This is a genomic window from Streptomyces sp. NPDC006476 (genome assembly GCF_040612015.1).
GTDB classification, from domain to species: domain Bacteria; phylum Actinomycetota; class Actinomycetes; order Streptomycetales; family Streptomycetaceae; genus Streptomyces; species Streptomyces griseorubiginosus_B.
Genome location: NZ_JBEXPK010000001.1, coordinates 339,551 through 446,676 on the forward strand (window position 1 = coordinate 339,551; position 107,126 = coordinate 446,676).

The window sequence follows — 107,126 nt, forward strand, 5'->3', positions numbered from 1 at the left end:
GCGAGGGCGGGGTTGCGCAGCAGCCGACCGGGGCGGGGGGCCTTTCCGCCGGGCAGGTAGACCTCCGCCGACGAGGTCCATTCCGTCTCGAACAGCTTCCGTACCGTCTCGACGGTCGCGCCGACGTTCTCCACGGGCGCGTGCCCGTGCTCGGCGTACCCGACGGCGTACCCGAGGACGTCCGCGAGGGGCTTGGTGCCGTGGTCGCGGAGCAGGAGCATCCAGGCGTCGAAGGCGCCGGGCACGGCGGCGGCGAGGGGGCCGGTGCCGGGTACGAGGTCCAGACCGAGCCCCCGGTAGTGCGCGACACTCGCCCCGGCCGGGGCCACGCCCTGTCCGCACAGCACCCGTACCTCGCCGCCGGCCGGCGCGAGCAGGATCGGGACCTCGCCTGCGGGGCCGTTGAGGTGCGGCTCGACGACGTGCAGCACGAACGCGCCCGCGACGGCGGCGTCATAGGCGTTGCCGCCGTCCTCCAGTACGGCCATCGCCGACTGCGAGGCCAGCCAGTGGGTGGAGGACACCATCCCGAAGGTGCCCTGAAGGGTCGGCCGGGTGCGGAAGGGCATGTCTCACCTCTCGGTTCGCTGTGGGACTGCCCCTACCCGTCCGAGGCGCCTACGAAGATTTTGCGATCCCCCGGGCACTTCATGAGCCGCCCCACACCCACGCGTTCTACGCGCGTGGTGTCATGCTCACGCCTGCCACCCCCCACGTGGGCATCAACTCGACCAGGAGTCAGACATGTTGTGGAAGGTCTTCGGGCGTGCGGGTGTGGCCCTGGCGGCCGGCGCCGCCGTGATCGCCACCGCCGTCCCCGCGAACGCCGCGAGCTACTCCGCCTTCGCCTTCTCGCTCACCAGCGGTGAGCCGACGATCTACGACTTCATCGACTCGGCCACCACGTCCCTCGACATGACGATGTACGAGCTCGAGGACACCACGGCCGTCAACGACCTCATAGCCCTGGAGAACAAGGGTGTCACGGTGCGGGTGATCCTGGACCGCCAGCACAAGACCGCGAACAACTCCGCGTACACGGCGCTGACCAACGCGGGTGTGGGAGTGGTGTGGTCGTCCTCCGGCTTCGTCTACACCCACCAGAAGACGATCACGGTGGACGGCACCAAGTCGCTGGTCCTGACCGGCAACCTGACCTCCCAGTACTACGCGACGGGCCGTGACTACGGCGTCTTCACCGACGACACCCGGGATGTCGCCGCGATCGAGAAGGTCTTCAACGCGGACTACGCGGGGACCTCGATCACCCCGACCGACGGCGACCACCTGCTCTGGTCGCCGACCGACTCGCGCAGCCGGCTGCTGTCGGTGATCAACGCGGCGACGAAGACGCTCGACGTCGAGGAACTGGAGTTCAGCGACGGCACGGTGGTCGACGCCATCGCCGCGCGCGCGAAGGCGGGCGTGAAGGTGCGGGTCGTCCTGGAGACGCCGGGCGACTACGCGAGCGAGGTCTCCGAGATCAAGGCGGCCGGCGGCACCGTCGTCGGCTACTCCGACCCCAACGGCTTCTACATCCACGCCAAGGCCATGGTCGCCGACTACGGGCTGTCCACCCAGGAGGTGGAGGCGGGCTCCATGAACATCAGCAGCAACTCCCTCTCCAGCAACCGCGAGTTGGGCATCATCCTCACCGGCACCGGGGTGGCGCAGTCCGTGGCCACGACCGTCGAGACGACGTTCAACAGCGACTACGCGGGCGGCACGGCCGCCTGACCCCGCACGGACACCTGCTCATGGCCGGCGCCGCCCGACCGTGAGCAGGTGACCGCTCGCGCCCAGCAGGGTCGGCTCCGACTCGATGCGCCGCGTCGCCGCCAGGACCACCTCGCGGCGCTCCGGGTCGTCCAGCCAGTCCTCGATCCCGCCCATGAGCCAGGCGACGCCCTCCAGCCCGTACTGGCCCTCCGGGGCGAGGCCGGCGTCGCTGAACTCGCCCGGCACCTCGGCTGGTTGGGCGAAGTAGGCCTCGGTGAACAGACCGCCTCCGGAGCGGTGCCGGCCGTCGGCGCTCGCCGCGTCGGTGCGGGCCCGCTGGACGGGCTCGAAGTAGCGCTCCTCCCGCAGCAGGTCGTGCAGTCCCGCGTACCGGTTGATGGTGGCCGCGACGACCGGTCCGCCCGGCCTGACCACTCGCCGCGCCTCGGCCAACGCCCTTACCCTGTCGGCGCGTTCGGTCAGGTGGTAGAGCGGGCCGAGCAGCAGCACCGCGTCGTAGGTGGCGTCCTCGTCCGGCAGCGACCGCGCGTCCCCGGACCGGGCCGTGACCCCGGGCAGCCGGGAGGCCTGCTCCACGTGCAGCGGTACCGGATCGACGAGTTCGACCTCGTAGCCGTCCCGCACCAGCCACTCTGCGTGCACCCCGCTGCCCCCGCCGACGTCCAGCAGGCGCGCGGGGGCCGCGGGCAGGATCCGCCGCAGGACGTCCTGCGTGCGCCAGAATTCCAGCCGGCCGGACGGCGCACCGCCGTCCCTGAGGCGGCCGTCCTCCTTGCCGCGGGTGTAGTAGGCGAGGATGTCCTCGTGGAGGGCCGGGGCGTGGGGGCGTGTCGTCTCGGTCATCACGCCAGCCTGCTGATCGGCCCGCGGCTGCCGCAACGGGTTATCCGCCGCGCACCACCACCGGCTACGCCGCTCTGCGCACGGCCTCCCGGTCGGGCGCGGGCCTGCTCGACGCGGACGAGCGGGCTCCTCCTCCACACGATCCTGGGGGACTGGGACGGCGCCCACCCCTCGGCGGTCCTGCGCGGCTTCCCGAGCCGGCGCGAGCGTCCGGGGGCCCGCCTCGCGCTGCCGGCCGCGCTCGCTCCGTACCGGATCACCGACGAGGACCGTGGCCGCCCGGCGCCGACCCAGGCACTCCGACCACTGTCTGGTGCACCTCGTCGCGCACGGCGCCTTCACGGCCGTGGCCGCATCCAGAGCGCACCGGCCGAAGCCGGCAGCTCGCGCCGAGGGTGATCGCACAGGTACGGTACGAGTTCGCACTTCCGTCTCACAGGGACTCATGTGAGACTGGCGCCCCGTCCGCGGTGCGGACCCCACCGCACCGCCTCCCCCACAGAGAAGTGTGTCCGTGCGTGAACTTCCCCTGCCGCTGGCTCTGACCGCGCGCCTGTCCCCCGTCGTCGTGCTCGCCGCGGCGGGCTGGGCGCTGACGTCGAGCCCCGCGACACCGGCCGACCAGCACGACGCGGGACAGAAGACCAGCACGCAGTCGCCCACCGCGCCGTCGTCGACGGCCGAGGCCGCGTCGTACGCCGCCGCACCGGCCCCGTGCGGCAGCATCTCCGTCGCGACGATCAAGTCCCTGGTGCCGGGCGCCAAGACGGCCGGCAAGGAGATCCAGTCGACGGACGCCAAGCTGCGCCGCACCTGCTCCTGGAACGCGCTCAAAGGGTACGACTACCGCTGGCTCGACATCTCCTTCGAGGTCATGGACTCGGACGCGGCGGCGCAGAAGGAGTACCAGCAACGGCTGACGGAGAAGAGCGGCGGAGGGGCCGTCCCCGGACTCGGCGACTCCGCCTACTCCGTGGTGAACCTCACCACCCAGGACAAACAGCAGACGCGCGAGGGTGTCGTCATCGCGCGTGTGTCCAATGTGCTGGTCGTCACCACCTACAACGGCAGTGACTTCGAGACCAAGAAGGCGCCCAGCACGGACGTGATCAACAAGGGTGCCATCAAGGCGGCACGGGACGCGGTGACGGCGCTGAAGGGCAGCCGGTAGACCGGCTGCCCCTCGGACGCTCACTCAGCCTTCCAGGCGGTCCCTTCCGCGCAGCAGCATCAGCGCCAGGTACACCACCATCGAGGTGCCCAGGCCGACCGCCCAGCCGTAGTCCGCGAGGGACCGCAGCGCCGGGATGGGCCGTCCGTCGATCAGTGGTTTGAAGCTCGCGCCGCCGATCGCGAGGACGCCGCCCGTCGCGAAGGCCACGACGGCCCGCCAGTTCCAGCCGCCCTCGTACCAGTAACGGCCGCCGGTGCGGTACAGGTCGACGAGGTCCAGCTTGCCGCGGCGCAGGATCCAGTAGTCGGCGATGAGGATGCCGGCCACCGTGCCGAGCAGTCCGCCGACCAGGCCGAGCCAGGTGAAGATGTATCCCTGCGGGTCGGAGTACAGCTTCCACGGGAAGATCAGCACGCCGAGGACGCAGGTCGCAAGCGCGCCGGTACGGAAACTGATCTTCCTGGGCGCGATGTTGGAGAAGTCGAAGGCCGGCGAGACCAGGTTGGCCGCGATGTTCACGGACAGGGTCGCCACCAGCACGGTCACCAGCGCGTACAGCAGGCCGAGGACGTTGTCGGTCTTGGCGGCGAGCTGGACCGGGTCCCAGATCGTCTGCCCGTACACGGCCTGCGAACCGGAGGTGACCAGCACGGACAGCAGCGCGAACAGCGTCATGGTCGTGGGAAGACCAAGGGCCTGTCCCCAGGTCTGCGCCTTCTGCGACTTGCCGTACCGGGTGAAGTCCGGGATGTTCAGCGAGAGCGTGGACCAGAAGCCGATCATGCCCATCAGGGACGGCCAGAACAGCTTCCAGAAGCCGCCGCCCCAGCCCAGCTTGGACGGCTGGTCGAGCAACGGGCCGAACCCGCCCGCCTTGTTGCTCATCCAGATCAGCATCACCAGGGCGCCGACGATCACGAACGGCGCCGCCCAGTTCTCGAAGCGGCGGATCGTCTCCATACCCCGGTAGATGATGGCGACCTGGATCACCCAGAAGAGGGCGAACGACAGCCACATCGTCCAGGCGTATCCGCCCACATGGGAGGCGTTCGCCCAGCTGTCCCCGATCAGCTTCCCGGCGAGGAAGTAGATCGCCTCGCCGCCGATCCAGGTCTGGATGCCGAACCAGCCGCACGCCACCAACGCCCGTACGACGGCGGGGAGGTTGGCGCCCCGCACGCCGAACGAGGCACGCGCGAAGACGGGGAAGGGGATGCCGTACTTCGGTCCCGCGTGCCCGGTGAGCAGCATCGGGATCAGCACGATCACATTGGCCAGGGCGATGGTGAACACCGCCTGCTTCCAGTCCATGCCGACGGCGATCAGACCGGAGGCGAGGGTCCAGGAGGCCGTGTTGTGAGCCATACCGACCCACAGTGCGGAGAAGTTGTACGTGGTCCAGGTGCGCTTCTCGATCGGAACCGGAAGCAGGTCCTCGTTGGCGTACGGCCCGATGGGCGGCGGGGACCCCGGCGCGATCTCCACGCGCCCGTCGGCGAGGGTGACTTGAGCGGTCGGCGGTATGGCCGTGGGAGCGGTCTCGGTCATGGGCAGGCCAATCGATGAAGGGCGGATCCGGAAAGGCCGTGCGGGTCTCCGGGTCCCCTCCCCGGGGAGGTGGGGAGGGGAGAACTGGAGTGGGGGGTGGGGAGGGGAGAACTGGAGTGGGGGATGGGGAGTTGAATCTCTGTAGACGCTGAGGTCAGGCGTTGAGGGCCGGGATGACTTCCGCGCCGTACGCGTCGATCACGGTCTCCTGGGCGTCGTGCATGTCGTACACGGCGAACTGGTCGACGCCCAGCTCGCGCAGCGCCCGCAGTTTCTCGATGTGCTTCTCGACCGGGCCGATGACGCAGAACCGGTCGACGATCTCGTCGGGGACGAACTGGGTGTCGGGGTTGTCCGCGCGGCCGTGGTGGGAGTAGTCGTACCCCTCGCGGGCCTTGATGTAGTCGGTGAGTTCGTCGGGCACGGCGGCGGAGTGCTCGCCGTACTTGGCGACGAGGTCGGCGACATGGTTGCCGACCATGCCGCCGAACCAGCGGCACTGCTCCCGGGCGTGGGCGAGGGCCTCGGGCGAGTCGTCCGCGGTGACGTAGGCGGGCGCGGCGACGCAGATCTTGACCTCGGACGGATCACGTCCGGCGGCCACGGCCGCGTCCTTGACGGCCTTGACCATGTACTCCGTGAGGTAGAGGTCCGCGAGCTGGAGGATGAACCCGTCGGCCTCCTCACCGGTCATCTTCAGGGCCTTCGGCCCGTACGCGGCCATCCAGACGGGGAGCTCGGCGCCCGGCTTGATCCACGGGAACCTGATCACCGTGCCGCCGAGGTCGGCCTCCTCGCCCCGGCCGAGGGCCCGGATGACCTTCATCGCCTCGCTGATCCGGGCCAGCGTGTTGGGCTTGCGGCCGGCGACGCGCATCGCGGAGTCGCCGCGGCCGATGCCGCAGACGGTGCGATTGCCGAACATGTCGTTGAGGGTGGCGAAGGTGGAGGCGGTGACCTCCCAGGTACGGGTACCGGGGTTGGTGACCATCGGACCCACGGTCAACTTCTGTGTGTTCGCCAGGATCTGACTGTAGATCACGAACGGCTCCTGCCACAGCACGGCGGAGTCGAAGGTCCAGCCGTACCGGAAGCCGTTGCGCTCGGCCCGCTTCATCAGGCTGACGACCTTCGAGGCCGGCGGGTCGGTCTGCAGGACGAGTCCGAAGTCCATGGGCGCCACTCCTAGTTGAGGTACTGACAGGTGGAGCGCGGGGTGTAGACGCCGTGTCCTGCGCGTCCGGTGTACTCCCGCTCGTTGATGACGACTTCGCCGCGCGAGAGCACTGTCTCGACCCGGCCGGTGACATGCTTGCCCTCGTAGGCCGAGTAGTCGACGTTCATGTGGTGCGTCTCGACGGACATCACCTGCTCGGCGCTGGGGTCGTAGATCACGACGTCGGCATCGGCGCCCGGGGCGATGGTGCCCTTCTTCGGGTAGAGGCCGAACATCCGGGCGGGGGCGGCGCAGGCGATCTCGATCCAGCGGCGGCGGCTGATGTGCCCGTCGACGACGGCCTGGTGGAGCAGGTCCATACGGTTCTCTACGCCCGGCAGACCGTTGGGGATCTTCGAGAAGTCCCCGCGGCCCAGCTCCTTCTGGCCCACGAAGCAGAAGGGGCAGTGGTCGGTGGAGACGACCTGGAGGTCGTTCGTCCTGAGGCCCTGCCAGAGCTTCGCCTGGTGCTCCTTGGGGCGAAGCGGCGTGCTGCACACGTACTTCGAGCCCTCGAAGTCGGGTTCGGCGAGGTTGTCGGTGGACAGGAACAGGTACTGCGGGCAGGTCTCGCCGAAGACCGGCAGCCCCTCGTCCCGCGCCCGCGCCAGTTCGGCCACCGCCTCCATCGCCGAGACGTGCACGACGTACAGCGGGGCGCCCGCGACCTGGGCGAGCTTGATGGCACGGTGGGTGGCCTCGGCCTCCAGGAGGGCCTTGCGCACCTCCCCGTGGTAGCGCGGGTCGGTCTCCCCGCGCTCCAGCGCCTGCTCGACCAGCACGTCGATCGCGATGCCGTTCTCGGCGTGCATCATGATCAGGCCGCCGTTCTCGGCGGAGCGCTGCATGGCGCGCAGGATCTGGCCGTCGTCGGAGTAGAAGACACCCGGGTAGGCCATGAACTGCTTGAAGGAGGTCACGCCCTCCTCGACCAGCAGGTCCATCTCCTTGAGCGTCTCCTGGTTCACATCGGAGACGATCATGTGGAAGCCGTAGTCGATCGCGCAGTTGCCCTCGGCCTTGGCGTGCCAGGCGTCCAGGCCCTCGCGCAGGGAGTGGCCGACGCTCTGCACGGCGAAGTCGACGATGGTGGTGGTTCCGCCCCAGGCGGCGGCCCGGGTGCCGGTCTCGAAGGTGTCGGAGGCGAAGGTGCCGCCGAAGGGGAGCTCCATGTGGGTGTGGGCGTCGACGCCACCGGGGATCACGTACTTCCCGGTGGCGTCGATGACCTTCTCGGCACTGAACGCCTCGGCGGCGGGCGTGCCGGAGGCGGCGAGGGCGGCGATGCGGCCGTCCTCGATCAGCACGTCGGCGTGGATCTCGTCGGACGCGGTGATGACGAGGCCACCGCGGATGACGGTACGGCTGCTCATGGTCCCTCTCCTGCCTGGGTGAACGGTTCGGTCAGGGTGCGGTCAGCGGCGGGTAGGCGTCGGGACGGCGGTCGCGGTAGAACTGCCAGCGGTCGCGCACCTCGCGCAGCTTGGCCATGTCCAGGTCGCGGACGACGAGTTCGGTCTCCTTGTCGGAGGCCACCTCGCCGACGAACTGGGCCTCGGGGTCCACGAAGTACGAGGTCCCGTAGAAGTCGTTGTCGCCGAGTTCCTCCACTCCGACCCGGTTGATCGCGCCGACGAAGTACTCGTTGGCGACGGCCGCGGCCGGCTGCTCCAGCTGCCAGAGGTAGGCGGACAGCCCGCGCGAGGTGGCCGACGGGTTGAAGACGATCTCCGCGCCCTCGAGGCCCAGCGCCCGCCAGCCCTCCGGGAAGTGGCGGTCGTAGCAGATGTAGACGCCGATCCGGCCGACGGCGGTGTCGAAGACCGGCCAGCCGGCGTTGCCCGGGCGGAAGTAGAACTTCTCCCAGAATCCGGGGACCTGGGGGATGTGGTGCTTGCGGTACTTGCCGAGGTACGAGCCGTCCGCGTCGATCACGGCCGCGGTGTTGTAGAGGACGCCGGGCTGCTCCTCCTCGTACATCGGCAGGATCAGGACGATCCCCAGCTCCTTCGCGAGCGCCTGGAAACGCTTGACGATCGGGCCGTCGGGGATCGCCTCCGCGTACTCGTAGAACGCCTTGTCCTGGACCTGGCAGAAGTACGGTCCGTAGAACAGCTCCTGGAAGCACAGGACTTGAGCGCCCTGCGCGGCCGCGTCCCGGGCCGCCTGTTCGTGCACCGCGATCATCGACTCCTTGTCGCCCGTCCACGCGGTCTGGAAGAGGGCGGCACGGATCACTCTGCTCATCGGGACCTCCGGTCGCTCGGTGTGCGAGAAGACTAGGAAGTCCGAAAAGGCGCTTTGAGTTGCACGGTGTCACGTCTGCGGGGGTGCGGCGTGCCACGGTGTCACTCTGTCGTGGGCCCATGTTTCACCGCCGTTTTCCCAGGTCGTCGCATGTTTCAGCCCTGTTGCGCGTCATGTGCGAGGAGCGCGATGTGGACGGAGGCCGCCTGTTCGAAGTCGTCGAGGTCGACGCCGAGCCGGGTCTGTATCGCCTCCAGCCGGCGGTAGAGCGCGGGCCGGGAGACATGGTGGAGCTGGGCGGTGCGGGACTTGTTGCGGCCGGTGGCGAGATAGGTGCGCAGCACCGGCAGCAGATCGTCGTCGGCCGAGTACAGCAGCCCGTCCAGCTCCCGCTCGGCGAAGGACTGCACATGCGGATCGTCCCTGAGCAGCCGGATCAGGCCCCGCAGATGGACGTCCTTCAGGCGTACGACGTCCGGGAGGTCGAGGACCGCCGAGGAGTCCGCCACGGCGTCGGCGACGTGCTGTGCCTCGCGCAGGCCCGCCGGCACGTCGTCCCAGGCGATACGGGGATCGGCGGCGGCCACCACCGTCCGCGCCGCCTCCGAGCGCACCCGGGCAGCGAAGTTCGCGGTGAGCACCGCGGCGTCCTGGTCCCGGGCGAGGCTGAGCAGTACGGCGGTGACCCCGTCGGCCAGTTCGGCGACGAGCCCCGGCAGCCCCACCATGCGCAGCACCCGGTCGAGCCCGGCCACATCCGCGTGCCGTACGACCAGCGGCACGAACGTCCGCCGGTTGACGGGCAGTCCGGCGGCCCGGGCACGCGGCAACAGCTGCCTCGCCGGTACGACCCCGCTCACCAGGTCGGTCAGCAGGCTCTGCGCCGACTGCTCCTCCCAGGTGTGGGCCGAGGTGCCGCCGAGCATGCGGTGCAGGACGAGGGCCTCGGCGGCCCGGTCGGCGAGGAGTCGTCCGGTGGCGGTGTCGCCCCGGTACCCGCACAGCACGATCCGTCCCCACCGCTCCCCGCGCCCGCCCAGCTCGGCGCGGATCCAGCCGTCGCCCTCGCTGCCGCCGGCCTGCCGGGCGATGCGCTCCCAGTCGCGCAGCACGTCGTCCACGGCGGGCCGCTCCCCCGCCGTGGCGAGGACGCGATGGGCGAGGTTGGTGACGACCACGGGACAGGCGCTGTGCTGGGCGACCTCGTCGAGGAGCCGTTGCAGCGGGGCGCCCGCGGTGATGAGCCCGGTCAGGGCCGTCCGTACGGACTCCGACAGGCTGACGGCGGCGAACTTCCGCCGTACCAGCCGGGCCTGCACCTCCTCGGTCAACTCCGCGAAGGGGAAGGGCCGGTGGAGGACCACCATCGGCAGCCCGCACCGCTCGGCGGCCCGGCGCATGACGTCCGGGGGCGCCGGGAAGGCACGTCCGAGCCCGAGGACCACGGCCGCGGCCTCGGCGCGGTGCAGGGACCGGATGTACTCGGCCTGCTTCTCCTCGTCTCCGGCGAGCAGCACGCCGGTGGTGAGGACCATCTCGCCGCCGCTGAGCATGACGCCCACGTCGGGCGCCTCGGCGACATGCACCCAGCGCACCGGCCGGTCGAGCTGGGCCGCCCCGGCCACCACCTCGGGCTCCCCGGCGAGAACCCGTTCGAGCATGAGGATCTGCCGCACGGACAGCGCCGGCTCCAGGGTCCCGAAGGTGGTGGTCATGGCGGACTTCCCTTGCTCAGTGCACTGTTACGTGAGGCTCCTCAGAGCGCGTTCGAGGATCGCCGCGCCCTCCTCGGCCTCGGCGACCGTGAGGGACAGGGGCGGGGCGATGCGCAGGGCGCTGGTGTTGTGGCCGCCGCCCTTGCCGATCAGCAGCCCGTCGGCGCGGGTCGCCTCCAGCACGGCGGCCGCCGCGTCCGGATCGGCCTGGTCCGTCCCGGGCTTGACCAGCTCGACGCCGAGCATCAGCCCGCGGCCCCGCACCTCGCGTACGTGCGGCACCTGCGCGGCGACCGTCCGCAGCCGCTCGATGAGCAGCCCGCCGACGCGCCGGGCGTTGCCCTGGAGGTCGTGTTCCAGCAGGTAGGTGAGGTTGGCGAGACCGGCCGCCATGGTGATCTGGGTGCCGCCGAACGTCGAGATGCTGTTGGCGTCCAGGCAGTTCATGATGTCGGCGCGGGCGACGACACCGCCGATGGAGCTGCCGTTTCCGATGCCCTTGGCGAAGGTGAGGATGTCCGGCGGCCCGCTCTGTCCGTGCGCCTGCCAGCCCCAGAAGTGGTCGCCGGTACGGCCCCAGCCGGTCTGCACCTCATCGGCGATCCACAGGATGCCGCGCTCGGCGAGCACCTCGCGGAAGGCCGCGTACAGGCCGTCCGGGCCCGAGGTGAAGCCGCCGACCCCCTGGATCGGTTCGGCGATCAGCGCGGCGGGCGGGCGGGTGTGGCCGAGCAGGTCCTTCAGGTCGTCGACGCAGGCGGCGATGAAGTCGGCGTCGCCGAGAGCGGCGTACGGGCCGCGGGTGCGGACGCCGCCGTGGACGTACAGGGTCTGCAGCGGGGACAGCGAGGTGGGCGACCAGCCGCGGTTGCCGGTGATGCCGACCGCGCTGAAGGAGCGTCCGTGGTAGCTGTTGCGCATCGCCAGGATCGTGTTGCTGCGCCGGTAGGTCGTGGCGAGCAGCAGGGCGGTGTCGTTGGCCTCCGTGCCGGAGGTGGTGAAGAAGACGCGGGCGTCCGGGATGCCGCTCAACTGGGCGATGCGCTCGGCGAGTTCGACCATCGGGCGGTTGAGGTACAGCGTGGACGAGTGGAGGATCCGCCCGGCCTGCTCACTGACCGCCTTCGTCACCTCGGGCAGCGCGTGCGCGGTCATCGTGGTGAGGATGCCGCCGAAGAAGTCGAGGTACCTGTTGCCGTCCGAGTCCCAGACATGGCGGCCCTCGCCGTGGGTGATCTCGAGCGGGTTCTCGTAGTAGAGGGCGAGCCAGTCGGGCAGGACGGACCGGTGGCGGGCGTACAGGTCGCTCACGGCTGCACCAGCCCCTCGTACGCGTCCGGCCGGCGGTCCCGGTAGAACGCCCATTGCTGCCTGACGTCCTCGATCAGGTCGAAGTCCAGGTCACGGACCACGAGTTCCTCCTTGCTGTCACTTGCCACGTCACCCACGAACTGTCCACGCGGGTCGACGAAGTAACTCGTCCCGTAGAAGTCGTTGTCGCCGTACTCCTCCTGGCCGACGCGGTTGATCGCGGCGACGAAGTACTCGTTGGCGACGGCCGCGGCGGGCTGCTCCAGACGCCAGAGGTGGGAGGACAGCCCGCGGTGGGTGGCCGACGGGTTGTAGACCAACTGGGCGCCGTTGAGGCCGAGTTGGCGCCAGCCCTCCGGGAAGTGGCGGTCGTAGCAGATGTATACGCCGACCTTTCCGACCGCGGTGTCGAAGACAGGCCAGCCGACGTTGCCCGGCTTGAAGTAGTACTTCTCCCAGAACCCCTTGACCTGGGGGATGTGGTGCTTGCGGTACTTGCCGAGGACCGTGCCGTCGGCGTCGATCACGGCCGCGGTGTTGTAGTAGAAACCGGACTGCTCGACCTCGAAGACCGGTACGACGATCACCATGCCGGTCTCCCGGGCGAGCTCCCGCATCCGGCTCACGGTCGGCCCGTCGGGCACCGGCTCGGCCCAGCGGTAGTGCTCGGGTTCCTGGACCTGACAGAAGTAGGGACTGTTGAAGACCTCCTGGAAACCGATGATCTTCGCACCCTGGCGGGCCGCCTCGCGGGCGTGCTCCTCGTGTTTCGCCACCATGGACTCGGTGTCGCCGGTCCAGGTGGCCTGGACCAGAGCGGCGCGTACGACGTTGGCCATGAGCTGCTCCTTCGGCGGGGCCTCTACGCCCGTAGAACAGGCCGTAGAGGGACGAACGTAAGCCTCCGGGACGGCCTTGCCAAGACCATCGTCGTCAACCCGCGGGGTCGATCACGTAACACACTCCGGTGGGTGAGTGCCGCGGCTGGTGGGAGGGGTCGTCGTCGGAGGGTGGTGGGGTGGCGGCGGGGTGGTCAGGTGGCGAGGCCGGCGACCCGGAGGGCGTGCACCAGATCCCAGTGTCGCTCGTCCGAGACACCGCGCGCCGCTTCCAGCAGCAGCGGCACGAGGATCGCCGGGTCGGGCTCGGCACTGCGGGCGGCCTCCTCGGGGGTGCGGACGCGGACGTAGGCGTCGAGCAGCGCACGGACCTCACGGTGGCGCCCGTCGGCGGCCAGCTCCAGCACGGCGCGTCCGATCTCGCCGGCCGGCCGGGCCACGCCCTGTCGCAGGATCTGCTCGCCGTCGCCGCCACGGCCGGCCGCCGTGAGGGCGTCGGCGGCGCCGACCAGCCGCTCGGCGGGCAGGGAGGCGGCCTCCCACAGCAGCGTCGCCCAGTCGGCGCCCAGCCCGGCGCGCTGGAGCTCGGCGGCGAGCAGCGGGATCCGGGCGGCGGGCCAGTGGGCGACCTCGATGAGCAGCGCGTGCGCCTCGCCGCTGCGCCCCTCGGCCCGCAGTCGCACCAGCCGTTCCACGGCGTCACCGACGTCACGGGCCGCCGCCGCGTCGACGGCCTGGACAGGCGCCTCCGCCGCTCCCTCGTCCGTCTCCTCCACGCCCCCGGCGAACCGCGCCCCACGAGGCGTACGGCCACCGACACCGTCCGCGGCGGCCAGCACCTCCACACCACCGGGCGGCACGACGACCCCCGCGCCCTCCTCCCCCATCCCGGCAAACCGAGCACTGCCCCGACGCCGCTTGCGTTGCTTACGGGAGGGAGGTTCCTGCGCGGGGGCGGAATCGGACGGGACGGACGACTGGGGGGCGGAGCCCTGCTGGGTCGACCGGACGGGAGGCTCGGGGGCGGCACCCGGCCGCGTCGACCGGCCGGGGTGCCCGAAGGCGGGGGCCGGTTGGGTGGACGAGGCCGTGTGGCCGAAGTCCGGGGTCGGGTGGGTGGACGAGGCTGGATGCTCGAAGGCGGGGGCCGCCTGTTGTGCGGCTGGGGCCTGTCGGGCGGAGGCGGACGGGTCGAACGCGGAAGCGGATGGCTGCGCGGCCGGGCGGTCGAAGACCGAGGCCGGGTGCTGGGTGGCGGTAGCGGGTCGTTGCGCTGGGGACGGGGCGGGCTGTACGGGGTGTGTCGTGCCCGTGGGGCGGGGGGTGTACCCGGCGTCGGTGTGCGGGTCCCGGTGCTCGCGCGCGCTCGGGGTTCCCGGACCGTAGCCGCTCTCCGGGCCGCCCGCGGCCGAGGGATCGTGCGCGGTGCGCTGCTGCGGGAATCCGGTGTCCTGTGCGCCCCACCCGCCTCCGCGCCCCTCGTCCGCAAAGGCGCCGGCGCGTCCCTCGTGCGCAAAGGCGCCGGCGCTTCCCTCTTCACCGGGGCGTCCGGCGAGCGCGCCCTGGCGTGTGCGGTCACCGTCCACGCGGTACATCTCGCCCGCGAGCCGTCCCCGGCGCATCGCGGTGGCCCGGCTGCCCGTCATCTGTCGGTCCAACTCGGCCATCCGGGACCGGAGTTCCGCACAGCGGGCGGTGGCGCGCTCATGGTCGTCGCGGGCCCAGGCGAGGTCGAGGCGGAAGGCGTCGGCCTCCTCGCGGGTGGTCGCGGAGGCCAGCAGACGGCCCAGTTGCGCCTGGCGTTCGGCGGCGTAGCGCTGTTCGCGGAGCATGACGTCCAGCCGGTCGCCGAGGGCCTCCCGCCCGCCGGGACGCGCGTCGTACGCGGTGAGCGCGGCGGCGTGCAGCGCGCGGGCCCGCCCCAGTTCCGGCGCCACCGCGGCCGGACCCCGTTCGGTGACGAGATCCTGCAGCAGCGCCTCCACCACGTCCCACGGCGGCACTTCACGTCCGTCGAGACAGGCCCGCATTCCGTCCGGGTCGCGCTGCCAGAACACCGCGCACCAACCGCCGGCCTGGTTGAGGCGCGCCAGCAGGCCGTTGAGGTAGTTCGCGAACTCCCGTACCTGCCCCGGGAGTTGATCCACAGCCATCGCCCAACTCCCGCCTGACCGGAGCACTCCGGTCCGTAGGCAACACCAGTCGTGTTACGAGGTTGCTACGGGGAGTTTTCGGCGGGCGCGCGGACGCCTCATTGCGGGATCTTGACCGAGAAGCGTCAGACGGGCACCAGCGCGCACCGCTCGACCAGTTCGTCCATCGACAGCCCGAGTGCCCGCGCGAGCGCGGCGACCGTGAAGAAGGCCGGGGTCGGCGCCCGCCCGGTCTCGATCTTGCGGAGCGTCTCCGCGGAGATCCCGGCCTCGGCCGCGACCTCCGTCATGCTCCGCCCGCCACGGGCCTCGCGGAGCATCCGGCCGAGCCGCTCGCCGCGTTCGCGCTCTTCGGGGGTGAGAGGGGTGCGCACCATGCCGTCATTCTAATCCGGCATTTCAATCCGGTCGAATAAGCCGGTATATTAATTGGCATGGTGGAACTGAAGACGGACACAGCGATCGAGGCCATGTACGAGGCGGGGCAGGTGGTCGGGCGCGCCCTGACGGCCGCACGGGAAGCCGCCGACGTGGGTGTTTCCCTGCTGGAGCTGGACGAGGTGGCCCGCGGGGTGCTCAGGGAGGCGGGCGCGTCCTCCCCCTTCCTGGGCTACCGCCCCTCCTTCGCCCCCGTCCCCTTCCCGGCCGTCATCTGCGCCTCGGTGAACGACGCGATCGTGCACGGCATCCCGACCGGCTACCGGCTGCGCGACGGCGACCTCGTCTCCCTCGACTGCGGTGCCGAACTGGGCGGCTGGGTCGGCGACTCCGCGATCAGCTTCACGGTGGGCACCCCCCGCCCCGAGGACCTGCGGCTGATCGAGACGGCCGAGCGCGCGCTGGCGGCCGCCGTCGAGGTGGCGGTCGTCGGCAACCGCATCGGCGACATCGCCCACGCGATCGGCACCGTGTGCAGGGCGGCCGGCTACGGCATCCCGGACGGCTTCGGCGGTCACGGCATCGGCCGTCGTATGCACGAGGACCCGGGGGTGCCGAACGAGGGCCGTCCCGGCCGCGGCTTCCCGCTGCGCCACGGCATGGCCATCGCCATCGAGCCGATGCTGATCGGCGGCGGCAAGGACGACTGGCACACGGCGCCGGACGGCTGGACCCTGCGCACGAACGACGGCTCCCGCGCGGCTCACGTCGAGCACACGGTGGCGATCATGGACGCGGGCCCGCGCATCCTGACCGAGCGCCGTTAGCCTCCCCACCTGATCATCGGAGACGCCGGGTGCACCGGCTGGGCAGCCCCTGAGCGGCGTGCTCTCGGTACAGAGCTAGCGGAACCGCAAAGGGCGAGCGGTACTTCGTCGGCGACGACGGGACCGACAAAGGTGCCACCTCCCCCCATCCGTGCGAAGGTGTTCTACGGACGCGCGCCCGAGGTGTAACCGGCTGCGGCCCTGGTTACCCGGCCCCGGCACGTCGATCAGCGAGGGCGTCCCAGGCCCGCGCAGGGACGCCGGATGGGAACGCCATGACCAGCGGCTTCAGCGGACCAGAGGGCTACGACCCGTTCAGCGAGTTCTTCGCCCGATTCTTCGGCGGACCCCGGCAGGGCCCCCGGCAGATAGACATCGGCCGGCTGCTCAGCCAGCCCGCCCGGGAACTGGTCCGCGGCGCAGCCCAGTACGCCGCCGAGCACGGCAGCCGGGACCTCGACACCCAGCACCTGCTGCGCGCGGCCCTGTCGACCGAGCCGACCCGCAGCCTGCTCAGCCGGGCCGGCGCGGACCCCGACTCGCTGGCGTCGGAGATCGACGAACGCTCCGGCCCGGTCCAGCACTCACCCGACGAGGCGCCCGCGCCGACCTCCCTGTCGCTCACGCCGGCCGTCAAGCGTGCCCTGCTGGACGCGCACGAGCTGGCCCGCGCGAGCGGAACCGGTTACATCGGCCCCGAGCACGTGCTCAGCGCCCTGGCCGCGAACCCGGACTCGGCCGCCGGGCACATCCTCAACTCGGCCCGGTTCGCCCCGGCCAACCTGCCGCCGGAGGCCGCCGAAGCGGCACAACCCCGTGGCGAACGGCCGCGCTCCACCGGAACGCCCACCCTCGACAAGTACGGCCGCGATCTGACCGAGCTGGCCCAGCAGGGCCGCATCGACCCGGTGATCGGCCGGGACGACGAGATCGAGCAGACCATCGAGGTGCTGTCCCGGCGCGGCAAGAACAACCCGGTGCTGATCGGGGACGCCGGTGTCGGCAAGACCGCCATCGTGGAGGGGCTCGCCCAGCGGATCGCCGACGGGGACGTGCCCGACGTGCTGACCGGGCGCCGGGTCGTGGCCCTGGACCTGACCGGCGTGGTCGCCGGCACCCGCTACCGCGGCGACTTCGAGGAACGCCTCAACAACATCGTCGGCGAGATCCGCGCCCACTCCGACCAACTGATCGTCTTCATCGACGAGTTGCACACCGTCGTCGGCGCCGGAGGCGGTGGCGAGGGCGGGGCGATGGACGCCGGGAACATCCTCAAACCGGCACTGGCCCGCGGGGAGCTGCACATCGTCGGCGCGACCACGCTGGAGGAGTACCGCCGGATCGAGAAGGACGCGGCGCTGGCCCGTCGCTTCCAGCCGATCCTGGTCCCCGAGCCGTCCGTCCCCGACACCATCGAGATCCTGCGCGGACTGCGCGACCGCTACGAGGCCCACCACCAGGTCAGTTACAGCGACGAGGCGCTGGTCGCCGCCGTGGAGATGTCCGACCGCTATCTCACCGACCGCCGGCTGCCCGACAAGGCCATCGACCTGATCGACCAGGCGGGCGCCCGGGTACGGCTGCGCGCCCGCACCAAGGGCACGGACGTACGGACCCTGGAGCGCGAGGTCGAGCAGCTGACCCGGGACAAGGACCAGGCCGTCGCCGACGAGCAGTACGAGCAGGCGACCCAACTGCGCGACCGTATCGCTGAGTTGAAGCGGCAGATCACAGCGGCGACCGGGAACGAGGAGGCCGACGAGGGCCAGCTGGAGGTGAGCGCGGAGGCCATCGCCGAGGTGGTGTCCCGGCAGACCGGCATCCCGGTCAGCAGCCTCACCCAGGAGGAGAAGGAACGCCTGCTCGGCCTGGAGGAGCATCTGCACCAGCGGGTCGTCGGCCAGGACGAGGCCGTGAGCGTGGTCGCCGAGGCCGTCCTGCGCTCCCGCGCCGGACTGTCCAGCCCCGACCGCCCCATCGGCAGCTTCCTCTTCCTCGGCCCGACCGGCGTCGGCAAGACCGAGCTGGCCCGCGCCCTCGCCGAGGCCCTGTTCGGCAGCGAGGAACGCATGGTCCGGCTCGACATGAGTGAGTACCAGGAGCGCCACACCGTCAGCCGGCTGGTCGGCGCCCCGCCCGGATACGTCGGCCACGAGGAGGCGGGCCAGCTCACCGAGGTCGTACGCAGGCACCCGTACTCGCTGCTGCTCCTGGACGAGGTGGAGAAGGCCCATCCGGACGTCTTCAACATACTGCTGCAGGTGCTGGACGACGGACGGCTGACCGACTCCCAGGGCCGTACGGTCGACTTCACCAACACGGTGATCGTCATGACCAGCAACCTCGGCTCGGACGCGATCAGCCGGCGCGGCGCCGGCATCGGCTTCGGCCCGACGGGCACCGGCGCGGACGAGGAGGCCCGTCGGGAGCAGATCCTGCGCCCCCTGCGCGACCACTTCCGCCCGGAGTTCCTCAACCGCATCGACGAGATCGTCGTCTTCCGCCAGCTGACGGGTGATCAACTCAGGCAGATCACCGACCTGTTGCTGGAAAAGACCCGTCGCCTGATGCACGCCCAGGGCATCACGACCGAGTTCACCGCCCCGGCGGTCGACTGGCTGGCGGAGCGCGGCTTCGAGCCGGAGTACGGCGCGCGTCCGCTGCGCCGCACCATCCAGCGCGAGGTCGACAACCACCTGTCCCGGCTGCTCCTCAACGGCACGATCGCGGAGGGCAGCCGGGTCACGGTGGACGTCAAGGACGGACGCCTGGAGTTCCTCACGGACAAGGGGCAGTGAGGGGCGGGCGGTTACGGCGCCGAGGGGTCGACCACCCGGGCCGACCCGCCTCCCCGGCGCACGGTCTCGGCGGCGGCCAGCCATGTGCCGCCGGGCAGCCGCTGCACCCCGGTTGCGGCCCCGATCTCCGGGTTCAGCGAGAAGGAGTGGCCGATGGCCTCCAGCCTGCTCCGCACGTCGCTGTTGTAGAGGGCGGGTTCCAGTTCGGTCTTGGCGGCGTTGCGCTGGCTGGCGCGTGGCGCGGCGATCGCGTCGACCAGCGGCAGATGCCGGTCCAGGAACTCGGTCAGCACCTGCAGGACGGTCGTGATGATGGTCGCCCCGCCGGGCGAACCCACCGCCACCACGGGGAGGTCGTGCCGGTCGAGCACGATCGTCGGCGAGATGGAGGAGCGCGGCCGCTTGCCCGGTCCCGGCAGGTTCGGGTCGTGCACGGCCGGGTTGGCCGGCGCGAAGGAGAAGTCGGTCAGCTCGTTGTTGAGCAGGAACCCGCGCCCGGGCACCGTGATCGCGCTGCCGCCCGTCTGCTCGATGGTGAGGGTGTAGGACACGACGTTGCCCCACTTGTCGGCCACCGTCAGATGCGTGGTGTTCTCGCCCTCGTACGTCGTCGGAGCCGCCGTACCGCCGGCGCCGCACGCGGCCGGATGCCGCGGGTCGCCCGGCGCCACCGGGCTGGTCAGCACCGCGTCGTCCTTGATGAGGCAGGCCCGCGAGTCGGCGAACCGCTGTGACAGCAGTCCCCGCGTCGGTACGTCCTCGAACGCCGGGTCGCCGACCCAGCGCCCCCGGTCGGCGAACGCGATCCGGCTGGCCTCGATGAAGTGGTGCAGGTACTGGACCTCGCTCGCCTTCGAAAGGTCCGTGTTCTCAAGGATGTTGAGCGCCTCACCGACCGTCGTGCCGCCGGAGGAGGAGGGGGCGATCGAGTAGACCTTCAGCCCGCGGTAGCCCGTCTCGGTCGGCGCCTGGAGCTTGGCGCGGTAGTCGGCGAGGTCCTTGTCGGAGAGCTTGCCCGGTCGCGCGTTCCAGCCCGAAGCCGGGTCCACCGGCGGACGGTTCACCGTGTCGACGATGTCCTGCCCGAGATCGCCGTGGTAGATCGCACCGACCCCTTTGCGGCCCAACTCCTGGTAGGTACGGGCGAGTTCGGGGTTCTTGAAGGTGGAGCCGACCACGGGCAACTGCCCGCCCGGCAGGAAGAGCTTCGCGGTGTCCGGGAAATAGCGGAACCGCGTCTCGTTCGACGCGGTCTGCGTACGGAACGTGTCGTCGACGGTGAAGCCGTCGCGGGCGATTCTCTCGGCCGGCTTCAGCACCGTGCCGAGCTTTCTGCTGCCCCACTTGTCCAGGGCCGTCTGCCAGGTCGCGGGCGTGCCCGGCGTACCGACGCTCAGACCGCTACTGACGGCGTCGGCGAAGGCGAGCGGCTTGCCGTTCTCCAGGAACAGGTCGGAGCCGGCGGTGAGCGGCGCCGTCTCACGGCCGTCGATGGTGTGCACCGTACGGGACTTGGCGTTGTAGTAGACGAAGTAGCCGCCGCCTCCGATGCCGGAGGAGTAGGGCTCGGTGACGCCCAGCGCGGCCGCCGTCGCGACGGCCGCGTCGACCGCGTTGCCGCCCTTCCTCAGCACCTCGATTCCGGCGGCGGTGGCGTCGGCGTCGACGCTGGCGACCGCGCCGCCGTAGCCGACCTGGACCGGAACCTTCGCCGGTGTTCCGCTCGTTGGAGTGGTCGGCGGGGCCGCCGCTCCCACCGACACCACGGCGGCCGAGACCACCAGGACCGACAGTTTCCGCGCGACAGGGCGACGCATCAATACCTCCAGTCCAAGACCGTCCGCGCAGCGTAACCACATCACACGGGGCCTCGACAGACCCCTTCCGGCTGCTGTCACGCGAACGCCACACATCGAACACCGGTACGTACCCGCCACGTCGGACCGCTACCATGCGCGCCCATGAACGACGACGTGCGCAACATCGTCCTGGGCGTGGTCGCGGCCGGCATCTCCGCCGCGCTCGGCTGGCTGGCCCGTACGTATCTGTGGCGGCGCAAACTCCGTCGCAAGCAGGCGTTCTTCGGGCTGCCGGACAACTCGGAGTCGCTGCTGGTGGTCAACCGCGGCGCCGGCGGGCCTGAGTTGACCGTGATGCGCTACGACGTGTTCGCGCTGCTGGAACTCTCCGCCCTGATCAAGGACTGCCACGCCCACGCGCAGGTGCTCCCGCACGACGCGGCACGTCAGGGTTTCGGCGAGCGCACCGAGTTCTGCGTGGGCGGCCCGGCCTCGAACCGCCGCATGATGGCGCATCTGGCCTCCCTGCTCCCGGGCGTGCGGGTGAACGTGGACCCCGAGCCGGGTCCCGACCGCGGCGCCTTCCAGGTCGGCACCGAGCGCTACCGGGTGGAGCCGGGCCGGGAGGAGTACGCGCTGCTGGCCCGGCTCACCGTCGACCAGAGCCCCAGGGCGCGCCCGGTCTTCCTCTTCTGCGGCCAGACCGCGATCACCAACCAGGCCGCCACCCGCTATCTCGCCCGCAACCACGAGCGGTTGGCCCGCAAGTACGGCGACGACTCCTTCGTGCTGCTGCTGAAGGTGGTCAACTCGCAGGCGTACGGCCCGGACGTGGTCGAACTGGTCGCGGACGTGACCCGGGAGGCCAAGACCCCGCTCCCCACTCCGGCGGCTCCACGCAACTCGCACCGCGCGTCCTGAATTGATTCACACCACAACAATCGTTACTGGCACGTAACTTACCGGCGGGTTACCTCACGTAAGGTGCCGCGGTTACCGTCTGGTCACTTTGCACTGTCCGAGTGAGGAGTGACCCCGTGGGACACAGCCGCAACGCCCTGCGTACGACCGCCGTGGGCGCCGTCTCCGCGACCCTGATCGCCGGCTGCGTCCTCGGCGTCGCCCCCACCGCGCAGGCCGCGAGCGCCGTCCGCTTCGTCGACATCACCGGCGACGGCGGCACGGTCCTCAAGGCGAACGTCGTCCTGCCCCGGGGCGCCGACGACACCCGCCGCTACCCGCTGCTCGTCCTCCCCACGAGCTGGGGTTTCCCGCAGGTCGAGTACCTCGCCCAGGCCCAGAAGCTCGCGGACTCCGGTTACGTGGTGGTCGGTTACAACGTCCGCGGCTTCTGGCAGTCCGGCGGCGAGGTGGAGGTGGCCGGACCGTCCGACACCGCCGACGCCTCCAAGGTCATCGACTGGGCGCTCGCCAACACCCCCGCGGACGCACGGCACATCGGCATGGCGGGTGTCTCCTACGGCGCCGGCATCAGTCTGCTCGCGGCCGCGCACGACAAGCGGATCAAGGCGGTCGCCTCGCTCAGCGGCTGGGGCGACCTGATCGGCTCGATCTACTCCGGCCGCACCCAGCACGTGCAGGCGGCGGCACTGCTGGACGGGGTGAGCGTGGTCACCGGCCGGCAGGACCCCGAAGTGCGCCAGGTCTTCGACGACTTCTACGCCTCCAACCTGTCGAAGGAGCAGGAGCTCGTCGACTGGGGGAAGAAACGTTCCCCCGTCACTTATGTGGACCAGCTGAACAAGAACGGCGCGGCGGTCATGCTCGCCAACTCCTGGGGCGACACGGTCTTTCCGCCCAACGAGTACGCGGACTTCTACGAGAGGCTGACCGGTCCGAAGAGACTGGAGTTCCGCCCCGGCGATCACGCGACGCCCGAGCTGACCGGTCTGTTCGGACTGCCCAACGACGTGTGGAGCGACACCGGGCGCTGGTTCGACCACTACCTCAAGGGGGCGGACAACGGCATCGACCGGGAGCAGCCGGTCCAGCTCAAGTCCCGTTCCACCGGCGGCTACGAGGGGTACCCGGGCTGGAAGTCGGTCGCCGCGACCGAGCGGAAGATCGCGCTGGCCGGCACGACCACGATCCACACCAACGTCGACTCCGGGGCGGACGGCGGGATCGTCTTCCTCTCCAGCATCCTCGACCAGGTCGCGCAGCTCCCGCCGGTCGCGTCCATCCCGCTGCTCCCCCGCCGCTGGGCCGCCGTGTGGCAGTCGGAACGGTACGCCACGGCCCAACACGTGCGCGGCACGGCCAGGTTGCACACCACCCTCACCCCGACGAACGAGAGCGGCACCCTCGTCGCCTACCTCTACGACGTGGGGCCGCTCGGCCTGGGCAAGCTGGTCAGCAACGCGCCCTACACCTTCCACGGACGGACCCCCGGAAGGCCGTTCGGCATCGACCTGGAGCTGTTCTCCACGGCCTACGACGTCCCGGCGGGGCACCGTCTCGCGCTGGTCGTCGACACGGTGGATCCTCTGTACATCGAGCACAACCCGTCCGGCGCGCAGCTGACCTTCTCCTCGCCGGCGAACGACCCGTCGTACGTGTCGATCCCGCTGCGCGAGCAGTGATCTCCGGCTGCCGCCGGGCGGATACGGTGTGATCTCCCCCTTGCTCACTCACTCCCGGCTGTGTCGTGGTTGCCGCAAACTAACCGGACGGGAGTGGAGGCGATAACCCGACACGCACTTATCGGGCATTAGCCGTATTTACGTCGATTCACGGGCCAAAGGATCACGTCTCCGCGACTTCGGCATACACCTGTGACAGCTCAGGGGCCCCGCTCGCGGCCCACTCGTGCCCCGACTCCACGACGTCGAACTCGCGGCCGGACTCCAGCCGGACCACCGGCTGGCCGTCCGACCGGATCTCCCAGGCGGCGCCGGGCACGCCCCGCACGATGACGGTGCCCAGATAGAGGCCGGCGTCGTTGCCCAGCCAGGGGTCGTTCTCCTCTTCGTCCCGCCAGCGCGGCAGCAACTGGTCGAGGGCCTCCAACGAGTCGACGGTGTCGTCGAGTCGGACACCCTCCTCGGCAGCCAGGGAGCGCAGCAGCTCGCACTCGGCGAGGAGTTCGGCGATGCCCTCGGGATCGAGGTCGCCGTATTTCTCGTGCCGGTCGCCCAGAAAAGGGATCTTCATACACCCAGCGTGTCATTCGCACCCTCGTACGCACCACAGGCGCGCGGGTGCTCACTTCGGGGTGATTTCACGGCGGTCCGCGCATGGCTCGTTGACGGTTGTCCGCAGTCTCTCTAGCTTCACCTGCGTCTTTCGTCCCCTTGGTGAGCGGGAGGAACCGGAGTTGCGTCGACCCGCACCAGGATGCGCGATCGTCATCGCCCTGTTCGCGGCCCTGGTGCCGGCCTCGACGGCCGCGGGCGCGTCCGGCCGGGCGGACCCGCAGCCGCTGGAACGGCTCTTCGACAACTCCGCGGTCAGCGACGACGCCCGCCCGGTCGCGGCGGACTTCGACGGTCTCGGCGCCTCCCTGTCGGCCCGGGACCTCACGGCCGCGGGCTGGACGCCCGGCCGCACACTCACCGTGCAGGGCGCCCGGCTGACCTGGCCGCTCCGACAGCCGGGCGAGCCGGACAACGTCCTGGCCGACGGACAGGACGTGCGCCTGGGCGGACGCGGTGACGCCCTCGCCTTCCTGGTGGCGGGCACGGGCGGCGCCACCGTGGGCGGGGCGGGCGAGGTGGCGTACGCGGACGGCACCCGCTCCTCGTACCGGCTGACGGTGCCCGACTGGCGCACCGGCCCGCTCGCCACCAAGGCCGTCGCGCTGCCGCACCGGAACACGCCCGCGGGCCCGGTCGCCGAGCGGACCCGGCTGTACGTCGTGACGGTGCCGCTGGTCAGGGAACATCCGGTCGCCTCGGTACGGCTGCCCCGGGCGGCCGGGGTGCATGTGTTCGCGCTGGCGGTGCGGGCGTCGGGGGCCGGCTGGACCGGGACCTGGGCGGCGGCCACGTCCGGCTATCAGGCCGTGGGGCCGTGGAGCGACCGGACGGTACGGCTGGTGGTGCACACCTCGGTGGGCGGGCCACGGGTACGGCTGCGCTTCGACAACACCTTCGCGCAGGCGTCGGTGCGGATCGGGGGCGCGACGGTCGCCGTGCAGGCCGAGGGCGCCGCGGCACGGGAGGTGCCGGTGCCGGTGGCCTTCGGCGGGGCGGCGGGCGTCGAGATCCCGGCGGGGGCACAGGCCTTCAGCGACCCGCTCGGCTTCACCGTGCCCGCGGACACGAATCTGCTGGTGAGCTTCCATCTGCCGGACACGGTGACGGCGGCGCCCGTGCACCGGCTCGCCGTGCAGCAGTCGTACGTCAGCGTGCCGGGCGATCACACGGCCGACGCCTCGGCGGCGGCCTACACGACCGTGCTCTCCGGTTGGCCGCTGCTGACCGGTGTGGACGTGCGGGGCGGGCCGGGGTCGGTGGTGGTGATCGGGGACTCGATCACCGACGGCGACCGGTCCACGGCGAACGCGAACCGGCGGTGGCCCAATGTGCTGGCCCGCCGGCTGCTGGCGCAGTACGTGGTCCCGCACTATGGGGTGCTCAACCAGGGGATCTCCGCCAACCGTGTGGTCGCCGACGGGTATCCCGGTGACGGCGTGTCCACGGACGCCTCGGGGGTGAGCGCCCTCGACCGGCTGGACCGGGACGCCTTCGCGCAGACCTCGGCCCGCACGGTGATCGCCTTCGAGGGCGTCAACGACGTGCGCCGACTGGCGACGGCCGGGCAGGTCGTCGCGGGGCTGCGGGAGATCGCCGACCGGGCGCACGCGCGGGGGCTGCGGGTGCTGGCGGCCACCATCCTGCCCTGCGCGGGCGAGATCCAGTGCCCCGCCGCCGTCGATGCCGAGCGGGTCGCGGTGAACACCTGGATCCGGGACAGCGGGGCCTTCGACGCGGTGCTGGACTTCGACGCGGCCCTGCGGGACCCGTGGCAGCCCGCGCGGATGCTGCCGGCGTACGACAGCGGGGACCACCTGCACCCGGGAGACGCGGGGCTCGCGGCGCTGGCCGACTCGGTGGACCTGCGGACGCTGATGCCGTGAGCCCGCAGGCTCAGGGCGCCAGCGGTACGTCCAGGTCGACGACCACCGGGGCGTGATCCGAGGCGCCCTTGCCCTTGCGCTCCTCCCGGTCCACGTACGCGTCGGTGACCGCCTTCGCGAAGGGTTCGTTGGCGTACACCAGGTCGATGCGCATGCCGCGGTTCTTGGGGAAGCAGAGCTGACGGTAGTCCCAGTACGTGAACGGGTGGTCGTACTTCAGGGGGCGCGGGACCACGTCCGACAGGCCCGCCTCGCGCAGGGCGGCGAGGGCGGCGCGCTCGGCCGGGGTGACATGGGTGAGGCCCTCGAAGGCGGCCACGTCGTAGACGTCGTCGTCCGTCGGCGCCACGTTGTAGTCACCGAGGACCGCGAAGGGGCGGCTGCCGGCCGCGTCCCCGGCGACGGCCGTCTTCAGCGCCTCGAACCACTGGAGCTTGTAGGCGTAGTGCGGGTGGTCCACCTCACGGCCGTTCGGCACGTACACCGACCAGACGCGGACCGGGCCGCAGGTCGCGGAGACGGCACGGGGCTCCACGCCGCCGTCGTAGCCGGGGTCGCCGGGCAGGCCCTTGACGACGTCCTCCAGGCCGACGCGGGAGAGCACCGCCACGCCGTTCCACCGGCCGGTCGCGTGCACCGCCGCCTCGTACCCCAGCTCGCGCAGCTGCTCGAAGGGGAACTGCTCCTCGGCCAGCTTGGCCTCCTGGAGGCAGAGCACGTCCGTGTTGCTGCTCTCCAGCCAGGCCAACAGCCGCGGCAGGCGGGCGGTGATCGAGTTCACGTTCCAGGTCGCGATGCGCATGCCCCACAACCTACCGGGCGGGTACGACAACGCGGCCTCCCGCCCGTCCGGCTCAGACCTCCGCCGAGTCGCCCGGGGTGAGCCGCAGGTGCTCGGAGCCGCCGAGGGCGCCGATCTGACGGTCGTAGACCGGGCGGGCGAGGTCGGTGAGCAGGGCGTCGTGGATGTCGTAGGCGCGCCGCGGCTTCACCTCGCGGACGTAGTCGATGACCTCGGAGATCTTGTTCCAGGGGGCCATGACGGGCAGCATCAGCGTCTCGACCGGCCGGCCGGGGACGGTGAGGGCGTCGCCGGGGTGGAAGACCGTGCCACCGTCGATGAGGTAGCCGACATTGGTGATGCGCGGGATGTCCGGGTGGATCACGGCGTGCAGCTCGCCGTGGACCTGGACGTCGAAGCCGGCGGCGGTGAAGGCGTCGCCGTGGCCGACGGTGTGCACCCGGCCCGGGAAGGCGGCCGAGATCTGCTCGGCCACCGACTTCAGGGTCCAGATCTCGGCGGCCGGGTTGGCCTCCAGGGCCGCCCGCAGCCGGCCCTCGTCGAAGTGGTCGGCGTGCTCGTGCGTGACGAGGATCGCGTCCGCGCCGACGGCGGCGTCCTGCTCGCTGAATCCGCCCGGGTCGAGGACGAGCGTCCGCCCGTCCTTCTCGAGACGCACGCACGCGTGGGACATCTTCGTGAGCTTCATGGCTCCATCCTGCCCTGTCGCGCGCCACCGGGACGGCCCGCCCCGGGACGTGCGCCGCCCGGCCGGCGGTCACTCCGTCGGGGTCGTCTCCTCCTTGATCACCTGCTGGGCGACCTTGAAGGCGCTGTCGGCCGTCGGCACACCGCAGTAGACGGCCGCCTGCAGCAGCACCTCCTTGATCTCGCCCGGCGTGAGGCCGTTGCGCAGGGCCGCGCGGGTGTGGGAGGCGAGCTGATCCAGGTGACCGCCGGCGACCAGCGCGGTGAGGGTGACGCAGCTGCGGGTCCGTCGGTCGAGGCCGGGCCGGTCCCAGATCTCGCCCCAGGCGTAGCGGGTGACGAACTCCTGGAAATCGCCCGAGAACTCGTCCGCCTGCGCCAGTGTCCGGTCCACGTGCGCGTCGCCGAGCACCTCGCGGCGGACCTTGATCCCGGCGTCGTACGGGTCCGGTCGTCCGTTCGGCTGAGGCGGTACGGCCGCTGGTGCGATCTCGGCGATGGGAACGGACTGCACGGGCTGCACCGGCGCGGTGAGCACCGGCTTGACGGGCGCGGCCGGGATGGCGATCTGACCGGTGGAGGACTCGACGTAGCCGGGCTGCCAGGCGGTGGAGAAGTGCCGGACCAGCAGATCGGTGACGGCGGCGGGCTGCTCGACCGGCACCAAGTGGGAGGCGGCGGGCACGACCGCCAGCCGGGCGTCGGGGATCCCGGCGACCAGGGTACGGGCCTCGGCCGGCCCGGTGACCTGGTCCTCCGAGCCCACGAGGACGAGCGTCGGCACGCCCACGCTGCCCAGCTCGGTCCGGACGTCGAAGGCGGCCAGCGCCTCGCAGGCGGCTATGTAGCAGCCGGGATCCGTGGTGCGCACCATCTGCACGGCCCAGTCGGTGATCGCGGGCTGCATGGCCGCGAACCCGCCGGTGAACCAGCGGTCCGGGGAGGTACGGGCGATGGGGTCGAGCCCGTTCGTCCGTACGATCACCCCGCGCTGGCGGAACTCGTCCGCCGTGCCGAAGCGGGGCGAGGCGGCGATCAGCGCGAGCGAGGCGAGTCGCTCCGGGTGGCGCAGCGCCAGCTCCAGGCCGACCGCGCCGCCGAACGCGCAGCCGGCGTAGCCGAAGCGCTGCACGCCGAGCCTGTCGAGTATGGCCAGCAGCCGGGAGACGAGCTCGGCTACCGAGCCCGCCGGGTACGCGGGCGCGCCGCCGTGCCCCGGCAGGTCGAACCGGAAGACACGCCACTGCTTCGTCAGCTCCGGCACCTGGCGGTCCCACATGTGCCAGGTGGTACCGAGCGAGGGTCCGAGGATGAGGACAGGGGCGTCGTCCGGGCCGTCGAAGCGGTACTGGAGGGCGGGGGACTTCGTCTCACTCACCGCTCCACGCTAACCGCCGTTTCCGGCCCCCCGGCCCCTGAGCCCCCAGACCTCACACCCGGCTCCAGCGGATCACCGGCGAACCCTCACACCGCCTTCACGGGACAGGGGCGCACGGCACCACGGTCACGGGTCACCCGGTGTGCCGAGGCCCGTGAGGGCGCCCACCGGGTCGAGATCGGGGGTGCCGCGGGGCCACCAGTCGTCGCGGCCCGGCTCCGACTCGTAGGCGTACCACAGGCCGTCGCGGCCGAGGCGGAGCTGGACATGGCCGCGGGGGTGCGTGAGGTGGTTGCGCCAGGGGCGGAAGGCGGGGAGATCCGCGGCGAGGAGGAGGGGGCGGGCGCGGTCGAAGCGTCCGGCGGGTGGGTCCCAGGGCTCCTCCAGGACGGCGAGCCCTTCCAGGCCGCCCTGGCGCCAGGCGGCGACCGCGCGGGCCAGGTCGGCCGGGTTGCGGCCGGTGGCCGAGGCCAGCGAGGCGTACAGCGCGCGGGTGGCGCCGGTGAGTCCGGAACCGGGGCGGGCGGCGGCGAGCCGGACAGCGTCCTGCCACAGCGTCAGCTCCGCCACCGGGTCCCGTCCGGAGGTCAGCAGGGCGTGGGCGCGGGCCGCGGCGTCGGTGGCCAGCTGGTCCAGCGCGAAGGGGTCCGGGCCGCCGGGCGCTGCGGGGTAGACGGGGGGCTGCTCGGGGTGGGGCGGTCCGGGCAACGGCTGCGGAAGCGGCGGGAGTCGGCGTTCCGCGAGCGCTTCCGAGGCGCGTACGCCGGGAAGTGGTGCCGGTTCCCGGTCCTGGGCGGCGCGGGCCGCACGGGCGGCGTTCAGCCGGGAGAGCGCGTCGAGCAGCTCGCGTTCGCCGCGGCCGCGCAGCAGAAGCAGGACGAAGGGGTCGGCGTCGAGCAGACGGGCCGTCTGGTAGCAGAGGGCGGCGGCGTGCTTGCAGGGGTGGCCGCGGTCGGGGCAACTGCAGTGCGGGTCGAGGTCGCGCGGTCCGGGCAGCAACGGCACGCCGCAGTCGGCGAGGGACTGCGGGAGCTCCTTGTCGAGCAGCGCGGCGATGTGCCCGGGCCGCTCGACGGCGGCGTCCAGGAAGCGGGCCCAGTCGGCGTCGTCAAGGGTCCGCAGCCTCACCTGCACGCGATACGGGCGGGGCCGGCTGCCCTGCACATAGGCCAGCACGAGCCCCGGGGTGACCGTGATGGCGTCCACATGCCCCTGCTCGGCGTAACTCCGCCCCCGCGCCAGCCGCTTGGCGTCCAGCGCGCCTTCCTCCAACGCGGTCACCCAGGCATTTCCCCACCAGGTCGCCGCGAACCGGGGCCCGGCCGAGGGGTCGGACGCGCCGGAGGCCGCCGGTACCGGGGCCGGCAAGGCGGGGAAGGTGCGTCGCAGTTCTCCGTCGCGGGCGGGGGCGGCCATGGAGGGCGCGTGCTGGGGTGGTGCGGGGGTTTCGGAGGCCCCGGGGCGGGAGGAGTCGGTGGTGTGGGAGGGGTCGCTCGGGACGGGTGACGGGGGCGGGGTCGGCCGAGTCGCGTCTGAACCCTGGGCAGCACGGACGTCGTTGTGGCCCGGGCCGTCAGCCTCGTCCTGCGAAGGCATCCGGAAGGCCCCGGCCAGCAGCTCCTTCACGTCACGCGCCGTTACGCCACCCCCACCGCCGCCGCCACGACGGACCGTGCCGGCACCGCGTCCGTCCCCGGCCCGCTCCGCACGACGTGGCCCCCAGGCCGGACGACCACCGGAGCGCCCGGCCTCCGCCTCGACCCGTCGCGCCTCACTGCGAGCGGCTCGCAGAGCCTCCCGCGCCACGGTGGCGGGCCGCACAGCCGGAGGATCCGTTGCCGAAGGGTTCTTCTCCTCCCCCTCGCTGGTCGATGGGCTCTCGTCGTCGGTGTCCTCGCCCCTCCCCCGCCTGGCGGCGACCGCCTCACGCAGTGCCGCACGTGCGCCGTCGCCGGGCCGGGGTTCATCACGCCGGAGAGACGCGGGCGCCTCCTCGGTTCCCGCGGATTCCTCGGTCGCCGCGCTGTCGGTAGCCGCGCTTTTCTCGGTCGCCGCGCTCTTGTCCGTCGCCGTAGCATCACCGGCCGCTGGGTCCCCGGCCCCGGCGTCCCCGGCCGAAGGCTGCTCCACCTCGGGCCGCTCAACCGCGAGCCGCTCCACCGCCGACTGCTCCTCCGCCGGCGGCTCCCCTGCCTCCTCCCCCGCCGCCCGCCGCTGCCGCTCCAGGGCTTCCCGCAGGGCTCGGCGGGCCTCGTCCGCCGGGCCCGGGGTCATGCGGGCCTCCGGAGGGACACGAGGTCGGACAGTTCGCGGTCGGTCAGTTCGGTGAGGGCCGACTCGCCGGAGCCGAGGATGGCGTCGGCGAGGGCACGCTTGGCTTCGAGCATCTCGGCGATACGGTCCTCGACCGTGCCCTCGGTGATGAGGCGGTGGATCTGGACGGGCTGGGTCTGGCCGATGCGGTAGGCACGGTCGGTGGCCTGTTCCTCGACGGCCGGGTTCCACCAGCGGTCGAAGTGGACGACATGGCCCGCGCGGGTGAGGTTCAGTCCGGTGCCGGCCGCCTTGAGGGACAGCACCAGGACCGGGGTCGCGCCGGACTGGAAGCGGTCCACCATGTGCTCGCGGTCGGGGACGGGGGTGCCGCCGTGGAGAAGCTCCACCGGAACGGCGCGGGCGGAGAGGTGGGCGGAGATCAGGCGGGCCATCCCCACGTACTGCGTGAAGACCAGCGCCGATCCGTCCTCCGCCAGCACCGTGTCCAACAGCTCGTCCAGCAGCGCGAGTTTGCCGGAGCGGGCGAGCAGGCGCCCGTCGGCTCCTGGCTCCTCCTTCAGGTACAGCGCCGGATGGTCGCAGATCTGCTTCAGCGCGCCCAGCAGCTTCAGCACCAGGCCCCGCCGTGCGATGCCCTCCGCGGTCTCGATGGCCAGCATCGACTCCCGCACCACCGCCTCGTACAGCGCGGCCTGTTCCCGGGTCAGCGGCACGGGATGGTCCGTCTCGGTCTTCGGCGGCAGCTCGGGGACGATGCCGGGGTCGGACTTCTTGCGGCGCAGGAGGAAGGGGCGCACCAGGCGGGCCAGCCGCCGCACCGCCTCCTCGTCCTCGCCGTTCTCCACCGCGCGCGCGTGCCGGGCGCGGAAGGACTTCAGCGGGCCCAGGAGCCCGGGGGTGGTCCAGTCGAGCAGGGCCCACAGTTCGGAGAGGTTGTTCTCCACGGGTGTGCCGGTCAGGGCCACGCGTGCCGGGGAGGGGATGGTGCGCAGTGCCTTCGCCGTGGCCGAGTAGGGGTTCTTGACGTGTTGGGCCTCGTCGGCGACGACCATCCCCCAGCGCTGCTCGGCCAGCCGCGGCGCGGTCGTGCGCATCGTGCCGTACGTCGTCAGCACGAAGCCGCCCTCGAGGTCGTCGAGCGTGCGGTCCGGGCCGTGGAAGCGGCGGACGGGGACGCCGGGCGCGAACCGGGTGATCTCCCGCTGCCAGTTGCCCAGCAGGGAGGCCGGGCAGATCACCAGGGTCGGCTCGGTGCGAGCCCGCTTGAGGTGCAGGGCGATGACGGTGATCGTCTTGCCCAACCCCATGTCGTCCGCGAGGCAGCCGCCGAGGCCGAGGGAGGTCATGAGGTCCAGCCAGGCCAGGCCGCGGAGTTGGTAGTCGCGGAGGGTGGCCCGCAGATCCGGGGGTGGTTCGGCGGGGCGCACTCCTGCCGTCAGCCGCTCTCGGAGGGCGGCGAGCGCGCCGACCGGCACCGCCTCGACCGTCTCGCCCTCCACCTCCGCGCTTCCCGTCAGGGCCACGGAGAGCGCGTCGACGGGGTCCAGCAGGCCCAGTTCGCGTTTGCGGGCCTTGCGGACGAGGGCGGGGTCGACCAGGACCCAGCGGTCCCGCAGCCGTACGACCGGGCGGTGGGCCTCCGCGAGGGCGTCCATCTCCGCCTCGCTGAGGGGATCGCCGCCGAGCGCCAACTGCCAGCGGAACTGCAGCAGTTCCTCGCTCTCGAAGAAGCCGGTGCCGTCGGTCGCCGAGCCCGGCGCGGACCGTACGACCGCTGCCGCGGACAGGTCCTGGGCGAGGTCGCGGGGCCAGTGCACGGCGACCCCGGCGGCCGCGAGCCGGGTGGCGGCCACGCCGAGCAGATCGCCCAGCTCCTCGTCGTACAGCGCCAGGACGTCGGGCACGTCCTGCTCGGCCAAGCGGTCGAGCGGCGGCCAGATCCGGGCCGCGCGGCGCACGGCGAGGGCCGCGTCCACCCGGGCGCGGGGGCCGAACACCGCGTCCGCCTCACCCGCCCACAGGGCCGCCGCGTCGACGACCATGGTGGGGTCGGCGAGGCTGTGCACCTGGACGATCGCGGCGCCCGCCCTGCGCACGCCTTCGTCGTCGTCGAACAGTTCGTACGCCGACAGGTCGAGGCGGAGCGAGATGCGCACGCCCGCGTCCATGCCGGCGGCGACCTCCGCCGCCCACTCCTGGGCGGCGGGCAGGCGCTGGGGCCGGCGGTCCGCGAAGGGCCTGCCGGAGACATGCGGTGCGGCGGGGGTGCGGGGCAGGGTGTCGGCGACCGCGTCCAGGAAGGAACGCATCAGCGCCTCCGGCTCGGGCAGCCGCAGCGGGCCGGGGCCGGGCAGCGGGACCGCGTGTCCCTCGGAGGGCAGCGCGGCGGCGACCGCGCGGAGGTGCGCGATGTCGTCCGGGTCCAGCGGTCCGGCACGCCAAGCGTCGTGGCCGGTGGCCGTCAGGCCGGGCAGCAGTCGGCCGCGCGCGGTCAGCCGCAGGGCGTGCAGGGCGGCCGCGCCCCAGCAGACGGTGGCGGGGTGGGCGGCCGGGTCGCGCCGGGCGCGGACGAGAAGGGGCAGGGCCTCGCCGACCGGCAGGGTCAGGGCGGGGGTGGACCGGCGTCGTACGCCCGCGCCGTGCCGTCGTACGACCGTGAGCTCGGTGTCCTCGGCGGGCAGGGGGCCGCCGTCGGGGTCCCAGAAGGCGACCCGGCCGTCCCGGGGCAGGGGCGCGGGCAGGAAGACCGCCGCGAGCCGGACGGGGACCGACGCCCCCGCGTCCCCCCGCTCCCGCTCGGCCACCGCAGCCGTCGCACGCATACGACCTGTCACCTCCCGCCCGTGTGTCGGATCAGATGTCTTCGACTCTACGGGCGGGCTCTGACAATCGGCCCCGGCGACCCCGCCGGGGCCGCCCTCGCTACGGAACGGTGCGGGAGACGACGTAGAAGAACGGGTTGCGCGCGTTGGCCAGGTTCACCACGACGTCCTGCGTCGGCTTCGGGCTCTTCTGCTTGTGGGTGAGGCCGTACCAGGGGCCGGGGCGGGTGAAGTTCCAGCCGGTGATCTTCTGGTCGCGGGCGCTGATCGTGATGTCGTCCTTCTTCAGATCGGCACGGCTGACGCCCATGTCGTGGAGGAAGACGTCGAGGTTGCGCAGGGGCGTCTGGAACTGGACGTAGAGCCGGCTGGTCTTCCAGTTATTGGTCTCGTAGGAGGCGACCATGCCCGAGGGGTGCGGCATCGGCACCTGGTAGAGGCGGCGCTGCACCTTCGACGGCCAGTCCCTGGTGAGGCCGGTCGCCGCGTACTTGGCCTCCTTGTCCTTGCCGCTGTCGCGGCTCTGGGCCGCGGAGATCACCAGATAGCCGGCCGGGACGCCGATGAGCAGCCCGATGATGAGCAGGGTGAGCGCCCGTCGGCGGATCTTGTGGCCGCGCGCCTCGGCCTCCTGGGACGACTCCCCCGAGGTCGCGCCCTGCTGCGACAGGGATGCCGTCATGCGGTGTCCCGGGTGGAGCGTCGGGCCTGGGTGTAGCGCGCGTAGCGCTCGTACCGCTCGACCCGGCGCCGGTTGGCGCGGCGGAAGCGGCGGGCGACCAGCCGGGCGAGGTCGGCGGCGCCCACCATGCCGGCCTCGGGGCCGAGCTGAGCACGCACGATCCGGGCCTCGGGGCGGTAGCCGCGGCCGGTGAGCTGCCGCTTGAAGGCGTCGCGCGCGGGGGCGATGAGCAGGTCGTCGGCCGCGCTGACACCGCCGCCGATCACGAAGCAGGACGGGTCGAGGGCCGCGGCGAGGTTGGCGATGCCGACGCCGAGCCACTGGCCGATGTCCTGCAGCAGCTCGACGCACATCGCGTCGCCCTCACGGGCCAGCTCGGTGATCATCGGGCCGGTGATGTCGCCGATCTGCCCCTTGACGTGCTCGATGATCCCGTACGCCACCGGGGAGTCCGCGGCGGCCAGCTCCTTGGCCTCCCGCACCAGGGCGTTGCCGGAGCTGTACTGCTCCCAGCAGCCGCGGTTGCCGCACGGGCAGCGGTGGCCGCCCGGCACGACCTGCATATGGCCGAACTCGCCGGCGACGCCGTACTTGCCCCGCTTGACCTGGCCGTCCTCCAGTATGGCGCCGCCGATGCCGGTACCCAGGGTGATCATGACCAGGTGGTCCTCGCCCCGGCCGGCGCCGAAGCGCCACTCGGCCCAGGCGGCGGAGTTGGCGTCGTTGTCCACCAGGACGGGCACGGCGAGCCGGCCCGCGAGGCGGTCGCGCAGGGGCTCGTTGCGCCAGGACAGGTGCGGGGCGAACAGGACGCGGTTGCGCTCTGCGTCCACCCAGCCGGCCGCGCCGATGCCGACGGCGTGCACGTCGTGGCGGTCGGAGAGGTCCAGGACCAGTTCGACGATGGTGTCCTCGACGACCTTGGGGCTCTTGGACTTGTCAGGCGTCTCCGTGCGGAGCTTCTCCAGGATGTTGCCGTCGGCGTCCACGACGCCGGCCATCACCTTGGTGCCGCCGATGTCGATGCCGACGGTGGGGACCCGGGGAGCGGTCAGGTGCGACCGGCGTTCCCGGGTGCCGACGGTGCGCAGTGCGGGGGCGCGGCGGGAACCTATGGGGGCGGTGAAGTTGCCGTAGGTGCTCATCAAGGCCCGATTGTGCCGCACGCCCGCGGTGGGCGCCGAACGGGGAGCCGCACATCGGTACGGCCCGCGCGCCACGGAGTGATCCGGTTGCCCTTACATTGCGACATACCCGGGCCCCTCCCCCGAGCCCCTCAGGACCGTACGAGCAGCTGGAACTCGAAGGAGTAGCGGGACGGGCGGTACGTGTGCGTGCCGTACTCGACCGCTCTGCCCGTGTCGTCGAACGTGACGCGCTGCATGGTGAGCAGCGGTGCCCCCTCCTGCTCGCCGAGGCGGTCGGCCTCGGCGGACGTCGCTCCACGGGCCCCGATGGTCTGGCGGGCGCTGTGCAGGGTGATGCCCACGGCGCGCATCATGCGGTACAGGCCGGTGGACTCCAGCTGGGCCGTGTCCAGGTCGAGCAGGCCCGGCGGGATGAAGTTGCACAGGTGCGCCATCGGCTCGCCGTGCGCGAGGCGGAGGCGTTCGACGCGGTGCACGTCGCTGTCCTCGGCGACACCGAGTGCGGCGGCGACCTCGGCGGTGGCCGGGACGACCGTGTTGACCAGGACCTTCGTCGCGGGGCGCTGGCCGGCCGCCTCCAGGTCGTCGTACAGGCTGGAGAGCTCCAGGGGGCGTTTGACCTGGCTGTGCACGACCTGGGTGCCGACGCCGCGGCGGCGCACCAGGAGGCCCTTGTCGACGAGCGACTGGATGGCCTGGCGGACGGTGGGCCGGGACAGGCCGAGCCGTGCGGCCAGCTCGATCTCGTTGCCCAGCAGGCTGCCGGGGGTGAGCGAGCCGTGCTCGATCGCCGCCTCCAGCTGCTGCGACAGCTGGAAGTACAACGGCACGGGAGAGCTGCGGTCCACACTGAGCTCGAGCGACACGGTCGGGTCCGTTTCTGGTTTCGGCACGGGCCGAGCGTAGCTCCAGGCGTTGTTGACGGGAAGTTGTGTAGTTCGATTGTCCGGACATATGCATTGACAGCACCCGGCTCGGAGCCCCACTTTTGTTCTCATGCGCATCGGTGTCATCGGGACGGGCCGCATCGGCACGATTCATGCCAACACGCTCAGCCGCCACCGGGAAGTGGGCTCGCTGATCCTCACGGACGTGGATCCGGCGCGGGCCCAGGAGCTCGCGAACCGGCTCGGGGAGACGGCGGCGCCGGGAGTGGACGAGATCTTCAGGTGGGGCGTCGACGCCGTGGTGATCACCACGGCCACGGCGGCCCACGCCGAACTGATCGGTCGGGCAGCACGCTCGGGGCTCCCGGTGTTCTGCGAGAAGCCCATCGCCCTGGATCTGCCCGGCACCTTAAGCGCGATCGCCGAGGTCGAATCCGCCGGAACCATTCTGCAGATGGGGTTCCAGCGCCGCTTCGACACGGGCTACACGGGCGCCCGGGACGCGGTGCGCTCGGGCCGGCTCGGGCGGCTGCACACCGTACGGGCACTGACGTCCGACCAGGCCCCGCCGCCGCCCTCGTGGCTGCCGCTGTCCGGCGGGCTGTACCGGGACACGCTGATCCACGACTTCGACATCCTGCGCTGGGTGACCGGGCACGAGGTGGTGGACGTGTACGCGGCCGGGTCCGACGCCGGGCCCGCGATGTTCCGGGAGGCGGGCGACGTCGACACCGGCGCGGCGCTGCTGACCCTGGACGACGGCACCCTCGCCACCGCCACGGCGACGCGGATGAACGGCGCCGGGTACGACGTACGGATGGAGCTGGCCGGGGAGCTGGACCAGATCGTGGTCGGGCTGGACGACCGTACGCCGATCGCGTCCACCGAGCCGACCGGGCCGCCGGCCGCGGACAAGCCGTGGTCGGGGTTCCTGGAGCGCTTCGGGCCCGCCTACGAGGCCGAGCTGTCCGCCTTCGTCGAGGTGGTCCTGGGCCACCGGGCCAACCCCTGTGACGGCCGCGAGGCCCTGCAGGCCCTGCGGATCGCCGAGGCCTGCGAGGTCTCCCGACGGGAGCGCAGGCCGGTGGCCCTGGCGGAGATCCCGGGCCGGGCGGAGTCGGCCTTCCGGTGAACGCGTCCCGGCGAGCGGCCTCGGACGAGCGCTTCCGGTGAACGCATTCCGGCCGGCGGCCTGGGACAAGCGCCTTCCGGTGAACGGCCCGCAGCCGGACGCGGTGCACGGGGCCGCGCTCGCGCAGGCGCGCGTAGACGGGGTGCGGGTCGGCGCGGAAGGCGTCACCGAACTCCCCCAGGTCGATCAACTCCGCCATGCTCTTCCCTGCCCTCCCCCGTCCCCCGTCCGGTTTTCTCCCGGTACCCGGACAACGCACGGCGACCGCCTCAGTGCCCGTCGCCGGTTTCCTCCAGGAGCCCCGCGTCGTAGGCCAACAGGGCGATCTGGACACGGTTGTTGAGGTCGAGCTTGGCCAGGATGCGGGAGACATGGGTCTTCACGGTGGCGACGCTCATGAACAGCTCCGCGGCGATCTCGGCGTTGGCGAGGCCGCGGCCGACCGCGACGGCGACCTCGCGTTCGCGGTCGTTGAGGAGCGCGATGCGTGCGCGGGCGCGCGTGCGGCGTGTGTCGGCGGCGTTGCCCACGGCGTGTTCGACCAGCTGGCGGGTGACGGTCGGCGACAGCACCGGGTCGCCGGTCGCGACCCGGCGCACCGCGTCGACGATCTCGGCGGGCGGGGTGTCCTTGAGGACGAACCCGGCGGCACCCGCTCGCAGGGCGCGCAGCACCTGCTCGTCGGCGTGGAAGGTGGTGAGGACCACGATCTGCGGAGCGTCCTTGCGGGCGCGCAGCCGTTCGGTGGCCGTGAGCCCGTCGACCGACGGCATCCGGATGTCCATGAGGACGACGTCCGGGCGGGTGCGGTCGACGAGCGCCTCGACCTCGCTTCCGTCGGCGGCCTCGCCGACGATCTCGATGTCGTCGGCACCGCCCATCATCAGGGACAGCCCGGCCCGCACCAGGGGGTCGTCGTCGACGAGCAGCAGTCTGATCGCAGTCATGGGGCTTACGTAACCAGATCCGCCACCGGCTCATCGCGTGAAGTCACGCCCAGGGCAGCCATGCCCGCACCTGGAACCCGCCGTCCTCCCGCACCCCGTGCTCCAGCCGGCCCCCGGCCAGCGTGGCCCGCTCCGTCAGTCCGATCAGGCCCTGCCCGGAGCCGGGGACGGACGGGACGTCCCCCTCGGGGGCGGGGTTGCCCACGGTCACGACCAGGCCGTCTCCGGGGGCGCCCTCGACCTCGACGGTGACCTCGGTGCCGGGGGCGTGCTTTCGGGCGTTGGTGAGGCCCTCCTGGGCGATGCGGTAGGCGGTGCGGCCGACGGAGGCGGGCACGACGGCAGGGTCGGTGACCCGGCTGACCAGACAGACCTTCATGCCGGCCTCACGGGACTCGGCGACCAGCGCGTCGAGCGCGGCGAGCGTCGGCTGGGGACGTCCCGCCTCGTCGGACTCGCCGGCGCGCAGCACGCCGATGATCTCCCGCAGGTCCTGCAGGGCCTCGTGGGCGCTCTCCCGGATGACGCCGGCCGCCCGCGCGATCTCCTCGCGGGGCGCGTCGGGGCGGAACTCCAGGGCGCCCGCGTGGACGCTCAGCAGCGTCAGCCGGTGCGCGAGGACGTCGTGCATCTCCCGGGCGATGGCCTCCCGGGCCAGCCGCTGCGCCTGCTCGGCGCGCAGCCGGGCCTCCGTCTCCGCACGTCGGGCCCGGTCCCGCAGGCTCACCATGAGCTGCCGTTTGGACCGTACGAACATGCCCCAGCCGATCACCGTGAGGGTGAGCAGCTCGGTGAAGGCGACCGCTCCGCCGTACGGCAGGTCGGGATCGGGGCGCATCCAGAAGAACAGCGGGATCAGCGCCAGCTGGACGCCGCCTATCCAGCCGACGTACCGCAAGGGCCGGTGCACGGCGAGCGTGAACAGGGCGATCATGGCCGCGCCGCCCGCCGTGTTCGACAGCAGGCCGACGGGGATCATGGCGACGGCCAGCCCGAGCGGCCAGCGGCGGCGCACCCAGACCGCGCCGCAGGCGAGGGCGCCGAGCAGTTGGTCGAGGACGGCGAGGGAGTGCGGGGTGTGCTGGTCGTGGGAGAGGGTGTCCGCGGCCGCCAGACCGATGACGACGGCGAGCAGGAAGCAGGTGAAGTCGACGACCCAGTCGCGGGCGGTGCGCCGGGGCCGCCCGGAGCGCCCCCTCCGCCCGGCCTCGGGGTCGAGTTCATGGAGGACGGCGGACGGAAACAGCCATCCGCGCCCCACGATCCGCGCCGGTGTGTCATCGCTCACGGTCGACAAATCTACGCAGCCGGGGCGCCGCGCACCCCACCGTACGGGCGATGGACGACCAAAGTCGCACCGCCGCAGACTTTCGGCGCGTGCGGGCCCGCAAGGGGGTACTTCGGTCGGACACGGCTCGCCCCGCGGCCGATGTGTGTGGGGGGACCGCGGGGCGAGGGTCGTGCCATGAAACGGCTACTGGAGGTTCTCGGTTTTCTCGCGCTGGTGCAGGGCGTGCTGGGCCTGGTGGACGAGTTCACCCACTGGCATGCGGGCCTCGTGCGGCGGCTCCGCTTCCTCGACGGCTACGGGGTCTATGCGAGCGTCGTCCTGCTGGTCCTGGCGTTCGCGCTGTTCGCCGCGGCGGAGAGCCGGAAGTCCGGCTGACTCAGCAGCCGAAGTCGATCAGGTCGAACGTGGCGTAGTGGTCGGAGGTGTAGTAGTCCTCCTGGTACTCCTCACCGGTCACGATGCGGCGGGCCCCGCGCGTGGAGGAGCCGGGCGTCTTGACCGTGTACTCGTGGTAGTACCCGGACGGCTGGCTGGGCAGGACGTGTTCCTGGTTGCGGAAGACGACGCCGTCCTGCGAGTACGGGAAGGGGCCGCCCGAGGCGATCAGGTCGAGCGTGTCGTACGCCTGGGAGGGCAGGTCGCCGTAGCAGATGCTGCCGACGGCGGCGGCCGCCGGCGTGGCGGTGACGGCGCCGCCGACGAGGAGGGCGGACACGAGAGCGGCTGCGGCACCGATGCGAGTGGCGCGTGGGGGGATTCTCATGCGCTCATGATGACGCGCGTAGACAGTGGCATGTCAATGACAACTCCGCGGATTTTGCCGTGGCGTCGGATGAGTTTTCCGCGCGTTAACGTGGGGCCGCGCGTCGCCACACGGTCCCCACACGGCGTGCGGTCAGGCGTTCTCCGGAAGCTCGTAGGAGCCGTACTCGGGCCGGCCCGCCGCGTCGTACGTCTGGATGGAGACCCCGGCGGGGGTGACACGTCCGCCGGTGTGGCGGAACCGCGTCGGCACGGAGCCCTCCGGGAAGAGGCGCAGCCCGGAGCCGAGGACCACCGGGAACGTCGCCAGGTGCACGGTGTCGAGCAGGTCGAGCGAGAGCAGGGAGCGCACGAGGGCGCCGCTGCCGTGCACCTGGATCTCGCCGTCGGTGCTCTCCTTGAGCGCGGAGACCTCCTTGGCGAGGTCGCCGCCGAGCACGGTGGTGCCGGACCAGGAGGGGTCGGTGAGGGTGGCCGAGGGGACGTACTTCGGCAGGGTGTTCAGCTGGGCTGCGACGCGGTTGGCCGGGTCGGTCACCTTCGGCCAGTACCCGGCGAAGATGTCGTACGTACGGCGGCCGAGGAGGAACGCCGAAGGGCGTTCGAAGACCTCGCCGATGAACTCTCCGAAGCCTTCGTCGCCGTAGACGAAACTCCAGCCGCCGTGCTCGAAGCCGCCCCGGGTGTCCTCCTGCGGGCCGCCCGGGCCCTGGTAGACGCCGTCGAGAGTGACGAAGATGGTTGAGACGAGCTTGCCCATGTCGGGTGCCTGCTTCCTTCCGCGAGGTCTGGTGTCATCACCTCAGACTCCGCGGGGCCCCGCAACTCATCGCTCACGCGCGGGTGTACGGCGGCTCAGCCGGCGTTCGTCGAGAAGAGGCCGCCCGTCGGACCCTGCTTGTCGCCGCCCTGAGCCTTCTTCAGCGCGTTGGCCAGGCTCTCGATGGTCAGGGACTGGAGGATGACGCGGCCGTTGCCCTCCAGGGTGGCCAGGGAGAGGCCCTCGCCGCCGAAGACGGCGTTCATGACGCCCTGGCGGTTGAGGCCGCCGACGCGCTGGACGCCGTACTGGATGCCCTCCTCGAAGGCGACGACGCAGCCGGTGTCGACCTCGATGCGGCCGCCGAAGTCGGCCGGGTTGAGGTCGATGAAGTTGCCGGCGCCGGCGATGATCACCGTGCCGCGGCCGGTGAACTTCTCCAGGATGAAGCCCTCGCCGCCGCTCATGCCGGTGCGGCCGCCCTGGAAGGCGATGCCGAAGTCGACGGTGGACTCCGCGGCCACGAAGGCGTCCTTCTCGGCGAACCACGCGCGGGTGCCGTCGAGTTCCAGGGCGCGCATCTCGCCGGGGAGCACGCCTGCGAAGCCGACCGTGCCCTCGCCGCCCTGCGCGCTGAAGTACTGGAAGGCCATCGACTCGCCCGCGAGCATGCGCTGGCCGACCTGCATGGCGGTGCCCATGGCCTGGCGCAGCATGCCGCCCATGCCGCCGCCTCCGCCCTGCTGCTGGCCGCCGCTGTTCGAGGGGCCCGACAGACGGGTCTCCATGGTCACGTTCACCGTCTTGAACAGGAACTTTCCGGCCTCGCAGTAGACGGTCTGGCCGGGCTGCAGGTTGACGACCGCCATCTGCATGGCGTTGCCGACGATCTCTTGCTGAAGTGTCACGTGGAAAGAACGCCGGAAGTGCCGCGAAGAGTTCCGCCCTGTCCGGGCGGCCCGAGGTCGGTGTCCGACGGCCGCCAGCGCGGGCGCGCTACGGCCGCTGGGATGGACCCATGACAACGCTGACAACGACTTACGGGACGCTGCACGGCAAGGTGGCGCTGGTCACCGGGGGCAGCCGTGGCATCGGCGCGGCGACGGCGGTGCGGCTCGCGCGGGAGGGCGCGGACGTGGCGCTCACCTATGTGAACGGCAAGGAGGCGGCCGAGGACGTCGTACGGCGCGTCGAGGCGTTGGGGCGGCGGGCCACGGCCCTGCGCGCGGACGCCGGGGACGCGGGCGAGGCGGCCGCGGCGGTGGAGCGTGCGGCCGGGGCGCTGGGCGGGCTGGACGTGCTCGTGAACAACGCGGGCGTGGGCGTGCTCGGGCCCTTGGAGGACCTCTCACTCACGGACATCGACCGGGTGCTGGCCGTGAACGTGCGCGGGGTGTTCCTGACCTCGCAGGCGGCGGCCGCGCGGATGCCGTCGGGCGGGCGGATCATCACGATCGGGACGTGCATGGCGCAGCGGGTGCCGGGGCCCGGCGGGACGCTCTACGCGACCAGCAAGTCGGCCCTCGTCGGCCTGACGAAGGCGCTCGCGCGGGAGCTGGGCGGGCGCGGGATCACGGCGAACATCGTGCATCCCGGGCCGACCGACACCGACATGAACCCGGCCCACGGACCGTACGCGGCGGGTCAGGCGGCAATGACGGCCGTGGGGCGGTTCGGTACGGCGGAGGAGGTGGCGTCGATGGTCGCGTATCTGGCGGAGGCGGAGTACGTCACCGGGGCGGAGTTCGCCGTGGACGGAGGGCACGCGGCATGACCCATGGGTGAGGCGCACCGCTGATCGGATGCGCCTCACGCGCGCGTGCCGGTCGCCGGGGCGTGCGGCCGGGAAGGCGGCGTGCCCCTGGGATCGGGCGCACCCCTGATCCGGGCGCGCGCCGCACGTACGTACGGGCCACGGTCGCCCGGGCGTGCAGCGCACGAGCCGCCAGGGCGCGCGGCGCACGAGTCGCTCCCGCGCACAGGCCGCCCTGCGCGCGGCCGGGCACGCGGCGTAACCCAGGGATCGGGCGCACCGCTGACCCGACGCGCACCACGCGCGTCCGGGCCGCGGTCGCCCAGGCATGCAGCGCGCGAGTCGCCAGGGCGCGGCACGCGAGTCGCTCCCGCGCACGGGCCGCCCTGCGCGCGGCCGGGCACACGGCGTAACCCAGGGATCGGGCGCACCGCTGACCCGACGCGCACCACGCGCGTACAGGCCGCGGTCGCCCGGACGTGCGGCGCGCGGGTCGCCCGGCGCGCCCCGCGCCCGTGCTAGCCGCCCAGTTCCTGGTGCCGGGCCGACAGGTCCGACGCGCCCTGGGGTGTCAGGGAACCGAACAGGCGCAGCCGGGAGATGCCTCCGTCGGGATAGATGTCCACGCGCGCGTGCGTGCCGGTCACCGGAGCCGGGAGGGCGAAGCGGTGGTTGGTGTCGGGCTGGAGGCGGGTGCGCGGGAGGATCTCCGTCCAGTCGCCGCTCTCGCCGTCCTTGACGGACACCGACGCCCAGCCGGCGCTGTTGCCCTTCAGATACGCCGTGTCAATCTCCAGGGCGCGGATGGCCGCCTGCGCCGCCAGGCGGTAGCGGATCCAGTCGTTGCCCCGGTCACGGCGCCGGCGGGTCTCCCAGCCGTCGTCCATCTTGCGGGAGCGGCCGGGCTGGATGGTGTTGGTGGCCGGCGAGTAGAAGAGGTTCGAGGCGTCCTCGACCCGGCCGCCGTTCTCCAGGGCGACCACGTCGAAGGTGCCGAGGGTCGCCAGCCACGTCGGGTCGGGCACGACCTCGCCGTACACCCGCAGGCGGGCGATGCCTCCGTCGGGGTGCTGGTTGACCCGCAGGTGCGTGAAGCGCTGCTCGACCAGGACGGCGAAGCCGTTCGCCGCGTGACCGCCGACCGGGGTGCGCGGGACGAGGGTCGTCCACTTCACGTCGTCGCCGAGGAGTTCCTCCGGGGAGGGGGAACCGGGCACGGAGATGCCCTCCACCGACACCGCCTGCGGGTAGTTGCCGCGGAAGTGGGCCGTGTCGACGACGATGCCCCGGATCACCCCGGGCGCGCCGAGGCGGACCAGGGCCCAGTCGTGGTCCTCGGCCGTCGGCCAGGGGTGCCCGGCGCTCGCGCCGCGGCGGCGCCGGGTCTCCCAGCCGTCCATGATCTTGCCCTTGTGCCCGAAGTGCTCGGGGTCGAACTCGGCCGGCCCGGGCACCAGGAGGTTCTCCCGCTGGGCGAAGAACTCGTCGTTGGCGGCGATGACACCGGCGCCGAGCTGCCGGTCGGCGAGGTTGGCGTACTGGGTGAAGGGGAAGTCGGCGGTGCGGTAGTCCGCGTACGGGTCGCCGCCGCCGTAGGGGTTCGCGTCGCCGGTGAAGCTGGGGATCGCCGTCACGGGGTGTGTGCCTTTCGGGAGTCGGCCGCTGCGGGTGCGGAGGGAGGTCAGGGGGTGCGGGTGAGCAGGCGGCCCTTCGGCGGGGTGAACTCGCCGTTCGCCACGATGCGTTCACCGCGCAGCCAGGTCGACCTCACGACGCCGTACAGGGTCCTGCCCGCGTACGCCGTCACACGGTTGCGGTGCTGGAGGGCCGCCGGGTCGACGGTGAAGGTCTCGTCGGGGGCGAGGACGGCGAAGTCGGCGTCGTGACCGGGGGCGATGGCGCCCTTGCGCGCGTCCAGGCCGACCAGTTGCGAGGTCCGCGTGGACATCCAGCGGACCACGTCCTCCAACGAATGGCCACGCGCACGGGCCGCGGTCCAGACCGCGGACAGGCTCAGCTGCAGGCCCGAGATGCCGCCCCAGGCGGTCGCGAAGTCGTCCGTCTTGAGGTCGGCCGTGGACGGGGAGTGATCGGTGACCACGCAGTCGATCGTGCCGTCGGCCAGCGCCTGCCACAGCAGGTCCTGGTTGGCGGACTCGCGGATGGGTGGGCAGCACTTGAACTCGCTGGCGCCGTCCGGGACTTCCTCCGCGGTGAGGGTCAGATAGTGCGGGCAGGTCTCGACGGTGACGCGGACGCCCTCCGCCTTCGCCTCGGCGATCAGCGGCAGCGCGTCGCTCGACGACAGGTGCAGCACGTGCACGCGCGCGTGGAGGCGTTTCGCCTGGGCGATGAGCTGAGCGATCGCCGTGTCCTCGGCGTCGCGGGGACGGGAGGCCAGGAAGTCGGCGTAGCGGGGGCCACCCTGCTGCGGGGCGGCTTCCAGGTGGTGCGGGTCCTCGGCGTGCACGATCAGCAGGCCGCCGAAGGAGGAGATCTCGGCCAGGGACTGGGCGAGCCGGTCCTGGTCGAGGTGCGGGAACTCGTCCACGCCCGACGGGGACAGAAACGCCTTGAAGCCGAAGACGCCCGCCTCGTGCAGCGGGCGGAGGTCCTTGACGTTGTCCGGCAGGGCGCCGCCCCAGAAGCCGACGTCGATGTGCGCCTTGTCGGCGGCGACCGCCTGCTTGATCCGGAGGTGGTCGACCGTCGTGGTCGGCGGGAGGGAGTTGAGCGGCATGTCGACGAGGGTGGTGATGCCGCCGGCCGCCGCCGCGCGCGTGGCGGTCCAGAAGCCCTCCCACTCGGTGCGGCCGGGGTCGTTGACGTGCACGTGCGTGTCGACCAGGCCGGGCAGCAGGACGTCGTCGCCGAGGTCCTCCAGGCGGGCACCGTCCGGCACGGGAGCGTCGTACGCCTGTATGGCCGTGATCCTGCCCCCGGCGACCGCGACCGAGGCGGCCCGCGTTCCCTCCGGGGTGATGACGCGCGTCGAGCGCAGCACCAGTTCAGCGTCGGACACCCGGACCCCTCTCTGCCGCCGTTAACTTCCGCGTAACGGAATTCAACTTTCTGTTGAAGGAGTCTTCACTCCCGCCCCCGCGCCGTCAAGGGCACACTGGCGGACGGGGCTTACCTGGCGGCCACTCTGGACGTTTCCACAAAGCGGAATTAGACTTCCATCAAGCAGAACGTAACTATGCGCCAGCGGGGAGTCAACCGACCGGCGGGTAGGCTTCTGCCCTTCCCGCCAGTCCCGAAAGGAACGCGCCGTGCCGACGTCCAGCGCCAGCACCACCGACTCCGCCAGGTCCAACGGCGGGGGTGTCCAGTCCCTCGAGCGCGCCTTCGATCTGCTCGAGCGGATGGCCGACGCGGGCGGCGAGGTCGGCCTGAGCGAGCTGTCCGTGAGCAGCGGGCTGCCGCTGCCCACCATCCACCGCCTGATGCGCACGCTGGTGGCCTGCGGTTACGTCCGCCAGCAGCCGAATCGCCGGTATGCGCTGGGCCCCCGCCTGATCCGCCTCGGCGAGTCCGCCTCCCGTCTGCTCGGCACCTGGGCGCGGCCCTATCTGGCCCGGCTGGTCGAGGAGACCGGGGAGACGGCGAACATGGCGCTGCTGGACGGCGACGAGATCGTGTACGTCGCCCAGGTGCCGTCCAAGCACTCGATGCGCATGTTCACGGAGGTCGGCCGCCGGGTGCTGCCGCACTCGACGGGGGTGGGCAAGGCCCTGCTGGCCAACACCCCGGACGACGAGGTGCGCGCCCTGCTGGCCCGTACCGGTATGCCGGCCGCGACGGACAGGACGATCACCACGCCGGAGGGATTCCTGGCGGCACTGGAGGACGTCCGCCGGCAGGGGTACGCGATCGATGACAACGAGCAGGAGGTCGGGGTGCGCTGCCTCGCGGTCTCCGTGCCCGACTCCCCCACCGCCGCAGCCATTTCGATCTCCGGGCCCGCGGGGCGGGTCACGGAGTCGGCGACCGAGCGGATCGTGCCGGTGCTCCAGCAGGTGGCCGGCGAACTGTCACAGGCACTGGCCAGCCAGAACCCGGCCTGACGCCTCCCAGCGCCGGCCGGGCAGCCAAACCGACCGGTGGGCCGGTCAGGACCTCGGCTCCCCGAACAGCTCCACCGCGTCGCGCACCTCCGTCAGCCCCCGGGACAAGGCGCTCACCGAGCCGATCGCGCCCGCTATCAGCAGCAACGAGCTGCGCAGGCGGGGGACTTCGGGGGTGCCGTAGGTGACCATGGCGGCGAGGGCGGCGAGTTCGTCCTCGGCGATGGCACGGTCGGGGAACTCCGCCGGATGCGCGGCCAGTTCACGGCGCAGCCGGGACACCGCGGTCCGCAGTCCCGCCACTCTCGGGTCCTCGTCACTGCCGGTCACTGGCCTCTGCCCCAAGCTCCGCAACACAGCTCTCCCCCTCGCACGCCCTCGTGCGCCGTCATGTGGTGATCCCGCCGCGCATCCCCTGTGGCGTTGGTCGGGCGCCGGGGGACGCGGGTCAGTAAACGCCACCCGACGCCCGGCGCGCCACCGTGCGGACCGAAATTCAGCCCCCGGAAACCAGGCACTCGCCCCGATGTCAGGTATGCAGGAGGCATGAGGGACGGACAGGAGAACGTGGCCGGACTGCTGCTCGCCGCGGGGGGCGGCCGGCGGCTCGGCGGGCGGCCCAAGGCGCTGCTGGAGCACCGCGGGCGGCCGCTGGTCGAGCATGCGGTGGGCGTGCTGCGAGCGGCCGGGTGCGACCGGGTCCATGTGGTGCTCGGGGCCGCCGCGGACGCGGTGCGGGAGCGGGCCCGGCTGGAGGGGTGCGTGCTCGTCGAGAACCCCGGCTGGGCCGACGGCATGGGGTCGTCGCTGCGGGCCGGGCTGGACTCGCTCGCCGGTACGGGGTCGCGGGGCGCGCTCGTCTCGCTCGTCGACCAGCCCGGCATCGGACCGGAGGCCGTGCGGCGGGTGCTCGCGGGCTTCGCGGACGAGGACTCGCTCGTCTCCGCCGCCTACGACGGCGTACGCGGCCACCCGGTCCTCTTCGGCTCCGCGCACTGGGCAGGGATCGCGGCGACTGCGACCGGCGACCGGGGGGCACGCGCCTATCTGAAGGAGCACCAGGAGGCGATCACGCTCGTCGAGTGCGGGGACGTGGCGCGGCCGTACGACATCGACACCGAGGCCGACCTCGCACACCTTCAGTGAACGGGGTGGCACTCAGCGCCACCTTGCCTCGACCCGGAGAATCTCGACATCAACAAACCATTGAACTTCCACGATGAGGAAACTAGTATCCACTGTTCAGAAGCGCCCTCCTCTGGCGAGGGCGCCGCTCGCCGTACCCGGTTCGACTGGCACCCGGTGCCACCGCTGAAGGAAGTGACAGCTCATGTCCGCACCAGCGCCGTCCCCGCTGGCCATCGTCGACGCCGAGCCCCTGCCCCGGCAGGAGGAGGTCCTCACCGAGGCGGCCCTCGCCTTCGTGGCCGAGCTGCACCGGCGGTTCACGCCGCGCCGTGACGAACTCCTCGCCCGCCGCGCCGAGCGCCGCGCCGAGATCGCCCGCACCTCCACCCTCGATTTCCTCCCGGAGACCGCCGCGATCCGCGCCGACGACTCCTGGAAGGTGGCCCCCTGCCCGCCCGCGCTGCAGGACCGCCGGGTCGAGATCACCGGCCCCACCGACCGCAAGATGACCATCAACGCCCTCAACTCGGGCGCCAGGGTCTGGCTCGCGGACTTCGAGGACGCCTCGGCGCCGACGTGGGAGAACGTGGTCACCGGGCAGATCAACCTGATCGACGCGTACACCCGAACCATCGACTTCACCGACCCCGCGAGCGGCAAGTCGTACGCCCTGCGCCCCAACGAGGAGCTGGCGACGGTCGTCATGCGCCCGCGCGGCTGGCACCTCGGCGAGCGGCACCTGGTCGACGCCGACGGCTCCCCGGTTCCCGGCGCCCTCGTCGACTTCGGGCTCTACTTCTTCCACAACGCCCAGCGCCTGCTCGACCTCGGCAAGGGCCCGTACTTCTACCTCCCGAAGACCGAGTCGCACCTCGAGGCGCGGCTGTGGAACGACGTGTTCGTCTTCGCGCAGGACTACGTCGGCATCCCGCAGGGCACCATCCGCGCGACCGTGCTGATCGAGACGATCACCGCGGCCTACGAGATGGAGGAGATCCTCTACGAACTGCGCGACCACGCCTCGGGGTTGAACGCCGGCCGCTGGGACTACCTGTTCTCCATCGTCAAGAACTTCCGTGACGGGGGCGCCAAGTTCGTCCTCCCGGACCGCAACGCGGTCACGATGACGGCCCCGTTCATGCGGGCGTACACCGAACTCCTCGTCCGCACCTGCCACAAGCGCGGCGCGCACGCGATCGGCGGCATGGCGGCGTTCATCCCCTCCCGCCGGGACGCCGAGGTCAACAAGGTCGCCTTCGAGAAGGTCCGCGCCGACAAGGACCGTGAGGCGAACGACGGGTTCGACGGCTCCTGGGTCGCCCACCCCGACCTGGTCCCGATCGCGATGGAGTCCTTCGACAAGGTCCTCGGCGACCGGCCGAACCAGAAGGACCGGCTGCGCGAGGACGTCCACGTCGAGGCGGCCGATCTGATCGCAATCGACTCGCTGGACGCGAAGCCGACCTACGCCGGTCTCGTCAACGCCGTCCAGGTGGGCATCCGTTACATCGAGGCGTGGCTGCGGGGCCTGGGCGCGGTCGCCATCTTCAACCTCATGGAGGACGCGGCCACCGCCGAGATCTCCCGCTCGCAGATCTGGCAGTGGATCAACGCGGGCGTCCAGTTCGAGAACGGCGAGAAGGCCACCCCGGAGCTGGCCCGCAAGGTCGCCGCCGAGGAACTCGACGCCATCCGGGCGGAGATCGGCGAGGAGGCCTTCGCTGCCGGCCACTGGCAGCAGGCCCACGACCTGCTGCTCCAGGTCTCCCTCGACGCCGACTACGCCGACTTCCTGACCCTGCCGGCGTACGAGCAACTGCGCGGCTGAGACCTCACCCGAGGTGCACAGACCAGTCCTGTTCGGCGGCGGGCTTGCCGTGCAGGTCGGGGACCTGCCTCAGCCACGCGGGGCGTCCACGCTGGTTCCTCGCGGTGCGCAGGGCCTCCTCGGCGGCGAGTTCCTCCCGGCTCGGGAAGTCCGTGGGCAGCCACTGCCCCGAGGCGCGCACGCGCGCGTGGAGGTACGTCACGTACGCCTCGCGCGCCTCGTCGGGCGTGGCGTGGTCGGTGAGCCAGTCGTCGGGGACCTCCCCGACGACCCGGCGCAGCAGGTCCTCGGTCACCTTCGGCGCGAGTTCGGCGTCGGCGGCCCGGACGTCGGGGCCGTAGTGGCCGAGGGCGTGATGACGGAAGTCGTACGCCTTCGCGGGGTCGGTGGCGTCCCAGCGGTGGTGGAAGACGAGGGCGGCGCCGTGGTCGATCAGCCACAGGTGCGCCGGTACGGTGCCGAGCGTCGGCCAGACCATCAGGTTGGAGCTGTGGACGGTCCGGTCGACGTTGACGGTGAGGGCGTCGAGCCAGACGATCCGGCCTGCCTCCAGGGGGTCCACCGGGAAGTGCCGGGCGACCTCGGGCGTGAAGTCCCGGGCGCCCGGCAGGTAGTCCATGCCGAGGTTCACGCCCGCGCTCGCGCCGTGCAGGTCCCGCACCTCGTGGTGCGGTTCGTCCGCGGCGATCGCCGGGTCGAAGTGCACGAGCACCAGTTCGGGAAAGCGCAGGCCGAGCGCCCGTGCCAGCTCACCCACGATCACCTCGGCGACCAGCGCCTTGCGGCCCTGCGCGGAGCCGGTGAACTTCACGACGTAGGTGCCCAGGTCGTCGGCCTCGAAGACTCCGGGCACGGAGCCGCCGGACCGCAGGGGCGCGAGATAACGGGTCGCGGTGACCTCGGACAGCATCCTCGCAGGTTACCCGGCGGCGCCCGGCGCGGAACGAGCCGCGTCAGGCCGTGACGCCCTGGGGGAAGCTGAACAGGCAGTAGGGGTCGTACTTCTTCTTGACCCGGACCAGCCGGCCCGCGTTCTCGGCGTAGTAGGCGGCCATGTGGTCGGTGAGGGCCGGGTCGATGTAGTTCTGGTACGACTCGCCGTTCGAGTAGGGGTCCATGGCCTTGAAGCCGCGGTCGGCCCAGTCGCGGGCAGACGTCAGGCTGTCCTCGTCGGTGGGGCCGACGGCGATGGACGCGTTGTACGTGAGCAGGTAGAGACTGTCGCGGTGCACGTAGGCGGTGTCCGTGCGTCTGCGTTCGTTGACGGCGCCGCCGAGCGCGGTCGCCCGCAGCTGACGCAGCTGGCCGCTCCTGCGGTCGGTGTCGTACACGGCCAGCAGGTGGGACCAGGTGCTGCGCGCTAGGGGCCCGGTGAACAGCCGGCTGCGGGCGTCCGCCCAGGCCGTGCGGGGCAGCTGCGCGTCGGTTCCCGTGCCGGTGCGGTGGCACTGGGCGACGGTGTAGGACGAACAGCCGTAGGCGATCATCAGGGCGGACTCGTACGGCATCAGGGAGGCGAACTGGGAGGCGGGCGGGGCGCCGACGGCGTCCGCCAGGCGGGCCGCCTCCTGGTTGAGCTGGTCCAGTCCGCCCAGTCCCAGCATGATCACCTGGACCTGGGGGGCGGCGGCGGGGTCGGTCATGTTGACCTCCGCGAGGCCGCCGACCGTCGAGGGAGCTCCGGCCAGCCACTGGGCCCAGCCGTTCATGACGTCCACGGCCTGGTCGTAGGCCCAGTTGACGAAGGCCACCGCGATCTCGGCGACCGGGTTGGTGGTGACGGTGTACGAGGTCACCACGCCGAAGTTGCCGCCGCCACCGCCGCGCAGCGCCCAGTACAGATCGGGGTGTTCGGCGGCGGAGGCGGTGACGCGGCGGCCGTCGGCGAGCACCACCTGGGCCGAGGTGATCGTGTCGCAGGCCATGCCGACGGTGCGCGTCTGCGGTCCCAGGCCGCCGCCCTGCAGGAAGCCGCCGGCGCGGACCGTCGGGCAGTACCCGCCGGCGATGGCCAGGCCGGCCGCGCCGAGAGTGTGGGTGATGTCGACCATTTGAGCGCCCGGGCCCAGGGTGACCGTGCCGGAGCCGGCGGCGATCGAGTCCAGCCGGGACACGTCGACGACGAGCCCCGTGGAGGTGGAGTAGCCGCCCGCGCTGTGGCCCCCGCTGCGCACGGCCGTCGCCAGGTCGTTGTCGGCCGCGAAGCGCAGGCACAGCGCCACGTCGGCGGGGCTCTCGCAGTAGGCGACGGCGCTCGGGCGCACGGAGTCGAACTGGATCTGGTCCAGCTGCCTGGCCTGGTCGTAGGCGGCGTCGCTGGGCAGGACCAGGTCGCCTCGCAGATGGGCGCGGAGGCTGCCCCAGCTCACCGCCGCGCCGGCCGGCGCGGCGGTGAGCATCGGGACGGCTGCCAGGCCGAGGGACGCGGCCCCGGCCCGGAGAAGGGTGCGACGGCTGAGCACGGTTTCCCCCATGTGTTGTCGTGACGGCTGCGGTGGCCGGCCGATCGTGGAGCCGCCGCATGGGCGGAAAACTTGAATCCCCCTTGCAAGATCCGGTCAAGGTTCGCGCCCAGTGCGCCGGTCGACAGTGGAGCCCCGAAAGGAGGCAGACATGGCACGACAGCTCAGGGTGATCGTCGCGGGCGGCGGGATCGGCGGGCTCGCGACCGCGCTGGCGCTCCGCAAGGCCGGCATCGAGGTGGTCGTCCTGGAACGGGCGCTGCGGCTGCGGGCGGCGGGGTGCGGGGTGCACCTGTGGACCAACGCCGTGCTCGCGCTGCAGGACCTGGGCCTGGCCGACGCACTGCACAAGGTCGGCAGGTCGCAGGTGCGCTGCGAGTTCCGCAACTGGAACGGGGGCGAGCTGGCCGTCTGGCCGGTCGAGGAGTTCGTGGACCGCCACGGGCAGCCGGTGGTCGCCATCGGCCGCGACGACCTCGTCGACATCCTCGCCGACGCCCTGGAGGAGGCGGCTCGGGACGCGGTGCGCACGGACGCCGACGTCACCGGCTACCGGCAGGACCCGGACGGGGTGGCCGTACTCCTGGCGGACGGGTCCGAGGTCCGCGGCGATGTGCTGATCGGGGCGGACGGGGTCAACTCACGGGTCCGTGCCCAGCTCCTCGGCGACACCCCGCCCGACTTCGCCGGCTACACGGCCTGGCGGGCGGCCGTACAGGTGGAACCCGACTTCGTGCCGGACGACTTCTTCCGCTGCATGTTCGGCAACGGCACCCGGTTCGTCTTCTACGCCATCGCGCCCGGCCGGCTGCACTGGATGAGCGTGGCGAACACCCGGCCGGGCGGCCGGGACGGCACCGACGTCAAGGAGATGCTGCTGGCCCGGCACCGGGGCTGGATGGACCCGGTGGAGGAGATCATCGCGCGGACGCCCCCGGAGGTGATCCTCCGCAACGACGTGGTGGACCGCCGGCCGGACAAGGTCTGGGGCGAGGGCAGGGTCACCCTGCTCGGCGACGCCGCGCATCCGATGAACTTCAACGTCGGACAGGGGGCCTGCCAGGCGCTCGAGGACGCCCTGGTGCTGGCCCGCGCGCTCGCGACGACGGCCGACCCCACGGCCGCGCTGCGCGCCTACGAGGAGGAGCGGCGGCCGCGGGTCCACTCCTTCCAGAAGGCCGCCCGCATGGTGGGCCGGGTCGGCAGCTGGGGCAACCCGTTCGCGGTCCGCGCCCGCACGCTGCTGTACCGGGCGGTGTGGTCGGGTCCGGTCTGGAAGCAGGTGGACCGGGACATGGCCGCGGGCGCCCGCTGGGACGCCCCGCAGGTCCCCGTCTAGGAACTCAGCTGAGCGGCGAAGAGCGGTTCGACGGCGGTCAGCATGAGGGCCCTGGCCCGCTCGGTCCCGCCCTTGACCCGGCCGGCCATCGCCAGTGAGACACAGCCGTGCAGGAAGGCCCAGACGGTGTCGACCGCGCCGCCGGGGTCGCTCAGCTCGGCGCCGCGCGCCTCGGCGATGCTCTGCAGGGCGATGCGGAAGGTCCGGAAGGCGGTCTTCGCCTCCGGCGGGGTCTCGGCGGTGCCGAAGGGCACGCCGTCCATGCCGTTCATCGCCTGGTAGAGCTCGGGCGAGGCGAACGCGAAGGCCCAGTACGCCTCGGCCATCGCGGCCAGCCGCTCCGGCGCCGGGGCCTCGGCGGCGGCCTCGAGCCGGGCGGTGAGCTCGCTGAAACCGACCAGCATCAGCTCGACGAAGAGCGACTCCTTGCTGGAGAAGTACTGGTACAGGATCGGCGGGGTGTACTCCAGCTTGTTGGCGATGCGGCGGATGGTGACCGCGTTCCAGCCCTCCTCGGCCGCGATGTCCCGCGCCGCCTCCAGCAGCCGCGCGCGCATCTGCTGACGCTCCCGTTCGCGGCGCGTTCTGCTGGCGCTCGGCTTCGGCTGCGCGAGCCCGGGTTTCGTCGTCACGTTCGTCCTTCCGTTGACAGCGGAATCCTATCGCCGATCTAATGTCTATCAATGATAGATTTCCTGACATCATTAAGGAGACAGGCGTGATCGTCGTCTTCGGCGGCACCGGCAAGGTCGGCCGCCAGATCGTGGACCAGCTCCGCAGCGACAGGCACCCGGTGCGTGTCGTCACGCGGACCCCCTCTTCGGCGCGGTTCGCCCGGGACGTCGAGGTCGTCGCCGGTGATCTGCACGACCGGCACTCGCTGGTGCGGGCCGTCACCGGCGCCAGGGCGATCGTCTGCACCGTCCAGGGCGGCAACGGCAAGGGGGCGAGCGGTCCCCGGGGCATCGAGGGCAAGGGCGTCCCGACCCTGATCGACGTCGCCCGGGACGCCGCCGTCGACAACTTCGTCTACCTCTCGACCGCGAGCGCCCGAGCCGACAGCCCGGTGGAGTTCTTCCGCCTCAAGTCCGAGGCCGAACGCACGCTGCGCGGCAGCGGGCTGCCGTTCTCGATCCTGCGGCCCACCCATCTGATGGACACCTGGGTCGAGATGCTGGCCGAGCCCATCGCCAAGAAGGGGAAGGCCATGGTGCTGGGCTCGGGCACCAACCCGGTCTCCTGGGTGGCCGGCACGGATGTCGCCCGGGTGGCCGCCGCGCTGGCCGCGCGCGCGGGTGAGGGCTTCTCCGCGGATCTCGGCGGCCCCGAAGCGCTGACCCTCGCCCAGGTCAACGAGCTCGTCGCGGCCTCGATGGGCACGCAGATCAAGGGCGAGAACAAGATGCCGGTGGGCATGCTGCGGCCGATGAGCGCGCTGATGAAGCCGTTCAACCCGGTCCTGGCGCGGCAGATGCAGATGGGCGTGGTCCTCGACACCCAGCCGCAGGTCGTCGACTCCGGCGCGGTCTGGGCGCGGTACGGGCAGCCGCTGCCGCTCTCGGCCTGGCTGCAGCGTCACCGGCCCGGTGTCACGGAGGGCGTCTGATGTACGCCGCCATGGGCGCGTTCCTCGTCCGCCGGGCCAGGCTCGTGCTGGCCGTCTCCGGCGTCGCCCTGGTCGCGGCGGTCCTGCTGTCGGGCGGCGCGTTCACCAAGCTGCAGGGCGGTGGCTTCACCCCGGCGGGGGCCGAGTCGGTCGCCGCCCGGAAGCTGGTCGACCAGAAGTTCGGCGGTGACCCCAATCTGGTCCTGGTCGTCGAGGCCAGGTCCGGCACGGTCGACGCGCCGGACGTCGGCGCGGCGGGCGCGAACCTCGCCGCCGCGCTGAAGGCCCGTCCCCAACTGCGCAACGTGACCACGTACTGGGCGTCCAAGGCGCCCTCGCTCAAGTCGTCCGACGGACGGTACGCGCTGATCCTCGCGCATGTCACGGGCACGGAGAACGAACAGGACAAGACCGTCGGCGCCGTCGTCGACCACGACCTGAAGAAGGCCGGCGGCGCGGTGCTGGTACGGCCCGCGGGCCCGCTCGGCGTCAGCCATGACATCAGCGTGAAGGTGAAGAAGGGGATCGCCCTCGCCGAGGGCATCGCGGTACCGCTGACGCTGCTGCTGCTCCTCGTGGTGTTCGGAAGCCTGGTCTCGGCGCTGCTGCCGCTGGTGATCGCGCTGCTGGCGGTGCTGGGCACGTTCGCGGAGCTGTCCGTCCTCGGTTCGCTCACCGACGTGAGCGTCTTCGCCACCAACCTCACCACCGCGATGGCGCTCGGCCTGGCGATCGACTACGCGCTGCTGAGCGTCAGCCGGTTCCGCGAGGAGCTGGCGCGGGGGCGTGACGTGTCGGCCGCGGTGATCCGTACGGTGGAGACCGCCGGGCGGACCATCGTGTTCAGCGCGGCGGCCGTGGCGGCGGCGATGTGCGCGCTGCTGGTCTTCCAGTCGGTGTTCCTGCGCTCGCTCGCCTACGCGGGCATCGGTCTGACGGTCATCTCCGCGGTGGCCGCGGTGATCGTGCTGCCCGCGCTGCTGGCGGTGCTCGGCCCCCGGGTCAACGCCGGCCGCATCCCCAAGGTCCGCTCGACACGGATCGCGGCCTCCCGTCCGTGGGGCCGGCTGGCGGGAGCCGTCATGCGGCGGCCGTTCGTGCTCGCCGTGCCGATCATCGCGGCCCTGGTGCTCCTGGCCCTGCCGGCGCTGCACATCTCCTTCGCCACACCCGACGACAGGATGCTGCCGACCTCGGCCGACAGCCGCAGGGCGAGCGAGGTGCTGCGCACGTCGTTCGGCGGTGACACCACCGCGAGGGTCAGCGCGGTCAGCGAGCGGCCGGTGACGCGCGATCAGATCACGTCGTACGCACGGCGGCTGTCCGAACTGCCGCACGTCGCACGGGTCGACAGCGCCGCGGGGCGGTTCGTCGCGGGCACGCGGTCCCAGGCCGGCGAGGCGGACGGGCTCAGCGCGGCCGGCACCGAACAGGTGCTGATCACGCCGGCGCCCGGCGTCGGCCCCGAGTCCCGGGCGGCCCAGGACCTGGTCAAGGACGTCCGCGGCGTGCACTCGCCCGGACATTTCCTGGTCGGCGGCACCACGGCGGAGCTGATCGACACCAAGGACGCCATGCGTTCCCGGCTGCCCCTGGCGGTCGGGCTCATCGTGCTGACCACGTTCGTGCTGCTCTTCCTCTTCACCGGCAGCCTCGTGCAGCCGCTGCGGGCACTGCTGCTCAACGCGCTCGGACTCGCGAGCGTGCTCGGGCTGATGGTGCTCGTGTTCCAGGACGGACATCTCAGCGGGCCGCTGGACATCACCGCACGCCCGCTCGACACCTCGATGCCGGTGCTGCTGCTGTGCATCGCCTTCGGTCTGTCGATGGACTACGAGGTGTTCGTCATGAGCCGGATCGCCGAACTGCGCAAGGGGGGCGCGAGCACCCCGGAGGCGGTGGTCGAGGGGCTCGGCAGGACCGGACGGATCGTCAGCACCGCGGCCGGGCTGATCGCCATCAGCTTCTTCGCCTGGGTGGTCAGCCCGCTGACCTTCGGCAAGTTCTTCGGCATCGGGACGGGCCTGGCCATCGTCCTGGACGCCACCGTCATGCGCGGAGTCCTGCTGCCCGCGTCGTTCCGGCTCCTGGGCGACGCCTCCTGGTACGCGCCCCGGTTCCTGCGCCGTGTGCACGACCGGTTCGGGTTGAGCGAGGCGGAGGAGGAGACCCGCTCCGCCCCCTCGTCCGTCACGGTGACAGGCTGAAGTCCTCGCCGCGGCCGGCCGGAACGCGCTGATGCGTTCCGGCCGGCCGCGCTACGCCGACCTCCTCACGGAGGATCGCCTCGTGCGTACGGCGCAGGGAGGGCCCGGGCTCGGCGCCGATGGCCTCGACGATCCGCCGGCGGGCCACCGCGTACAGTTCGAGCGCCTCCATCGGGCGTCCCGCGGAGGACAGCGCCAGCAGCAACTGCTCGATGATGGGTTCGGCGTACGGCTGCTCGGTCACGACCCTGCCGAACTCCTCGATCACGGTCAGCGGCCGGCCGAGCCTGAGCTCCGTGCCGGCCCATTCCGACAGCGCCTCCAGTCGGCGGCGCTCGATCCATTCGCGGACCCGGCAGAACCAGGGGCCACGCAGGTCGGCCAGCGGGGTGCCCCGCCACAGGGAGAGCGCCTGTCGTTGCAGACGGGCCCGCTCCTCGTCGTCGGTCACGCGCCGTGAGCACGCCATCAGGCGCTCGAAGCGGTGCAGGTCCACCAGGTCGGGTTCGACGTCGAGCAGATAGCCGCCGCTTTGCCGACGCAGCTCGATCTTCTCCCCCGAGCGGCGCTCCGCCGCCTCAAGGATCCGGCGCAACCGGGTCACGTACGTGTACAGGACGTTCCGCACCTCGCTGGGCGGTGAGTCGTCCCAGACGCGGGCGACCAGAGCATCGAGCATGACCGGACGGCGCACATCGATAATAAGCGGAACGAGAACACTCCTTTGCTTCAGCGGGCCGATTCCGATCACTTCTCCCGCGACTTCCAGTTCGACCGGCCCGAGAATCCGAAATTCCACTTGATTCCCCCCGTGGATCAATCGATCGATTGCCGACTCGAGTCCATTATTGGCCGAAACAGAACCGGAAGGATTCGGTCACCTGCGGAAGTGACGGACTTCACAGGAAAGGTTTCATTACTGTTATCCCCGTCTTACTGCTGACGCGAATTCCAATTCAGCGGAACACCTAAAGGAATACCCAGGCGGAAGTAAAGAATGGGGCCGGAAAAAAAGAGTGTGCCCGGCCGTGGCCGGGCACACTCCGCGATTGTGGAAGGCCGGATCACCCCCTGGTGCCGGCCGGCACCAACTCCACCGGCAGCGTCCAGGTGTGACCGGCGCCCGCCGTGCCGCCCTCGGCCAGCACAGCCCATGGATCGGTGCCGCAGATCTCGCGGACGGCACCGCGCAGCCATACGTCGAAGGGGTCCTCGGAACCCAGCAGCCGCCGGCCGGCGATGGCCGGATTCCGCGCCTCCACGTAGTGGACCACACACCCCGCGCCGTCCCGCTGGAGCCAGAAGGACTCGCGCACGATCCCCGCGCGCCGCCGGGACGCCTCGTATTCGGCCAGCCGGGGGCCGGCGAGCTCGGCCTGGAGCTCGCGCCAGCGTTCGGCCCGGCCGGGCGCGATGGTCAGGATGTTCACCGCGGGCGCCGCCACCGTCCCGGCGCTCACACCGGGACGCCCGGTGCGCCCGCCCCGGTGCAGCCGGCGCATACCGAGCTGGGCGAGCATGTCGGACTCGACGCCGATGCCCCAGCGCTCGGCGATCAGCCCGTCCACCAGCCGCCACACCACGACGCCGCGCGACTCCATCCGCCGTCCGGTCGGCGCCATGCCGAGGAAGTCGCCGAGATGCGTGCCGCGCCAGGTGTTGTGGATCACGACGTGGTCGGCATGGGCGCTCATGTCCTCGATGGTGACGTGCAGATCGGGAAATCCCGCGCGCAGTCCCGCGATGGTGTACTTGACCCCCGGCCGGCCCTCGGGGGCGCCGGGCAGCGGCTGGTGGTCGATCATGTCCTCCCGGTAGATCTCGTCGACGACCGAGAAGACGCCTTTGTTGACGAATTCGTCGAACACCCTCCGGATGATCTTCTTGTTCCGCTCCGCCGCAGAATCGTCGGTCGGCATGCTGATCCCTTCTATCGGTGAACGTCGACAAGTCTTGGCGGGGCCTGTGGGCCGTCTTCTTGAACGATCCTTGACGGCACCGGAACCGGGGCCACCGGCCCCCTCACCCGCCGACCGAGAGCACGAGCTTGCCCCGGGTGTGCCCCTCGCGAAGCAGTTGCTGAGCCTGCGCGGCCTGCTCCAGCGGGAACGTCCGGGCCACCTCCACCGCCAGCTCCCGCTCCGCGGCGAGGCGAGCGAGCTCCGTCAGGTCCGCGGCGTCCGGGCGGGCGAAGAGGTAGGAACCGCCCAGCTCCGTCACCCTGGGCTCCACCAGCGACACCAACCGCCCTCCGGGGCGCAGCAGTTCACGCGAGGCCCGCAGCGCCCGGCGGCCCACCGCGTCCAGTACGGCGTCCACACCGTCCGGGGCGAACTGCCGTACCCGCTCGGCGAGGCCTGAGCCGTGGGCCACCGGCCGCACCCCGAGGGCGCGCAGGAAGTCGTGGTTGTGCTCGCCGGCGGTGCCGATCACCTCCGCTCCCCGCAGGCGGGCGAGCTGCACCGCGAAGAGACCGACCCCGCCGGCGGCGGCGTGCACGAGGACGGCCTCCCCCCGCCGCACCCGGAGCCGGTGCGCCACGCTCTGGTAGGCGGCCAGTCCGGCCAGCGGCAGGGCGGCGGCCTCCTCCCAGGTCAGCCCGGCCGGCTTGCGGACCAGGGTGCGGGCGGGAGCGACGACCAGCTCGGCGAAGGTGCCGGAGCGTACGACGTCCTGCCAGACGTACCCCAGCACCTCGTCCCCGGGGGCGAACTCCGTGACGGAGACGCCGACCCGCTCCACCGTGCCGGCGACGTCGAAGCCGCCCACGACGGGGAAGACGGCGTCCGCCAGCGGCGCGAGCAGCCCTTCCCGGGCCTTCCAGTCGAGCGGGTTCACCGCCGCCGCACGGGTACGCACCAGCACACCGTGCGGCCCCAGCGTCGGATCCGGCAGTTCGTCGAACTCCAGGACCTCGGGACCGCCGAACCGGCGGAAATAGACGGCCTTCACCCTGTGCCTCCCTTTCGAGCGTGCTCACGTGCGTCCCGTACCGGATCGCACTGTGGCCGAGGGAGGTTGGCCGTCACCTTGAATGCTTCTTGACGGCACGCGGGGTCAGGCCCGTCAAGACTCATTCAAGCAGTCCGCCCAGAAGTCCGGCGCAGCGTGTGAACGCGCGGAAAACCGCTGCGCACCGGTAATTCGAGAAGGACGGACCCATGATGCTGCCGAGTACGGCACCACCCGCCGGAGCGGGCACGGACCCGCCCGCCGCGGCGCGAACCACGCGGGCTTCGGGGCCGGTGCTCGCCATGTTCCCCGGCCAGGGCTCGCAGCGCCCGGGTATGGCCCGGGACCTGGTGCGGCGCCATGGCTCCGTCGCCGTGCCGCTCCTGGAGCGGGCCGAGCGCGCGCTCGGTCTGCCGCTGACCGAGATCTGCACCTCGGGCACCGCCGAGGAACTCGCGGCCACCGACATCACCCAGCCCGCGCTGGTCGCCACGTCCCTCGTGGTGTACGAGGTGCTGCGCCACGAGGGCCGGTTCGCGCCCGGCGCGGTGACGGGGCACAGCCTCGGCGAGTACACCGCGCTGGTCGCCGCCGGGGTGCTCGACCCGCTCGACGCGCTGCGCCTCGTGCAGGTCCGGGGCCGGCTCATGGCCGCCGTCTCCGAGCGCACCCCGGGCGGCATGGCGGCGGTCATCGGCCTGGACGCGGCGAAGGTCGAGGCCGCGTGCCGGGACGCCTCCGGTCACGGCCTGGTGGAGGTCGCCAACTACAACGAGCAGGGCCAGACCGTCGTCTCCGGCGAGGCCCCGGCCGTCGCCGCGGTCTGCGAGCTGGTCCGCGCTCGCGGTGCCGAGCGCACGGTCGCGCTGCCGGTCGGCGCGCCCTTCCACTGCTCGCTCATGTCCGGCCTGGAGGACGAGTTCGCGGCCGAGCTGGGCCGGTTCCGCTTCACCGATCCGCACACCCCGGTGCTGAGTTCCGTGACCGGCGAGTGGATCGTCTCCGGCGAGCACGCCCGCGAGCTGCTGCGGCGCCAACTGGCCTCCCCGGTGCGCTGGGTGGACGTCCTGCACACCGCCCGGGCCGACGGGTTCACCCACTTCGTGGAGGTCGGACCCGGGCGCGTGCTCAGCGCGCTCACCCGGCGCACCGTCCCCGGGGCCACGGTCCGCAGCACCAACGACGCACGACGCGTCGCGGCACTGATCGACGAGACATCACACCGAGAGAAGGACATCCGATGACCCTTGCCACCACCGACCTGCTGCCCGTCGTCCAGGACGCGGTCGCCGAAGCCCTCGGCATCGACGCCGAGGAGGTCCAGCCGGACGCCACCCTGCTGGGTGATCTCGGGGCCGAGTCGATCGACCTGCTCGACATCCTGTTCCGCATCGAGCGGGTCTCCAAGATCAAGATCACCGTGAACGACATCGGCGACCTGCTCCAGGGCGGTATCCCGGACGAGGAGTTCGGGGACGAGAACGAGGTCGTCAACGACACCGGCCTCACCCACCTGGAGAAGGTGCTGCCGCAGTTCGACCGCAGCCTGCTGACCGAACCGCTCACGGCCGACGGTGTGCTCGGCCTGTTCACGGTCCAGAACCTGCTCGACCTCCTCGCCGACCGGGCGGCCGCCGCAGATGCCGCCTGAGATCCTCGTCGGCACCGACCTCGTGGCCGTCGAGCGCGTGCACCGGCTGCTCAGCGAGCAGCCGGAGGTCGCCGGCCGGGTCTTCACCGACCGCGAGCTGTCCTACTGCGCCGCGCGCCGCAGCCGCCGCTCCGAGCACCTCGCGGGCCGGTTCGCCGCCAAGGAGGCGGTGTTCAAGGCCCTGGGCGGGGCGCCCGCCATGGCCGACTGGACGGACGTCGAGGTGGTCAACCAGGCCAGCGGCAGACCCTCACTGCGGCTGCACGGCCGGGCGGCCTCGGTCGCCCGGCGGCGGCACATGCGGCACGCCGAGGTCACGCTGTCGCACGCCGCCGGCCTCGCCATCGCGCACGTGCTGCTCGTCTGCGACCCGGGCCCCGGCCCGGACACGACCGAGAACGGTGGAACACATGTCCCTGGATGATCGTGCGGCGCTGGTCACCGGCGCCTCCCGAGGCATCGGCCGTGCGGTCGCCCTGGCCCTCGCGGCCCGGGGCGCCGCGGTGGCCGTCAACTACCGCTCCCGCAAGGAGGAGGCGGCGTCCGTCGTACGGGAGATCGAGGAGACCGGCGGCCGGGCCGTCGCGCTGCACGCCGACGTCGGCGACCCGGCGGCCGCCCGCGGGCTCGTCGAGGACGCCACCGGCGCGCTCGGCGGCCTGCACATCCTGGTCAACAACGCGGGCATCACCCGCAACGGCCTGATCTGGGACGTGCCGGGCGACGCCTGGCTGGACGTCATGCGCGTGAACCTCGGCGGCGCCTATCACTGCACGGCGGCCGTGGCCCGGCACTTCATGGGTCAGCGGGACGGGGCGATCGTCAACATCTCCTCCGTGATGGGTCTCGGCGGCTGGATCGGCCAGTCCAACTACGCCGCGTCCAAAGGGGCGTTGAACGCGTTCACCCGCAGCACGGCGATCGAGCTCGCCCGCTTCGGCGTACGGGTGAACGCCGTGGCCGCCGGCATCGTGCCCACCGAACTCGTCGGCGACGTCCTCGCCAAGGACGGCGGCAGGGGCATCCGCCGGCAGGTGCCCCTGCGCACTTTCGCCACGCCGGAGGACGTCGCCTCGGTCGTCGCCTTCCTGGCCGGTCCCGAGTCGTCGTACGTCACCGGCGAGGTGGTCCGTGTCGACGGCGGCCTCGCCGCGCAGCTGGGCATGGGCCGGCCGTAGCCGGGAGGAGGAGAGGAGAGACCATGCGATTCCATCTCATCGACCGCATCGAGTCCTGGGAGCCGGACCGGCACATCACGGCCCGCAAGGTGACCTCGGTGACGGAGACGACCTGGCGGCCGGGCCCCGACGGCCCCGAACTGCCCTTCGGCCTCGCCCTGGAGGCGCTGTGCCAGGCCGGGAGCTGGCTGTTCCTGCTCAGCACCGGCCACCGGCGGCGCGCCGCGTTGCTGGGCGTCGACCAGGTCACCGAGTACGGCAGGGTGCGCCCCGGCGACACGCTGCGGATGTCCGCGGACGTGGTGGGCCGGCACGACGAGGCGGCCGTCCTGGACGGCACGGTGTCGGTCGACGGCGAGCCGGTCCTGCGGGCCGAGGGCATCATGTGCGCGCTGATCGACGCCGAACGGCTCGACGACCCCGCGGACACCGCGCGGATGGCCGAGGCCCTGCTGGGCGGGAGGCCGGTGTAGATGAAACGCGTGGTCATCACCGGCGCGGGAGCCGTCACTCCGCTCGGCAACGACGCCCCCTCGACCTGGCGGGCCCTGTGCGCCGGCCGTTCGGGCGTCGGCCCGTTCACCCTCTTCGACGCCTCGTCCTTCCCGGTGCGCATCGCCGCGCAGGTGCGGGACTTCGACGTCCGCACGGCCGTCCCCGCCGCTCTGGGCCCCGGCCGTCTGGGCCGGGCAGGCCGGTTCGGGGTGGCGGCGGCGCTGGAGGCGCTGCGGGACGCGGGGACGGAACCCGGCACCTACCCCGCCGAGGCGTGCGGCGTGGCACTGGGCGCCAGCGTGGGACGGCCAGAAGTGCAGTTCCTGGCCGACATCGGAGTGCTGCGGCGACGCTCGGGCCGTCCGGACGCCTTCCTGCGACAGCCGCCGCGCCAGGTCCTGGCGGACAACCAGAACCTGGCGCTGAGCGCCGTCGCCCAGGCGCTCGACGCCCGAGGTCCGGCGATCGGCACCAGCACGGCCTGCTCCGGCTCGGGGCACGCCATCGGGGAGGCGTACCGCTGCATCCAGGAGGGCGACGCCGACCTCATGGTGGCCGGCGGTCACGACTCACTGACCTCGTGGTGCGATCTGCTCGGCTTCAGCCTGCTGGGCGCCATGACCAGCGAGTGGAACGATGATCCCGAGCATGCCTCCCGCCCCTTCGACGCCGACCGCTCCGGCTTCGTCGTGGGAGAGGGCGCGGTGGCGTTCGTCCTGGAGGAACGGGAGCGGGCCCTGGCCCGCGGCGCGCGGGTGCTGGCGGAACTCGTGGGCTACGGCTCCACGCTCAACGCCTGGCGCATCACCGACTCACCGCCCGACGGATCGGGCGCCGTCCAGGCCATGGAGGCGGCACTCGCCGAGTCCGGGCTGGATCCCACCGCGATCGACTACGTCGTGGCGCACGGCACCGGCACCCCGGGCAACGACCTCTCGGAGACCGTCGCCATCAAGAAGGTGTTCGGCGATCAGGCGCACCGTCTGGTGATCAGCTCACCGAAGTCCATGGCGGGCCACCTCACGGCGGCCGGCGCGGGACTCAACCTGCTGGCGGCGATCGGCGCCATAAGGGAGTCGGTGGTGCCGCCCACCGTCAACCTCGACACCCCCGACCGGCGCCTGGACCTGGACTACGTCCCGCGGCGGGCCCGGAACAGGCGGGTGACGGCCGCGCTCGTCAACGCCTTCGCCTTCGGCGGCACCAACACCGGCCTGATCGTCACAGAGCACCGGGAGGACACATGACCGACCTCACGACCGCGCCGCCGGCCGCGGTGTCCGACCGCGGCTTCGACCGGGTGCTGGAGTTCGAACCCGGCAGTCACGCCGTGGCCGTGCGCAACGTCCCCGGCACGCACGCGTGGTTCGCCACGCACTTCCCCCGCCGGCCCGTGCTTCCCGGCGTGCTCCTCCTGGAGGACCTCGCGCGTCTCGCCGCGCTGGTGTGCGGACACGGTGCGCAGGACTGGCGGCTGAGCGGTGTGCGCACGATGCGCTTCAGGCACTTCGTCGGCCCGGGTGACCAGGTGGAACTCCGGGTCCGGGTGACCGGCGCGGGTGCCGACTCCCGGGACGTACGGGCCGAGGCCCGCGTCGAGGGGCGTACCGTCGCCACCGCGCGCCGGCTGACCCTCACCCGTCGGGAGGCGATGTGAGGCGCCGAGTCGTCATCACGGGCATCGGCCTGCTGACCGCGCTGGGCGAGGGCGCGGCGGCGACCTGGGAGGGGCTGCTCGCCGGGCGGAGCGGCATCGGCCCGTTGCGCGGCTACGACCCCGCGCCCCTGCGCACCCGGATCGGCGCGCAGATCGCGGACTTCCGGCCGGAACGCGTCATCCACCGCCGGTCGCTGCGCATGCTGTGCCGGGGGGACCAACTCGGCGTCGTCGGCGCGTCCCTGGCCCTGGACGACGCCGGGCTCGGCGACGAGGGGGAACTCGGCTACCGCGCGGGCCTCTTCCTCGGCAGCGGCAAGGACATGCCCCGCATGGACGCGCTGGCCGACGGTCTCGCCTCCGTCACCGCACCCGACGGCGCCGTCGACCTGGACACCCTCGGCCGGACCGCGTCCTCGGTGCTGGCACCGCTGTTCTACGTCGAGGGGCTGCAACCGGCAGCGTTGTTCCACGTCTCCAGCAGGCACGGCATCCGCGGGGCCAACGACTTCTTCGCCGGCACCGCGGACGCCGGCTCGTTCGCCATCGGCCGCGCCATGCGGGCGATCCGCAGGGGTGAGGCGGACGTGGCGGTCGCCGGCGGCTACGACGAGCCCACCTCGTGGTGGACGATGTCGAAGATGGACGGGCTCGGTGTGCTCACCGGCCGCAACGAGCTGGGTGAGCGCGCCTTCCGGCCCTTCGACCGGGACCACGACGGTTCGGTGTTCGGCGAGGGCGCGGCGCTGCTCGTCCTGGAGGAACGCGAGCGCGCGCTCGCCCGCGGCGCCCGCGTCTACGCGGAGATCGACGGGTTCGGCGCGGGCACCGACTGTGTACGGCCGCCGGGCTCGCATCCGCGGGGCCGCGGGCTCGCCCGGGCCGTCGGCCATGCCCTCAAGGACGCGGACCGCGAACCGGTCACGGACTTCGTCGCCGCGCATGGCTGTGCCACCGTCCAGGGCGACACCAGTGAGATCGCCGCTCTGAAGGACGCCCTGGGCGACACCGCCAAAGCGGCCGCGATCACCAGTGTGAAGCCGCAGACCGGCCACCTGGTGGGTGCCGCCGGGGCGCTGAACACGGCGGTGGCGGCGCTCGCGCTGCATCACGGAACCATCCCCGCGACCCTCAACCTCGAACAGCCGGCGCCGGGTTGCGACCTCGACTGCGTCCGCGGCACCCCGCGCGACGCCTCTCCCCGTACGGCGCTCGCACTCGCCCGCGGGCTGGAGGGCCAGGCCGTCGCCCTGTCACTGCGCGCGTTTACGGAAGGACGGACCGAATGAAGAAGACGAAGCGCGTGGTGGTCACCGCCATGGGCGCGGTGACCTCCCAGGGCGCCGGTGTCGAGGCCCTGTGGCACGGGGTCCGGGCCGGCAAGGTGGCGATCGACCGGGTCCGCGGCCTGCCGACGGAGGGCTGCGCCACCGACATCGGCGGCGAGGTCACCGCGCCCCTGCCGCCGGCCGGCTACGACTACCGGGCCGACCTCGGCGTCCACGGGCACGAGCGCGCGGTCGACCTGGCGCTGGCCGCCGCCCGCGAGGCGATGTCCGCGCACGGTCTGCCGGACCTGCCCGCCGATGAGTGGGGCGTGGCGATCGGCAGCTGCAACGGCGGCACACGCAGCGCGGAGCGGGTACTGCGGCGGGCCGGCGCGAACCCGCTCACCGCCGACGACGCCCGGGAGTTGCTGCTGCTCTCCCCGCACACCATCGCCGAGATCCTCGCCTGCGCGTTCGGTCTGAAGGGGCCCGTGCTCTCGGTGAACACCGCCTGCGCCTCGGGCGCCCACGCCCTCGCGCACGCGGCGGAGGCGATCCGGGCGGGCCGCGCCCAGGCCTTCCTCGTCGGCGGCACCGATGCCTTCACCGAGACCGCCTACGCGGGCTTTACCAGTCTGCAGTCGCTCTCCCGGCGGCCCGCCGCGCCGTACTCCCGGCACCGCGACGGCCTCTCGCTGGGTGAGGGCAGCGGCATGCTGGTGCTGGCGGAGGAGTCGGTGGCCCGCGCGGCCGGCGCCCCGGTCCTGGCCGAACTGCTCGGCTACGGCCTGTCCGCGGACGGCCACCACGCCACCGCGCCGCACCCGCAGGGCGAAGGTGCCGCCCGCGCCATCCGCGGGGCGCTGCGCACCTCGGGGCTGACGGTGGAGGACGTGCCCTACATCAACGGACACGGCACCGGCACCCCGAAGAACGACTCCGCCGAGAGCAACGCCGTGCGTGCCGCGCTCGGGCAGGCGGCGGAGAAGGCCGCGCTCAGCAGCGTGAAGTCGATGATCGGGCATCTGCTCGGCGCCGCCGGCGCCGTGGAGGCGATCGTGACGGTGTCCGCCCTGGAGGAGCAGCTCGCCCCGCCGACGGCCGGGTTCACCGAGCCGGATCCGCGCTGCGGCCTGGACGCCGTGCCCGGCAGCGCCCGGCCGATGGCGATGGACGTGGCGCTGTCGAACAACTTCGCCTTCGCCGGTGCCAACGCGACCGTCGCGTTCTCCCGTCCCGGCGCGCGTGCCGCGCTGCCCGCGACACCGTGGGAGGAGCGGGTGGTGGTCACCGGTATCGGCGTGCTCACCCCCTCGGGCGGATCACCGGAGGAGCTGTGGCGGGCCTTCCGCTCGGGTGCCCTCGCGGGCGTCCGGGAGAGCGGGCTGCGGCTGGCCCGGCTGGACGTCGATCCGGGCTCCGTGATGGCGCCCGGCGAGCGGCGCCGGGTGGACCGGCTCGGCCGGCTGGCCATCGTCTCCTGCCGCCGGGCGCTCGAGGACGCGCGTCTGACGCCGGACGAACGGGTCGGTGTCGTGCTGGGCAGCGGACTGGGCCCCATGCGCAGCACCGAGGACTTCCTGCGGCCGGTACTGGAGGAAGGGGCCGCCGCGGGCAATCCCGCCATCTTCCCCAACACGGTCTACAACGCGGCCGCCGGGCAGATCGCCATGGTCCTCGGCGCCAAGGGCCCGACGTCGACCGCGGCCGCCGCGCACGCGGCTGGCGCCTCCGCCCTGTCCATCGCGCACGACATGCTGCGCACCGGCACCGCGGACGCGGTGCTGTGCCCGGCCGTCGACGATCTGACGGACACCGCGGCCGAGGCGTACAGCAGGCTGCCGCTGACCGGGGGACCCGGCGGACGGCACTACGGCCTGGCCGAGGGAGGCATCTCGCTGGTGCTGGAGCGCGAGTCCTCGGCGCGGGCCCGGGGCGCCCTGGTCCTCGGTGAACTCCTGGGCCACGGCACCGCCTACGACGCCGCGGGCGCGGGTCGCTGGGACCCGCGGGGCGACGGGCTGTACCGGGCCATGCGCAAGGCGCTGGCGGACGCCGGCACCGGGCCCGAGGAGCTCACGGCCGTGTGGGCCAACGCCGCCGGGATCCCCGCCGTGGACCGCCCGGAGGAGCGGGCGCTGCGCCGGCTGGGGACGCGGGCGGAGGTACTGGCCCCCAAGCGGGTCCTCGGCGAACCGGTCGGAGCGGGCGCCCATCTGGGCGTCGCCCTGGCCGTCGAGGAACGGCGGCGCGGTGGAGCGGCCGGTCCCGTCCTGATCAACAGCTCGTCGCTCGGGGGCACGCACATCGCCCTCGTCCTGCGTCCCGGAACGGAGTTCTGAGCCATGCCCAAACATGTGTCCGTCGTCAGCACCGGAGCCGAGCTGCCGGGCGACCCGATCGACAACGCCACGCTGGAACGGCTGTGCGGCCCGCTGCCCGAGGACGTCCTGGCCGGCATCGAGGTGCGACGCCGGCACTGGATCGTGGATCCGCGGACCGGCACGCACCGCACCGGTACCGCCGAGATGGCCACCGCGGCCGCGCGGCAGGCACTTGAGCGGGCCGGGATGGCGGCCTCGGACGTGGATCTGCTGGTGACCTCGACCGCGAGTCCCGACCACCCGCTGCCCGTGGTCGGCACGTACGTGCAAGAGCGGCTCGGGCTCGAACGCTGCGCGGTGATCGAAGTCCGGGCTGGGTGTGTGGGCGCGGTCCAGGCCATGGACTACGCGCGGCGGCTGCTGGCGGACGGGACCTACCGCACCGCCCTGGTGATCGGCGCGGAGTCCATCTCCCCGCTGCTGGCCGACGTCTACCTCGGCACCGATCCGATGGCCGTCCGCATGCGGGACCGGCTCACCGTGTACACCTTCGGCGACGGCGCGGGGGCGGCGTTGCTCAGGGCCGGCGACGAGGTGCCGGAGCCCTCCGTGCCGGACTCCGTCTTCGCCACCCGGTGCCTGGGCGGGGCGCGCAGGCCGGGCATGCTGGTCGTGGGTGGCGGCACGGACGCTCCGCCGGCGGTACAGCGGCAGCGCCGGCGGCTGATGGACATCCGGCTCGACATCACCGGCACGGCCGCCTTCGGCCCCCGGGTGTTCGTCGAAGGGCTCAGGGACATGCTGGACCGCTCCGGCCTGGCCCTCGACCGGATCGACGCGTGTGTGCTGCCGGAGGGCAACGCCGAGTACTTCAGCCGGGAGTTCGAGGAGGCGGGGCTGTCGGCGCAGGATCACGCGGCGCTGCAGAAGTGCGTCGTGGAGAACCTCGCCGACGTCGGAGCCACCGGCTCGGCCGCCGTCCCGCTGGCCCTGGACGCGGGATGGACAGCGGGCCGTATCACGCCCGGGGACACGGTGCTGCTGCTCGCCATCGAGGCGAGCCGCTACCTCTACGCGGGTCTCACCCTGACCTGGGAGGCACCGACGCCGCCTGCCGGGAGCGCCGCCGGCGTCTGACGCCGGATCCGCGGCCCGGTGGCGCAGGCCGGCGCGGCCCGCCCGGGTGACTCACCCGGGCGGCCAGGCGTCATGCGCGCCGGCGCCACCGCCCGGGTCCGTCACACCGACACGCGGGTCGTCACCCGGCCAGCGGATTCGGCAAGGGCAGATAGCGGGCGTCGGCGCCGTCGGCGCCGGTCCAGCGCAGCAGGAGGTTCGTCTTGCCGGGGAGGGCCGGCGAGGTGAGCAAGGCGGCGGCCTCGGGCAGGTCGTGGCGGGCCAGTTCGCGGCGGGCGGCGGGCCAGGGGTCGAGGCCGGGGTGCCGTTCGGCCAGGGCCGCGGCGACCTCGGTGAGGTGGTTGACGACCAGGCAGTACACCAGCCGCTCCCAGCCGGCCGCGCGAGGGACGTCGGGCAGCAGCTTCACGCCCTCCGCGTCCCGGAACAGCGCCCGCACGGGCATGCCGTCGGCGTCGACCGCGACCAGCGTGTTCTGCAGATGCGCCTCGAGGACGACGCCGTGGCCGGCGAAGGCGTCCAGCGCGGGCGGTACGACGGCCCGCAGATACGCCTCCCACCAGGCCGCCGGATCCGCGGCACCGCGCAGCGGGTCGCCGTCGAAGCCCTCCACCAGGCCCGCGGCGAGCAGCGGGGTCGTGCCGGAGGGCAGGTGCGCGCCGAACCCGTCCCGGACCAGCACCGCGAGTTCCTCGAAGGCGAAGCCGGCCGTGCGGTAGCCCCGGTCGCTCAGCCAAGCCCCCGCCGTGCTCGCGAGAGCGCGGTCGGCGGCCTCGTCCGTACGGCGGAGTTTCAGCAGGTCGTGGCGCCAGAGCCGACGGATGTCGTTGGTGATGCGCACGTCCAGGCTGAACTTCAGGAACAGGTCCTCGCCGGGGGCGTACAGCGTCCGGATCGCGGCCGTCGGCCAGGTGTCGAAGGCGGTCGTGCCCAGCCGGATCAGCCGCCCGTCCGCGAAGGCGTCCGCGAGATCGACCAGGTCCAGCTGCCAGGGGTGCGCGGGCAGCAGCCGGTAGCCGGGCGGTGCCGCGCCCAGCGCGTCCAGGGCCGAGGTGTCTCCCTCCTCGACGACCGTGTCCTCGCGGACACCGAGCAGGGCGAGCGGGAAGTGCGCGTGCGCCTCGGGGGCGTACGGCAGCCAGGCCGCCGCCGGATCGCCGCCGCGCGCCTTGGGCGCCGGGTGATACGGGTGGCCGGTGATCAGCGACTGCTCGGAGCGCCGGTAGGGGTCCTCGGGCACCGCTGTCCGGGCACGGGCGGCGAGCAGCGCGGCCAACGCGTCCCGGCTGTCGATCATCTCGGCGGGGAGTTCGTGGTTGGACAGGCCGGTGTGGTGGCGCAGCTCCTCGGAGACCAGCTTGACCAGCTCGGTGTGGCCGATGCGGTGCCACTCCCCGCCCGCGTGGACCTCGGGCTCCACGGGCCGCCGCCCGCCCCGGACGCGCAGCCGGCGGCCTGTGCCGGGCAGCCGGTACGTGCGGTGGGCGGCCGTCCGTCCCAGTGGCTCGGCGACCTCGCGCAGCAGACAGTTGAGGAGCGGTGCGGCGGCGTACGCGTCGGCGCGGTCGGCGTCGTCACCGGCGGGCGGGGGCATGAGGTCCACGCGATCCATTCGTTCCCTGAGGTCCGTTCGGTCGAAGATGATCAGTATGGAGGCCGTCGCCCTGTCCGTGACGCCGTACTCGCCCCGAGGAGCCCGCCCGTGCACCGTCCCCACCCCGCGGAGTCCGAGGTCGCCGACGAGCTGGCCGCCGTGCGCCCCGGTCTGCTGCCACGGTACGACGCCGAGCTGTCCGGCGCCCGGGCGGCCGTGCTGACCCGGCTGTGGCGGGCCCTCGCCCATGAGCCGCTGCCGTGGATCGCGGGCCGGGAGCGGGGCCGGGACGAGCTCACCCTGCGCCTGGCCGACGGTCGACGGCTGCACGGCCCGGCCGCGGACCCGTACGCGACCGCCGCGTACGTGAGCGCCGTACGGCTCGACGGTGTGACGTACGACCATCCGGCGCGGCTGATGACCGGCCTCGCGGTGCCGCACGGTTCCGACTTCGCGGCCGAACTCGGCCACAGCGTGGCCTCGTTGGCGCTGTCACGGGCCGGACAGGGACCGCGCGCCGACGAGTGGCCCGTCGCCGACTGGGAGTGGGAGCAGCGGGTGGTCGACGGGCATCCGTATCATCCCAACTGCCGTTCCCGGCCCGGCTTCTCGGTGGCCGAGCAGCTCGCGTACGGGCCCGAGCACCGGTCCGTCGTGGAGCTGGGGACGGTACCGGTGGCGGCGCGCGAGTGTCTGGTGACCGGGGAGTGGCCGGACGAACTGCGGGACGGGGGGCGGCTGTTGCTGCCGGTGCACCCGTGGCAGGCGGCGCATGTGCTGAAGCGGAGCTGCGAGGGGTGGCGTGCCGCGCACCCGCTGATGTCGCTGCGCACGCTCGCCCTGCCGGGCGGGCCGCACGTCAAGACCGCGCTGAGCGCCCGGCTGACGTCCTCGGTGCGGGACATCTCGGTCTACTCGGTGGGGCTTTCGGCCACGCTGTCGTCGTTCGCCCAGTCGCTGGCCTCGCGTTCCGACGGTCTGCTGCACGTCACCCGCACGCTGGGCGCGGCCACGGCGGACTCGCCGGACCTCGCCGCCGTGCTGCGGGAGTCGCCGCAGACGTACGCGGCGACGGACAGCGGCGAACGGGTGGTGCCGGTGGGGGCACTGGCCACCACCACGCTGCCCGAATCCCCCTCCTGGCTCGCCGACTTCACGCGTCTCACCCTCACCGTCGGCCTGCGCCTGCTGGAGCTGGGTGTGGCGCTCGAGGCGCACGGCCAGAACCTTCTGGTGGTCCTGTCCCGCACGGGTGCCCCGCTGCGGCTCGTCTACCGCGACCTCGCCGACATCCGGGTCAGCCCGGCCCGGCTGGCCCGGAACGGCATCCCCGTCCCGGAGTTGACGGGACGGATCGTCACGGACGACGTGACGGCCCTGCGCCGCAAGCTGTTCGGCTCGCTGGTGGCGGGCGCCCTCGCCGGTACGGCGGGTTCGGCGCCGGCGCTGGGGGCCGCGCTGGAGACGGCCGTACGAGACCTGCCGCGCACGCCCGATCTGGCCGCGCTGGTCGCGGAGCCACTGCCCACGAAGGCACTGACGCTGATGCGGATGTCGCCGGGGGTGGCGGGTGATCAGTGGACCGGGCTGCCCAATCCGCTGCACTGAGCGGTGGTATGTGACATAGCACTGCGATTCTCAGGGCTTTCTCGGTGCTATGTCACATACCACCCCGCTCGTTTTGGATCACGGCCCGACTGATCAATAGGATCCGCCGATGATCAGAACACAACGGCTGGCGGCAGGAGTGTGCGCTCTGCTCGCCACCCTGGCGGCCGGGCTCGTCTTCCCGGCCGCGGCCCGTGCCGGCGAACCCACGGGCGAGGCCACGCCCAAGGTCGACCTCGTGCTCGACGTCAGCGGCTCCATGCGGACCCGGGACATCGACGGCGGGACCCGGATGGCGGCGGCGAAGCAGGCGTTCAACGAGGTGCTCGACGCCACGCCCGAGGAGGTCCAGCTCGGCATCCGCACGCTCGGCGCCAACTACCCGGGAAACGACCGGCAGACGGGCTGCAAGGACACCGCGCAGCTCTACCCGGTCAGCACCCTCGACCGCACCGAGGCCAAGACGGCCGTGGCGACCCTCTCGCCGACCGGCTGGACGCCGATCGGTCCGGCACTGCTGAAGGCGGCCGACGACCTCGGCAGCGGTGCGGGCTCCAAGCGGATCGTGCTGATCACCGACGGCGAGGACACCTGCGCCCCGCTGGACCCGTGCGAGGTGGCGCGCGAGATCGCCGCCAAGGGCATCGGCACGACCATCGACACGCTCGGCCTGGTTCCCAGCACCAAGCTGAACAAGCAGCTCAGTTGTATCGCGGAGGCGACCGGGGGCACATACACCTCGGTCGAGCACACCGACGAACTCACCGACAAGGTAAACCAGTTGGTGGACCGCGCGGCCGATCCGGTGGTGACGCCGGTGGCCACCGAGGGCGCCGCGCGGTGCACGGACGCGCCGGCCCTGAAGTCCGGTCTCTACACCGACCGCGAGGAGTTCGGGCAGGAACGCTGGTACCGGGTGGACGTCCAGGCGGGCCAGGAGCTGCGGGCTTCGGTGAGCGTGGCGGCCGACCGCGCCGTCAATCCCGCCTACGGGGCGCTGCTGCGGGCCGTCACCGTGCACGGCCGCGAGATCGTGCGCGGCGAGGCCTCGGGCGACGGGCGTACGGACGTCATCTCCACCGGGCTGCGCTATCCCAAGCCCGAACGGGACGACGACGACAGCGACAAACCGGCCGCCGAGACGGTGTGCCTGCAGGTCACGAACTCCCTCTCGGCCGCCTCGGGCGTGAAGACCACTCCCGGTCTGCCGCTGGAGCTGACCGTCGACGTCGTCGACGGCCCCTCGCACGCAAGCGACGTGGCCTCCTTCGGGCTGGGCCGCGGCTGGTGGCTGCTCGGGGTGCTGGTGCTGGTCGGGTTCCTGGCCGGTCTGATCTGGGGCTGGCTGTCGCGCTGGCGGGTCGCGGTCTGGAGGACCAACTGATGCGGATCACACGAGTGTTGAGCGCCACCCTGCTGGCCCTGGGTCTCGCGGCGGGCCCCGCGGCGGCCGACTCCTCGCCGTCGCCCTCGTCGTCCTCCTCCTCGGACGGCGGCGGGCCGACCACGGCGGGCACGTCGTTTCGTACTGCGGCCGAGATCGACCAGGGACAGCGGGCCACCGCGAGCGCCTCCACCGGCGACTACCTGTACTGGTCCTTCCCCGCGGACGCCGGTCAGCGGCCCACCGTCAAGGCGACGGTGAAACTGCCCGAGACGCACGCGGCCCAGACCTGGCAGATCGACGTGTACGACGGACTGCGCCGCCGCCAGGCCTGCCAGTACGGCGCGCAGACGCGCACGGCGGCGCAGGGCGCCGCCTCGGTCGACCTGGCCTGCGTGCTGCGTACGGTCCGCGCCTGGTCGGAGCCGTGGGCGAACGACCCGCTGCCCGGCACGTACTACGTCCGGCTGACGGTGGTGAACCTGACCACGGCCGACCTCGGCCAGCCGATCGAGGCCTCCCTCCGGGTCGACTCGAAGGACATCGGCGGCTCGGCGGCGGTCGACGGCTCGCTGGCGAAGCCTCTGGTGCCGGGGATCGCCATGTCGTCCAAGTCCGAGGCGGACGACGGCGGTTCGTCCAAGCCGGCGGTGCTGTCCGGCATCGAGCCCGAGGACGGCTGGTCGTCCGGCTGGTCGTCCGACCGGTGGGTCTGGACCGGGGTGGGCGCGATCCTGGCCGCCCTCGCGGGGATCGGCGGGTACACGCTGACGCGGGGCTCGGGCCGGCCCTCGCGGGTGCCGCCGGAAGCCTGACGGTACGTCAAGGGGCCCACCGTGCCGCCACGGTGGGCCCCTTCGTCATGCCTCCCTCAGTGCCTTCGCGAGGGTGCCGTCGCCGGTCACGGTGACCCGCCCGTCCCGTACCGCGTCGGTGAGGCTCACCTCCCCGCGCGCCAGGGCCGCGCAGGTCTCCGCGTCGAGCACGAGCCGCGCGTCCGGATCGCCGGGAGCGGGCCCGTCGCCGTACACCGGGCCGTCCTCGGCGCCGACGTACAGATGGAAGTCGCCTTCCTCCAGCCGTACTTCGACCAACCCCTCCCCCTCCAGGGCACGCAGCAGGGGTAGCGCGAACCAGTGGGCGCGCAGGGCGTCGGTGGGCCGCCGGTCGCCGAGCTCCTCCTGCCCCCACAGGCTCAGCGCCTGCAGCACCGGCAGCAACTCCCGTCCTCGCGCGGTGAGTTCGTAGACGTACGCCGCTCCGGGCGGGGGCAGCCGGCGCCTGCTCGTCAGTCCGTCCCGCTCCATGTCCTTCAGCCGGGAGGCGAGGACGTCCGTGCTCACGCCCGGCAGGTCCGCGTGCAGGTCCGTGTAGCGGCGGGGTCCGGCCAGCAGCTCCCGGACGATCAGCAGGGTCCAGCGGTCGCCCACCAGGTCCAGGGCACGGGCTGCGGAACAGTACTGGTCGTAGCTTCGGCGAGGTGACATGCGACGCAGTCTAGACACGTTGTTGGACTTTCCAAGCTCGAACTTGGTAAAACCAAGCAACACACGAAAGCGGAGGGGCGAGCGAGCATGGAGTTCCGGCAGTCGAACAAGCTCAGCGAGGTCTGCTACGAGATCCGCGGACCGGTGATCGAGCACGCCAACGCGCTGGAGGAGGCGGGCCACAGCGTGCTGCGCCTGAACACCGGCAACCCCGCGCTCTTCGGCTTCGAGGCGCCGGAGGAGATCCTCCAGGACATGATCCGGATGCTCCCCCAGGCCCATGGCTACACCGACTCCCGCGGCATCCTCTCCGCCCGCCGCGCGGTCGCCCAGCGCTACCAGACCCTCGGCCTGGAGGTCGGCGTCGACGACGTCTTCCTCGGCAACGGTGTCTCCGAGCTGGTCTCCATGGCCGTACAGGCGCTGGTCGAGGACGGCGACGAGATCCTGATCCCCGCCCCCGACTTCCCGCTGTGGACGGCGGTGACAACGCTCGCCGGGGGCAAGGCCGTTCACTACCTCTGCGACGAACAGGCCGACTGGTACCCGGACCTGGCGGACATGGAGTCGAAGATCACCGGCCGCACCAAGGCCGTCGTGATCATCAACCCCAACAACCCCACCGGCGCGGTCTATCCGAAGGAGATCGTCGAGGGCATCCTCGACCTGGCCCGACGCCACGGTCTGATGGTCCTCGCCGACGAGATCTACGACCAGATCCTCTACGACGACGCCGTGCACCACTCCGCCGCGGCCCTCGCCCCCGACCTGGTCGTGCTCACCTTCTGCGGGCTGTCGAAGACGTACCGGGTGGCGGGCTTCCGCTCGGGCTGGCTGGTGGTCACCGGCCCGAAGCAGCACGCCCGCGACTACCTGGAGGGCCTGACCATGCTGGCCTCCATGCGGCTGTGCGCCAACGCGCCCGCCCAGTACGCCATCCAGGCCGCGCTCGGCGGCCGCCAGTCCATCCGCGAGCTGACCACCCCGGGCGGGCGGCTGTACGAACAGCGCAACGTCGCCTGGGAGAAGCTCAACGAGATCCCCGGGGTGTCCTGCGTGAGGCCCAAGGGGGCCCTGTACGCGTTCCCGCGCATCGATCCGAAGGTGCACAAGATCCACGACGACGAGAAGTTCGTCCTGGACCTGCTGCTGCGGGAGAAGATCCAGGTGGTCCAGGGCACGGGCTTCAACTGGCCGACCCCCGACCACTTCCGTATTCTGACCCTCCCCCACGCGGAGGACCTGGAGGCGGCGATCGGGCGGATCGGACGGTTCCTGAGCGGGTACCGGCAGTAGCCCACCGGACGGACACCGGCGGTACCGGCCGTGGCTCACCGGGCGCCCGCCGCGCCGGGCTCCTAGCCTGGTCGCATGGGTGACGTCTTCCTCGTCCGGCACGGTGAGACCGAGTGGTCGCGGTCCGGGCGGCACACCGGGTCCAGCGACGTTCCGCTGACCGAGCGGGGGCGGGAGGAGGCGCGGCGGCTGGTGCCGCTGATCCGCTCGCACCGCATCGGGGCCGCGTTCGTCAGCCCCCTGCAGCGGGCCCGGGACACGGCCGAGCTGATCGGGCTGCAGGACGTGCGGGTGGACCCGGATCTGCGGGAGTGGGACTACGGCGCCTACGAGGGCGTCACGACCCCCGACATCCAGCGCGAGCGGCCCGGGTGGTTCCTGTTCACGGACGGGGTCGCGCCCGGGCCGCCGGAGCACCCCGGGGAGACCCCCGAGCAGGTCGGGGCGCGCGCGGACCGGGTGCTGGCCAGGGTGGACGTGGCCCTCGCGGACACCGAGGGCGCCGTGGCGCTCGTGGCGCACGGGCACTTCCTGCGGGTCCTGACCGCCCGGCGGCTCGGTCTGCCGCCGTCGGGCGGGGCGCTGTTCCAGCTGGCGACCGGGACACTGTGCCGGCTGGGAACGGAGCACGGGCGGCCGGTGATCGCGGGCTGGAACATCCGGCCGACGCGCTAGCGGCGCCCGGCAGGCACGCCGTTGTCAGACCCCCGTCGTACTCTTCGAATGGGCCGATCGCACCAGGTGGGGCCGGGTGCGCGGCTGCCGAGGACGTTCCGCGTCGGGAGGGAGCACGCCGTGACACGACCGCCGACCGCCGCGCAGCGGCGTGTCATCGACGCCGCCGATCCCGTCACCGGGCGGCTGAGGGGGACGGAGGCGCAGCTCTCGGCCCTGGTGAAGCGCGGGCTCGCCTTCCGGCACCCACGGCCGCCGCACGACCACTTCCTGACCCCGGCCGGCCATCGGATACGGGAGTCGGAGGAACCCCGGGTGCCCGTCGAGGCCGAGGTGCCCGCCACGGGGGTGTTCGCGGCGCGGGTCGGCGGCGAGGAATCTCCGGCGGACGGGCCCGGCCGCACGCGGGAGGTGCACAGCGCCTGGCAGGGGCTGCTGGAGCTGCGCCGGATGACCAACCGGGACGGGGCGACGCACCGGCCGTGCGGCTGGGAGCGGTCGCATCTGGTGCAGGCCGCGGCGCTCGCCCTGGAGGCGGCGGGTCACCGGCCCGCGACGGGGGACGGACCGGGATACCGGGTGCGGGCGACCCCACAGCCGGAGGCAGTCGCCGTGCACGAGCCGGACACCGGGTCGCTGCGGGCCTGCGCGGGGACGCTGGAACGGGCCGGCTGGCAGGTGAGCGAGCACAACGACCCACGCGCGGGCGCCCGTTATCTGCTGGCGTCGCCTCGCCGCGCGTAGGAAGGCATGCCAAGATCGGTCGGTCACACCGTCCAACTGTGCGAGCCGTACGAGGAGAGGAAGCAGTGAGCGAACCGTTTTCCGTCCCGGTGACCGTGCGCGGGTACGAGACCGACGTGCAGGGCCACCTCAACCAGGCCGTCTATCTCAACTACGCGGAACACGCCCGCTGGTCGTTACTGCGGGCGGCCGGGATCAGCCAGGCGGAGCTGATCGGCAGAGGCGTCGGCCCGGTGGCCCTGGAGACGACCATCCGCTACCGACGGGAGCTGATCGCCGGCGACGAGGTCCAGGTGACATGCGCGTTCGCCTGGTCCGAGGGCAAGACGTTCCGCATCGAGCAGACCATCCGCAAGGCGGACGGCACGGTGGCGGCCGAGATCACGGCGGTCGGCGGAATGATGGACCTGGAGCAGCGCCGACTGGTCCCCGAACCGCGGAAGCTCTTCGAGGAGTTGGCGACGGACCCGAGCGTGTTCGGCTTCTGAGCCTGCTCAGGTCTCCCGCGTCCGCACATGCACATGTCCGTCGAGCGGAAAGGCGGGCGGTGCGGCGGGCAGCACCGCGCCCAGTCCGTAACGGCACTTCTCGGCGACCCGGCAGGAGGCGGCGTTGTCGACCTGATGCCGGAGCTCGAGACGGACCAGCCCGTCCCCGGCGAACGCCGCGAACGCCCACTCGGTCAGCGCCCGCACCGCCCGCGGCGCCACCCCGCGACCACGGGCACGAGCGGCGGTCCAGTAACCGACCTCGGCGGAGGCGGCACCGGGGACGGGCCGCTTGAGCACCACGTGCCCGACGGGGGCGGCGCAGTCCCCGACGACTTCGCATCCGCCTGATTCACATCCGCATGATTCGCATCCAGCCGCTTCACATCCGCCCGTTTCGCATCCGCCCATTTCGCTTTCGGCCGCTTCCACGACGGCGAAGGCGAAGCGGTCACCGGCCTCCCAACCCCGCCGCTGCGCCCGGACCCAGCGGCCGGCACCGGCCTCGTCCTCGACGTCCCAGCTCGTCCAGCGCCGCAGCGCCTCGTCACCGATCAGGTCGACCAACGCCGGTACGTCGGCCATCTGCCAGGGGCGCAGCACCAGGGCGGGGGCCGAGGGCGTGGCGGGGGCGGTCAGCCGGCTCGCGATCTTCTGCATGCCCCGACCCTATGCAGATGGCGCACGTCCCACCGGGCCACCCCGCTCCCGCTCACCACCGGGGGCCTACGCGTCGGCCGACTCCAGCGAGTGCTCCCGGTCGTAGCTCGCGCGGGCCTCGGCGATGTGGACGCGGTTGCGTTCGGCCCAGTCGGTCAGGCGCAGCAGTGTGTCGTGCAACTCCCGTGCGACGGGCGTCAGTTCGTACTCGACCTTCGGCGGAACCGTCGGATGAACGGTGCGCGTGACCAGGCCGTCACGCTCCAGGTTACGCAGGGTGAGGGTGAGCATACGGCGACTGATGCCCTCAATGCCGCGCTCCAACTCGGTGAAGCGGATGGGGCCGTGGGCAGCGGCCACCAGGATCTGGACGCTCCACTTGCCGGCCACCCTGTCAAGAACTTCCCGCACCGGGCACGCGTGCGCGTTCACGACCTGGGGGGTAACACCGGTGTTCCTCCGGGACATCCGACTGCCTCCTTACGCCGACTCCCATGGTCACTCACGATGTACCCCGTTACAAGTCGTGCACCAAGGTCACGTCCCGTGCCCGTGGACCAAGTGGAGGTCACACCGTCATGTCCGCCCTGACCGAGTCACCGACGCGAGCGCCGGTGCGGCGGTACTCCCGCTGGTCGTCCCTGCTCGTCCTGTGCGCCGGGGCGCTGATGACGATCCTGGACGGCTCCATCGTCACCGTGGCCATGCCTGCCATCCAGAACGACCTCGGTTTCAGCGGGGCGGGGCTGGCCTGGGTGGTGAACGCGTACCTGATCCCGTTCGGCGGGCTGCTTCTGCTCGTGGGACGGCTGGGCGATCTGCTGGGCCGCAAGCGGATGTTCGCGGCCGGGCTCGCCGTCTTCACCGGGGCGTCCGTGCTGTGCGGGACGGCGAACAGCCAGGGCCTGCTGATCGCGGCGCGGGCTGTGCAGGGTGCGGGCGGGGCGATGGCGTCGGCGGTGGTGCTCGGGATGCTGGTGGCGCTCTTTCCCGAGCCGCGCGAACAGGCGCGTGCCATCGCGGTGTTCAGCGCCGTCGGCTCGGTGGGCGCGACGCTGGGCACGTTCCTCGGCGGGGCGCTCACCCAACTCCTCAGCTGGCACTGGATCTTCCTGATCAACCTGCCGATCGGCGTCGTCGCCCTGCTCGCGGCCGTGCGGGTACTGGAGCCCGAGCGGGGCTCCGGGCTCCGCGACGGCGCCGACTACCCGGGGGCGGCGCTGGTCACCGGGGCGCTGATGCTCACGGTGTACGTCATCGTGGGCTCCGTCGACCACGGCGTCACCGCGACCCTGCTCCTGGCCGCGCTCGCCCTCGCCCTCTTCGGGGCGTTCGCCGTCCGCCAGGCGCGGACCGAGCGTCCCCTGCTGCGACTCCGACTGTTCCGCTCCCGCCTGCTCACCGGCGCGAACTCCGTGCAGATCCTGATGATCGCGACGATGTACGGCTTCCAGTTCATCGGCGCGCTCTACATCCAACGCGTTCTGGGGTACGGCGAATTGGCCACCGGCTTCGCCTTTCTGCCGGCGCCCGTCGTGATCGGGGTCCTGATGATGAGCCTGTCCGCGCGAGTGATCGGCCGCTTCGGGGCGTACCGGGTGCTGCTGGCCGGGCTCGTACTGATCACGGGCGGAATGGCCCTGTTGAGCCGGGCGCCCGCGCACGGTTCGTACGTCACGGACGTGCTGCCTCCGATGCTCTTGCTGGCCGCGGGGTTCGCCGCGGCGATGCCCCCGCTCACCGGGCTCGCGATGACGGGGGCGCGAGAGGAGGACGTCGGGCTGGCATCCGGGCTGTTCAACACCACGCAGATCGTGGGCGGTTCACTGGGCCTCGCGGTGCTGAGCACCCTGGCGGCCACCCGCACCGACGGCCTGCTCGCCCGGGGAGTGGAGCTGATACCCGCCACGGCGGAGGGGTATCGGCTGGCTTTCCGGGTGGCGACGGTGATCGCCGGCGGGGCGCTGACACTGGCGGCAGCCGCCCTCCGAGGGCGCCGGGACTGAGCCGCCGGGCGCCCTGCGGGTCCCCGCCGTCCGGTCTCAACCTCGCTGGAAGAACGCCGACGTGTGGTCCTCCGCCCACTCCCGGTACGTACGTGCGCGCGGGCTGGCCCAGCCGTACGCCCCGCACGCCGGTACCCGGGCCGCCCACGGACTCACCGTGATCGACCAGGTGGAACTGCCGGCCGACGTCATGGCATGGCCGGGTCCTCCCGGGTCGGGACCGGGACCTGGTTGAAGCCGTAGTACAGGGCGATCAGGCCGTGCACGGCCAGGGTCAGGGGGGCCGAGACGAAGGCCAGGCCGACCGTGACGGGGTAGGCGAGGGCGCCGAGGGCGAAGCGGGCGCGGGTCGCCCGGGCGGCCGGGACGTCGACGCGGGGGTCGAAGAGGTGCCCGGTGCGGGTGAGATGCCACCACAGGGCCTGGAAGGTGAGCGCCATCGCCACCATGACCAGGCTGTAGACGGCCGCGGCGACGTGCGAGGCCGTGTCCTCGCGCAGATACTCCGCGAGGACCGCCGTCGGCCAGGGCACCGCGGCCACCACCATCAGCACCAGCAGGTTCAGGAACATCAGCGTGCGGTCGACATGGGCGACGTAGCTGAACAGCTGATGGTGGTTGATCCACATGATGCCGATGACCAGGAAGCTCACCACATAGGCGGCGTACGAGGGCCACTGCGCGCCCAACGCCTGCCACAGACCGCCGTGTTCGCCGATCTCGGGGACCTTGATCTCCAGGATGAGCAGGGTGATGGCGATGGCGAACACACCGTCGCTGAAGGCCTCGACACGGCCGGACTCATTCATGGGAGACAGCGTGCACCATCGGGGGGACCACCTCCTGCGTGTCGCGGCCGCCGCCCTGCACGCGGGACGGAAACCGTTCCGGGGCGCGCACGTCCATGCGCGCCCCGGAGACGGCCGCCATGGGCCCGGTCCGGGTCCACGGCCACCGGTCGAGGGCCGTCCCCCTCGACCGGAGACCTCGATTTCGTCAGCCCTGCGCGGTGATCCGCGCCAGCCGCTGCGCCTCGGCCCGGGTCGAGCGGGCGATCGCGTCCTCGTCGACGTGCAACAGACGCCCCTCCTCGACGATCTGACGGCCGTTCACGAAGGACGCGGTGACGGGCGCCGCCGCGCCGAAGACCAGTGCGGTGACCGGATCGGCGATGGAGGCGTGGGCGAGGGTGTCCAGCCTCCACAGCACCAGGTCGGCCAGCTTGCCCGGCTCCAGTGAGCCGATCTCCCTCGCGCGGCCCAGCACTTGGGCACCGCCGTAGGTGCCCAGGCGCAGTGCTTGGCGGGCGTTCAGCGCTGCCTCCCGGTGTGCGCCGAGACGGTTGACGAGCAGGGCGTTGCGCAGTTCGGTGTGCAGTTCGCCGGACTCGTTGGAGGCGGTGCCGTCGACCCCGAGGCCGACCGGGACGCCGGCCGCGAGCATGTCGGGGACGCGGGCGATACCGGCGGCGAGACGGGCGTTCGACGAGGGGCAGTGGGCGACGCCGGTCCCCGTCCGGGCGAAGGCGGCGATGTCGGAGTCGTTCATGTGGACGCAGTGCGCCATCCACACGTCCTCACCGAGCCAGCCGGTGGACTCGAAGTAGTCGGTCGGGCCCATGCCGAACAACTCGTGGCAGAACTGCTCCTCCTCGACCGTCTCCGAGCCGTGGGTGTGCAGCCGCACGCCCAGCCTGCGCGCCAACTCGGCGCCCTCCCGCAGGAGTTCGGTGGAGACGGAGAAGGGGGAGCACGGTGCCACGGCCACCTGGGTCATGGCGTCGAAGGAGGAGTCGTGGTGCTCCTTGACGGTCTGCTCGGTCGCGGCGAGGGCACCCTCGAGCGTCTCGACCGCGAAGTCCGGGGGCAGTCCGCCGTCCTTCTCACTGCGGTCCATGGAGCCACGGGCGAGGGTGAAGCGGACGCCCGTCTCGCGGGCCGCGCGGACGATGGCGCCGGAGAGGTCGCCGGAGCCGTGCGGGTAGACGTAGTGGTGGTCCATGGCGGTGGTGACGCCGCCGCGGGCCATCATCGCCAGGGATCCCTGGGCGGCCGCGTACACCATCGGCTCGTCGATGCGCGCCCAGGTCGGGTAGAGGGCGACCAGCCAGTTGAAGAGGTTGTGGTCGGTGGCCAGGCCCCGGGTGATCCACTGGTAGAAGTGGTGGTGGGTGTTGACCAAGCCGGGCGTCACCAGATGACCGGAGGCGTCGATTCGGCGTACGACGTTCTCCAGTCCCTCGGGCGCCCGGCCCGCGCCGAGCGACTCGATGCGGTTGCCGGCGAGGACGAGGTGGCCGGAGGCGTACTCGGTGTCGTCGGCGTCGACCGTCGCGATCGAACAGTTCTCGATGACGGTGCGCTGGGCTGCTGCCATGGTTCGTCCTTCAGAGATTGGTGAGGTCCGCCGGGATCTTCGCCTCGCTGCCGTCCCGCAGGACGGTGGCCTCTATCAGGCCGTAGGGCCGGTCGGCGGCGAAGTAGACCTCGTTGTCGTTCTTCAGCCCGAACGGCTCCAGGTCCACCAGGAAGTGGTGCTTGTTCGGGAGCGAGAAACGCACCTCGTCGATCTCGTCGCGGTGGTCGATGATCCGCGTGCCCATGGCGTACAGGGTCTGCTGGAGCGAGAGGGAGTACGTCTCGGCGAAGGCCTGCAGCATGTGCTTCCTGGCCTGCTCGTAGGACTCGTCCCAGTCGGGCGCCGGCCGGGCGTCGTCGGTCCAGTTGAACCGCCAGCGGCCGGAGACCTCGGTGGCCAGGATGCGGTCGTACGCCTCCGGCAGGGTGGTGTACTTGTCCTTCACGTAGCCCCAGAACTCGGAGTCCGTGGAGTTCAGCACGGTGAGGTCCTTGAGGCCGGAGACGACCTCCCACGACGAGCCGTCGTAGGTGACCTGCGCGAGCCGGGTCTCCTGGCCCTTGCGCACGAAGGAGTGCCTGGCCTCCCCCGGTACCTCGATCCGCTCCCAGGCGTACTCCTCGATGCGGATGCGGGCCCGGTGGATCGGCTCCTGCGAGGAGACGAAGTGCCGGGCGAGGTGGATGCCGAACTGCTCGGCGGACTCGATGCCGTGCTCCTTGGCGAACGCGTACACCGTGTTCTTGGTGGTGTCGGTCGGCAGGACGTTGGCGTTGGAGCCGGAGTAGTGGACCTCGTCCATGTCGCCGGAGAGCGACACCGAGACGTTGAGGTCCTTGATGTGGTGGGTGGCGCCGTCCCGCGTGATCTTGACGACTCGGTTCTCGGCCTTGCCGTACTGGTTCTGTCCCAGAATGGTGGGCATCTGTAGCTAGCTCCCTCGGTATACGGAGTAGCCGAACGGGTTGAGCAGCAGCGGTACGTGGTAGTGCTCGCCCGGCACGACGGCGAACGTGATCGCCACCTCCGGGAAGAACGCACCGGTACCGCTGTCCCGATTCGCGGGGGCGTCCTGCTGCGCATCGGCTTGCTTGTTCTCGAAATACGCCTCGACCGCGAAGTCGAGCCGTACGTGGGTCGTCCCCTCCGGCAGGTCCGGAAGGTCCTTGCACCGGCCGTCGGCGTCGGTCGCGGAACCGCCGAGTGCCCGCCAGTCCGCCTTCCGCCCACCACGGGCGGAGAGGTGGACGGCGACACCCCGGGCGGGGCGGCCGACGCTGGTGTCCAGGATGTGCGTGGACACGGAGGCGGTGGTGCTGGTGCTCATGGTTCAGGCTTCCTCTTCGACGAGCCGGGCGAGGCGGATCCGGTTGATCTTCCCCAGCTCGGTGCGGACGATCTCGCGTTCCTGTTCCGGCGCGTTCCCGATCCGCTCCTTGAGCGCGTCGCGCATCTCCTCGGCGCTTCGGCCGGTGGCGCAGATGAGGAAGACATGGCCGAACCGGTCCTGGTAGGCCAGGTTCAGTTCGAGCATCTCCGCCTTGAGCTGCTCGGAGGCGCCGGCCATGCCGCGCTGCTCCCGGGCCGAGGTCCCATCGCCCTCCTTGGGGCGGCCGATCGGCGGGTGTCCGGCCATCGCCTCCCGAAGGTCCGCCGTGCTCAGCTCGGCCATGGCGGCGTCGCTGGCGGCGTAGAGGTCCTCGGCGGTGGCGTAGGGGCGGGTGGCGAGCAGGCGCCGTACCCATGCCGTGGAGGCGCACGCCTCGTGGAGCGCGGCGTAGGCCGCCCGCTCCTCCAGGGCGTTGAACCGAGCCAGGCCCGGGGGCGTGGATGTCGACGTCACGGGAGCCTCCGTGGCCGCGAACGGCCGTCGTGCTTCAGCGGGTGCCGTTAGCTAACGCCCCCACGCGACGCCACGTCAACACTTTGTTGAAAATTCTGGGTGACGAAACCCGGCGCACGCAGCCCCGCTCAGCTCTCCTTCTCCCGGTTCAGGTAGTTGTAGACCGTGAACCGGCTGACGCCGAGCGCGCCGGCGACGGTCTCCACGCCGTGCCGTACCGAGAAGGCGCCGCGCGCCTCGAGTATCCGTACGACCTCCTGCTTGGCCTTGCGGTCCAGCTCGGCCAGGGGTTTGCCCTGCTTGCGCTCCATGGCGGCCAGGATGTGATCGAGGGAGTCCGCGAGCTGCGGCAGGCGTACGGCGACGACGTCGGCGCCCTCCCAGGCGAGTACGACGTCGTCGGGGCCGGCCTCGTCCGGCGGGAGCATCTCCCCGCCCATGGCGTCGACCAGCGGTTTCACGGCTGTGATGAACGGCTCGTCCCCGGTGCCGGTCACGCGCCGCCCTCCCCGATGACGTTGACCTGCAGTGTGATCCGGGTGGCGCCGGCCTCCAGGGTCTTGCGCAGCAGGGCGTCCAGGGCCGTCAGGACGGCGTCGGCACCGCCCTCCGCCGTGTTGCCGAAGGGGCCGACGTCCACCGCGTCCAGCTCGGCTCCCTCGATGACCTCACGGGCGACCAGCGCGTGCGCGGGCGCCTCGTCGAGATCGAAGGGCTCGGTCGTGAACTCCACTCTCAATCGCACGCGCACAACCTAACGCCCGGTACGTGCCTGCGGGCACCCCTCCCGCCCACCACCTGCCCATAGCCGGCAGACCCCGAGGCCGACACTGCTGCCGACCCCTGATCACACCGCTCGCGCGAACCTGCCGGCCCCCCACAGGCCGGCGCGGCACGCACCGCCTCCAGCCCCCTTCGCCGCAGGGCCCCCGGCCGGCACTCCGACCGGATCACCCGCGAGCGCACGAGCACGCCCGCCGACGGGAAGAGCAGCTCACCGTCAGCTTCGCCCCTTGCGCAGGAAGGTTCGCAGGCGCTGTTCGGGCCAGGTGTTGATCACGTCGGCCGGGGTGAGCCAGCCGCGCTGGGCCGTGCCGATGCCGTAGCGCATGTTGGCCAGGTGGGGAACGGCGTGGGCGTCGCTGTTCACGGCGAAGCGCACGCCGTGGCGGCGGGCCCGCAGGATGTCCTCGTCGCGCAGGTCGAGACGGTCCGGGTGGGCGTTGATCTCCAGGGCGGTGCCGGTGCGGGCGCAGGCGGCGAAGACCGCGTCGAGGTCGGCGTCGATGCCGGGGCGCTTGCCGAGGATGCGGGTGGTGGGGTGGCCGATGATGTTCACGTACGGGTTCTCGCAGGCCCGCACGAGACGGCGGGTCAGGGCGTCGCGGGCCTGGTTGAAGTGCGAGTGGACGGATGCCACGCACAGGTCGAATCCGGCGAGGAAGTCGTCCGGCCAGTCCACCTCGCCGTCCGGGCCGATGTTCAGCTCGGTGCCGTGCAGCAGACGCAGTCCGCCCCGCCGGCCCCGGGTCGGACAGGTGCCGTCGAGTTCGCGCACGCGGGCGCGCTGGGCCAGCATCCGCTCGTCGGTCATGCGCTGCATCGCCATGTCGGGCGCGTGGTCGGTGATCGCGTAGTAGGCGTAGCCGCGCGCGGCGGCCGCCTCGACCATCTCCTCGAGCGGGGCGAGTCCGTCGGTGAGGTCGGTGTGGGTGTGCAGGTCGCCGCGGAGGTCGGACTCGGCGACCAGGGCGGGCAGTTCGTCGCGCAGCCCCGCCTCGATCTCGCCGCGGTCCTCGCGCAGGGTCGGCGGGATCCAGGGCAGTCCGAGACGGGCGTACACCTCCTCCTCCGTCTCGGAGACGATCTTCTCGCCGGTCTCGACGTCGAAGAGGCCGTACTCGGAGAGCTTCAGCTTGTGGTGGACGGCCCGCTCGCGGGTGCGGATGTTGTGGGCCTTGGAGCCGGTGAAGTACTGGAGCGCCGCACCCCAGGAGTCGGGCGGCACCACGCGCAGATCGACGTTCAGGCCCTTGGTGGTGCGCACGGCAGTCTTCTTCTCGCCCGTCCCGATCACCTCGGTGACGTACGGCAGCCCGGTGAAGGCACGCATGATCGGCGCCGGATTCGTCGATGCGGCGAGGATGTCGATGTCGCCGATGGTCTCGCGCACCCGGCGCAGCGAGCCGGCGTAGGCGCACCGCTTGCAGCCCGGCACCCGGGAGAGCGCGCCGACGATGTCCTCCGCCAGGTTCATGGCTACGTCGAGCTGGACGCGGCCACCCGCGGACTGCAGCAGCTCGATGCCGTGGAGGATGTTCTCCTCGGTCTTCGGCCCGAAGCCCTTGAGGTCGCGCAGCCGCTCCTGGTGAATGGCCTCGGCGAGTTCCTCGACGGAGGAGATGCCCAGCTCCTCGTAGACCGTGAGGGCCTTCTTGGGGCCGAGCGTGGGGATGGCCGTCAGCCGCCGTACCCCGGCGGGGATCTTCGCCCGCAGTTCCTCCACCGCCGAGACGCTGCCGTTGTCGAAGTACTCCAGGACCTTCTGGGCGATCGACTTCCCGACGTTCGGGATCTCCTGGAGGCCCTTGAGGTCGAGCTTGGACACGTCGGCGTGATGGCCGCCGACCGCGCGCGCCGCCTTCTCGTAGACGCGTGCCCTGAACGCGTCTGAGCCAGTGATCGAGATCAGGTCCGCGTACTCCTGGAGCAGGGCGGCCACCTCGTCGTTGGACCGGGCCACACCTCCAGGGTAGGCACACCGACGGACATGCCGCCCTCCCGCGTAGAGCAGAAGAAGAGCAGCTCACCGGGAGGGGATCGGGACGTGGCAGGGCAGAGGGTCAGACGTGTCAGGGGTACGGCGGTGGCAGCGGCGGCGATGGCCGTGCTGACCGCGTCACAGGCGCCGGGGGCGACCGAGGCGCGGGCAGCCATGCCGGTGGAGCGGCCCGCCGGGCACGCGCCGAGCGTGTCCGGCGACGCTCCGTACCGCACGGACCTGCCGCCGCTCGCACGCAAGCGTGAAGGCAAGGCACAGGCGGTCGGCGGCGCGGTGCCCGCCACCGTCTTCGCCGCCTACCGGCACGCCGAGGCGGAGCTCGCCCGCACCGCGCCCGGCTGCGGGCTGCGGTGGCAGCTGCTGGCGGCGATCGGGCAGGTGGAGTCGGGGCAGGCGGAGGGCGGCCGGGTGACCGGCGACGGCACGACCGTGACGCCGATCCTGGGCCCACGGCTGGACGGCGGCGCCTTCGCCGTCGTTGCGGACACGGACGGCGGTGCGTACGACGGGGACGCGGTGTACGACCGTGCGGTGGGGCCGATGCAGTTCATCCCGTCGACGTGGGCGCGGTGGGGTGCGGACGGAAACGGCGACGGGCGGCGCGACCCCGGCAACGTCTTCGACGCGGCGCTCGCGGCGGGACGCTACCTGTGCGCGGCCGGGGGTGACCTGTCCGACCCGGCGGGGCTGGAGCGGGGGATCCTCGGCTACAACCACTCCGCGCGGTATCTGCGCACGGTCAGGGCCTGGTACGCCTACTTCCTGGAGGGGCACACGGTGGTGCCGGACGGTTCCTCGGAGGGCTCGGATTCTCCGGATTCGCCGGTACGGCAATCCTCGACCCGCCCCGAGCCGACGCACCCGAAGCCCACGCCGAAGCCGAAACCGTCCCCGCGCCCGAGGGCCACCCCGTCACCGACACCGTCCGCTCCCGCCTCGCCGAGCCCGGCCAACTCCCGCCCGGCGACCGGGAGTACGCCGGACCCCGTCGTCCCCACCCTCCCCCTCCCCACCGGCAGCCTGCTCCCCGCCACCGGCCCGCTGACCAGTAACAGCGCGGACTCGATGGCCTCCACCCCCTCCACAACCGCGGCTACCGGGCGGTAATGTCGCCACCCGCCGGGTCGGGACAGCCCGGTGGGAGAGCGCGAAGGGGCCCTCATGGCGACGGACATGCCTGCGGAGACGGAGTCCGCCGACGAGCGTTGGCGGCGCATGTGGAGTCACCGGGAGCAGTTGCTCAAGGTGGCCCGGCGCCGGTCGATGAGCCCGGAGGACGCCGAGGACGCGGTGCACGAGGCGATGCTGCGGGCGGCGGAGCGGCCGGACCTGGACGACGAGCGGCTCGGCGCGTGGCTGACGACGGTGACGATGCGGCTGTGCGTCGACCGGTACCGGCAGGTCAATCGGGAGGCCGAGGTCCGCACCAGCCCGACGCTGATCGCGCCCGGTCCGGTGCCCGTCGAGGAGGCGGTGTGCGACCGGGCCGAGGCCAAGTGGCTGGCGGTGCGCAGCGGGGAGCTGCCCGCCCGGCAGGCGGAGGCGCTGCGGCTGAAGTCGCAGGACCTGGACGTGAGCCAGGTCGCCGTGCGGATGGGCCTGAGCTACCGCACCGTCGAGTCCCTCCTCGCCCGCGCCCGCCGGACCCTGCGCAACTCGCTGGCGGCGACGCTCGGTTTCGCGCTGTTCCTGTTCGGCAAGGGCCGCCTCAAGGCGACCGGTAAGGCCCAGGCGGTGGCGGTCGCGTCGACTGCGGCGACGCTGGTGGTGGCGGGGTTCGTGCTGCCGTACACGCTGGACGGGGGCAGGCCGGGCCCGGCTCCCCGGCCGGCGGCCTCCCCCGCGTCGGGGCAGCGGGTCGAGTCCGTACGGCCCTACAGCGCGGGTCGGCCGACCGCCGCCCCGCACGCCCGCGCCCTCCCGGCCGCCTCGACGGCACCCGGGCCGAGCCCCTCCGCCGACGCCCGCTCCCTGCTGCCGCTGTCCGTGCCACCCCTGCCGAAGGCGTCCCTGTCGGCCGTCCCGGACGTCCCGCATGTCCCCGAGGTCCCGGCGGTATCCGCCCTGCCGAGCGTGCCGGACCTCCCCGAACCGTCACTGCCGACCCCCTCGCTCACCGCCCCGGCCCCCTCCCTCACCGCCCTTCCGTCGGTCCCGTAGATCCGCGCGAAAAAAGTTCGCCCCCTTCGCGACGGACGCCCCGCCCCTCCCCGTAGAGCAGATGTCGGAGCTGCTCCACGGGCCGAGAGGTGGACCGGATGGGTGTCGAGATCTGTGTGGAAGGGCTGACCAAGTCCTTCGGCCACCAGGTCATCTGGGAGGACGTCTCGCTGACGCTGCCCGCCGGGGAGGTCTCGGTCCTGCTCGGCCCATCGGGCACGGGCAAGTCGGTGTTCCTCAAGACGCTCGTCGGTCTGCTGAAGCCGGACCGCGGCTCGATCATCATCCAGGGCCGGGACATCACGAAGCTCCGCGAACGCGACCTCTACGAGGTGCGGAAGCTCTTCGGCGTGCTGTTCCAGGACGGCGCCCTGTTCGGCTCGATGAACCTGTACGACAACATCGCCTTCCCGCTGCGCGAGCACACCCGCAAGTCCGAGAGCGAGATCCGGCGCATCGTGCTGGAGAAGATGGACATGGTCGGGCTGATCGGGTCGGAGCGGAAGCTGCCCGGCGAGATCTCCGGCGGTATGCGGAAACGGGCCGGGCTGGCCCGGGCGCTCGTCCTCGACCCCGAGATCATCCTCTTCGACGAGCCGGACTCGGGCCTCGACCCGGTCCGGGTCGCCTACCTCAACCAGCTCATTGTCGACCTCAGCGCCCAGATCGACGCGACTTTCCTGATCGTCACCCACGACATCGCCTCGGCCCGCCAGGTCCCGGACAACATCGGCCTGTTGTTCCGCCGCGAGCTCGTCATGTTCGGGCCGCGCGAGGAGCTGCTGGCCAGTGACGAGCCGGTCGTGCGGCAGTTCCTGAACGGCCGGATGCAGGGTCCGATCGGCATGGCGGAGGAGAAGGACGCCGCGCAGGTGGAGCAGGAGCTGGCCCAACTGGGTGACGGCACGCGGACTCCCGGCAGCCAGGCCCTGACTCCCCGCCTGCTGCCGGGGCCGGGCATCACCCGACCGCCCCGGTGGGAGGCGATCGCCCGACGGGAGGCCGAGCTGCGGGACCGGAAGGCGGTGGCGGACGCATGAGCCTGTCACCGACCGGAGCGCTGCGGCACTCCGGGAACCTGTTCGCGATGGCGCTGGACGTCGTGCGGACCATTCCCCGACGGCCGTTCCAGGCAAGGGAGTTCATCCAGCAGGCGTGGTTCGTGGCGAGCGTGACCATCCTGCCGACGGCCCTGGTCTCCATCCCCTTCGGCGCGGTGATCGCGCTGCAGATCGGCAGCCTGACCCGACAGCTCGGCGCCCAGTCCTTCTCCGGGGCCGCCTCGGTGCTGGCGGTACTGCGGGAGGCCTCGCCGATCGTGACCGCGCTGCTGATCGCGGGCGCGGGCGGCACGGCGATCTGCGCGGATCTCGGGGCGCGGAAGATCCGGGAGGAGATCGACGCGATGCAGGTCCTCGGCATCGACCCGATCCATCGCCTGGTGGTGCCGCGCGTGCTTGCGTCGATGGTGGTGGCGGTGCTGCTCAACGGCCTGGTGTCGGTGGTCGGCGTGGCCGGCGGCTACTTCTTCAACGTCGTGCTGCAGAACGGCACTCCGGGCGCCTACCTGGCCTCCTTCACCACGCTCGCCCAGCTCTCCGACCTGTGGGCGGCCGAGATCAAGGCGCTGGTGTTCGGGGCGATCGCGGCGATCGTCGCCTCCTACAAGGGACTTACGGCGAAGGGCGGCCCGAAGGGTGTGGGCGACGCCGTGAACCAGTCGGTTGTGATCACCTTCATGTTGTTGTTCGTGACGAACTTCGTGATGACCGCGGTGTACTTCCAGGTCGTCCCGCAGAGGGGCTGAAGCATGACGCTGTTGAACCGTCTGGAGCAGCTCGGCTCCCAACTCTCCTTCTACGGCCGCTCGTTGGCGTGGACGGGTCGCACCGTGCGCCGCTACAAGAAGGAGATCCTGCGGCTGCTCGCCGAGGTGAGCTTCGGACGGGGCGCGCTCGCGGTCGTGGGCGGCACGGTCGGTGTGATCGCCTTCCTCTCGTTCTTCACGGGCACGGAGGTGGGCCTGCAGGGCTACGCGGCCCTCAACCAGCTCGGCACCTCCAACTTCGTGGCGTTCCTGTCGGCGTACTTCAACACCCGGGAGATCGCCCCGCTGGTGGCGGGCCTCGCGCTCTCGGCGACGGTCGGCGCGGGCTTCACCGCCCAGCTCGGCGCCATGCGCATCAGCGAGGAGACGGACGCCCTGGAGGTCATGGGGGTGCCCTCGCTGCCGTTCCTGGTGACCACACGGATGATCGCCGGGTTCGTGGCCGTCATCCCGCTGTACGTGATCGGCCTGCTGTCCTCCTACCTGGCCGCCCGCACGATCACCACCGACTACTACGGCCAGTCGGCGGGCACCTACGACCACTATTTCCACCAGTACCTGCCACCGGTCGACGTGCTGTTGTCCTTCGGCAAGGTGCTGGTCTTCGCCGTCCTGATCATCCTCGTGCACTGCTTCTACGGCTACTACGCGAGCGGCGGCCCAGCGGGCGTCGGCGTGGCGGTGGGCCGGGCCGTGCGGACCTCGATCGTGGCGATCAACGTCCTTGACTTCTTCCTGTCGTTGGCGATCTGGGGCGCCAACACGACCGTGCGGATCGCGGGGTGAACCGTATGAGGGTGCTGAGACTGCGGCTGTACGGCGTGGTGTTCCTCGCCGTGCTGACCCTGCTGCTGTCCCTGTCCGTCGCCGTCTACCAGCAGGCGTTCACCCCGGCCGTGCGGATCAGGCTGGAGGCCGACAGCCTGGGCAACCAGCTCGACCCGCGTGCCGACGTCAAGCTGCGCGGATTGCTGGTCGGGGAGGTGCGCGCGGTGCACTCCGACGGTTCCAGGGCGACCCTGGACATCGCGCTCAAGCCCGAGTACGCGGCCGACATCCCCTCGGACGTGCACGCCCGCCTGCTGCCCAAGACGCTGTTCGGCGAGAAGTACGTCGACCTGGTCGCACCCGCCCGCACCGCGTCCTCCTCAGCTCGCCCCATCCGCGCCGGCGACGTCATCACCCAGGACCACACCCGCGTCGGCATCGAACTCCAGCAGCTCATGAACGACCTGCTCCCGCTGCTGCGCACCGTGCAGCCCGGCAGGCTCAACGCCACCCTCTCCGCCTTCGCCGACGCCCTCGAAGGCCGCGGCGACCGGATCGGCGACAACCTCACGCGCGTGGAGGCCTATCTGCACCGCCTCAACCCCCATCTGCCGTCCCTCACCGAGGACTTCGCCCGCCTGGCCGACGCGGCCGAGGTGTACGGCGACGCGGCACCGGACCTGATGGACATCCTGCGCAACACCGTCACCACCAGCCGCACCCTGGTCGAGCAGCGGGACCGGCTCTCCCAGGCACTCACCGCGACGGCCGGTGTCGCCGCCACCGCCGACGACTTCCTCTCCACGAACGGCGACCGCCTGATCACCCTCGGCCGGGTCTCCCGCCCGACCCTGGAGCTGTTCGCCCGCTACTCCCCCGAGTACCCCTGCCTCCTGGCCGGCCTGGTCCACGAGGAGCACGCGTCCGAACAGGCCTTCCGGGGCGGCAGGATGCACATCACGCTCGAAGTCGTACGGCAGCAGGGGGCGTACGAGCCCGGCGAGGAACCACGTTACGGCGACCACTCGGGCCCGAACTGCCGTGATCTGCCGAACCCTTCGGTCCCCGCACCCGGTGTCCACCTCAACGACGGTTCGAAGCGGGGCAGTTCGTCCGGGCCGCTCGCCGGTGTCTCCGCCACCCGCGCCGAGCAGCAAGCCATCGGCTCGCTCGTGTCGCCGGTCATGGGCGTGCCCGCCGACGAGGTGCCGCCGGTCGCGACGCTGCTGTTCGGGCCGATGGCACGCGGGACGGCGGTGAGTGTGGCATGACGACCTCACACGCCCGGCAGACCGCCGCGCCCCTCATCAAGTTCAGCCTCTTCGCGCTGGTGACGATCGCGGCGACGGCCCTGCTCGCCGCCACCATCGTCAACGTCTCCTTCACCCCGAAGCACACCTACCGTGCCGTCTTCACCGACGTCACCGGCCTGGAGAAGGGCGACGACATCCGCGTCGCCGGGGTGCGGGTCGGCGAGGTCGAAGGCATCCGGATCAAGGACCGGACGCTGGCCGAGGTCAGCTTCAGCGTCAGCGCCGACCGGTCGCTGCTCACCAGCACGCACGCCGTGATCCGCTACCGCAACCTGGTCGGACAGCGGTACGTCGCCCTGACCGAGGGCGCGGGCGACGGCACCCGGCTCAAGCCCGGCGCCACCATCCCGCTGAAGCGCACCCAGCCCGCCCTGGACCTCAACGCCCTGCTGAACGGCTTCAAGCCGCTGTTCGCCGCGCTCAGCCCGCAGGACGTCAACCAGCTCGCCACGGAGATCATCCGCACGCTCCAGGGCGAGGGCGGCACGGTCAACAGCCTTCTGGTGCACACCGCTTCACTCACCACCACACTCGCCGACCGCGACCGGCTGATCGGATCGGTGATCGACAACCTCAACACCGTGCTGGCGACGCTGGACAAGCGCGGTTCCCGCTTCTCCGATCTGCTGAAGCAGCTGCGCCGGGTGATCTCGGGGCTGTCCGCCGACCGCAAGCCCATCGCCGACTCCCTGGTGAACATCGGCGACCTCACCGACGCCACCTCGGGACTGCTGACGGACGCCCGGCCGCCGCTGAAGGACGACATCGCCGGGCTGGCCGACCTGACCGGAACCCTGAACGACAACGAGACGACCGTGGAGGGCGTCCTGAAGCGGCTGCCGAACAAGCTCAACGCCCTGACGGGGACCGCCTCCTATGGCTCGTGGTTCAACTTCTACCTCTGCGACTTCGACGGCCGGATCGTGCTGCCGAAGACCAGGCAGGTCCTCACGCCGGACCTGCGCGTGGCGAGGGCGAGGTGCGGATCGTGAGCCGCACAAAGCGCCCGGAACCCCTCATGAAGGTCCGCATCGACCCGCCGAAGCTGCCGAAGCTCCGGCTGCCCCGGCGTGCGCCCCGCCCGCGCAAGCCCGAACCGCTGATGAAGGTCCGCATCGACCCGCCGAGGCTTCCGCGGATACGCATCCGCCGCCCGCGTCTGATCCCGTTCCGTGAACGGAACCCGGTCGTCATCGGCGCCGTCGGCCTCACCGTCCTCGCGCTGCTGACGGTGGCAGCCTTCAACGCCGAGAGCCTGCCGTTCATCGGCGACGGCAAGACGTACAGCGCGGCCTTCTCGGAGGCCGGCGGCCTCAAGCCCGGCGACGAGGTGCGCATCGCCGGTGTGAAGGTCGGCAAGGTCGAGAGCGTCGATCTGGACGGCGACCATGTGAAGGTCACCTTCAAGGTCAACGGCGACCCGGAGTTCGGGACTCAGACCGGCGCGGCGATCCGCGTCAAGACGATCCTGGGCGCGAAGTATCTCGCCCTGCTCCCCAAGGGGCCGGGGCAGTTGAGGAGCGGCAGCGAGATCCCGCTCGCGCGCACCGTGTCGGCGTATGACGTCGTGCAGGCGTTCAGCGACCTGACCACCACGACGGAGAAGGTGGACACCAAGCAGCTGGCGAAGGCGCTGGACACCATCTCCACCACCTTCCAGGACTCCCCCGCCGAGGTGCGCGCCTCCATCAAGGGCCTGTCCCGGATCTCCCGGACGGTGGCCTCGCGCGACCAGGCCCTCGGTGAACTCCTCGACCACGCGAACGGCGTCACCGGCGTACTCGCCGACCGCTCCAAGGACTTCACCGCGCTGGTCGAAGACGGCGACAAGCTGTTCAAGGAGATCAGCAGGCGGCGCGAGGCGATCCACAAGCTGCTGAAGACCTCCGCCGCGCTCGGCATCGAGCTCTCCGGCCTGGTCGACGACAACGAGAAGGAGATCGGGCCCGCCCTCAAGGGCCTGAACGGTGTGGTGCAGATGCTCGAACGCAACCAGGCGAGCCTCGACCGCAGCGTCGAGCTCCTCGCGCCCTACGTCCGGGTCTTCACCAACACCCTCGGCAACGGCCGCTGGTTCGACTCCTACGTCCAGAACCTGGTCGCCGCTCCGGTGGTCCCGCGGACGGGAGGCACCCGGTGAGGAGGAAACTGGCCCTGGTGAACGTCGTGGCACTGATCGCCGCGCTCACCTACGCGCTGTGGCCCAGCCCTCAGAAGGTCCATGTCACCGCGTACTTTCCGCGCACCGTCGGCATCTACCCCGGCTCGGACGTCCGCGTCCTCGGCGTGCCGATCGGAAGGGTCGACCGGATCACGCCGGAGGGCGACCGGGTGCGGGTCGAGCTGGAGTACGACGCCGACCGCAAGGTCCCCGCCGGAGCGCGGGCCGCGATCATCAACTCCTCGGTGGTCAGCGACCGTTATGTGCAGCTGCTGCCGGTGTACCGGAAGGGGCCGGTGCTGCGGGACGGTGCCGTCATCCCCGAGTCGCGCACCGCCGTACCCGTCGAGCTGGACCGGATCTTCGACAGTCTGCACACCACGGCCGAGGCGCTCGGCCCCAAGGGCGCCAACAAGGACGGCTCGCTGTCCCGGCTGCTCGGCGTCAGCGCCGACAACCTCAACGGACAGGGCGAGAACCTCAACCAGACGGTGCGGGACCTCTCACAGGCGGTGACCACGCTGTCCGACGGCCGGGGGAACCTGTTCGGCACGGTGCGCAACCTGCAGGTGTTCACGGCGGCGCTCGCGTCCGACGACAAGAGCGTGCGGTCGTTCAACACCAGCCTCAGCGACGTGGCCGGGCAGCTCGCGGGCGAGCGCAAGGACCTCGCGGCGGCGATCGCGAACCTGGCGACGGCCCTCGGTGACGTGTCCGCCTTCGTGAAGAACAACAAGAAGACGCTGACCTCGGACGTGAAGGGCCTCAGCAAGGTGACCAAGGTGCTCGTCACCGAACGCGCCGCACTGAACGAGCTGTTGGAGGTCGCCCCCACCGGCCTGTCCAACCTCAACAACACCTACAACCCGTCCTCCGGCACCCTCGACACCCGCAACAACGCCGAACAGGCCCAGGATCCAGGCTCATTGCTGTGCTCGGTCCTCAAGACGACGGGGGACGAAGGCGGCAGGAACCCCGACTGCAAGGCGCTGAAGAAACTCTTCGACTCCCTGCCGAAGCTGCCGCAGGCATCGCCTGACTCGGCGGTCAGCGGCACGGTCGACCGGACGCTCGGCGGAATCCTGGGGGCGAGCGCATGAGCATACGACGCACGGCAGGGGCCCTCGCCTGGGCGGCGGCCGGCTCACTGCTGCTGTCCGGCTGCGAGTTCAACGGCTGGTACGACGTCCCGCTGCCCGGCGGCGCCGCCGACGACGGACACGCGTACCACGTCACCGTCGAGTTCCGGGACGTCCTCGACCTGGTGCCGCAGTCGGCGGTGAAGGTCAATGACGTGACCGTGGGCGCGGTGGAGAAGGTCCAGCTCGAGGGCTGGCACGCACGCGTACGGCTGCGGGTCGCCGACTCGGTGAAGCTGCCCGCCAACGCGGTCGCCGAACTGCGCCAGACCAGCCTGCTCGGCGAGAAGTACGTGGCACTCGCCCCGCCCACCGGCACCGCGGCCGTGGGCCGGCTGCGCGACGGCGCCCTCATCCCGCTGTCCCGCAGCGGCCGCAACCCCGAGGTCGAGGAGGTGCTCTCCGCGCTGTCCGCCCTGCTCAACGGCGGTGGCGTCGCCCAGCTCAAGACGATCACCGTCGAGCTGAACAAGGCGCTGGACGGCCGCGAGAACCGCGTCCGGTCGCTGCTCAAGGAGCTGAACACGTTCATCGGCGGCCTGGACGACCAGAAGGCGGACATCGTCCGCGCCATCAAGGCCGTCGACCGGCTCGCGGGGCGGCTCGGCAAGGAGAAGAAGACCATCGCCCACGCCGTCGACACCATGCCGCCCGCGCTGAAGGTCCTGGCGGACGAGCGAGGCAAGCTGACCAGGATGCTCACCGCCCTGTCCAAGCTCGGCAGGACGGGCACCAAGGTGGTCAACGCCTCCCACGACGACACCGTCGCCGACCTCGAGCAGCTCCGGCCGATCCTGCGCCAGCTGAACAAGTCGGGCAACGACCTCCCCAACTCCCTCGAACTGCTGACCACTTACCCCTTCCCGCGCAACGTCGTGGACGCGATCAAGGGCGACTACGTCAATCTCCACCTCACCGCGGACCTCGACTTCGCCGACCTCTACGGCAACCTGACGGGTAGCAACTCCATTGAGGGCAAGGGAGGTTCGAAGGCGCCTGGCACCCCGAGCACGCCGGGCCTTCCCGACGTTCCGTCCGTCCCGAGCCTGCCGAGCGTGCCGACGCCGACCGCGCTGCCGAGCACACCCGCCCTGCCGACTCCCTCCGCCTCCTCCGGTGGCGGCGGCGTGCTGTGCCCGCCCGTGTGCACCAGCGCCTACTCCTCGCACGCCCGCGCGCCCGAGGGGATCGACCTCGCGCTCGCCGAGCTGATGCTGAAGGGGGTGCAGCCGTGATCACCCGTACGGTCAAGGCCCAGTTGCTGGCCTTCGCCACCATCACCGCCGTCGGTGTCTCGTACGTCGGCGCCGATTACACCGGCCTCGTGGACGACGTCCTGGACCGCGGCTACACCGTGCGGGCCGACTTCGCCGACTCCGGAGGAATCTTCACCGGCGCCGAGGTCACCTACCGCGGGGTGCCGGTGGGCAAGGTCGGGGCGTTGCGATTGAGCGGCTCCGACGGGGTCTCGGTCGCCCTCGACATCAAGGACGGGGCGCCGCGCATCCCGGCGGACACCCTCGCCGTCGTCGCCGACCGTTCGGCGGTGGGCGAGCAGTACGTCGACCTCCAGCCACGGTCGTCGAAGGGCCCGTACCTCCTCGACGGCAGCGCCATCCCGCGCGAGGACACGCGCGTGCCGCTGCCCACGACGGACCTGGTGCTCAGCCTGGACCGGCTGGTGAACTCGGTCGGCAAGGACGATCTGCGGGTCACCGTCGACGAGTTGGGCAAGGCGTTCGCCGGCACGGGCCCGAACCTGAGCCGGCTGGTCGACTCCGGCAACGCGCTCGTGGAGTCGGCGTCCGACTCGCTCCCGCAGACCGTCTCGCTGATCGAGGACTCCCGGAAGGTCCTCAAGACGCAGGCCGACCAGGGGTCATCGATCAAGTCCTTCGCGCACGATCTGGCGCTGCTCACCGCGCAGTTGAAGTCGAGCGACGGGGATGTGCGGAGGCTGATCGGCACCACGACACCGGCCGCGCAGCAGGTCGACTCCCTGCTGAAGTCGACCGGGCCGCGCCTGTCCGTCCTGCTCGCCAACCTGATCAGTGGCGGGCAGGTCACCCTGGCCAACCTGCCCGGCGTGGAGCAGGCCCTGGTGACCTTCCCGGCGCTGGTCGCGGGCAGTTACACGGTCGTCCCCGGCGACGGCACCACCCACTTCGGTCTGGTGGTCAACGCCGACGACCCGCCGCCCTGCACCCAGGGCTACGACACCACCCGGCGCGACCCCTCCGACACCAGCACGCGCGCGGCGAACACCGACGCACGCTGCACCGCCCCGCGCGGCGGCAAGACGTCGGTGCGGGGCGCGCAGAACGCCCCGGGCGCGCGGTCCGCGTCCGGCGGCGCGGACCAGGCGGCGTACGTCACGCCCTACGACCCGGAGACCGGTACCGCCACCGGCCCGGACGGAAGGCCCGTCGAGATCGGCTCGACGGGCGGCCAGCAGACGGTGTTCGGAAAGGAGTCGTGGCAATGGCTGCTCGTCGGCCCCATGGCATGAACGGCAGGGCACTCACGGTCGGACTCGTCGCGGCCACCGTCCTGACCGCGGTCGCCGCACTCTGGCTGGGCCTGCGCCTGCACGACCGGCAGGCGACGGAGCAGCGCCGCCAGGACATCCTGGCCGCGGCCCGCCAGTCGGCGCTCAACTTCACCTCGCTCGACTACCGGCACTACGGCCGGGACAGCGCGAACGTCCTCAAGGGCGCCACCGGCGACTTCAAGAAGCAGTTCGCCGCGCAGACCGGCCGGCTGACCCAGCTTGTCGCCCAGAACAAGTCCGTCTCCGAGGGCCGGGTCCTCGACGCCGGCATCGTCCGCTCCGACGCCCGCTCGGCCCGCGTTCTGGTGGTCGCCGACAGCAAGGTGACCAACACCGCCGCACCCGAGGGTCAGGCGCGCACATACCGGCTGCAGCTCGACCTGGTCCACCGGGGCGGGCGCTGGCTGACCTCCGACGTCGAGTTCGTGGGCTGACCCGCCCCCCTCAGTGAGGAGTACGACCATGGCGAACACGACCTCCCCCGCCCGACGGACCATGTCCGCGGCCGCCCGCGCGGCCGCCAAGCGCGCCAAGCGGGCGGAGCAGCTGAAGCAGCGGACACCTCAGCCGCAGGAACCGGGCTCCGGGCGCACGGTGGTGATCGAGGTCCCCGACGGCTGGGACGACCCGCCGGAGCCGTCGCCGGACGACCTGGAATCCCCGGATGACCGGGGGACGGGGCGTCCCTCCCGACGGCGGCTGCTCACCGTGGTGCTCGGCGGCCTCCTTGCCCTCGGCCTGGTCGCGGTCGCGATGCTCGGGTGGCAGTACCGGGAGGACAGGCGCGCGGAGGCCGCGCGGGGCGAGGCGCTCACGGCCGCGCGGCAGGCGGCACCGGTCGTGCTGTCGTACGACTACCGGCATCTGGACCGGGACTTCACCCGCGCGCGTCAGCGGCTGACCGGGAACTTCCGGGACGAGTACCGCAGGACCACCGGCACGGTCGTCGGGCCGACCGCCGCGAAGTACCACGGGGTGGTGAAGGCGACGGTTTCGGCGGCCTCCGTCGTTTCGGCCTCGCCCGACAAGGCCGTCGTGCTGCTCTTCGTCAACCAGGTCACCGAGAGCACCCAGGTCTCCGGCTCCCGGCTGGACCTGAACCGGGTGCGCATGACGATGACCCGAGCTTCCGGAGGCTGGAAGGTGAGCGCCGTCGACGCCCTCTGATCAGGCCCTTCGCTCTGCCCCCGCACGCGACGTGCGGGGGCAGCCGTGTGTCCGCGGTCTTGACAGTGCTCCCGAAAGAGAGGCAGTCTTCCACTAGACAAAACTTAATTTCCACAATATGGAATTCTGCTCAATGGAAGGAGCGCCGACCCCCATGGGCTTCGCGGACCAGCGCTTCAACGTCAACCTGTCGATCCTCTTCACGGAACTCCCGCTGCTGGAGCGCCCCGCGGCCGCCGCCGCGGCCGGCTTCACCGCGGTGGAGCTGTGGTGGCCCTGGGTCGAGACCCCCACGCCCGAGCGGTCCGAGCTGGACGCCCTGCGGAAGGCGATCGAGGACGCCGGTGTCCGGCTCACCGGTCTGAACTTCTACGCCGGACGGCTGCCGGGCCCCGACCGCGGCGCCCTGTCGATCCCGGGCGAGGAGTCGGAGCGGTTCCGCGCCAACATCGACGTGGCCGCCGACTTCGCCCACTCGCTCGGCGCCACGACGCTCAACGCCCTCTACGGCAACCGCGTCGACGGCGTCGACCCCGCCGAGCAGGACGCGCTGGCGCTTGAGAATCTCGTCCTCGCGGCCCGGGCGGCCGACCGGATCGGCGCGATCCTGCTGATCGAGGCGCTCAACAAGCCCGAGTCGCCGCGGTATCCGCTGGTGTCGGCCCCGGCCGCGGTCGGGATCGTCGACAAGGTGAACCGGGCGACGGGCCTGGACAACGCGCGCTTCCTGATGGACCTCTACCACCTGTCCATGAACGGCGAGGACCTGCCGGCGGTGATCGAGGAGTTCGCCGCTCGGACCGGCCACGTCCAGATCGCCGACAACCCCGGCCGCGGTGCGCCCGGAACGGGTTCGCTGCCGCTGGAGGACCTCCTCGGCCGGCTGAAGAAGGCCGGCTACGACGGCTGGGTGGGCCTCGAGTACAAGCCGGGCGACCGTCCGAGCTCCGAGGCCTTCGACTGGCTGTCCCGCTGACCCCCTGCACTGAGAGGCACCCGAATGAGCAACCTCCCCAAGATCGCCTGGATAGGCCTCGGCATCATGGGTTCCCCGATGTCCGAGAACCTGATCAAGGCGGGTTACGACGTCACCGGCTTCACCCTGGAGCAGGACAAGCTGGACCGCCTGACCGCGGCCGGCGGCACCGCGGCCCACTCCGTCGCCGAGGCCGTCCGCGAGGCGGACGTGATCATCACGATGGTGCCCGCGTCACCGCAGGTCGAGGCCGTCTCGTACGGCCCCGACGGCATCCTGGACAACGCCCGCCCCGGCGCCCTGCTGATCGACATGTCCTCGATCACCCCGCAGACCTCCGTCGACCTCGCGAAGGCCGCCCGGGACAAGGGCGTCCGCGTGCTGGACGCCCCCGTCTCCGGCGGTGAGGCCGGCGCCGTGGAGGCCGTGCTGTCCATCATGGTCGGCGGCGAACAGGCGGACTTCGACGAGGCGAAGCCGGTCTTCGAGGCGCTGGGGAAGACCATCGTGCTGTGCGGTCCGCACGGCTCGGGCCAGACGGTGAAGGCCGCCAACCAGCTGATCGTCGCCGTCAACATCCAGGCGTGCGCCGAGGCCGTGGTCTTCCTGGAGAAGTCCGGCGTGGACCTGAGGGCCGCGCTGGACGTCCTCGGCGGCGGCCTCGCCGGGTCGACCGTGCTGGCGCGGAAGAAGGGCAACTTCCTCGGCCGCGACTTCAGGCCGGGCTTCCGGATCGACCTGCACCACAAGGACATGGGCATCGTCACGGACGCGGCCCGCACCGTCGGCGCCGCGCTCCCGGTCGGTGCCGTGGTCGCCCAACTCGTCGCGAGCCTGCGGGCCCAGGGCGACGGCGGCCTGGACCACTCGGCCCTGCTGCGGGGCGTGGAGCGCCTCTCCGGCGCCCCGGTCTGACCCCCCGACTTCCGGTCTGCTGCGGCGCCGACATCAGTCCTGTCGCGCCCAGGCGCCGCCGCGGACCGGAAACCCACGCACATCAGGAGAATCACGGACGGCCCGCGACCGTCGGACGGCCCGGATGAGGGGTGGCCGGCCGGCGGCGCGGGCGCGGCGAGGACCGCGGCGGTGTGCGAGCCAGTGCGGTGGTGAAGGGACCGGAACCTCCTTCTACGACCTGAGGGAAGGAGCCCCGGCCCCGTCGCGCCCACCGCGGTCCCGGCCATCCGAGAGGCGCCGGATGCGGAAGAGATCCGCATCCGGCGCCTCTCGCCGTTCCGGGTGCGCGGCCCTCGCTTCCGCAGGAGTCTGAAGACATGGCACATTCGACGGAACATCCGCATGTCGTGGTCCACGCGCCGGCCCTGGACGGCTCACGGCGGGTCACGGAGGGCGACAGGACGCTCGGCATCGCCACGCACCTGGACGACGTGTCCGAGATCCTGCGGCTGGCCGACCTCTACGTCACGGACGTCGAGGGAAGCGAACTCATCGAGTGGCAGGGCGGCGGCCCCGAGGACTGGCCGGGGCTGTCCGAGCACGACGAACTGGCGTGACCACGCACGTACACCCGGGGACGTAGGACGTCTACGCAAACCTCAAATCCAGCTCTGAACATGGGTCAACAGGCTTCAACCGCCCGTCCCCGAGGGCATATTCACGAAGCCTGGGACCCGCCGACACGGGGGCGGCGGGCCCCGGACACCGCGAAGGGCGGCTCACCCCGGTGGGGTGAGCCGCCCTTCGCCGTCTCCGCGGACGCCTCTGACCTTCAGCGTCAGACCTTCAGCATCGGGCCTTCAGCATCGGACCTTCAGCATCAGACCTTCAGCGTCCTGATCGAGGTCGGCGCGTGCCCCGGTTCGGTCGCGATCTCCTCGAACTCGACGACGTTGCCGATGTCGTTGGTGGTGGACATGGAGATGTTGGTGACCCGCTCCAGGATCGCCTCGACCACCACGGGGACCTGGTACTCCTGGGCGAGCTTCTTGGCCTGCTCGAAGGCCGCGCCCAGCTCCGCCGGGTCGGTCACCCGGATCGCCTTGCAGCCCAGGCCCTCGGCGACCTTGACGTGGTCGACACCGTAGACGCCCAGTTCGGGCGAGTTGATGTTCTCGAACTCCAGCTTCACCTGGAAGTCGATGTCGAACGCCCGCTGCGCCTGACGGATCAGGCCCAGATAGGAGTTGTTCACCAGGACATGGACGTAGGGGATCCGGTGCTGCGCCCCGACCGCCAGTTCCTCGATCATGAACTGGAAGTCGTAGTCGCCGGAGAGGGCCACGACGGGCGCCTCGGGGTCGGCCTTGGCCACGCCGAGCGCCGCCGGGATCGTCCAGCCCAGGGGGCCCGCCTGGCCGCAGTTGATCCAGTGGCGGGGCCGGTAGACGTGCAGCATCTGGGCGCCGGCGATCTGGGAGAGGCCGATCGTGGAGACGTACCGGGTGTCCGGGCCGAAGGCCTTGTTCATCTCCTCGTAGACGCGCTGCGGCTTGATCGGGATGTCGTCGAAGTGCGTACGGCGCTGGAGGGTCGCCTTCCTCTCCTGGGCCGCGGCCGCCCAGGCGCTCCGGTCCGGCAGCATGCCTGACGCCCTCAACTCCCGTGCCACCTCGACGAACTTCTCCAGCGCGGCCTTGGCGTCGGAGGCGATGCCGTAGTCGGGTGCGAAGATCCTGCCGATCTGCGTCGGCTCGATGTCGACGTGCACGAAGGTGCGGCCGGCCGTGTAGACGTCCAGCCTGCCGGTGTGGCGGTTGGCCCAGCGGTTGCCGATGCCGAGGACGAAGTCGGACTCCAGGAAGGTCGCGTTGCCGTAGCGGTGCGAGGTCTGCAGGCCGACCATGCCCGCGTTCAGCTCGTGGTCGTCGGGCAGCACGCCCCAGCCCATCAGCGTCGGCACGACCGGGGTCCCGGTCAACTCGGCGAACTCGACGAGCAGTTCGCAGGCGTCCGCGTTGATCACCCCGCCGCCCGCCACGATCAGCGGGCGCTCGGAGGCGTTCAGCAGGCCGATCGCCTTCTCGATCTGGGCGCGGGTGGCGACCGGCTTGTGGGCCGGGAGCGGCTCGTACGTCTCCGGGTCGAACTCGATCTCCGTGAGCTGCACGTCGATCGGCAGGTCGATCAGGACCGGCCCCGGGCGGCCTGAGCGCATGAGGTGGAAGGCCTGCTGGAAGACGCCCGGGACCTGCGCGGCCTCCAGTACGGTGACCGCCATCTTCGTGACCGGCCGCGCGATCGAGGCGATGTCGACGGCCTGGAAGTCCTCCTTGTGGATCACGGCGGTTGGCGCCTGGCCCGTGACGCACAGGATCGGCACGGAGTCGCCGATGGCCGAGTAGAGCCCGGTGATCATGTCGGTGCCGGCCGGACCGGACGTGCCGACGCAGACGCCGATGTTGCCCGGGCGGGTCCTCGTGTAGCCCTCGGCCATGTGGGAGGCGCCCTCGACATGGCGGGCGAGGGTGTGGGTGATGCCGCCGGAGGCCTTGAGAGCCGCGTAGAAGGGGTTGATCGCCGCGCCCGGCACCCCGAACGCGTCGCGGACGCCCTCGCGCTTGAGGATCTCAACTGCCGCACGGGCAGCGGTCATACGTGCCATCGAGTACTCCTGCCTCGGCTGTCGGATTCGCACTCCCGTCGCGCCCTGCGGTGAGCTTCTTCCGTATAGCGGAAAGTAAATTCTACTATCTGGAAGCAATCTAGGTGGGCGAGGGAGGGCCGTCAAGAGCGGGCCGGGGCAGGCGAAAGGGGCGCCACCGGGACCCGGGTCCCGGTGGCGAAGGCCCGCATGGCGCTGCGCAGTTGGCCCCTGGCGGCCGCGGCGGGGACGTTGTGCCCCTCGACGTCCCCGACGATCAG

The 107,126-nt window shown here is 71.8% G+C and carries 99 protein-coding genes and 2 pseudogenes (1 of these 101 cut by a window edge); 51 read left to right on the forward strand and 50 right to left on the reverse strand.

Annotated elements, in window-relative coordinates; all coding sequences use genetic code 11:
* A pseudogene (locus tag ABZZ74_RS01545) lies at positions 1-569 on the reverse strand (gamma-glutamyltransferase) (it extends 1,260 nt beyond the left edge of the window).
* A 175-nt stretch (positions 570-744) separates the two neighbouring features.
* On the opposite strand from ABZZ74_RS01545, the gene ABZZ74_RS01550 reads away from it, so the two are divergent.
* Positions 745-1,737 carry a phospholipase D-like domain-containing protein gene (locus ABZZ74_RS01550; protein WP_356760924.1) on the forward strand — a complete coding sequence of 331 codons (993 nt, stop codon included), beginning with the start codon at positions 745-747 and terminating at the stop codon, positions 1,735-1,737.
* A gap of 18 nt (positions 1,738-1,755) precedes the next feature.
* Here the strand turns inward: ABZZ74_RS01550 and ABZZ74_RS01555 are convergent, their stop codons facing one another.
* Complete coding sequence (locus ABZZ74_RS01555; protein ID WP_356760926.1) at positions 1,756-2,583, reverse strand: class I SAM-dependent methyltransferase; 828 nt, start codon at positions 2,581-2,583, stop codon at positions 1,756-1,758.
* Positions 2,584-2,648: 65 nt separating this feature from the next.
* On the opposite strand from ABZZ74_RS01555, the pseudogene ABZZ74_RS01560 reads away from it, so the two are divergent.
* Positions 2,649-3,034, forward strand: a pseudogene (locus ABZZ74_RS01560) (hypothetical protein); the annotation flags it as partial.
* Between the two features lie 63 nt (positions 3,035-3,097).
* Complete coding sequence (locus tag ABZZ74_RS01565; RefSeq protein ID WP_356760928.1) at positions 3,098-3,754, forward strand: hypothetical protein; 657 nt, start codon at positions 3,098-3,100, stop codon at positions 3,752-3,754.
* A gap of 24 nt (positions 3,755-3,778) precedes the next feature.
* Here ABZZ74_RS01565 and ABZZ74_RS01570 read toward each other — a convergent pair whose 3' ends face one another.
* From ABZZ74_RS01570 to ABZZ74_RS01610, 9 genes are all read right to left on the reverse strand, one after another.
* Positions 3,779-5,305, reverse strand: coding sequence for an NCS1 family nucleobase:cation symporter-1 (locus ABZZ74_RS01570; protein ID WP_356760929.1), 1,527 nt, complete (start codon positions 5,303-5,305; stop codon positions 3,779-3,781).
* A gap of 154 nt (positions 5,306-5,459) precedes the next feature.
* The gene (locus ABZZ74_RS01575) at positions 5,460-6,479 is read right to left on the reverse strand and encodes a TIGR03842 family LLM class F420-dependent oxidoreductase (RefSeq protein WP_133041794.1); all 1,020 of its coding nucleotides are present in this window, start codon (positions 6,477-6,479) and stop codon (positions 5,460-5,462) included.
* A gap of 11 nt (positions 6,480-6,490) precedes the next feature.
* Positions 6,491-7,894 (reverse strand): dihydropyrimidinase, encoded by a 1,404-nt coding sequence (gene hydA, locus ABZZ74_RS01580; RefSeq protein WP_356760931.1) that lies wholly within the window; start codon positions 7,892-7,894, stop codon positions 6,491-6,493.
* A gap of 31 nt (positions 7,895-7,925) precedes the next feature.
* Positions 7,926-8,768, reverse strand: a complete 843-nt coding sequence (locus ABZZ74_RS01585) for a nitrilase-related carbon-nitrogen hydrolase (RefSeq protein ID WP_208785300.1) — start codon at positions 8,766-8,768, stop codon at positions 7,926-7,928.
* Between the two features lie 155 nt (positions 8,769-8,923).
* Positions 8,924-10,483, reverse strand: a complete 1,560-nt coding sequence (locus ABZZ74_RS01590; RefSeq protein WP_356760933.1) for a PucR family transcriptional regulator — start codon at positions 10,481-10,483, stop codon at positions 8,924-8,926.
* 27 nt (positions 10,484-10,510) lie between these two features.
* On the reverse strand, positions 10,511-11,794 hold the full coding sequence (locus ABZZ74_RS01595; RefSeq protein WP_356760935.1) for an aspartate aminotransferase family protein: 1,284 nt from the start codon (positions 11,792-11,794) through the stop codon (positions 10,511-10,513).
* The gene (locus ABZZ74_RS01600; protein WP_356760936.1) at positions 11,791-12,633 is read right to left on the reverse strand and encodes a nitrilase-related carbon-nitrogen hydrolase; all 843 of its coding nucleotides are present in this window, start codon (positions 12,631-12,633) and stop codon (positions 11,791-11,793) included. Before ABZZ74_RS01600 ends, ABZZ74_RS01595 begins: the two co-directional genes overlap by 4 nt.
* A 194-nt stretch (positions 12,634-12,827) precedes the next feature.
* Positions 12,828-14,786 (reverse strand): hypothetical protein, encoded by a 1,959-nt coding sequence (locus ABZZ74_RS01605; RefSeq protein WP_356760938.1) that lies wholly within the window; start codon positions 14,784-14,786, stop codon positions 12,828-12,830.
* Between the two features lie 125 nt (positions 14,787-14,911).
* Positions 14,912-15,163 (reverse strand): helix-turn-helix transcriptional regulator, encoded by a 252-nt coding sequence (locus ABZZ74_RS01610; protein ID WP_133041787.1) that lies wholly within the window; start codon positions 15,161-15,163, stop codon positions 14,912-14,914.
* Between the two features lie 57 nt (positions 15,164-15,220).
* Between ABZZ74_RS01610 and map the strand changes: the two genes are divergently transcribed.
* Both map and ABZZ74_RS01620 read left to right on the forward strand, forming a co-directional pair.
* Positions 15,221-15,991, forward strand: a complete 771-nt coding sequence (map, locus tag ABZZ74_RS01615; protein WP_356760940.1) for a type I methionyl aminopeptidase — start codon at positions 15,221-15,223, stop codon at positions 15,989-15,991.
* Positions 15,992-16,266: 275 nt separating this feature from the next.
* Positions 16,267-18,789: an ATP-dependent Clp protease ATP-binding subunit gene (locus ABZZ74_RS01620; protein WP_356760941.1), complete on the forward strand. Its 2,523-nt coding sequence runs from the start codon at positions 16,267-16,269 to the stop codon at positions 18,787-18,789.
* Between the two features lie 11 nt (positions 18,790-18,800).
* Here the strand turns inward: ABZZ74_RS01620 and ggt are convergent, their stop codons facing one another.
* A complete protein-coding gene (gene ggt, locus ABZZ74_RS01625) occupies positions 18,801-20,606 on the reverse strand; it encodes a gamma-glutamyltransferase (protein ID WP_356760943.1) in 1,806 nt (601 codons plus the stop codon).
* 144 nt (positions 20,607-20,750) lie between these two features.
* Between ggt and ABZZ74_RS01630 the strand changes: the two genes are divergently transcribed.
* Positions 20,751-21,509: a hypothetical protein gene (locus tag ABZZ74_RS01630; protein ID WP_356760944.1), complete on the forward strand. Its 759-nt coding sequence runs from the start codon at positions 20,751-20,753 to the stop codon at positions 21,507-21,509.
* Between the two features lie 116 nt (positions 21,510-21,625).
* Entirely contained in the window at positions 21,626-23,191 is a 1,566-nt protein-coding gene (locus ABZZ74_RS01635; RefSeq protein ID WP_356760946.1) for a CocE/NonD family hydrolase, read from the forward strand.
* A gap of 163 nt (positions 23,192-23,354) precedes the next feature.
* Here the strand turns inward: ABZZ74_RS01635 and ABZZ74_RS01640 are convergent, their stop codons facing one another.
* Positions 23,355-23,762 carry a DUF6278 family protein gene (locus tag ABZZ74_RS01640; protein WP_356760947.1) on the reverse strand — a complete coding sequence of 136 codons (408 nt, stop codon included), beginning with the start codon at positions 23,760-23,762 and terminating at the stop codon, positions 23,355-23,357.
* Between the two features lie 163 nt (positions 23,763-23,925).
* On the opposite strand from ABZZ74_RS01640, the gene ABZZ74_RS01645 reads away from it, so the two are divergent.
* Positions 23,926-25,689 (forward strand): SGNH/GDSL hydrolase family protein, encoded by a 1,764-nt coding sequence (locus tag ABZZ74_RS01645; RefSeq protein ID WP_356760949.1) that lies wholly within the window; start codon positions 23,926-23,928, stop codon positions 25,687-25,689.
* 10 nt (positions 25,690-25,699) lie between these two features.
* Here ABZZ74_RS01645 and ABZZ74_RS01650 read toward each other — a convergent pair whose 3' ends face one another.
* The 8 genes from ABZZ74_RS01650 to ABZZ74_RS01685 all read right to left on the reverse strand — a co-directional run bounded on the left by ABZZ74_RS01650 (position 25,700) and on the right by ABZZ74_RS01685 (position 36,351).
* Positions 25,700-26,491: an exodeoxyribonuclease III gene (locus ABZZ74_RS01650; protein WP_356760950.1), complete on the reverse strand. Its 792-nt coding sequence runs from the start codon at positions 26,489-26,491 to the stop codon at positions 25,700-25,702.
* 52 nt (positions 26,492-26,543) lie between these two features.
* Positions 26,544-27,179 (reverse strand): MBL fold metallo-hydrolase, encoded by a 636-nt coding sequence (locus ABZZ74_RS01655; RefSeq protein WP_356760952.1) that lies wholly within the window; start codon positions 27,177-27,179, stop codon positions 26,544-26,546.
* A gap of 69 nt (positions 27,180-27,248) precedes the next feature.
* On the reverse strand, positions 27,249-28,556 hold the full coding sequence (locus ABZZ74_RS01660; RefSeq protein WP_356760954.1) for an alpha/beta fold hydrolase: 1,308 nt from the start codon (positions 28,554-28,556) through the stop codon (positions 27,249-27,251).
* Positions 28,557-28,682: 126 nt separating this feature from the next.
* Entirely contained in the window at positions 28,683-30,830 is a 2,148-nt protein-coding gene (locus ABZZ74_RS01665) for an SWIM zinc finger family protein (protein ID WP_356760956.1), read from the reverse strand.
* Positions 30,827-33,655 (reverse strand): SNF2-related protein, encoded by a 2,829-nt coding sequence (locus tag ABZZ74_RS01670; RefSeq protein ID WP_356760957.1) that lies wholly within the window; start codon positions 33,653-33,655, stop codon positions 30,827-30,829. The genes ABZZ74_RS01665 and ABZZ74_RS01670 overlap by 4 nt, the downstream gene beginning before the upstream one ends.
* Positions 33,656-33,755: 100 nt before the next feature.
* Complete coding sequence (locus ABZZ74_RS01675; RefSeq protein ID WP_356760959.1) at positions 33,756-34,337, reverse strand: sugar kinase; 582 nt, start codon at positions 34,335-34,337, stop codon at positions 33,756-33,758.
* Positions 34,334-35,482: an ROK family glucokinase gene (locus ABZZ74_RS01680; protein ID WP_356761099.1), complete on the reverse strand. Its 1,149-nt coding sequence runs from the start codon at positions 35,480-35,482 to the stop codon at positions 34,334-34,336. The genes ABZZ74_RS01675 and ABZZ74_RS01680 overlap by 4 nt, the downstream gene beginning before the upstream one ends.
* 131 nt (positions 35,483-35,613) lie before the next feature.
* Complete coding sequence (locus tag ABZZ74_RS01685; RefSeq protein WP_208778690.1) at positions 35,614-36,351, reverse strand: GntR family transcriptional regulator; 738 nt, start codon at positions 36,349-36,351, stop codon at positions 35,614-35,616.
* Between the two features lie 130 nt (positions 36,352-36,481).
* On the opposite strand from ABZZ74_RS01685, the gene ABZZ74_RS01690 reads away from it, so the two are divergent.
* Positions 36,482-37,504, forward strand: a complete 1,023-nt coding sequence (locus tag ABZZ74_RS01690) for a Gfo/Idh/MocA family oxidoreductase (RefSeq protein ID WP_356760961.1) — start codon at positions 36,482-36,484, stop codon at positions 37,502-37,504.
* A gap of 269 nt (positions 37,505-37,773) precedes the next feature.
* On the opposite strand, the gene ABZZ74_RS01695 is transcribed toward ABZZ74_RS01690, so the two are convergent.
* Both ABZZ74_RS01695 and ABZZ74_RS01700 read right to left on the reverse strand, forming a co-directional pair.
* A complete protein-coding gene (locus ABZZ74_RS01695; protein WP_356760963.1) occupies positions 37,774-38,451 on the reverse strand; it encodes a response regulator transcription factor in 678 nt (225 codons plus the stop codon).
* A 43-nt stretch (positions 38,452-38,494) separates the two neighbouring features.
* Positions 38,495-39,748: a histidine kinase gene (locus tag ABZZ74_RS01700; protein ID WP_356760964.1), complete on the reverse strand. Its 1,254-nt coding sequence runs from the start codon at positions 39,746-39,748 to the stop codon at positions 38,495-38,497.
* 168 nt (positions 39,749-39,916) lie between these two features.
* Between ABZZ74_RS01700 and ABZZ74_RS01705 the strand changes: the two genes are divergently transcribed.
* The gene (locus ABZZ74_RS01705) at positions 39,917-40,117 is read left to right on the forward strand and encodes a hypothetical protein (RefSeq protein ID WP_356760966.1); all 201 of its coding nucleotides are present in this window, start codon (positions 39,917-39,919) and stop codon (positions 40,115-40,117) included.
* Position 40,118: 1 nt separating this feature from the next.
* Here the strand turns inward: ABZZ74_RS01705 and ABZZ74_RS01710 are convergent, their stop codons facing one another.
* From ABZZ74_RS01710 to ABZZ74_RS01720, 3 genes are all read right to left on the reverse strand, one after another.
* Positions 40,119-40,505, reverse strand: coding sequence for a ribonuclease domain-containing protein (locus ABZZ74_RS01710; RefSeq protein WP_356760968.1), 387 nt, complete (start codon positions 40,503-40,505; stop codon positions 40,119-40,121).
* Positions 40,506-40,637: 132 nt separating this feature from the next.
* Positions 40,638-41,264, reverse strand: a complete 627-nt coding sequence (locus ABZZ74_RS01715) for a dihydrofolate reductase family protein (protein WP_356760970.1) — start codon at positions 41,262-41,264, stop codon at positions 40,638-40,640.
* A 95-nt stretch (positions 41,265-41,359) separates the two neighbouring features.
* Positions 41,360-42,172: an AIM24 family protein gene (locus ABZZ74_RS01720; protein ID WP_356760972.1), complete on the reverse strand. Its 813-nt coding sequence runs from the start codon at positions 42,170-42,172 to the stop codon at positions 41,360-41,362.
* Between the two features lie 110 nt (positions 42,173-42,282).
* Between ABZZ74_RS01720 and ABZZ74_RS01725 the strand changes: the two genes are divergently transcribed.
* Positions 42,283-43,038 (forward strand): SDR family oxidoreductase, encoded by a 756-nt coding sequence (locus tag ABZZ74_RS01725; protein WP_356760973.1) that lies wholly within the window; start codon positions 42,283-42,285, stop codon positions 43,036-43,038.
* A gap of 497 nt (positions 43,039-43,535) precedes the next feature.
* Here ABZZ74_RS01725 and alc read toward each other — a convergent pair whose 3' ends face one another.
* Both alc and allB read right to left on the reverse strand, forming a co-directional pair.
* Positions 43,536-44,651 carry an allantoicase gene (gene alc / locus ABZZ74_RS01730; protein WP_356760975.1) on the reverse strand — a complete coding sequence of 372 codons (1,116 nt, stop codon included), beginning with the start codon at positions 44,649-44,651 and terminating at the stop codon, positions 43,536-43,538.
* Positions 44,652-44,698: 47 nt separating this feature from the next.
* Positions 44,699-46,039: an allantoinase AllB gene (gene allB / locus ABZZ74_RS01735; protein ID WP_356760977.1), complete on the reverse strand. Its 1,341-nt coding sequence runs from the start codon at positions 46,037-46,039 to the stop codon at positions 44,699-44,701.
* A 250-nt stretch (positions 46,040-46,289) separates the two neighbouring features.
* On the opposite strand from allB, the gene ABZZ74_RS01740 reads away from it, so the two are divergent.
* The gene (locus ABZZ74_RS01740) at positions 46,290-47,084 is read left to right on the forward strand and encodes an IclR family transcriptional regulator (protein WP_356760979.1); all 795 of its coding nucleotides are present in this window, start codon (positions 46,290-46,292) and stop codon (positions 47,082-47,084) included.
* Positions 47,085-47,129: 45 nt separating this feature from the next.
* Here ABZZ74_RS01740 and ABZZ74_RS01745 read toward each other — a convergent pair whose 3' ends face one another.
* Entirely contained in the window at positions 47,130-47,414 is a 285-nt protein-coding gene (locus tag ABZZ74_RS01745) for a DUF5955 family protein (RefSeq protein WP_356760981.1), read from the reverse strand.
* 216 nt (positions 47,415-47,630) lie between these two features.
* Here ABZZ74_RS01745 and ABZZ74_RS01750 point away from each other — a divergent pair, with 216 nt between their 5' ends.
* Positions 47,631-48,230, forward strand: a complete 600-nt coding sequence (locus ABZZ74_RS01750; protein ID WP_356760983.1) for a nucleotidyltransferase family protein — start codon at positions 47,631-47,633, stop codon at positions 48,228-48,230.
* Positions 48,231-48,414: 184 nt separating this feature from the next.
* On the forward strand, positions 48,415-50,040 hold the full coding sequence (gene aceB, locus ABZZ74_RS01755; protein WP_356760985.1) for a malate synthase A: 1,626 nt from the start codon (positions 48,415-48,417) through the stop codon (positions 50,038-50,040).
* Between the two features lie 4 nt (positions 50,041-50,044).
* Here the strand turns inward: aceB and ABZZ74_RS01760 are convergent, their stop codons facing one another.
* Positions 50,045-50,950 (reverse strand): HipA family kinase, encoded by a 906-nt coding sequence (locus ABZZ74_RS01760; protein ID WP_356760986.1) that lies wholly within the window; start codon positions 50,948-50,950, stop codon positions 50,045-50,047.
* Positions 50,951-50,993: 43 nt separating this feature from the next.
* A complete protein-coding gene (locus ABZZ74_RS01765; protein ID WP_356760988.1) occupies positions 50,994-52,502 on the reverse strand; it encodes an FAD-binding protein in 1,509 nt (502 codons plus the stop codon).
* A gap of 151 nt (positions 52,503-52,653) precedes the next feature.
* Between ABZZ74_RS01765 and ABZZ74_RS01770 the strand changes: the two genes are divergently transcribed.
* Positions 52,654-53,841 carry an FAD-dependent monooxygenase gene (locus ABZZ74_RS01770; protein ID WP_356760990.1) on the forward strand — a complete coding sequence of 396 codons (1,188 nt, stop codon included), beginning with the start codon at positions 52,654-52,656 and terminating at the stop codon, positions 53,839-53,841.
* Here the strand turns inward: ABZZ74_RS01770 and ABZZ74_RS01775 are convergent.
* Positions 53,838-54,473, reverse strand: a complete 636-nt coding sequence (locus tag ABZZ74_RS01775; protein ID WP_356760992.1) for a TetR/AcrR family transcriptional regulator — start codon at positions 54,471-54,473, stop codon at positions 53,838-53,840. The two genes, ABZZ74_RS01770 and ABZZ74_RS01775, sit on opposite strands and share 4 nt — an antisense overlap.
* Before the next feature lie 86 nt (positions 54,474-54,559).
* Here ABZZ74_RS01775 and ABZZ74_RS01780 point away from each other — a divergent pair, with 86 nt between their 5' ends.
* Together ABZZ74_RS01780 and ABZZ74_RS01785 are read left to right on the forward strand one after the other, a co-directional pair.
* Positions 54,560-55,447 carry an NAD(P)H-binding protein gene (locus ABZZ74_RS01780; RefSeq protein WP_356760993.1) on the forward strand — a complete coding sequence of 296 codons (888 nt, stop codon included), beginning with the start codon at positions 54,560-54,562 and terminating at the stop codon, positions 55,445-55,447.
* Positions 55,447-57,654, forward strand: coding sequence for an MMPL family transporter (locus tag ABZZ74_RS01785; protein ID WP_356760995.1), 2,208 nt, complete (start codon positions 55,447-55,449; stop codon positions 57,652-57,654). Before ABZZ74_RS01780 ends, ABZZ74_RS01785 begins: the two co-directional genes overlap by 1 nt.
* Here the strand turns inward: ABZZ74_RS01785 and ABZZ74_RS01790 are convergent.
* From ABZZ74_RS01790 to ABZZ74_RS01800, 3 genes are all read right to left on the reverse strand, one after another.
* The gene (locus tag ABZZ74_RS01790; RefSeq protein WP_356760997.1) at positions 57,638-58,453 is read right to left on the reverse strand and encodes a BTAD domain-containing putative transcriptional regulator; all 816 of its coding nucleotides are present in this window, start codon (positions 58,451-58,453) and stop codon (positions 57,638-57,640) included. The two genes, ABZZ74_RS01785 and ABZZ74_RS01790, sit on opposite strands and share 17 nt — an antisense overlap.
* Before the next feature lie 265 nt (positions 58,454-58,718).
* Positions 58,719-59,573, reverse strand: a complete 855-nt coding sequence (locus ABZZ74_RS01795) for an ester cyclase (protein WP_356760999.1) — start codon at positions 59,571-59,573, stop codon at positions 58,719-58,721.
* 103 nt (positions 59,574-59,676) lie between these two features.
* Positions 59,677-60,606 (reverse strand): NADP-dependent oxidoreductase, encoded by a 930-nt coding sequence (locus ABZZ74_RS01800; RefSeq protein ID WP_356761001.1) that lies wholly within the window; start codon positions 60,604-60,606, stop codon positions 59,677-59,679.
* A 209-nt stretch (positions 60,607-60,815) separates the two neighbouring features.
* Between ABZZ74_RS01800 and fabD the strand changes: the two genes are divergently transcribed.
* Genes fabD through ABZZ74_RS01850 form a run of 10 tightly spaced genes read left to right on the forward strand, consistent with a single transcriptional unit; the run spans position 60,816 to position 70,316 of the window.
* Positions 60,816-61,850, forward strand: coding sequence for an ACP S-malonyltransferase (fabD, locus tag ABZZ74_RS01805; protein ID WP_356761002.1), 1,035 nt, complete (start codon positions 60,816-60,818; stop codon positions 61,848-61,850).
* Positions 61,847-62,257 carry a phosphopantetheine-binding protein gene (locus ABZZ74_RS01810; protein WP_356761004.1) on the forward strand — a complete coding sequence of 137 codons (411 nt, stop codon included), beginning with the start codon at positions 61,847-61,849 and terminating at the stop codon, positions 62,255-62,257. The genes fabD and ABZZ74_RS01810 overlap by 4 nt, the downstream gene beginning before the upstream one ends.
* Complete coding sequence (gene acpS, locus ABZZ74_RS01815) at positions 62,247-62,681, forward strand: holo-ACP synthase (protein WP_208778672.1); 435 nt, start codon at positions 62,247-62,249, stop codon at positions 62,679-62,681. Before ABZZ74_RS01810 ends, acpS begins: the two co-directional genes overlap by 11 nt.
* On the forward strand, positions 62,668-63,435 hold the full coding sequence (locus ABZZ74_RS01820) for a glucose 1-dehydrogenase (protein WP_356761006.1): 768 nt from the start codon (positions 62,668-62,670) through the stop codon (positions 63,433-63,435). The genes acpS and ABZZ74_RS01820 overlap by 14 nt, the downstream gene beginning before the upstream one ends.
* Before the next feature lie 23 nt (positions 63,436-63,458).
* Positions 63,459-63,908, forward strand: coding sequence for a 3-hydroxylacyl-ACP dehydratase (locus ABZZ74_RS01825; protein WP_356761008.1), 450 nt, complete (start codon positions 63,459-63,461; stop codon positions 63,906-63,908).
* Positions 63,909-65,177 carry a beta-ketoacyl-[acyl-carrier-protein] synthase family protein gene (locus ABZZ74_RS01830; RefSeq protein ID WP_356761010.1) on the forward strand — a complete coding sequence of 423 codons (1,269 nt, stop codon included), beginning with the start codon at positions 63,909-63,911 and terminating at the stop codon, positions 65,175-65,177. It abuts the gene before it with no gap.
* A complete protein-coding gene (locus ABZZ74_RS01835) occupies positions 65,174-65,587 on the forward strand; it encodes a hydroxymyristoyl-ACP dehydratase (RefSeq protein WP_356761012.1) in 414 nt (137 codons plus the stop codon). Before ABZZ74_RS01830 ends, ABZZ74_RS01835 begins: the two co-directional genes overlap by 4 nt.
* A complete protein-coding gene (locus ABZZ74_RS01840; protein WP_356761014.1) occupies positions 65,584-66,876 on the forward strand; it encodes a beta-ketoacyl-[acyl-carrier-protein] synthase family protein in 1,293 nt (430 codons plus the stop codon). Before ABZZ74_RS01835 ends, ABZZ74_RS01840 begins: the two co-directional genes overlap by 4 nt.
* The gene (locus ABZZ74_RS01845; RefSeq protein ID WP_356761015.1) at positions 66,873-69,197 is read left to right on the forward strand and encodes a beta-ketoacyl-[acyl-carrier-protein] synthase family protein; all 2,325 of its coding nucleotides are present in this window, start codon (positions 66,873-66,875) and stop codon (positions 69,195-69,197) included. The genes ABZZ74_RS01840 and ABZZ74_RS01845 overlap by 4 nt, the downstream gene beginning before the upstream one ends.
* Positions 69,198-69,200: 3 nt before the next feature.
* The gene (locus ABZZ74_RS01850; RefSeq protein ID WP_356761016.1) at positions 69,201-70,316 is read left to right on the forward strand and encodes a 3-oxoacyl-[acyl-carrier-protein] synthase III C-terminal domain-containing protein; all 1,116 of its coding nucleotides are present in this window, start codon (positions 69,201-69,203) and stop codon (positions 70,314-70,316) included.
* 121 nt (positions 70,317-70,437) lie between these two features.
* Here the strand turns inward: ABZZ74_RS01850 and ABZZ74_RS01855 are convergent, their stop codons facing one another.
* Positions 70,438-71,928 carry an IucA/IucC family protein gene (locus tag ABZZ74_RS01855; RefSeq protein ID WP_356761017.1) on the reverse strand — a complete coding sequence of 497 codons (1,491 nt, stop codon included), beginning with the start codon at positions 71,926-71,928 and terminating at the stop codon, positions 70,438-70,440.
* 90 nt (positions 71,929-72,018) lie between these two features.
* Here ABZZ74_RS01855 and ABZZ74_RS01860 point away from each other — a divergent pair, with 90 nt between their 5' ends.
* From ABZZ74_RS01860 to ABZZ74_RS01870, 3 genes are all read left to right on the forward strand, one after another.
* Positions 72,019-73,518 carry an IucA/IucC family protein gene (locus tag ABZZ74_RS01860; protein ID WP_356761019.1) on the forward strand — a complete coding sequence of 500 codons (1,500 nt, stop codon included), beginning with the start codon at positions 72,019-72,021 and terminating at the stop codon, positions 73,516-73,518.
* 109 nt (positions 73,519-73,627) lie between these two features.
* Positions 73,628-74,902 (forward strand): VWA domain-containing protein, encoded by a 1,275-nt coding sequence (locus tag ABZZ74_RS01865; RefSeq protein ID WP_356761021.1) that lies wholly within the window; start codon positions 73,628-73,630, stop codon positions 74,900-74,902.
* The gene (locus ABZZ74_RS01870; RefSeq protein ID WP_356761023.1) at positions 74,902-75,717 is read left to right on the forward strand and encodes a hypothetical protein; all 816 of its coding nucleotides are present in this window, start codon (positions 74,902-74,904) and stop codon (positions 75,715-75,717) included. Before ABZZ74_RS01865 ends, ABZZ74_RS01870 begins: the two co-directional genes overlap by 1 nt.
* Positions 75,718-75,762: 45 nt before the next feature.
* Here the strand turns inward: ABZZ74_RS01870 and ABZZ74_RS01875 are convergent, their stop codons facing one another.
* Entirely contained in the window at positions 75,763-76,389 is a 627-nt protein-coding gene (locus tag ABZZ74_RS01875) for a winged helix-turn-helix transcriptional regulator (RefSeq protein WP_356761025.1), read from the reverse strand.
* Positions 76,390-76,476: 87 nt separating this feature from the next.
* Between ABZZ74_RS01875 and ABZZ74_RS01880 the strand changes: the two genes are divergently transcribed.
* The 4 genes from ABZZ74_RS01880 to ABZZ74_RS01895 all read left to right on the forward strand — a co-directional run bounded on the left by ABZZ74_RS01880 (position 76,477) and on the right by ABZZ74_RS01895 (position 79,592).
* Positions 76,477-77,685: a pyridoxal phosphate-dependent aminotransferase gene (locus tag ABZZ74_RS01880; protein ID WP_356761027.1), complete on the forward strand. Its 1,209-nt coding sequence runs from the start codon at positions 76,477-76,479 to the stop codon at positions 77,683-77,685.
* Positions 77,686-77,760: 75 nt separating this feature from the next.
* A complete protein-coding gene (locus ABZZ74_RS01885; RefSeq protein WP_356761029.1) occupies positions 77,761-78,360 on the forward strand; it encodes a histidine phosphatase family protein in 600 nt (199 codons plus the stop codon).
* 120 nt (positions 78,361-78,480) lie between these two features.
* On the forward strand, positions 78,481-79,104 hold the full coding sequence (locus ABZZ74_RS01890; RefSeq protein WP_356761031.1) for a hypothetical protein: 624 nt from the start codon (positions 78,481-78,483) through the stop codon (positions 79,102-79,104).
* 65 nt (positions 79,105-79,169) lie between these two features.
* Positions 79,170-79,592 (forward strand): acyl-CoA thioesterase, encoded by a 423-nt coding sequence (locus ABZZ74_RS01895; RefSeq protein WP_356761033.1) that lies wholly within the window; start codon positions 79,170-79,172, stop codon positions 79,590-79,592.
* Between the two features lie 6 nt (positions 79,593-79,598).
* Here the strand turns inward: ABZZ74_RS01895 and ABZZ74_RS01900 are convergent, their stop codons facing one another.
* Entirely contained in the window at positions 79,599-80,252 is a 654-nt protein-coding gene (locus ABZZ74_RS01900) for a GNAT family N-acetyltransferase (RefSeq protein WP_356761035.1), read from the reverse strand.
* 66 nt (positions 80,253-80,318) lie between these two features.
* A complete protein-coding gene (locus ABZZ74_RS01905; RefSeq protein ID WP_356761037.1) occupies positions 80,319-80,720 on the reverse strand; it encodes a helix-turn-helix domain-containing protein in 402 nt (133 codons plus the stop codon).
* 110 nt (positions 80,721-80,830) lie between these two features.
* Between ABZZ74_RS01905 and ABZZ74_RS01910 the strand changes: the two genes are divergently transcribed.
* Entirely contained in the window at positions 80,831-82,258 is a 1,428-nt protein-coding gene (locus ABZZ74_RS01910) for an MFS transporter (protein WP_356761039.1), read from the forward strand.
* 36 nt (positions 82,259-82,294) lie between these two features.
* Here the strand turns inward: ABZZ74_RS01910 and ABZZ74_RS01915 are convergent, their stop codons facing one another.
* The 9 genes from ABZZ74_RS01915 to polX form a co-directional block, all read right to left on the reverse strand.
* Positions 82,295-82,450 carry a hypothetical protein gene (locus ABZZ74_RS01915; protein WP_356761040.1) on the reverse strand — a complete coding sequence of 52 codons (156 nt, stop codon included), beginning with the start codon at positions 82,448-82,450 and terminating at the stop codon, positions 82,295-82,297.
* Positions 82,447-83,067, reverse strand: a complete 621-nt coding sequence (locus tag ABZZ74_RS01920) for a TMEM175 family protein (protein WP_356761042.1) — start codon at positions 83,065-83,067, stop codon at positions 82,447-82,449. Before ABZZ74_RS01920 ends, ABZZ74_RS01915 begins: the two co-directional genes overlap by 4 nt.
* Before the next feature lie 187 nt (positions 83,068-83,254).
* Positions 83,255-84,634 carry an 8-oxoguanine deaminase gene (locus ABZZ74_RS01925; RefSeq protein ID WP_356761044.1) on the reverse strand — a complete coding sequence of 460 codons (1,380 nt, stop codon included), beginning with the start codon at positions 84,632-84,634 and terminating at the stop codon, positions 83,255-83,257.
* A 10-nt stretch (positions 84,635-84,644) separates the two neighbouring features.
* Positions 84,645-85,541, reverse strand: a complete 897-nt coding sequence (pucL, locus tag ABZZ74_RS01930; RefSeq protein WP_356761045.1) for a factor-independent urate hydroxylase — start codon at positions 85,539-85,541, stop codon at positions 84,645-84,647.
* A gap of 6 nt (positions 85,542-85,547) precedes the next feature.
* The gene (gene uraH, locus ABZZ74_RS01935; RefSeq protein ID WP_356761046.1) at positions 85,548-85,943 is read right to left on the reverse strand and encodes a hydroxyisourate hydrolase; all 396 of its coding nucleotides are present in this window, start codon (positions 85,941-85,943) and stop codon (positions 85,548-85,550) included.
* A gap of 3 nt (positions 85,944-85,946) precedes the next feature.
* Entirely contained in the window at positions 85,947-86,459 is a 513-nt protein-coding gene (gene uraD, locus ABZZ74_RS01940) for a 2-oxo-4-hydroxy-4-carboxy-5-ureidoimidazoline decarboxylase (protein WP_356761047.1), read from the reverse strand.
* A 128-nt stretch (positions 86,460-86,587) separates the two neighbouring features.
* On the reverse strand, positions 86,588-86,956 hold the full coding sequence (locus ABZZ74_RS01945; protein ID WP_356761048.1) for a helix-turn-helix domain-containing protein: 369 nt from the start codon (positions 86,954-86,956) through the stop codon (positions 86,588-86,590).
* A complete protein-coding gene (locus tag ABZZ74_RS01950) occupies positions 86,953-87,204 on the reverse strand; it encodes a hypothetical protein (RefSeq protein ID WP_133041743.1) in 252 nt (83 codons plus the stop codon). Before ABZZ74_RS01950 ends, ABZZ74_RS01945 begins: the two co-directional genes overlap by 4 nt.
* Before the next feature lie 255 nt (positions 87,205-87,459).
* Entirely contained in the window at positions 87,460-89,202 is a 1,743-nt protein-coding gene (gene polX / locus ABZZ74_RS01955; protein WP_356761050.1) for a DNA polymerase/3'-5' exonuclease PolX, read from the reverse strand.
* A 138-nt stretch (positions 89,203-89,340) separates the two neighbouring features.
* Between polX and ABZZ74_RS01960 the strand changes: the two genes are divergently transcribed.
* The 16 genes from ABZZ74_RS01960 (at position 89,341) to ABZZ74_RS02035 (ending at position 104,818) form a co-directional block, all read left to right on the forward strand.
* Positions 89,341-90,348 carry a lytic transglycosylase domain-containing protein gene (locus ABZZ74_RS01960; protein WP_356761101.1) on the forward strand — a complete coding sequence of 336 codons (1,008 nt, stop codon included), beginning with the start codon at positions 89,341-89,343 and terminating at the stop codon, positions 90,346-90,348.
* A 54-nt stretch (positions 90,349-90,402) separates the two neighbouring features.
* A complete protein-coding gene (locus ABZZ74_RS01965; protein ID WP_356761052.1) occupies positions 90,403-91,401 on the forward strand; it encodes a sigma-70 family RNA polymerase sigma factor in 999 nt (332 codons plus the stop codon).
* A 98-nt stretch (positions 91,402-91,499) separates the two neighbouring features.
* The gene (locus tag ABZZ74_RS01970) at positions 91,500-92,441 is read left to right on the forward strand and encodes an ABC transporter ATP-binding protein (protein WP_356761053.1); all 942 of its coding nucleotides are present in this window, start codon (positions 91,500-91,502) and stop codon (positions 92,439-92,441) included.
* Positions 92,438-93,208, forward strand: a complete 771-nt coding sequence (locus ABZZ74_RS01975) for an ABC transporter permease (protein WP_356761054.1) — start codon at positions 92,438-92,440, stop codon at positions 93,206-93,208. Before ABZZ74_RS01970 ends, ABZZ74_RS01975 begins: the two co-directional genes overlap by 4 nt.
* A gap of 3 nt (positions 93,209-93,211) precedes the next feature.
* On the forward strand, positions 93,212-94,015 hold the full coding sequence (locus tag ABZZ74_RS01980; protein WP_356761055.1) for an ABC transporter permease: 804 nt from the start codon (positions 93,212-93,214) through the stop codon (positions 94,013-94,015).
* 5 nt (positions 94,016-94,020) lie between these two features.
* Entirely contained in the window at positions 94,021-95,268 is a 1,248-nt protein-coding gene (locus ABZZ74_RS01985) for an MCE family protein (protein WP_356761057.1), read from the forward strand.
* A complete protein-coding gene (locus ABZZ74_RS01990; protein WP_356761058.1) occupies positions 95,265-96,302 on the forward strand; it encodes an MlaD family protein in 1,038 nt (345 codons plus the stop codon). Before ABZZ74_RS01985 ends, ABZZ74_RS01990 begins: the two co-directional genes overlap by 4 nt.
* Before the next feature lie 167 nt (positions 96,303-96,469).
* A complete protein-coding gene (locus ABZZ74_RS01995) occupies positions 96,470-97,450 on the forward strand; it encodes an MCE family protein (RefSeq protein WP_356761103.1) in 981 nt (326 codons plus the stop codon).
* Positions 97,447-98,571 carry an MCE family protein gene (locus ABZZ74_RS02000; RefSeq protein WP_356761060.1) on the forward strand — a complete coding sequence of 375 codons (1,125 nt, stop codon included), beginning with the start codon at positions 97,447-97,449 and terminating at the stop codon, positions 98,569-98,571. The genes ABZZ74_RS01995 and ABZZ74_RS02000 overlap by 4 nt, the downstream gene beginning before the upstream one ends.
* Entirely contained in the window at positions 98,568-99,845 is a 1,278-nt protein-coding gene (locus ABZZ74_RS02005) for an MCE family protein (RefSeq protein ID WP_356761062.1), read from the forward strand. Before ABZZ74_RS02000 ends, ABZZ74_RS02005 begins: the two co-directional genes overlap by 4 nt.
* A complete protein-coding gene (locus tag ABZZ74_RS02010; RefSeq protein WP_356761064.1) occupies positions 99,842-101,119 on the forward strand; it encodes an MlaD family protein in 1,278 nt (425 codons plus the stop codon). Before ABZZ74_RS02005 ends, ABZZ74_RS02010 begins: the two co-directional genes overlap by 4 nt.
* Positions 101,092-101,595 carry a hypothetical protein gene (locus ABZZ74_RS02015; protein WP_356761065.1) on the forward strand — a complete coding sequence of 168 codons (504 nt, stop codon included), beginning with the start codon at positions 101,092-101,094 and terminating at the stop codon, positions 101,593-101,595. Before ABZZ74_RS02010 ends, ABZZ74_RS02015 begins: the two co-directional genes overlap by 28 nt.
* 28 nt (positions 101,596-101,623) lie before the next feature.
* Positions 101,624-102,328 (forward strand): hypothetical protein, encoded by a 705-nt coding sequence (locus ABZZ74_RS02020; protein WP_356761067.1) that lies wholly within the window; start codon positions 101,624-101,626, stop codon positions 102,326-102,328.
* A 154-nt stretch (positions 102,329-102,482) separates the two neighbouring features.
* Complete coding sequence (locus tag ABZZ74_RS02025) at positions 102,483-103,304, forward strand: TIM barrel protein (protein ID WP_356761068.1); 822 nt, start codon at positions 102,483-102,485, stop codon at positions 103,302-103,304.
* Positions 103,305-103,328: 24 nt separating this feature from the next.
* A complete protein-coding gene (locus tag ABZZ74_RS02030; RefSeq protein WP_356761070.1) occupies positions 103,329-104,219 on the forward strand; it encodes a 2-hydroxy-3-oxopropionate reductase in 891 nt (296 codons plus the stop codon).
* Positions 104,220-104,578: 359 nt separating this feature from the next.
* Positions 104,579-104,818: a hypothetical protein gene (locus ABZZ74_RS02035; protein WP_356761071.1), complete on the forward strand. Its 240-nt coding sequence runs from the start codon at positions 104,579-104,581 to the stop codon at positions 104,816-104,818.
* Between the two features lie 263 nt (positions 104,819-105,081).
* Here the strand turns inward: ABZZ74_RS02035 and gcl are convergent, their stop codons facing one another.
* Together gcl and ABZZ74_RS02045 are read right to left on the reverse strand one after the other, a co-directional pair.
* A complete protein-coding gene (gene gcl, locus ABZZ74_RS02040; RefSeq protein ID WP_356761073.1) occupies positions 105,082-106,866 on the reverse strand; it encodes a glyoxylate carboligase in 1,785 nt (594 codons plus the stop codon).
* Positions 106,867-106,988: 122 nt separating this feature from the next.
* On the reverse strand, positions 106,989-107,126 hold the full coding sequence (locus ABZZ74_RS02045) for a SpoIIE family protein phosphatase (RefSeq protein WP_356761105.1): 138 nt from the start codon (positions 107,124-107,126) through the stop codon (positions 106,989-106,991).

Coding starts and splice junctions, on each gene's coding strand:
- ABZZ74_RS01605 (WP_356760938.1), bottom strand. CDS start 14,786: ATGGCTGTGGATCAACTCCCGGGGCAGGTACGGGAGTTCGCGAACTAC.
- ABZZ74_RS01825 (WP_356761008.1), top strand. CDS start 63,459: ATGCGATTCCATCTCATCGACCGCATCGAGTCCTGGGAGCCGGACCGG.
- ABZZ74_RS01900 (WP_356761035.1), bottom strand. CDS start 80,252: ATGCAGAAGATCGCGAGCCGGCTGACCGCCCCCGCCACGCCCTCGGCC.
- ABZZ74_RS01665 (WP_356760956.1), bottom strand. CDS start 30,830: ATGACCCCGGGCCCGGCGGACGAGGCCCGCCGAGCCCTGCGGGAAGCC.
- ABZZ74_RS02015 (WP_356761065.1), top strand. CDS start 101,092: ATGGCTGCTCGTCGGCCCCATGGCATGAACGGCAGGGCACTCACGGTC.
- ABZZ74_RS01865 (WP_356761021.1), top strand. CDS start 73,628: ATGATCAGAACACAACGGCTGGCGGCAGGAGTGTGCGCTCTGCTCGCC.
- pucL (WP_356761045.1), bottom strand. CDS start 85,541: ATGCCCACCATTCTGGGACAGAACCAGTACGGCAAGGCCGAGAACCGA.
- uraH (WP_356761046.1), bottom strand. CDS start 85,943: ATGAGCACCAGCACCACCGCCTCCGTGTCCACGCACATCCTGGACACC.
- acpS (WP_208778672.1), top strand. CDS start 62,247: ATGCCGCCTGAGATCCTCGTCGGCACCGACCTCGTGGCCGTCGAGCGC.
- ABZZ74_RS01810 (WP_356761004.1), top strand. CDS start 61,847: ATGACCCTTGCCACCACCGACCTGCTGCCCGTCGTCCAGGACGCGGTC.
- ABZZ74_RS01695 (WP_356760963.1), bottom strand. CDS start 38,451: ATGACTGCGATCAGACTGCTGCTCGTCGACGACGACCCCCTGGTGCGG.
- ABZZ74_RS01795 (WP_356760999.1), bottom strand. CDS start 59,573: ATGCCGACCGACGATTCTGCGGCGGAGCGGAACAAGAAGATCATCCGG.
- ABZZ74_RS01820 (WP_356761006.1), top strand. CDS start 62,668: ATGTCCCTGGATGATCGTGCGGCGCTGGTCACCGGCGCCTCCCGAGGC.
- ABZZ74_RS01550 (WP_356760924.1), top strand. CDS start 745: ATGTTGTGGAAGGTCTTCGGGCGTGCGGGTGTGGCCCTGGCGGCCGGC.
- ABZZ74_RS01885 (WP_356761029.1), top strand. CDS start 77,761: ATGGGTGACGTCTTCCTCGTCCGGCACGGTGAGACCGAGTGGTCGCGG.
- ABZZ74_RS01925 (WP_356761044.1), bottom strand. CDS start 84,634: ATGGCAGCAGCCCAGCGCACCGTCATCGAGAACTGTTCGATCGCGACG.
- ABZZ74_RS01610 (WP_133041787.1), bottom strand. CDS start 15,163: ATGGTGCGCACCCCTCTCACCCCCGAAGAGCGCGAACGCGGCGAGCGG.
- hydA (WP_356760931.1), bottom strand. CDS start 7,894: ATGAGCAGCCGTACCGTCATCCGCGGTGGCCTCGTCATCACCGCGTCC.
- ABZZ74_RS01970 (WP_356761053.1), top strand. CDS start 91,500: ATGGGTGTCGAGATCTGTGTGGAAGGGCTGACCAAGTCCTTCGGCCAC.
- map (WP_356760940.1), top strand. CDS start 15,221: ATGGTGGAACTGAAGACGGACACAGCGATCGAGGCCATGTACGAGGCG.
- ABZZ74_RS01905 (WP_356761037.1), bottom strand. CDS start 80,720: ATGTCCCGGAGGAACACCGGTGTTACCCCCCAGGTCGTGAACGCGCAC.
- ABZZ74_RS01990 (WP_356761058.1), top strand. CDS start 95,265: ATGACGACCTCACACGCCCGGCAGACCGCCGCGCCCCTCATCAAGTTC.
- ABZZ74_RS01845 (WP_356761015.1), top strand. CDS start 66,873: ATGAAGAAGACGAAGCGCGTGGTGGTCACCGCCATGGGCGCGGTGACC.
- aceB (WP_356760985.1), top strand. CDS start 48,415: ATGTCCGCACCAGCGCCGTCCCCGCTGGCCATCGTCGACGCCGAGCCC.
- ABZZ74_RS01585 (WP_208785300.1), bottom strand. CDS start 8,768: ATGAGCAGAGTGATCCGTGCCGCCCTCTTCCAGACCGCGTGGACGGGC.
- ABZZ74_RS01975 (WP_356761054.1), top strand. CDS start 92,438: ATGAGCCTGTCACCGACCGGAGCGCTGCGGCACTCCGGGAACCTGTTC.
- ABZZ74_RS01965 (WP_356761052.1), top strand. CDS start 90,403: ATGGCGACGGACATGCCTGCGGAGACGGAGTCCGCCGACGAGCGTTGG.
- ABZZ74_RS01980 (WP_356761055.1), top strand. CDS start 93,212: ATGACGCTGTTGAACCGTCTGGAGCAGCTCGGCTCCCAACTCTCCTTC.
- ABZZ74_RS02025 (WP_356761068.1), top strand. CDS start 102,483: ATGGGCTTCGCGGACCAGCGCTTCAACGTCAACCTGTCGATCCTCTTC.
- ABZZ74_RS01770 (WP_356760990.1), top strand. CDS start 52,654: ATGGCACGACAGCTCAGGGTGATCGTCGCGGGCGGCGGGATCGGCGGG.
- ABZZ74_RS01570 (WP_356760929.1), bottom strand. CDS start 5,305: ATGACCGAGACCGCTCCCACGGCCATACCGCCGACCGCTCAAGTCACC.
- ABZZ74_RS01620 (WP_356760941.1), top strand. CDS start 16,267: ATGACCAGCGGCTTCAGCGGACCAGAGGGCTACGACCCGTTCAGCGAG.
- ABZZ74_RS01985 (WP_356761057.1), top strand. CDS start 94,021: ATGAGGGTGCTGAGACTGCGGCTGTACGGCGTGGTGTTCCTCGCCGTG.
- ABZZ74_RS01600 (WP_356760936.1), bottom strand. CDS start 12,633: ATGGCCAACGTCGTACGCGCCGCTCTGGTCCAGGCCACCTGGACCGGC.
- ABZZ74_RS01715 (WP_356760970.1), bottom strand. CDS start 41,264: ATGGGCAAGCTCGTCTCAACCATCTTCGTCACTCTCGACGGCGTCTAC.
- ABZZ74_RS01750 (WP_356760983.1), top strand. CDS start 47,631: ATGAGGGACGGACAGGAGAACGTGGCCGGACTGCTGCTCGCCGCGGGG.
- ABZZ74_RS01910 (WP_356761039.1), top strand. CDS start 80,831: ATGTCCGCCCTGACCGAGTCACCGACGCGAGCGCCGGTGCGGCGGTAC.
- ABZZ74_RS01675 (WP_356760959.1), bottom strand. CDS start 34,337: ATGACGGCATCCCTGTCGCAGCAGGGCGCGACCTCGGGGGAGTCGTCC.
- ABZZ74_RS01590 (WP_356760933.1), bottom strand. CDS start 10,483: ATGACCACCACCTTCGGGACCCTGGAGCCGGCGCTGTCCGTGCGGCAG.
- ABZZ74_RS02030 (WP_356761070.1), top strand. CDS start 103,329: ATGAGCAACCTCCCCAAGATCGCCTGGATAGGCCTCGGCATCATGGGT.
- gcl (WP_356761073.1), bottom strand. CDS start 106,866: ATGGCACGTATGACCGCTGCCCGTGCGGCAGTTGAGATCCTCAAGCGC.
- ABZZ74_RS01830 (WP_356761010.1), top strand. CDS start 63,909: ATGAAACGCGTGGTCATCACCGGCGCGGGAGCCGTCACTCCGCTCGGC.
- ABZZ74_RS02005 (WP_356761062.1), top strand. CDS start 98,568: ATGAGCATACGACGCACGGCAGGGGCCCTCGCCTGGGCGGCGGCCGGC.
- ABZZ74_RS01960 (WP_356761101.1), top strand. CDS start 89,341: ATGGCCGTGCTGACCGCGTCACAGGCGCCGGGGGCGACCGAGGCGCGG.
- ABZZ74_RS01880 (WP_356761027.1), top strand. CDS start 76,477: ATGGAGTTCCGGCAGTCGAACAAGCTCAGCGAGGTCTGCTACGAGATC.
- ABZZ74_RS01680 (WP_356761099.1), bottom strand. CDS start 35,482: ATGAGCACCTACGGCAACTTCACCGCCCCCATAGGTTCCCGCCGCGCC.
- fabD (WP_356761002.1), top strand. CDS start 60,816: ATGATGCTGCCGAGTACGGCACCACCCGCCGGAGCGGGCACGGACCCG.
- ABZZ74_RS01920 (WP_356761042.1), bottom strand. CDS start 83,067: ATGAATGAGTCCGGCCGTGTCGAGGCCTTCAGCGACGGTGTGTTCGCC.
- ABZZ74_RS01655 (WP_356760952.1), bottom strand. CDS start 27,179: ATGAAGCTCACGAAGATGTCCCACGCGTGCGTGCGTCTCGAGAAGGAC.
- ABZZ74_RS01835 (WP_356761012.1), top strand. CDS start 65,174: ATGACCGACCTCACGACCGCGCCGCCGGCCGCGGTGTCCGACCGCGGC.
- ABZZ74_RS01870 (WP_356761023.1), top strand. CDS start 74,902: ATGCGGATCACACGAGTGTTGAGCGCCACCCTGCTGGCCCTGGGTCTC.
- ABZZ74_RS01710 (WP_356760968.1), bottom strand. CDS start 40,505: ATGAGAATCCCCCCACGCGCCACTCGCATCGGTGCCGCAGCCGCTCTC.
- ABZZ74_RS01915 (WP_356761040.1), bottom strand. CDS start 82,450: ATGACGTCGGCCGGCAGTTCCACCTGGTCGATCACGGTGAGTCCGTGG.
- ABZZ74_RS01575 (WP_133041794.1), bottom strand. CDS start 6,479: ATGGACTTCGGACTCGTCCTGCAGACCGACCCGCCGGCCTCGAAGGTC.
- ABZZ74_RS02035 (WP_356761071.1), top strand. CDS start 104,579: ATGGCACATTCGACGGAACATCCGCATGTCGTGGTCCACGCGCCGGCC.
- ABZZ74_RS01670 (WP_356760957.1), bottom strand. CDS start 33,655: ATGCGTGCGACGGCTGCGGTGGCCGAGCGGGAGCGGGGGGACGCGGGG.
- ABZZ74_RS01555 (WP_356760926.1), bottom strand. CDS start 2,583: ATGACCGAGACGACACGCCCCCACGCCCCGGCCCTCCACGAGGACATC.
- ABZZ74_RS01630 (WP_356760944.1), top strand. CDS start 20,751: ATGAACGACGACGTGCGCAACATCGTCCTGGGCGTGGTCGCGGCCGGC.
- ABZZ74_RS01785 (WP_356760995.1), top strand. CDS start 55,447: ATGTACGCCGCCATGGGCGCGTTCCTCGTCCGCCGGGCCAGGCTCGTG.
- ABZZ74_RS02020 (WP_356761067.1), top strand. CDS start 101,624: ATGGCGAACACGACCTCCCCCGCCCGACGGACCATGTCCGCGGCCGCC.
- ABZZ74_RS01855 (WP_356761017.1), bottom strand. CDS start 71,928: ATGGATCGCGTGGACCTCATGCCCCCGCCCGCCGGTGACGACGCCGAC.
- ggt (WP_356760943.1), bottom strand. CDS start 20,606: ATGCGTCGCCCTGTCGCGCGGAAACTGTCGGTCCTGGTGGTCTCGGCC.
- ABZZ74_RS01850 (WP_356761016.1), top strand. CDS start 69,201: ATGCCCAAACATGTGTCCGTCGTCAGCACCGGAGCCGAGCTGCCGGGC.
- ABZZ74_RS01650 (WP_356760950.1), bottom strand. CDS start 26,491: ATGCGCATCGCGACCTGGAACGTGAACTCGATCACCGCCCGCCTGCCG.
- ABZZ74_RS01875 (WP_356761025.1), bottom strand. CDS start 76,389: ATGTCACCTCGCCGAAGCTACGACCAGTACTGTTCCGCAGCCCGTGCC.
- ABZZ74_RS01760 (WP_356760986.1), bottom strand. CDS start 50,950: ATGCTGTCCGAGGTCACCGCGACCCGTTATCTCGCGCCCCTGCGGTCC.
- ABZZ74_RS01690 (WP_356760961.1), top strand. CDS start 36,482: ATGCGCATCGGTGTCATCGGGACGGGCCGCATCGGCACGATTCATGCC.
- ABZZ74_RS01640 (WP_356760947.1), bottom strand. CDS start 23,762: ATGAAGATCCCTTTTCTGGGCGACCGGCACGAGAAATACGGCGACCTC.
- ABZZ74_RS01705 (WP_356760966.1), top strand. CDS start 39,917: ATGAAACGGCTACTGGAGGTTCTCGGTTTTCTCGCGCTGGTGCAGGGC.
- ABZZ74_RS01725 (WP_356760973.1), top strand. CDS start 42,283: ATGACAACGCTGACAACGACTTACGGGACGCTGCACGGCAAGGTGGCG.